Below are 113,699 nucleotides of genomic sequence, written 5' to 3'. Positions count from 1 at the left end.
GCGTTTTCACACATTTCCGTTGCAGTTGTTCTCTTTTCATGCCAGACGTGCGTGGTGCGTGTTCCGAGACTGTGACTAAAGTTTCGAGTCATAAGAAGTAGGGACGCTCAGCGACTACGAGTGTACACATTCTCTGCATAAGGAGTATGATTGGAGACAGAAAGCAGGTGTTGTTTTTCCATGTCGGTTACAGCCTGAAATGTATTTTGTAGCACATTTTGCGCTGTTATATTCTTAAAAAATGCTATCTTTGTAACAGAAACAGGCGGCAATCAAGCAATCGGACGAGAACTTTTGTAGCTGCCTGTCTCGTAATTTTCATGATCATTCATACATTGACTAATGACACAACAAGACCAAAACCTATGGCAAGTGGTGAAAGGATATTTCAATGCCCTGCCCGACAAAGAAAATGAAGAGGAGACCATCAGCCAGATCAGCAGCGGAGTCGTGTTTCACGGTTCCAATCTGTGGATTCTCATCTTCGCCATATTCATAGCCTCGCTCGGTTTGAATGTCAATTCCACGGCTGTGATTATCGGTGCCATGCTCATCTCGCCGCTCATGGGCCCCATTATCGGCATGGGCCTTGCTGTTGGTATCAGTGATTTGCGCTTGCTCAAGCGATCTATCAAAAACTATCTGGTGGCTACAGTCATCAGCGTGCTCACCGCCACCGTCTATTTCACCATCACACCGCTCACTGAGGCACAGTCCGAACTTTTGGCGCGCACATCGCCCACGCTTTACGATGTGTTGATAGCGCTTTGTGGTGGTGCTGCCGGCATTCTAGCCCTTTCCACAAAGGGGAAGGGCAATGTGATTCCCGGTGTGGCCATTGCGACGGCTCTCATGCCACCGCTCTGCACGGCAGGTTATGGGTTGGCCGTGGGCAATTTTTCCTATTTCTTCGGTGCTTTCTACCTGTTTTTCATCAACACCGTATTCATAGCTCTGGCCACGTTCGCAGGTGTGCGCATGTTGCGTTTTCATCGCAAAACGTTTGTTGATGCCACGCGCCTGACAACGGTAAATCGCTACATCGTGGGTATCGTGGTGGTGACGATGCTGCCTGCCACCTACATGACAGTGCAAATCATCAGGCAGAGTGTGCTTGACAACAATGTGCGCAGGTTTGTCAAAAACGAGTTGGCCTTCAAGGGTACTCAAATCATTTCGCAAAGCTGTGATGCCGCCAACAAAACGCTCAATGTGGTGGCCGTGGGCAAGACTATAGGTCGGGCCGATGTGACCCGTGCCCGAAAACTTTTGGAAGAATACAAACTTGGCGATTACAAACTTAATGTGATACAAGGTTCACATTCTGACAGCGTGTTGCTGCTCAACCGCGAACTCAGCAGTGCCACGCTGTCGAGTGAGGCCAAAACCCAAAAACTCATAGAACAGTCAGAACAGCTTAACCAACTTGCAGACCATTTGGCGCAATACACCCATTATGAGACGCTTGGTAAGGAGATAGGTCCGGAGGTGAAGGCCGTGTTTCCTTCGGTGACGGCGGTGAGCCTTTCCAACGCTACCGAGGTTCGTACTGACACGGCTATGTCGCGCCGTTATATCATTGCACTGGTAAACAGCCGCTCGCGATTGGTGCCGGCAGAACGCATACGGCTGCATCGATGGCTCAAGGCCCGCACCAAAGCCGATAGCCTGCGACTTGTTACTGCCATGTAGACAGCCTGTGGCGAGTGTCGCGTTTTTTCGTTGTCGATTTGCATTTTTACTTTTTGGGTAGTATCTTTGCATAAGCAAAGGGAGCGCGGTGGCGTTCCCTTTTTTAGTTTCCACCCCTCTTGAAGGGGACTTTCCTTCTTATTGTGGGGGCAAATAGGCCCGAATGGTTTTGCGAAAGGGGCTCTTCGAGCTTCTCTGTTGGGCCGGATGAGCTTTCAAGTGTGGCTCTTTTGCAATATCGTTTGGACTTAGTGAGGAAATTGATGGGACAGATGGGGCGAATGAGGTAGATGGGATGGGCTGGATCGAAGGGCGTGGAAAACTCCTGTGTAATTCTTTTTCTCAATCTTGGTAAGTTTCGCTATATATGGGATTGTTCCTTTGTTCAGCCTCTCTACTTAGCTACCTTTGTCTCGCGAGACACTTTCCTCTTAAGGAGAGGCTTGGGGAGGTTTTTCAAACAACAACACCGACATACCACCTCGTCATGAGGCGGTATGCCGGTGTTGCTGTCTTGTATGTGTGTAAGGGAAAAATGCCGCTTAGAAAGGCAGGTCGTCGGCACTGTCGCCATCTCCGGCTGCGGGAGCGGGTGGGAACGGAGCCTGTGCGCCTTCGGCAGGGGCACCGAACGGAGCACCACCGGCCATGGGCTGAGGCCCTGTGGCACCGGCTTGGGCAGCTGCCGGATCGATGTGCTGTACATTCCATGCACGAATGTTGTTGAACCAGCGGCCATTATACTCATGGGCGTCAATGTCAAACGACACCGTGATTTCCTCGCCACTTTTGATATTGAACTGAGCCAGACGGTCGGCGCCGAATACATCGAACACCATCTTGCGCGGATACTGCTCGTGGGTCTCAATGACAAACGACTGCGACTTCCACTCGCCACGCGCTGATGTGCCGCTGCGCTCGGGCAATACTGCGATAACTTTTCCTTGTAATTCCATATTATTCGTTTCCGTATTATAAATATTTCTTTCAATTTGCGAAATTACTAAAATACTTCTAAAAAGAAAAACTTTCCCGCACTTTTTTTTGTATTCCGAGACTATTTTCGTATTTTTGTAGCCTATATTTCCTATGGGGAAAGAACGATTGGAAAAGTAAAGAAACAAAACATTTAAAATAAATACTAATGAGATTTACATTATCAAGCACAGCTCTGAGCAGCCGTCTTAACACGCTTGCTCGTGTCATCAACAGCAAAAATGCGCTGCCCATTTTGGACTGCTTCCTGTTTCAGGTGGAGAACAACCGCCTCCTCATCACAGCCGGTGACGGTGAAAACGTGATGCAGAGCGCACTGGAACTTGACAGCTGCGAGGGTGAGGGCGAATTTGCCGTGCCCAACCGCACTATTCTCGATGCCGTGAAGGAACTGCCGGAGCAGCCCCTCAATTTCGACATCGACACGCAGAGCTTTGCTATCAAAATAGTTTATCAGAACGGTCTCTACAACTTCACGGCCCAGAATGCCGAGGAGTATCCCCGTATGCAACCGGTGGAAGACGGAGCCACGACTATGACAATGGACGCTGCTGTGCTGGTGGACAATATCTCGCGTTCGCTTTTTGCCACGGCGCAGGATGAGTTGCGCCCTGTGATGAACGGCATTTATTTCGATCTTACACCCGATGCTCTGGCCATTGTGGCCAGCGACGGGCATAAGCTCGTGCGCAACAAGAATTTCAATATCAAGAGTGAAACTCCCGCTGCGTTCATTCTTCCCAAGAAGCCGGCATCGCTGTTGAAGAACGTGCTGAGCAAGGACGGTGGGGAGGTAATCGTCAAGTTCAATGACCGTAGTGCGGAGATGCGTTTCTCCGACGGTGTTCTCTACTGTCGGTTGATAGAAGGACGCTATCCCAACTACAACTCTGTGATTCCGCAAGACAATCCCAATCGTGTGACCATTGACCGTCGTGCCCTGTTGGGAGCTCTGCGCCGTGTGTTGCCATTTGCCAGCGAGAGCAGTCAGTTGGTGCGCTTCCATGTGGAAAGTGGACGGATGGAACTCTCCGGAGAGGATATCGACTTCGCTACATCGGCCAAGGAGCAGGTGACCTGCGAGTACAGTGGGCAGCCGATGAGTATTGGTTTTAAGGGAGGCTCCATGCAAGAGATACTGAGCAGTCTTGAGAGCGACGAGGTGGTGATAGAGTTGGCTGATCCCAGTCGGGCCGGCACCGTGATGCCCTCGCAGCAACCCGAAAACGAGGATGTGCTCATGCTGCTCATGCCTATGCTCTTGAATGACTAAACAAGAAAAACGATTGTCTCTCCTTCTCTGTCCGGATCGGAGGGGTGGGAGAGACAATCGCGTAATGACTAAAACGAAAGAATGAAACTTAATCTCACCAAACCCCTTGTCGTGTTTGACCTTGAGACTACCGGTCTTGATTTGGTCAACGACAGGGTCATACAGTTGTCGTATATTAAAGTGTGCCCTGACGGGACGGAATTGCGTGGCAACGAAATCATCAATCCCGGTAAACCCATCGCGCCGGAGATAACGGCTCTCACGGGAATTTCCGATGATGACGTGAAAGACCGTCCTGCTTTCAAAGAACTGGCTCCGCGGTTGGCTGAGGAGTTCAAGGGCTGCGATTTTGCCGGCTTCAACTCCAACCACTTCGATATTCCTATGTTGGCTGAGGAGTTTTTGCGGGCAGGCATCGATTTCGATTTCGGTAAGTGTCGACTCATTGACGCACAGGCCATTTTTCACAAGATGGAACGCCGCAACCTGGCTGCTGCCTACAAGTTTTACACGGGGCGCAAGATGGAGGAAGACTTTGAGGCCCATCGGGCCGATCAGGACACCGAGGCCACCTATCGTGTACTCATGGGCGAATTGGACAAATATGCACCCGGTGTGCAGGAAGAACCCGACCGTGTGCTCCATAACGATATGGACGAGTTGGCCGAGTTTTCCAAAAACAATGACAATGTAGATTTCGCGGGTCGTATCATCTGGAAAGACCTTACCGATGCGCAGGGAAACACGCTGACTGACAAGGACGGAAACCCGCGTCGGCATGAGGTGTTCAACTTCGGCAAATATAAGGGATGGGATGTGGCTGAAGTGCTGCGTCGTGACCCGGGATATTTCTCTTGGATGCTGAGTTCCGACTTCACGTTCAACACCAAGCAGGTGCTCACCCGTATCCGTTTGCGCGAATTCAATAACAAATAAATGCTTGAAGGAAAGAAAATTGTTCTCGGCATCACCGGTTCTATCGCTGCCTATAAAGCCTGTCTTCTCATTCGCAGCCTTATACGCCGGGGGGCGGAAGTGCAGGTGGTTATCACTCCTGCAGGCAAGGAGTTTGTTACCCCTATCACCCTCTCGGCCTTGACGCGTAAGCCGGTGATAAGCGAGTTTTTTTCGCAGCGCGACGGCACATGGCACTCTCATGTGGAACTCGGGTTGTGGGCCGATGCCATGATCATCGCACCCTGTACGGCTGCAACACTTGGAAAGATGGCCGGCGGGGTGGCCGACAATATGCTTGTCACCACCTATCTCTCTATGAAGGCTCCTGTGTTCATCGCTCCGGCTATGGATCTCGACATGTATCGCCACCCTTCTACACAAGCCAATATTGCCAGACTACGGTCGTTTGGAAACCATTTTATAGAACCTTCCGAGGGCTTTTTGGCCAGCGGGCTCGAAGGCAAAGGCCGCATGGAAGAGCCAGAACGCATCGTGGAAGTGCTTGACGGCTTTTTCGAGAGTGGCGACCGTGATGGTGGCGGTGGAATGGAGATCGTAAGTCCTGCTGTCACGGAGAATGAGACAGAGGGCTGTGAGCTCAGCCTTAAAGGCCGCCGTGTACTCATCACGGCCGGACCTACTTACGAGAAGATCGATCCTGTGCGCTTCATCGGCAACTATTCGTCGGGGAAAATGGGCTTTGCCTTGGCCGAAGAGTGCTTGCGGCGTGGTGCAAGGGTGACACTCATAGCCGGCCCGGTGGCTCTCACATGTAGCGAAGGCATCCGGCGTATCGACGTGGAGAGTTGCGAAGAGATGTATGGCGCGGCTGTCAAGGTTTTTCCCGAGGCCGATGCAGCCATACTTTGTGCTGCTGTGGCCGACTTCAGACCGACAGCCGTGGCTATGCATAAGATAAAGCGTGGCGGGGAAGACATGATGCTTCGGTTGGTGCCCACCCATGACATTGCGGCTGCTTTGGGGCGCATGAAGACCCCCGCACAGCGTCTCGTGGCTTTTGCGCTTGAAACGAATGACGAAGAAGCTAATGCCCGACGGAAACTGAAAAGCAAAAATGCCGATTTCGTCGTACTCAACTCAACGCGCAATGCGGGTACGACTTTTCGTACCGATGACAACCGAATCACGATCGTTTCGGCCGGGGGGCAGAAGGAATACGACAAGAAACCGAAACGAGAGGTGGCCCGTGACATTGTAGATGAGTTGGCTGCTATCTTCTGAACCAGGGTGCAAAAGTCGGATATGCTTGTTTGTAGGATAAAGAATAGGGTATGAATAAACTGAAATCTTGCATCGTTTTGCTATGGATAGCTATGAGTTTTGTGGCTCCTGCAACGGCTGATGCCCAAGAGTTGCAGGCTAAAATCACAGTCAACCATGCCCAGATAGAGGGTACGGACGCCTCGGTGTTCGACAATCTGCAACATACACTTGAGCAGTTTGTTAACGAACGGCAGTGGACTCACTTGCAATTCAGGAAGAATGAGCGCATCGTGTGTAACTTCAACATCACGGTGACCAAATATGACAAGAGCTCCAATAAATTTTCCTGCAAGGCACTCGTCCAAGCCAACCGTCCGGTCTACAACTCTGCCTACACTTCCACCTTATATAATAATACGGATGACAATTTCGACTTCGCCTTTACACAGTTCGACCAGCTCAATTTCAATGAGGAGGTGATCGACAACCAACTTACGGCACTTTTCGCTTACTACGCTTATCTCATCATTGGTCTTGACCTTGATTCATTTGCTCCACGGGGCGGTGAAGATGTGCTCCGGCGTTGCCTTAACCTTACTAACAATGCCCAAGACTTGGGCTATCCGGGGTGGAAGGCTTTTGAAAATGATCGCAATCGCTATGCCATTATCAGTGATTACCTTGATGGGGCGATGGCCCCTTTCCGCCAACTGCAATATGACTATTATCGGAAGGGGCTTGACGAGATGGCTAACAATGCCGAGCGGGGACGCACGGAAATTACCACGGCCATAGAGAGCCATCTCAAGAAATCACATGAGGACAAGCCGCTGAGTCTGTTGCCACAGATATGGACAGACTATAAAAAAGACGAATTGGCCAATATCTATCAAGGTAAGGGCACGCAAAAGGAGAAGGAGAATGTCTATGAGATTCTTTTTTCCATCAATGCAAGCCAAAACGCAGCTTGGGATAAAATCAAACAATAGAAGATGCTGAAACAACTATACATCAAAAATTTTACGCTCATTGACGAAGAACGCATCGATTTCGGGCCGGGCTTTTCGGTTATCACGGGCGAGACGGGGGCGGGAAAGAGCATTATCCTTGGAGCCATCGGTTTGTTGCTGGGCAATAGGGCCGGCTCTAAGGCTGTGAGGGCAGGGGCCGACCGTTGTGTCATTGAGGCTCACTTTGACCTTACCAACTATGCCATGGGGGATTTTTTCTCCTGTAATGACATTGATGAGGACTTAGCCGATACCATCATCCGACGCGAACTGTCTGCCGCCGGTAGGAGTCGTGCGTTCATCAACGACACGCCGGTGTCACTTTCCCTTATGCGCGAACTGGGCGAACAGCTTGTAGATATACACTCACAGCACCAGAATCTGCTCTTGCAAAAAGAAGATTTCCAACTCAATGTGGTCGACATCATTGCTGCCGACGGCAAGGCGTTGGATGATTACCATACGGCCTATGCTCGCTATCGCAAGACTGAAACGGAGCTGGATGCTCTCAAACGGCAGATAGAAGAGGCACGAACCAACGAGGAATTCCTCCGTTTCCAATACAATGAGTTGGCCAAGGCCGCTCTTGAAGAAGGGGAGCAGGAAGAGCTCGAACAGGAGGGAGAGACATTGGCCCATGCCGAGGAGATCAAGACTGCATTGTTTGAGGCTGACAGTCGCCTCAATGGTGATGATGGTAGTGTCGTGGGTAGCATCAAGCAGGCAGTCAGAAGTTTGCACGACATAGAGGAAGTGTACCCTAAAGTGCGTGAGTTGGCCGAGAGACTCGACTCGTCTCTCATCGAACTGAAAGATATTTCTGCGGAGGTAAGCAGTGCTACAGAGGCTGTTGATTTCGACCCGACCCGTCTTGATGCCATCAACTCGCGTCTCGATGCTATCTATTCGCTTCAGCAGAAATTCCATGTGAGCACTGTAGCAGAATTGCTCGCAATGCAGGGAGAATTGAAAAACGAACTTGATAATGTAGAATTGGGCAGTGAGCGTATCGACGAACTTGAGGCACGTTTGGCGACTGACAGAGGAGTTTGTGAGGAGCGTGCTGCCCGACTCACGGCTTTGCGTACCACGGCAGCTCGCAAGGTGGAGGCTGAGATGCTGCGTCGGTTGGTGCCGTTAGGCATCCCTAATGTGCGTTTTGAGGTGCAGATAGAAAGGCGGGAGCTCTCCCCGACGGGGGGCGATAAGGTGGCTTTTCTTTTCAGTGCCAACAAGAGTACGGCATTACAGCCGGTGCAACAGGTGGCTTCGGGAGGTGAGATTGCCCGTGTAATGCTTTCATTGAAAGCCATGGTCAGTGGGACGGTGAAACTCCCGACCATCATATTCGATGAAATAGACACTGGGGTGAGTGGACGTGTGGCCGAAAAGATGGCGCAAATCATGCAGGAGATGGGGGATAGTCATCGTCAGGTGCTTTCCATCACCCACTTGCCGCAAATTGCCGCTCTTGGTTCTACCCACTACAAGGTATCGAAAGAAGAAACAGCGCAAGGCACCTTGAGCCACATGTGTATGCTTACTACGGAAGAGCGCGTCACGGAGATAGCTCAGATGTTGAGCGGTTCTGATGTGACGGTGGCTGCTATGGAAAATGCCCGGCAGTTGCTCAAACTTGATAAGTAGAATGATTTTGATATGGCACTTGTGCTGTGGATTTAAATAAGAAATATGATTTTATGTAAGACGAACAGATGAAAACTTTCAAACAGATTTTCCATACACCCTTTTTGATAATGTTGTGGTTGTTTTGCTTGGCACTGTTACCGGGCATGGTTAAAGCCCAACCGGCAGCCGTGCAGAAGGCTTCCAAAGCTGTATTTACACTCACCACTTTCAAGGCCGATGGATCTCTGCTGTCTTCCACCCACGGTGTGTTTATCGCCACCGATGGTACGGCTGTAAGTACTTTCGCTCCTTTCGTGGGAGCGGCTAAGGCTACGGTGATAGATGCTGCGGGCAAGAGCTATGATGTGGACTGTCTTCTTGGAGGCAACGAACTCTATGATGTGGCTAAATTTCGCGTGACGGGTACTACACCGGCTGCCCCAATAGCCCGCACCACTGTGATGCAGGGGGCTCAGGTGTGGTTGGTGAATTATGCCAAAGGCAAAACCGATGCCCAATCGATCAAAGTGGCTAAGGTGGAGAAATTTATAGACAAGTATGCCTATTATGTGTTCAATTACAATGCTCCTGACAATGCTATCGGTTGCCCTTTTGTCAATGCCAAAGGTGAGGTAATGGGGTTGCTGCGCCATTTGGCGGCTAACAGCGATGTATCGGCTGCCGATATTCTCTTTATCAACGACTTGAAAGTGAATGGAATGTCAAATCTCGACCCGGCCCTGAAACAGACGGCCATTCGCACGGCTTTGCCTTCCAAAGAAGAAGATGCCCGCATGACATTGGTGTTGGCTAAGAGCAAGTTTGGGGATGATGTGATCCGTAAATACGCTGATGAATTTATGGTCAAGTTTCCTGCGGCTGCTGATGGTTACAAAGAACGTGCTGACATTGCTTTCCGCGCAGGTGACTTTGCCGAAGCAGCCCACTATATGGAACTCGGTATCGCCAAAGCGGCTCTCAAAGATGAAGCCCACTACAACTATGCTGACCTCATCTATCGCTATTTGGCTTACAGTCAGAGCGGAAAGACCTTTGAAGCGTGGACTCTGGATAAGGCTATGGCTGAGGCTCAAGCTGCCTATGCTGCCAATCCACTGCCCATCTATCGGCATCTTCAGGCCCAAATCACTTTCATGAAAGGCGACTATCAATCAGCTTACGACCAGTTTATGGCACTCGCCAAGTCGGGTCTTCGCAATGGTGAAGTCTTTTTCGAGGCTGCGCAAGCCAAGGCCAATTTGAAAGCCGGCACGTCAGAAATCATTGCCCTGCTCGACAGTGCTGTCAATGTAAGTGGAAAGACACAGATGGGAGCACCCTATATTCTCGCCCGCGGCAAAGCTCTCGATGCCGATGGTAAATACCGTGATGCTATGCGCGACTACAATCTCTACGATACGATTATGACCGTGTTCTACGGTACAGCGCCTGCTGAATTTTACTATACCCGCTATCAGTGTGAGAGCAAGATACGTATGTACCAGCAAGCTCTCAACGATATTGCCCACGCTTGTGTTCTTGCCCCCAAGGAACCTACTTATTGGGTGGAATTGGCCTCGATGAATCTGCGCGTGAATAAACTTGATGAAGCTGTATTCGCTGCCACCCGTTGCGTCGAACTGGCACCACAATATCCCGATGGATACATCTTCCTCGGGCTGGCACAGATACAGAAGAAACTCAAAGCTGAAGGGTTGGCAAACCTCGAAAAAGCCAAATCGCTTGGTGACAGCCGAGCACAAGGGCTGATAGATAAATACAAGTAAGTTTTCCCTTGCTTTTTTCCTTGTTTTGGTTTATTATCTCTCAGACTCTTTAGTTGCATTCTCTTCACCCTGCCTTTCCATAAATAATTGTGGAAATGTTTGGTTAAACGGCAAAAAAGCAGTACTTTTGCATTCGCTTATATTAATTTGGCAATATTGGTTCCGTAGCTCAGCTGGATAGAGCAACAGCCTTCTAAGCTGTGGGTCTTGGGTTCGAATCCCAACGGAATCACGGGAAGGGACACCGAAAAAGGTGTCCTTTTTTTGATTTGAAATTCGACTGAGCCGCAATATTATTGAGTTATTAAACACACAACAATATCATTTGAGCCATTAAAGGATACTCAAAAGTAACGCGTTTTGCGTCAAATTTGAGAAAATAATCTCTTTTTTTTAACTGATATATTTGCTTGCTTGAGGTGTTAAACCGCTGTATCTATGATATTTACGCTATTTATCACCAAGTGATCCGCATGGGGCTCGAACCCATGACCCCAACATTAAAAGTGTTGTGCTCTACCAACTGAGCTAGCGGATCTATTATCTAATCTTTACCAATGAGGCAAAGGTTTCGGCTTTGTGCATCTGTAAAAGCGAGTGCAAAGGTACGATGTTTTTTTGAATTGAACAAATTATTCTGCCTTTTTTGTTAAATACGAATTCATTTTTGAGGTTTTTGAGGTTCTGAATGTATTTGGAAGTCTGGAGAATCGGAATCGCTTGCGGAATGCTCATTGGAGATACTGGATCTCTTTGGAGCATGTTCTTTGGTCACATAGCGTTGCCAATAGGCTATGATGAGTGTGGTGAGAGGCAGGGCTATGATGAGTCCGATAAAGCCGAGGAGAGTTCCCCACACCGAAAGACTGAGCAGGAGAATGGCCGGATTGAGCCCCATAGCCTTACCCATAATCTTGGGTGTTGTGATGAAGTCGGTGATAATCTGAACCACAATGAATACAATGACTGCAAGTCCGAATACCCACCAAAAGTTTTGTCCTGTATCGGCAGCTTTGAGCATGGCCAAAAAGGCTGTGGGAATCAGTGCAAAGGTGTGAAGGTAGGGTACCAAGTCAAGGATGCCAATGAGGATACCCAGGCCGATGGCCATCGGGAAGCCGATGATGGTGAAACCGATACAGAACATGATGCCCATGCAGAGGGCTACCAATCCTTGTCCGCGAATGTAGTTGTTGAGTTCGCGTTCTACATCCTGCATCAGTTCGTGCCAAAATGGACGATTCTTTTGTGGGAATATTCTTATCCAGTTTTGCGTGAGGTGTTCGTAGTCGAGAAGGATAAAGAACATATATAATAAGGTGATCATGGAGGCGATGATGCTCATGACCACGCTGGCCGTTTGTCCCACAAACGAAAAGAGCCGTGGCATGGCTGTCTTGATGGCATCACTGAAATCGCGGCTTTTAAAAAACTTTTCTATTTCCGATTGGTTAGCCTGCAACCATTCTTGTATGTAGGTGGTGAGGTTGTTGGTGTGTGTGGTTGTATGAAGCCATTTGGTGGTCACTTCGCCGAGTTTCTCAAACTGTTCTATCATAGGGGGAATGATGAGATAGATTACTCCGGCGATAACTGATATGACGAGTATCATGGTGACGATGATGGCCAATGCACGCACTTTGACATGCAACCGGTATTGGATAAATTTCACGATGGGATAGAGCAGATAAGCAAAAAGCCAAGCGATGAAGAAAGGCAACAGTGCACCGCTCAAATAGTTTACAAGATAGAGAACGGCAAGGATGAGTGCTCCGATCCCCACCCATCTCACAAGTTTGTCAAACGTAATCTTTTGTTCGTTCATGTTCTTTTTCCTCCTTCAATACCTTTTGGTAACAATCCCTGCAAAGCGGTTCATACTCCATTTTCTCACCGAGCAGCACCCGGCGGTCGTTATGCACCAAACGGTGGCTGACATAGGCCAGTGCTCCGCATTTCACACAGATGGCATGCACTTTGGTCACGTCATCGGCAATGGCGCAAAGTGCGGGAATTGGGCCAAACGGTAATCCCTGGAAGTCCATGTCGAGACCTGCTATGATGACGCGCACACCCCGATTGGCGAGCTGGTTGCACACACTTACCAAACCGTCGTCAAAGAATTGAGCCTCGTCAATGCCCACCACATCGATATCCGACGCTAACAGCAACAGCGAACCGGAAGAGTCGATGGGGGTGGAACGGATAGAGGTGCGGTCGTGGCTGACGATATCTTCGTCCGAATATCTTGTATCGATAGACGGCTTGAAAATCTCGACCTTTTGCCTGGCAAACTTGGCCCGTTTCATCCTCCTGATAAGTTCTTCGGTCTTGCCGGAGAACATGGAGCCGCACACCACTTCTATTCTTCCCGGGCGGTGAGCTTCTCCCGTTAAGTTTTCCATCATAATGCCTGCAAAATTACAAAGACGTTTTAAAAAATGCAAAGAATTAAGTCCCTTTTTTGTATTCATGGATTATTTAGCTACATTTGTAACATCTATGGGTACATTGTATATAGTGCCTACTCCTGTAGGAAACATGGAAGACATGACGCTTCGGGCTATCCGGATACTGAAGGAGGCCGATCTCGTGTTGGCAGAGGATACTCGTACATCGGGTATTCTGTTGAAACACTTTGATATCCAAAACCACTTGATGTCACACCATAAATTCAACGAGCATGGCACAGCCTCAGGCATTGTAGAGCGTCTCAAAGCGGGGCAGACAGTGGCCCTTATTAGCGATGCGGGCACTCCGGGCATCAGTGACCCCGGCTTTTTCCTTGCCCGTGAGGCTGCCCGCGCAGGCATCACTGTGCAAACCCTTCCCGGGGCTACGGCGTGCATACCTGCCATTGTTTCGTCGGGACTGCCTTGCGACCGCTTTTGCTTTGAAGGTTTTCTGCCGCAGAAGAAGGGACGGCAGACCCATTTACAGTCGCTTGTAGATGAAACGCGTACGATGATTTTCTATGAATCGCCTTATCGCTTGCTCAAGACGTTGGGGCAATTTGCCGAAATCTTTGGGCAAGACCGCCAGGTGAGTGTGGCCCGTGAAATCTCGAAATTGCATGAAGAGAGCGTGCGCGGCTCTTTGACAGAGGTCATTACCCATTTTCAGGAGACCGAACCTCGGGGAGAAATTGTCATTGTACTTGCAGGAAAGAATACCAAAAAGAAAATAACTTAAACGAAAGATTATGATGAAAAAGTTGTTGTTCATTGCTTGCATGGGCGCATTAGTCATGGCAAGCTGCACCGAAAACAAGAATGCCAACCAGTTGGCCGGTATGACACAGAACGACTCGTTGAATAAGATCATTGAGCAAAAAGACAATGAAATCAACGATATGATGGGCACGCTGAATGAGATTCAGGAGGGTTTCAGACAGATCAGTGAGGCTGAAAACCGTGTCAGTCTGATGAAAGATGGTGAAGGGGCCAACCGCGCCCAACAGTTGCGTGAGAACATCAAGTTCATTTCCGGGCGTATGAAGGAGAACCGCGAACTTATCGAAAAGCTCCGTCAGCAGATGCGGGAAAGTTCGATGAAGGGCGAACAGTTCAAGAAGACCATCGAAAGCCTGATGAAGCAGCTTAGCGAAAAGGATCGCCAGCTACAGCAGTTGCGTGTGGAGCTCGACTCTAAAGACATTCACATCTCCGAACTCGATGAGACCATCAACAACCTGAACACCGATGTGAACAATCTGAATGCCGAGAGCACAAAGAAATCTGAAGTCATCAACGAGCAGGACAAGCAGCTCAATACGGCATGGTTTGTCTTCGGCACGAAGAAGGAGTTGAAGAACCAGCGTATCATCGAAGACGGAAAGGTGCTTCGCTCTAATTTCAACAAGAACTATTTCACCAAGATTGACATCCGTGTGGACAAAGAGATCAAGCTCTACTCCAAGTCGGCCAAGCTTCTTACGGCTCATCCGGCAACCAGCTACACGCTGCAGCGCGATGCCAACAACCAGTATGTGCTGCGCATCACCAATCCGCAGATTTTCTGGTCAACAAGCAAATACCTCGTGGTGCTTGTGAAGTAGCAGCCGGTAGTTTTTGTAAAACGATTTGCAGTTTTTCGGCTTCTGTATGTGCGATATTCTCGCCGAGAGACCGGCTGGACGAAAATATGCGAATTCTGGAGACGCTTCTTGCCTGTTGATAATCAGCAAGTTGAATTTTATCAACATATTTTTGAGTCTGAAAACAGGTCTGAAAGAGGCCGAATGAACCTGCAAAAGGGCCACAGTTGCGACGCAACTGTGGCCCTTTCGGTTCCCAACTGTGGCTCTTTTGCAAACTCGAAGGGCCCGAACCTGAAAAACGGTGGGGTTTTTAGGTGGTTTAAAGTCGGTTTTCCTCTCTGGTTGGAGAATTTTCGCAACTCTGTTTTTGTAAAGCTTGTTCTTACCCGTGTCGATAGCCACTTATCATGATTGGCCAACATTCTCTCTGTCGTCACCCATGGGTTGGATTATTCCCAGGCCTATCCGATAATGATTATAAGTGCTTTCGCTCTGACGGGCCCGATCTTTTGAGGGCGAAAGTGTTATCGTTTGTCTCTGAAAAACTTTTGCATCAGTTCCCGGCATTCATCCTCAAGAATGCCTCCCACAATATCTGCTCTCGGGTGCATGGCGTGAGGGGCGTAGTGCCGGTAGCCACGCTTCTCGTCAGGGGCGCCATAGACGATGCGGGGCACTTGTGCCCAACCGATGGCTCCGGCACACATCGTGCAGGGCTCTACCGTGACATAGAGGGTGCAGTCGGTCAGGTATTTCCCTCCGAGCAGATCGGCTGCCGCTGTGATGGCCTGCATCTCGGCATGGGCTGTCACGTCGTGCAGTGTCTCTGTCAGATTGTGTGCCCGCGATATGATGCGCCCTTTGCACACCACTACCGCCCCAATGGGGATTTCACCTTTTTGGCAGGCTGCTTCGGCTTCTTGTAAGGCCTTTCGCATGTATTGTTCGTCGATTTCGAGTTGTTCCATTTGTTTTGCGCTGTTCCTTTAATATTTGTTTCTTCCGAGATTCCTTCCAGCGTGATGTTGAGCAACGTTCCGGAAGACGGGATGGCCGTTATACTCTTGAATGTCTGGTGGTCAAGGCTGAGATCTCCGGTTCCATTCACTGTTACATGCTCCACACTCGATTTCCCCGTGGTGGAAAGTGTGGACGAAGTGTATTGTTCTTCCTCTGTATATACTTCGAACGTCAAGTCGCCGATGCGCGTGTTATCCAGTGTCAGGCAGCGCTCCATAACCGCGATATGGGCCTTCCGGATGTTGCAGTTGACCAAAGACAAAGACAGACTGTCTGCAAAATTGAAGTTTTCGCTATTCAGATTCTCTATGGTCAATGTATATGCTGTGTGAAGCCTGAGCCTTTTGCCTTTCGGAGAGTCGTTGTCGCTGAGTAGCGTCATGAGCTTCTCCGTCGGCATCACGATTGTGACGGGAATGTCACTGATGGTGTATGCGTTCAACATCTCGTCTTTTTCCTGAAACCCTCCATATTTTTTGTTTTGGGAGATGATTTGTCTGCCCCCCTCTGTCACAAAGTCCTTGAACTTTCGGGCGAATCGCAAGGAGATGTCACTTCTGTTTCTCTTTCCTGTGACTCCCTCTGTTTGGGCGGTGATAAGGTCTTTAGGATATGTGATGCGGACCCCTTTGGCATGATCGTCCACCCGAATCGTAATGTCAAAAGTGTAGTCGCCGAAGAGTCCTTCTTCCTCGTAGTCATCCTCGGCTCCCGGTTTCATGAGAAAGGTCAGACTTGTCAAGTCCTTCAAATTGATGGTTTCCGTGTCGTCTATGCTCAAGGTCTTGGTCTTCACGGAAGAAAGCAGACCGGGCAGGGTGCTCCAAAAAACGAAACCGAAGACTATCGCGGATATAGTGATGATGGTTGTCCTTTTCATGCTTTTTCCTCCTCTTGTTTAGTGATGGTCGATGATTTCCATTTCCTTATATCGCTGATAAGACAGCCACCAGTTCAACAGTCCGTGCAGGATGAGCCACAGATTGGCGATGGTTTTCAGAAGGGCCGATTGCCTGTCGGATAGATTGATGAACGGATCCATCACTCCCAATAATACGAAAAAGAAAAGCATGCCGATAATAAATATACAGATACTTGTGGCCAACAACGGTCGTTTGGGGAAAAAGAAACTGCCCAGCACGAACCATGAGGTGAAGAAGAAATAGAAGAACCACATGGTAGGATAGGTCTCCCGGTCGGAAATACTTTTCGGGATGATGCTGACAAAGGAGACCGAGACCTTCGGCAACAGCGGTGCAAAAATGGCCACGCGCACCAAGTCGGCCAGATAGAAACAGGCGAAGAATACGACGATATAGCCCACCACGTAAAGGAGCCATCGCGCCAGCCAACTCTCAAATGGGCTGACGGGCGTTGTGAGCACGTGGATGCGCCCGGCTTTCCGCTGCCCGTCGGTGAACAATCGGGAGGAGGAGATGCAGCCGCCAACAAGGAATATCAGAGCACCGGTGAAGAAAAGCGTCTCTCGTGCCGGGTCATAGTTCGATTCAGGATTTTCCAGAGAAAAGTAATAGGAGTAGGAGGATAAAGCCGTCCATATCTCTGCGACAAGCATGATGCCCAAAAGAATGGCCGTTGCCACGCAGATGGTGCGCCAATGCTCGGTCAGCAGCTTGCGAAAATAAGCCCGAAACCGCCGGGGTGTGAAAAAATCGTTAGTCATTGTGTACCTCCTTTCCTGCCATTGCCTTCTCAAAATAAGTCTCAAGATCTATCTCTCCATTCGTTATCGTGCCGTCGGCAGTCTGCTCTTCGACTATTTCCTCCGCTTTCACATTGCGGATAATTTCGCTACGGTCGATGAGAAGTATTTGGTCGAGTATGCTCTCAACGTCTTTCACCTGATGGGTGGACACCACAAACAGACGGTCGGGAGTAAGTCCCTGCGTGATGAATTCGCGGAACTGGCGCTTACCGGGGATGTCGAGCCCGTTGGTGGGTTCGTCCATCAGCAGCACACGAGTGTGGGTCGCCATGGCAAAACTCATGAATATCTTCTTGCGCTGTCCGAGCGAGAGGTCGCCGAGATGCGCATCTGCCGTCATGCCGAAAGTCTTCAGGTAGCACTCCATGTCGTCCATCGAAAACCGGGGATAGAAACAACTGTTGGTGGAAATGTATTTCCGGAGGGTCACAGCCGGCAGTTCAAACTCGTCGGGCACGAGGAATATCTCGCTTGTGGTCGTCGGGCGACGCTTCCGTACATCATTCCCGTTCAGTCGCACACCGCCGACCGTGGGAGTGAGCAGTCCGGACATTAAATATAATAAGGTGGACTTGCCGGCGCCGTTAGGGCCGAGAAGTCCGTAGATATGCCCCGGATTCAGTGTCAGACTGAATTTGTCGAACACCGGTCTTTTGCGTCGGGGATAGTAGAATGTCAGATTCTGTATTTCCATAAGAGTGCATGTTGTTGATCCACCTTATTTAGGGCGGCTCATTCTCTGTAAACAACTGTTTGGCGGGTACAAAAATACGAAAAATAGTTTGACCATGTTAGATAAAATTGCTATTTTTGCATGATTAACTGTTTAAAAACATGGCCGAACATAACGAATTGGGAAAATGGGGCGAAGAGCTGGCCGCCAAATATCTTGAGCAGAAAGGATATGTGATTCGCGACCGCGACTGGCGGCAGGGAAAGCTCGATCTCGATATTGTGGCCGTGGCTGATGATGGAGAGACGGTGGTGTTCGTGGAGGTGAAAGCGCGGAAGACCAATGCTTTCGGACAGCCGGAGCAGGCTGTGGATGCCAAGAAAATCAAACGGCTAGCCCGTGCAGCCGATTCTTATGTGAAGTCGCTGGGCGTGTCGGCTCCGTTGCGTTTCGACATTGTGTCCATCATCGGCGACCAAAAGGAGGCACAGACGATAGAACACATCGTGGATGCTTTCAATCCTATGGTCATTGTGTGATAAAAAGAAAATACGGATGAAGACAAACATCATCAGACTGCAAACCGTTGACTCTACCAATCGCTATCTGCACGATTGTCCACCGGTCGGTGAGGAGGAAATGACCGTGGCCGTAGCCGACTATCAGACAGCCGGGCGGGGGCAGGGCACTAACACGTGGGAGAGCGAAGCCGGGGCCAATCTGCTCTTTTCGCTCATGGTGCATCCTTGTTGGATGCCTGTGGGCCGTCAGTTTCTGCTTTCCATGGCCGGGGCCTTGGCTCTGAAAGAGACGCTCGATACCTACAACGACTTCGTTACGCTGAAGTGGCCCAACGATGTGTATTGGCGTGACAGCAAACTTAGCGGCACGCTCATAGAGACCACCGTGAACAGCCGGGGCATCGGCCGTTGCATCTTCGGCATCGGACTGAATGTGAATCAGCGCGAGTTCCGCAGTGACGCCCCCAATCCCGTTTCTCTCTATCAGCTTTTAGGCCGCGAAATAGATCGCGAACACCTGCTCCATGAAATTCTCCATGCCTTCGAGCACTACTACGAATTGCTGCGGCAAGGGCGTTACGGCGAGGTGTCGCAACGTTATCATGAAGCTCTCTACCGCCGTTCGGGCTTCTATCGCTATCGCGACAAAGACGGTGAGTTTGAGGGGGCGATTGTCGAAGTGGAAGACGACGGACACCTCATCCTTCGCGACCGCGAGGGGAGCATACGCAGCTATGCTTTCAAGGAAGTGGAATTTGTGAGGAGTTAAGAGTGGGAGCTGAAAGTTAGAAATTCACATTATAAAATAGATAATTATGGCAAGATTTAAACGCATTCTGCTCAAATTGAGTGGAGAGAGCCTGATGGGCAAGCAGAACTACGGCATCGACGCAGAGCGTCTGGACGATTATGCCCGGCAGATTAAGGAAGTGCACGAGATGGGGGTGCAAATAGGCATTGTGATTGGCGGGGGCAACATCTTCCGCGGGTTGAGCGGCAGTCAGAAAGGTTTCGACCGTGTGAAAGGCGACCAGATGGGTATGTGTGCCACGGTAATCAATTCGCTAGCCTTGAGTTCCGCTCTCGGTGCGATAGGTGTCAAAACGAAAGTTCTCACAGCCATCCGCATGGAGCCTATAGGCGAATTTTACAGCAAGTGGAAAGCCATCGAGGCTATGGAGGCAGGTTATGTGTGCATCTTCTCGGCCGGCACGGGCAGCCCTTATTTCACCACCGATACGGGCAGTTCGCTTCGCGGCATCGAGATTGAGGCCGATGTGATGCTTAAAGGCACGCGCGTGGACGGCATCTATACGGCCGACCCAGAGAAGGACCCCACTGCCACGAAGTTTAAGGACATCACTTTCGATGAAATCTATAATCGCAATCTTCGGGTGATGGACCTCACGGCCACCACCATGTGTAAGGAGAATCGTCTGCCCATCTATGTGTTCAACATGGATATCGTGGGCAATCTCAAAAAGGTGATGGATGGCGAGGAGATAGGCACCCTCGTGCATGAATAGAATCATGTCTCCGTCGGCGAATGTATAATGGGTTACGGCGAATGATGCGGATTATGCGAATGTAGGCGTGAGATAAATTCGCCTCATTCGCTTTTTTCGCTGACGAATGTATGGTTAACGGCGAATTATCCGAATGACGCGAATGCCGGTGTGAGATAAATTCGTTTAATTCGCTTCATTCGCCGACAAAGAAGTGGTTGACGGCGAATTGTGCAAATTATACGAATGCTGCGTGAATAAATTCGCTTCATTTGCCGACGGAGATGTTGGTAACGACGAATAAAATAAGATACACCGGAAAAGGCGGGAATGCAAATGAGGGCGGATAATTCTTGACCGTTATTCTTCCTTGAAGTCTACATATTCCCCCTCGTTTTCAGGAATAATCTTCTTGTTGGTCTCTTCGGGAGTGCGCCGGTCGATGATGACATTGTCGCCCACTTTGGCCTCGCGTTGTTGGGGCCGTTCGCGGAAGCGGTGGGTGGCATCGTGCAGTTGCCGGTAGATGCGGTAGAGTGCCAAGCCGACAAAGACGGTGATGGCAACGAAGATGAACAGTAAAAATTGGAATATGGCTGTCATAATGACGCGTCTTGACGTGGTTGGGAAGTAGAGTCAGGATTGCTGCCTGAGAGATACAAAGCCAACGAGGCAAGGAAATAGAGTGAAATGACCATCCAGAAGCCGTTGAGCAAGCCAAACACAATCAGCACGAGAGCGGAGAGGGCGGCAAATACGTATTTCACTTCGTTGCCTTTCCATCCCCAGTGTTTGAATTTCAAGGCAAACATGGGCAGTTCGCAAACGAGTAGCCAACTACTGAGACACACCATGAGGAGCACTACCAACAATGACCAACCATGCTGCATCCATCCGGGATTGGCCGTGATGAGCGAGCCCCAGAATAGAGCATTGGCAGGAGTCGGTAAGCCGATAAAAGAGGTTGTCTGCCGCTCATCAAGATTGAATTTGGCCAGTCGGAGAGCTGAGAAAGCCGCCATGACGAAAGCAAAGTAGGGGAGAAATTCGCGATAAGGCTCCAGAAAGGCAGGATATTCCATCACCCAGAGTTGGGAGAAGATGATGGTGGACGGCGCCACACCGAAAGTGATGTCGTCGGCCAGCGAGTCCAACTCCTTGCCGATGGGCGAGGAAACACCCAGCAAGCGTGCGCTCATGCCATCGAAAAAGTCGAACACGGCACCGATGATGATCCATGTGAGTGCCCAGCGGGGAGAGCCGCCGAAGGCGCAGGCGGTGGCTATGCAGCCCGAAACGAGGTTGCTGCAGGTGAGGGTGTTGGGAATGTGTTTCGTGATTGAGTTTGCCATCCTTGATAAAATATAAAAACGCCCAAGCTCTCTGCCAAGTAGGCCGTAGGCTTGGGCGAACGGTTGTTCTGTTATTTCAGTTTTGCTATAATGGTTTGGTCGCCCGTGGTGGGTTGTCCCATCTTCACGCAGACCTCCGTGCCCAGCGGCAGGAACACATCGACACGTGACCCCAGTTTGATGAATCCCAAATGCTCGTCGATGTAGCATTCCTCACCTTCCTTGGCGTAGGTGACGATGCGGCGCGCCATGGCGCCGGCTATCTGACGGCAAAGGATGTCCACCCCATCGGGCGTGGTGATCATCACGTCGGCATGTTCGTTTTCCTCACTGGCTTTGGGCAGCCATGCCTTGTGGTAGTTGCCGTCTTCGTGCTTCACGAATTTCACCTTTCCGTCAACGGGAAACCAGTTGGCATGTACATTGAAAAGACTCATGAAAATGGAAATCATCAGTCGCTTGTCGTGGAAATATTCCGTCTCTTCCACCTCCTCGATGACCACCACCTTGCCGTCGGCCGGGGCCACGACTATCTTGTCGGTATCTTCCAGATTGATGAAACGTTTGGGACACCGGTAGAAGTTGAGCACAACGCCGTAGATGATGGCAAACACGGCCACGAAGCCCCAGAAAGGAACTTTTGTGGGCACGGCATACCACAGCAGCAGCGCAATGGCCACAATGGCCACGGCACTGAAGACGAGCGTGTCCGTCCCTTCGCGATGTATTCTGATTTTCTTGAGTTTCTTTATTCTTTTTCCCATTGAAGGTTCAGGTTTTCAATTTGTTTGCAAAGATAGTTTTTTTTTATGACTGCCGCAAATTTTTCAACTCATTCTTTTGGCTGTGTCAGGTTTTAGCCGTAACTTTACACTCCGATTTTAAAACAATATTGACAGCCGATGGAAGATTTTGTACACTTACACGTACACACCTATTATTCTATCCTCGACGGCCAGTCGAAGATAGCCAATCTTGTGAAAAAGGCCGTGGACGACGGTATGCGCGGCATGGCACTTACCGACCACGGCGTGATGTTCGGCATCAAGGAGTTTGCCGACATCTGTGCCGGACTGAACAAAGAGCGCAAGAAAGAGGGGAAGGAGCCTTTCAAGCCCATCTTCGGCTGCGAGATGTATGTGGCCCGCCACCGTAAGGAAGACAAGGTGAAGGAGCACGGCGACAACTCGGGCTACCACCTCATCGTGTTGGCCAAAAACTACAACGGGTACAAGAATCTCATCAAGCTCGTCTCGCGTTCGTGGGTGGACGGTTACTACTATCGGCCGCGTACCGACCGCGAAGATCTGGAGAAATATCATGAAGACCTGATCGTCTGCTCGGCCTGTATAGCCGGCGAAGTGCCCGCCAAAATACTGAAAGGCGACATCGCCGGTGCGCGCGAAGCCTGCGAGTGGTATCATCGGGTGTTCGGCGACGACTACTATCTCGAGCTGCAGCGCCACGAAGTGACTGACCCCACGGTTCTCGCCAATCGCGAAACCTATCCCTTGCAGCAGCGGGCCAACAAGGTGCTGATAGAGTTTGCCAAAGAATACGGTATCAAACTCATCTGCACCAACGACTGCCATTTTGAGGACAAAGAGACAGCCGAGGCCCATGACCACCTGCTTTGTCTTTCCACTCAGGCCGACCTCAACGACCCCAACCGCATGAGATATTCTAAGCAGGAGTGGTTTAAGAGCAAGCAGGAGATGAACGACATCTTCTCCGATATCCCCGATGCGCTCACCAACACGCTTGAGATTTTGGACAAGGTGGAGTTTTACAGTATCGAACATGGGCCCATCATGCCGTTTTTCCCCATTCCGGAAGACTTCGGAACGGAGGAGCAGTGGCGGCAGAAATTCTCGAAAGAGGAGCTGTATAAGGAATTTACGTGCGACGAGAAAGGCGAAAATCAGCTCTCGCCAGAAGACGGACAGGCCGTCATCGACCGTCTGGGGGGCTATGACAAGATTTATCGTATCAAGTTTGAAGCCGACTATTTGGGCAAGCTTGCTTACGACGGGGCTAAAAAACTTTACGGAGACCCGCTCTCCGAAGAGGTGAAAGAACATATTGACTTCGAGCTCCATGTGATGAAGACAATGGGCTTTCCGGGCTACTTTCTCATCGTGCAAGACTTCATCAATGCGGCCCGAGAGAAATTGGGCGTGATGGTGGGCCCGGGGCGTGGCTCGGCTGCCGGATCAGTGGTGGCCTACTGTCTGGGCATCACGAAGATAGACCCGCTGAAATATGATTTGCTGTTTGAGCGTTTCCTGAACCCCGACCGTGTGAATCTCCCCGATATTGATACCGACTTCGATGATGACGGGCGTGGGCGGGTGCTGCAATGGGTGATGGACAAGTACGGACACGAAAACTGTGCGCACATCATCACATACGCCAGCATGGCCACCAAAAACTCCATCAAAGATGTGGCGCGTGTGGAGAAACTGCCGCTCGAACGTTCCAATGCCCTCTGCAAGGCTATCCCCGACCGTCTGCCCGATGGGGCCAAGATGAATCTGACCAACGCCATCAAGTATACGCCCGAATTGCAGGAGGCCGCCGTGTCGATAGACGAGCGCGAGCGGAACACCATCAAATATGCCAAGATGCTTGAAGGGACGGTGCGCGGAACGGGCATTCACGCCTGTGGCTTCATCATCTGCCGCAATCCCATCAGTGACTGGGTGCCCATCTCCACGGCCGATGACCCTGATTTCCCTGACAAAAAGACGGCAGTGACCCAGTATGACGGCCATGTCATCGAGTCCACCGGACTCATCAAGATGGACTTCTTGGGGCTCAAGACCCTCTCAGAGTTGAAGGAGGCCTGCAAGGTGGTGAAACAGACGACCGGCGACGTGGTAGACTTGGACAACATTCCCATTGACGACGAACTCACTTATAAGCTCTATCAGGAGGGCCGCACCATCGGCACATTCCAGTTTGAGTCGGCAGGTATGCAGAAGTATCTGCGCGAACTGCACCCCACGGTGTTTGAAGACCTCATCGCCATGAATGCTCTTTACAGGCCGGGGCCCATGGACTACATTCCCGATTTCATCAAACGAAAGAACGATCCTTCGCTCGTGAAATATGACATTCCCTGCATGGAGAAATATCTGAAAGACACCTACGGCATCACGGTGTATCAGGAGCAGGTAATGTTGCTTTCGCGACAGTTGGCCAACTTCACCCGAGGCGAGAGCGACGCGCTGCGAAAGGCCATGGGAAAGAAGAAAAAGGCCATCGTAGATGCGATGAAGCCGAAATTTATCAAGCAGGGACAGGAGAACGGCCACGATCCGCAAGTGCTCGAGAAAATATGGAGCGACTGGGAGAAGTTTGCCTCGTATGCTTTCAACAAGTCGCATGCCACGTGCTATTCGTGGGTGGCCTATCAGACGGCCTACCTTAAGGCTCACTATCCGGCCGAGTTTATGGCCGCACTGATGACCCGCCGATTCAGTCAGATTACGGAAATCACTAAGCTCATGGAGGAGTGCAAGTCGATGAATATCTCCACGCTGGGGCCCGATGTGAACGAGAGTTACAGCGGCTTCGGTGTAAACAGAAAAGGAGAAATCCGTTTCGGACTCTCTGCTATCAAGGGCATGGGCACTGCGGCTGCGGAGGCCATTGTCAGTGAGCGCGAGAAAAACGGGCCCTACAAAGACATTTTCGACTTCGCCCAACGGGTGGACTACAGCTGCGTGAATCGCAAGGCTTTCGAGAGCCTGGCACTCAGTGGCGGGTTCGACGGTTTCGGACTGCAACGCGAACAGTATATGGGTGTCAATTCGAAGGGAGAAGTCTTCCTCGACTCGTTGGTGCGCTACGGGCAGCGTTATCAGCTCGACCAGCAGCAGGCAACAAACAGCCTGTTTGGGGGTATGGACATGGTGGAGATAGCTACACCTCCGGTGCCGAAGGGGGAGGTGTGGAGCACGATAGAGAAACTTAACAAAGAGCGCGACCTCGTGGGCATCTATCTCTCGGCTCATCCGCTTGACGAATATACGGTGATACTGAAAAGTATATGCAACACCAAATGTATGGAGGTGGGACGTGACAGTGACAAAAAGGCACTGGCAGAGCGTGAAGAACTGACATTCGGTGGCATTGTGACCAATGTGAGCGAGCGTTTTTCCGCCAAAACCAACAAGCCGTTTGGTTTTGTCACCATAGAAGATTTCGATGTACCGGGCGAATTGGCACTCTTCGGCGATGATTGGAGCAACTGGAAGGGACGGCTCACGGTGGGTTGCACCGTCTTTGTCACGGCTAAGTGCGTGCAGCGTTTCTCCTACAATCCCGATCTGCTGGAGTTGAAGGTGCAGAACGTGCAGTTTCTCAACGATGTGAAGAACACACGTATAGAACGCTTGACTATCTCGATGGACAGCGATGCGGTGGACGAGACGCTGGTCAACGACCTCTCGACTATCATCAGCGACAACCCGGGCCCCACTCAGGTGTTTTTCCAAATACGTGACTTGGAGACTAACAGCTTTGTGTCGCTGCGTTCGAAAGACAAGACCGTGGATGTGAGCAAGGCACTGGTTAACTACATTGAGTCGCATCCCCAGATGCAATTTCACATCAACTGACGGTTGGCATGGTGTTTGCAGAACACATGGAGAGCGCTGCTCACTCGATTGAATAAATTAAACAACAGTTAATAAAAAGGAATAAAGAAATGGAAGTAAAGATCACAACCGAGAATTTCGAGACTTATAAGAATGGCGAACTGCCATTGGTGGTTGACTTGTGGGCAACGTGGTGCGGCCCCTGCCGGATGGTGGGTCCCGTCATCTCCGAACTGGCCAATGACTACGACGGTAAGATTGTTGTAGGCAAGTGTGATGTGGAGGAGAACGATGATGTAGCCATGCAGTTTGGTGTGCGCAACATCCCTACGATTCTCTTTTTTAAGGGAGGGCAGTTGGTAGACAAGTATGTCGGTGCCGCCAATAAAGAGACACTTGACGAGAAGTTCAAACAGCTTCTGTAAGTAGAAAACAGCGAGGGCAAATGAATAAAATTGATTTGCCGTTACAATAAGAAATCCCGCAAGGACACATCGCCTTGCGGGATTTTTGTTGGTTGGTATAGCGCGTGTCAGCCGTGTCGGGAGGGCTGCCTCAGACTGTCTCCACAGTTCTTGTTCCGTCTTCCTCCTCACGAATAGTCACTCGCACGGCATCCCCGGGCAGGAGGTTTTCTATCAACTCGGGCCATTCAAGGAAGCACAGGTTGTTGCTGTAGAAATAATCTTCATAGCCCATGTCGTAGACTTCCTCTATTTTTTTGATTCGATAGAAGTCGAAATGATAGATGGGGGTTCCCGAAGCGGCCGTGTATTCGTTGACGATGGCGAACGTGGGGGAGGTGATGACATCGTCCACTCCAAACACTTCGCAAATGGCTTTGATAAATGTTGTTTTGCCGGCCCCCATCTTTCCGTAGAAAGCGAACACCTTGCTGGTGCCCATGTTGTCGACAAACTGCTTGGCGGCAGCATGGATGTTGTCTAATGAATCGATCTTGATTTTCATATTCTTATCTTTTTCTTGGATTCAGTGTGATGAGCGGAACGAGCATTTCTTCCATGGAAATGCCTCCGTGCTGGAACGTATCTTTGTAGTAGGACACGTAGTAATTGTAGTTGTTGGGATAGGCAAAGAAGTCGTCGCCCGTGGCAAACACATAGGAGGTGCTCAGATTTGGGGCCGGCAGATGTGCCTGCGAGGGATTCTTGATGGCAAACACCTCTTTTGGATTGTAGGCCAAATTTTTGCCCAATTTGTAGCGCAAATTGGTGTTGGTGTTCCTGTCACCGATGATTTTAACAGGGGTGGAAGCACGGATGCTGCCGTGGTCGGTGGTGACGATGACTTTGAAATGTTCTTGAGATAACCTTTTAAACACCTCTGACATGACGGAATGGCGTAGCCAGCTGAGTGTGATGCTACGATAGGCCGACTCGTTGTTAGCCAACTCGCGCACCATCTTGGATTCGGTGCGGGCGTGGGAAAGCATGTCAATGAAGTTGATGACAAGCACGTTGAGATCGTTGTTCTTGAGTTCGTTAAACTTTTCCAGAAACCGGTCGGCACCACCGGAATCGTTCACTTTGTGATAACTAAACGTGTTGTGACGCCGATAACGGTCGAGCTGTGTCCGGATGAGTGGACCCTCATTGAGGTTTTTGCCTTCCTCTTCATCCTCGTCCACCCACAAGTCGGGAAACATTTGGGCTATCTTGTTGGGCATCAGTCCGCTGAATATCGCATTGCGGGCATATTGGGTGGCTGTGGGGAGGATGCTCATATACATGTCTTCCTCGATGTCGAACATGTCTCCCAAGTCTGTCTGAAGCATTTTCCATTGGTCGAAACGGAAATTGTCTATTACGATGAAGAACACCTTTTCTCCTTGATCCAGCAGTGGGAAAACTTTTGTTTTGAACACATCCGGACTCAACACGGGTCTTTCTGCGACAGAAGATCCTTGGAAGGCGGAGCTGCTACGCTTATCTGCCGTTGTGGTCAGGTTGAAAGGGTTCATCCAGTCCAGATAGTTTTTGGCGACATATTTGGCAAAGCCGTTGTTGGCCTCTTCTTTTTGCATCTGCAACATCTCGGTCATGGCACTTTCCGTGCTGCTCAGCTCCAATTCCCAATGCACCAAACGTTTGTAGACATTCATCCAGTCGGTGTGGCTGCGGCAGTCGGCTATCTGCATGGCAATCTCTTGGTAGCTTTGCTGGTAGCCGCTCTGCGTCACCTCGGTGACGATCTCTTTCCGGTGGATATTCTTTTTTAGTGTGAGCAATATTTGGCTGGGATTGACGGGCTTGATGAGGTAATCGGCTATTTTCGAACCGATGGCTTGTTCCATGATGTTCTCTTCCTCGCTCTTGGTACACATCACGACCGGTGTGGAAGGCTGAATCTCTTTCAGTCTGTGGAGTGTTTCGAGTCCGCTGAGTCCCGGCATCATTTCATCGAGTAGGATGAGGTCGAATGTTTGCTGGCGACATAGGTCAATGGCATCTGAGCCATTGTTGACTGTCGTTACTTCATATTCTTTCTTTTCAAGAAAGATGATGTGGGCCTTGAGGAGTTCTATCTCGTCATCAATCCAAAGTAATAATCCGTTGCTCATATCTTAAAATCCGTCTAATTCGTAATATTCATCCTCGAGATCGAAAGTCTGCTTCTTCTTTTCCGGTTTGTTTCGGTCATTCTTACCGGATTTGCCGGTGTTTTTACCACCGGTGAATGTGCCGCCAAACCCGTCATCAAAATAGACTCCTGTATCCTCTTTCTTGGGTTGGGGCTTCGGAGACTGCTTGGGCGTGGAAGCCGGTTTAGGGACCACCGGTGTCTTGCCGGTAGCGTTCGGTTTACCGATCGGGGTGGTCTGTTTGCTGCCCGTACCCGTCGGTTTGGCGGGGAGAGTGGCTGGCTTGACCGGTGTAGCCGGTTGGCTTGGCTTGGCAAGCGGGGCTTCGGGAATAATGATAGTGCCTTTGTCCACCGGCGTTGGTGTCTTTTCCTCGGGGATGATTAGTGTCCCCGTATGCGTAGGGGGCACATTGTTCTGTTCGGGGAGTATGTCAAGGCCGTTATCGATGAATCCGTCTTCATCCAATGTGCGGTCTATCTCTTCGGGAGTAGGCTCCGTTTCAGATTCTTTCTTTGTCGCAATCTCGGCTGGTTCGGTGAGCAGACGGAAAGTGGAAACCTTCAGAGGTGTAAAATGTTTGGAATAGAACTTGGCATAGTCGTCGTAAGAGAAACGCGTCCCGAGTAAGTCTATGTTGGGCCGGCTGATGATGATGGAGCGACTGTTGCCCAATAGTTTGGCAATGCCGGATTGTTGATAGAGCTGATGAGCGTATTGCAAGGCCTCGTCATAGTTGCGGAAGCCGCTGACCGCCATGCGATGGAGACCGTCGACATCTTCGATATCAATATCGAAATTGCGCACCAGATAAGTTGTGAAGTTGAATTTAGCCAATTCAAAGAGCAGCCGGTTTTCGTTGAGGGAGTCGGGGGTGTAAACCACCATAAAAACGAAGTCGGCATTCCGGTCGGTCGAAAAAAACTGTTTGGCAATGGAGTCGCTGTCGTTGAGCACAATGCTTCTTCTGTTCCACACGTCACCCAAATCAAATTTTCCCCCACGCAAATGGCGTCCGGCATTCACTCCATTAACGATCATGCCGGCCATCTCGCTGATGCGGCTATTAGGATACGATTCAACCACCCGTTTCATATTATCCACGCAGCCCGTAGCATCTCCATTATTGAGCTTGCTTAGACCGCCGATGAACAGGAATTTGTCCCTGTTGGCACCCATGGGAAAGCGTTCTTCGGAGAGGCGCATGTTGCTTTTCACCTCATGGTATCTATCGGCCTTGAATGCCGCGTAGGTGGCTGCATAGAGCGAGTCTTCTATATGAACGCCGAATCGGGCATTCTCTTTAAAGTAGGGGTCGGTAAGCAAGGCTGTCCATCGGCTCTTGGGATAACCTCTTTTCAGTTTGTTGATATAGCTTTCAGCCACTGTAGGCATGCCCATGCGTGAATAGAGCAGGAAGAGATGATAATAAGCATCGTCTAAATGCTCAAAGTCGGGATAGTTGTCTACCAACCGGCGCAGTGCTTTCTCGCTCAACCGGAGCTTGTCGAGCTGGTCTTTGAATATGACGCCTGAATTGTAGAGCCCGTCTTCGAGAATCTTATTGCTGGCTTCCATCTGTTCGGGAGTGAACGGAATCTGCGCCAGATAATACTCCCGGCGATGAGGATCATTGTGGGCACTGTCGGCTATCTGCGCTAGAGAATCTTTCATCTCTGCCGCCCGAACAAGCGAATCGCGCATGGCATCAGTCATATTTTCAGCTCCGCCGACATCCATCACAACCGTCCGGTTGCTTCTTTGCCAGTTGTCTACATTTTCTCGCTTGCCCCATTGGCGTTGGAACACAGACTTTCCTTGGCTCACTGCCGTGGGATTATAGAAATACCATGTAGTGCTTGTAGTTGCATTGGGAGATGTCACGTTGGGCAGATTCGGCCTCATTGCGCCACTGTTCTGTTGTTGAGTCCGATTGCTTTCTGCTTCGGCTTGGGCCGCACGCTCTTCTTTCTCCTTTTTCTTCAAAGCGGCGATGACCCGGTCGATGGCAGCATTGCGGTCTTTCTCATTCATCTTAACCAAGGCTTGGAGCGAATCTTGCAGTTCGACGGCCTCGGTGTGTGGTACCAATTCGTCGAGTACTTTGGAGCGTTGGGAAAGCACTGCATAGTCTTTGCGATCTTTGTCAAGCAGTCCGATGGCTTCACCATAGCAACGCCGGGCATCGCTGAATTTCTCCCGATTCCAGTAGAGGTCGCCCAAGTGGAGCAACAACACACCTTTCTCCACCCCGTTGCGCGTAGCTTTTCTGCTGCCCTGTTCGTAGGCTCCGATGGCGTTGGCGGTATCTTTTTGTGCCAAGTAGATGTTGCCGATGGCGTAGTACACCTGATCAAGATACTCTTTGTTGTTGTCATTGGCTGCCATTCGCTTCAACTTGGCAATCATTTTCTTCGACTGGCTTCCTGCCATAACCTCAGACATGGCTATGCGGGCATTGAAATCCAACTCGTAAGGCGGACTTAGCCGCACCACCCGGCGAAAGGATTTGTAGGCTTCCTGCCTATTTCCGATAGCGGCATACAGCTGCCCCATGAGATACCATTCACGGGCACGCTGCTTGCGCCGCATCTCGTGGCGGATGACTTTTCTCAAGTAGGGTATGGCTTTTCTAAAGTCGCCGGAGTGTATGTAGTAGTCGACGTATGTATAGTCCCATTCTTTTTGGGCTGCCCAATGGATGGAGTCACGCTGCATGTTGCGAATGACATCCTCCGCATCATACATCCATCCTTGTTCTATGTAGCATTTGGCAAGCCATGCGCGGGCACGGCCGTAGATGGCCGGTTGGGTTGCGTAGAGTCTACTCATGTAGGCGAAAGTGGAAGCCGCCTCGTCAAAGGCTCCGCTGTGGAACTGTGCACGCCCCATCAGCAGCCACGCTTTCCAGAGAAAAGGATTGTACTCGCGCCGGTTGAGCCACTCTATGTCCTTGGCGGTTTTGCGCCGGCTCTTGGTCCATTCAGGCCTGCGTTTGATGCTGTGTTGGTGGATGGCCTTTTCGCTTTTTTCTATGGCGCGTTGAAAGTTTGACAGCCCCAGTTCCCTACTGCCTTTGTTGCCCACGGTGTAGAGCGGAATCAGTTCTGTAAAGTTGTCTTTGTTGCCCTGCTCTTTCTCCAACGAACCATCGATATAGGCCATCGAACCATTATAGTAGGTGTTGTAGAGAGTCGTGAAGGATTGCCACCAACGACTCTGCGCGGTGTTCTTCTGTGTGCCGCATCCTGCAATGGTCAGTGCAGTCACAACGGTCAACAAGACGGCGATATGTCTATAGTCGGTTAGTCTCACGTTTATAGAACTTCAAACAAAGGGTTTTTATTGTCTTGGCAATAGCGTAGACAATGACACCGACAAAAATGATGGAGGCTCCCGAAGGCACGTTGAGCTGATAGCTGATTGCCAGCCCTATCAGACAGTCGGCCCAGCCGATGGCGATGCTAAGGAATATCATGCGCCGGAAACTGAACGTGAAAAGGTTGGCCGTCATTTGCGGGATGGTGAGCAGACTGATGGCTAGTACGATGCCCACCATGCGGAGCGTGGAGACGATGGTCATGGCGATGAGTGCCATCATGAAATACTCTATCAGGGTGACGGGCAGATGTTGTGAACGGACGAAGATGCTGTCGAAGGCCACGCTCACTATCTGGCGGCAAAAAAAACTAAAGGTGGCGACCACAATGGCAGTAAGAATTCCCAGCAACCATAGATCGGCTGTCCCGATAGTCAAAATGCTTCCGAAAAGGAAAGAGGGCAGGTCGGGCATAAAACCGGGTGTGAGGAAACAACAGATGATGCCCACGCTCATGCCAAGCGTCCAGAAGACGGCTATGGCCGAGTCTTCGCGCACATCGCTGCGCTTTGACAGCCACTCCACTCCGCAGGCGCTTAATACGGCAAACACCATGGCCGACAGAATGGGGTTGATGCCGCTGAACACCCCGATGCCGATGCCGCCGAACGACGCATGGGTGATACCGCCGCTGATGAAGACCAAGCGACGTGTCACAATGTAGGTGCCAATAATGCCGCAGAGAATACTGGCAAGCAGCGAACCCAGCAGGGCATTTTGAAAAAAAGCGTATTCGATGATGTTCATAAGAATGCGAAAACTTCGTCCTTGAGTTGGTTGGGGATATTAATGCCGCGCAGGGTCAGGCTGCGCGTCCATCCTTTCACCTCCTCAGGCTTCATCGTGTAGAGCACTTCCGAAAACTGTTCCACTTCCCTCTCGCTGTAGGCATCGGCCGGGCGTCCGGCGAAAGCGTCGAGTTCTTCGTCGTTGTAGTATTCTATGTCCTTGACAGAGGCTTCCAACATACATTCCTGCTCACACTTGCTGTTCTCTCCGTTACATGTGGTACAGTCACCTTTCTTGACGACGATACATTCTTCATCGCCTTGGCTGTTGCGGTTACCGATCCAAGTGAAAAATCCGACAAGCAGACCGCCTGCAACGAGAGCCAATAACAGATAAATCATACTTCCTCAATGTTGAATCCCGCTTTGCGCAAATCGTCCCAATAGTGGGGATAGGATTTGCTCACCACGCCCGGATTGTTGATTCTCAACCCGGGAAACCGACAGGCAGCCGGGGCAAAAGCCAATGCCATGCGATGGTCTTCGTAGGTGTCGATAGGTTGCAGAGAGGGCGTGCAGCGCTCTCCTTCCCAGCGCAGGGTGTTGTTGTTCTCGTCTTTGATGAGATAGCCCAATTTTTTCATTTCGGCTTTCAAAGCCTCTATGCGGTCGGTCTCCTTGATTTTCAGACTGGCCAAACCAGTAAACGTGAAGGGAATGTCCAGCAACGCACATGTCACGACAAAAGTCTGTGCCAAATCGGGCGAGCCCGTGAAGTCATAGTCAAGGCGGGGCAGCAGGCAGCGATGGCGGGTGAGGGTTACAGTTGTGGGCTGCCCCTCTTCCTTGTTGTCGAATGTCGTCTTCACACCCAACAAACTGAAAAGGTATTTGACTACCGAGTCGCCTTGCTTGGAGCCGTCTGTGAGTCCCTTTAGTTTGATTGACGAACCGGAGGCTCCCTGCAAGGCAAGCATTTCATACCAATAGCTCGACGCGCTCCAGTCGTTCTCGATGAGATAGGGATGAGACTTGTAGACTTGTGGCCTGACAGTGATGATGTCCATATCCGTCCATTCCGCTTCGGCACCAAATTCTTGCATCGTCCAAAGCGTGAGGTCTATGTATGGACGGGAGATGATCTCTCCCATGAGGTGCAGTTCAAGTCCTTCTTTCAGTGCCGGCCCGATCATCAACAATGCGGAAATATATTGCGAACTGATGTTTCCCGGCACCTCCAAGCGTCCGCCTTCAAGCGTTTTGCCATTTATGATGAGAGGTGGAAATCCCGTCTCTCCGGCATATCGGATGTCGGCTCCCAGATAGTGCAGGGCATTGACGAGCGGTGCTATAGGCCGCCGTTTCATGCGGTCGGTTCCCGTAAGCAGGTGTTTGCCCTCCGTCACAGAAAGATACGCCGTCATAAACCTCATGGCCGTACCCGCGGCTTTGATGTCGATTTCGTAAGGCATTGCGGCGAGGGCACGTATGATGACTTCCGTGTCGTCACAGTCGCTGAGATTGTCCGGTAGAGTGTCTCCGCCCGCAAGTGCATGTATCATCAGCACTCTGTTGCTGATGCTTTTTGATGCCGGAAGATTGATGGTTGCCTGAATACGTTCCGGGGCGGTGATTTTATATTGCATGTATTAAGAAGATTTTCTTTTTCATTTAACGATGGTGATTGGCAGGTCGTAGGGCTTGCCGTTGTCGGCTGATGCGCGTGTTGCCGGAGGCACACCGTTGGCACCGTTTTTCTTGGGACCGGGTATCAGCGGACTGTAGTAGAGCACGTTTCTCACCCTTTTCTTTTGGTCGGGCGTAAATCTGAAGCTGTAACTGATAGCATAGTCCATATAGTTCTCCGAGAGGAAACTCTCGTTGCTGCAGTTGATGCGCTTGGCCACATCCTTCATCTGCACCTGCTCATGATTCTGCTTTTTTTGTTTGATATATTGCGTCAGCATTTTGTTATATTCCAAGATGTTATAGCTGGGAGTGTCTTCACAATAGTCAGTGTCCTGGCAGTCGTCGATGCTTGTATATCCCTTGTCGTTCTTTTCTTCGGCAAACACATGGTGCAGGCCGAGATAGTGCCCCAGTTCGTGTGCCAAGGTCACGTTGACATCGGCCGATGAATATTCATAGCCTTTTTTCCCCTTGTCGGCCAAAGTATAGCGTGTAGACTGAGTGTTAATGATCGATTTCCCGTTGTGCAGACTGCTGTTGATCGACGTGCAAGGGGCGTAAGACAATCGGTTTTTGGGAATTTTGCGATATTCCGTCGTTTCCAGTCCGGCCAGCGCCGAGTCGCTTTTGATGGTCAGTGGCATGTGTGAGATGCCCAGCAGAAGCCCACTCTTTTCTTCTTCCTTGAAATTGTACACCATTACATTGATATACTCATTAGGATCCCAAATATATTTAAGGTTGCTTTTCTGCTTCATGAAGTCATAGGCATCTATAGGGTAAGTGCCTTCATATTTGATATATTCCACTCCCGGAATGGGCATTGTCTTTCCCGCCTCGTCTTGTTTGGCCAACACAAAGTGTACCCCCATGTTCTCGCTTTCGCCGTATATGTTGCCCTTCCAAAGGTCGTTCACGTTCTGCAAAATCTCTTTCAGTCTGTTCGCATCCACGTATTGCGACTTGTCGGAAGCATCTTGATAAAGCACATGAAACACCACCGGCAACTGATAGACATACGACTCGTCAAGTTTAGCCGTCGTGTTGTCTTCGTCTTGGTCAATGCCCGCCGTCTCGAGTGGCAGGTCGTCTTCACTTTTGCACGAGACCAAAAGGAGTCCCACAACCATTAGAAAAAGGAGGAGAGGATGCTTCATATCTTGGATTTTATATGGTGCAAATTTACGATAAATCACTTAAAAGGCAAAATAAAGTGCTATAAAATTTGCAAATGTCAGAATAAGTGCGTACCTTTGCGCTCGCAAATCGGGATTTAGCGCAGTTGGTAGCGCACGCGTCTGGGGGGCGTGAGGTCGCTGGTTCGAGTCCAGTAATCCCGACTTTGATGAGAAAGGGTAGGAAACCGCGAGGTTTCCTACCCTTTTCTTTTTTGTTCCTAAGTTGATAGAAAAAATATCGGCTGACCCCGTTTTCCTATTTGTTTCGGTAAGGTAACAAAATAGTCAGAGAGTAAGAGTTGGAAAGTAAAGAGAAAGGCGAGAACAAATCTCACCTTAATGGTATTTTTTTACCCAAATTATTTTTTACTTTTAGCAGAATCCTTACCAGCTTCCACAAAGGTTGTTATTACAGCTAAGATTGCAGTCCCTCCAAAGATTCCTGCAAACCACGGCTTATTCAAGTATAGGGCAAAAGCAGCAACCCCCATGAATAAAATAAGAGATAGAAAAGCAAAAAACATCCCCCACCAATTCATACGAGTGTTCTTTCGTTCTGAATTTTTCAGAAGCTTCATTTTTTCATCATCCATACGATGGCGGTGGGCTTGTTCCTTGACAGAAGTTTCTATCAAAAACCTGACAATATCGGGGTCTATTTGTTGATATTGAGCCAACTCTTGGGGAGAGGGCAGAGAATTGTCATCAACGGAAACTGTCTGTTCGAGCTGCTTTCCTGTTGAATCTCCCATAGAGACCTGCGTCTCTTTTCTGCTAATAGATTGCTTACCCATTGATCAGAATAAGGTTATTAAAGCTCTTGCGAATATCAGCTTCGACTTTCTTTTTGTCTTGCAAAAGACTTTCGATGTCATCACGGCGGTCGGACGTTCTTTCCATCATCTCCTTTTTAATGGCTTTGACGGCTTCAGACTCCGAATGAAACTGTCCTTTGGAAGCCTTTCCGAACACACGTATGCCATTGGCAGCAAATTCTTGCATCTTTTCCAATATACACATATTCATGCCTCCTTTATATAAAAATGATTACTACGCCACAAAGATAATCCTTTTTTCCCATAGCACCAAGTTTCTAACGAGTTTTAACTTCGAAATGGTGAGCAGAATTGATTTTTTCTCTTTCTTTTTTTAAAAAGAAATGTAAGTATACTCATACCTTATCAAATACTATCTCTTTTTATTTTTATTTAGATAGTCCTCTATCTCTTTTTGAAGAGTGGAAAGCTCATTTTTAGAGAAGATAGGTGCTATGTATCTTTCATCTATCGTTTTCCATTCAGATTCACATTCCATTTGATCCGATAGACATTTAAATGCTGTAATTTCGTGTCTTGCCTTTTCCCCATTATTATTGTTTACATGAATGAATTCTAATTTAGAGCAATCTAATGGGGAACGAAATTTTACGATGACATAACCTTCCCATGTATTATCAGCAATCTCTAAACAAGCATACGACTTACAATCATTTTTATTTATAAAAAACTGTTTCATGTGTGAGCGTTTTGCCAACTGTCTCCCAGAAGTAAGCGGTTAATATAAATAGTAAAAGCGTGGGAACTATTGAATGTTGTCTTATCTGAGGTTCTGCAATACCCACTACCAAACAACAAACAATAGCCCACACCGTGAGGGATATTATGCCCTTGGTAAGGGTACAATAATCCCAAGCGTGAGCGTACTGCCTATTGTCTTTGGTAGTTGAAATTTTGCAGATTTCAGATAAAAGACAATATTTCAAACGCTCTTTTCAAAGTCGAACTCTTTATAACGCACACCTACACATAGCGTACTTGATATTCGAGTGCAAAGATATATAAAAATATTTATGGAACATTTAATTTTGATGAAAATTAAGGCATAAAGCGATTTTTTCTATCTTCAAGTCTCTTTTCGCTTCTATTCTAAGTGGTATTGTACCTATTATGACATATAAAAAAGTATGACAAAAAGTAAAAAGGCAGGACTTTTTGTTTTGCTCAAATAGGTGATAGCGGGGTGGGAAAAACGCTCTTGGAAGGGCGAAAGGGCCGGCTGTTTTTCCCATTTGGGCCGACCGGCAGTGCGAAAGGGGCCGTTTGGGCGTGTTGGATGGCTGTAGTGAGGAGACAAAACGGGCTCTTTCAAGTGCTCATTGAGGCTCTTTTGCAACCTTTGAGAGATCGTTTGGGATGTCAAAATAAATCAAGTGGGTGATTGATAGGGATTTATAAACTGTCCTGAAAATCGAGTATTTCGGGCCGGAAGAAATCACTTCGTGGAAACGGGCAGGATGAAACGGGGTGGGAGGTCAATAATGTTGACACACCGCTATGTTGTACCCTGTCATTTGCCAGCGCTTTGTGTCGGTATTCGGCTGTAATAGCTATAATGGACGATTAGTCCCCTTTTTTTCTCATTTTATCCCCACTGCCTGACGATTCTTTTTATTATCTTTGCTTTCGAAAGCCCAATGACTGAAAGCCGAGACCGCAAAGAGAAGAAACTTCCGGTTTGCGCAAGGGCCGTTTTGCCGTTTCCCGTGCAGATGAAAGAATGCAGGAGGATGGCGAAAGGATATATAATAAGGTGGAATGAAAAAACTTTTGTTAGATAGATGATGAAAAGACATTTATTATCACTGTTCGCGGTGTTGATGGTATGCCCCGTAGTTGGCTTTGCGGGCGAGGGGGAAAAGAACAAACTGCAGGCGGGGGCTCCCCATACAGGACGGCTGGTGTCGGTGGGGAAGGGCTACAGCCGCACATCGGTCAACACGGCTGTGTTTCGTAACAACTCTCTGGTGACCCACGGCGGCGAACAATACATCAGCTACTACGATGGCGACGGCTATCTCACACTGGGCAAGCGAAAACTGAACGAGGAAGCCTGGCAGCTGCATCGCACGCAATATCGCGGTAACGTGAAGGACGGGCACAACGTCATCAGCATGATGCTCGACGGCGACGGCTACCTGCACGTGGCCTTCGACCACCACGGCCACCGCCTGAACTATTGCCGCAGTGTGGCTCCGGGCTCACTGGAGTTGGGGGAGAAGCTGCCCATGACGGGCATAGATGAAGACAATGTGACCTATCCCGAGTTCTACACCCTCAAGGGCGGCGACCTGCTGTTTGTCTATCGCTCGGGTCGCTCGGGCCGCGGCAATCTGGTGATGAACCGCTACTCCGTGGCCACACGCAAATGGGAGCGCGTGCAGGATGTGCTCATCGATGGTGAAAACGCCCGCAACGCCTATTGGCAACTCTATGTGGACGAGCGGGGCACGATTCATCTCTCGTGGGTGTGGCGCGAATCGTGGCTGGTGGAGACCAATCATGACCTGTGCTATGCCCGCTCCGTGGACAACGGCAAGACGTGGCAGAAGTCTACGGGTGAGCCTTACAGCCTTCCCATCCGTCTCGGTAATGCGGAGTATGCCTGCCGCATACCGCAAAACTCGGAACTCATCAACCAGACGAGCATGAGTGCCGACAGCCACGGCCATCCCTACATTGCCACCTATTGGCGCGACAGCGATTCCGGTGTACCACAATACCGGCTGGTGTGGAACGATGGTCGGCAGTGGCACTGCGAAACGGTCTCCTCACGCCACACGCCGTTTACGCTCAAGGGTGGGGGCACGAAGATGATACCCATTGCCCGGCCCCGCATCGTGGTCGACGGTCGCAGGGTGTATTATCTCTTCCGGGATGTGGAGCGCGGCAGCTGTGTCTCGATGTTCTACACCCGGAATGTGAAACGCCACGAATGGCAGACGGCAGACCTGACTGATTTCCCCGTCAATGCTTGGGAGCCGACCCACGACACCGAACTTTGGAAGAGCCGGAAACGACTCCACCTCTTCGTGCAGGACACGAGGCAAGGTGATGGCGAACGAACCGTCAGCGTGGAGCCGCAACCGGTGTATGTGTTGGAGGTGGAGCGGTGACAGCCTTCCGGCTTGTTTTCAATGCGTCAGGAGCATTTTGCGAAGCAGGTAGGTGGCATTTTGGTTGCGGGCGACACCGGGCGTTATCTTGTAAGTGTAGGTGATGTCGGTCGACAGCTGTATTTCGAAACAATGGTTGTGGAAACGGTCGGGCATGGCATCGGCCATTTTAGACAGTTCCAAGTCGTGGGTGGCGATGATGCCCGTCACGGGGAGGGTGGCAATCTCTTGCAGGAAAAGGCGCGAACCGTTCAGTTTGTCGAGCGAGTTGGTGCCTTTCAGTATTTCATCAAGGATAATCAGTGTGCGGGACGACCGCCGGCAGCTCTCCATGAGTTGTTTCAGGCGCAGCAGTTCTGCGTTGAAATAGGAGATGCCGTGGTTGAGGTCATCGGTGGTGCGCATGCCGGTGAACAGCGAGAACACCGAAAGAGTGAGCCGATCGGCAAATACGGGCAGCCCGTTGACAGCCAGAAGATAGTTTACGCCGATGGTGCGCAGGAAGGTACTCTTGCCGGCCATGTTGGCTCCGGTGATGATGTAGTAGTGCCGGTCGTCGATGCAGAAATTGTTGCTCACGGCTTTTTCGCCCAAAAACGGGTGGTAGATGCCTTCTGCCCGATAGACTACCTGCTCCTCGTCCACAATCTCGGCATCGACGGCCTGCGGTTCGTTGTAGCGGTAGGTGGCGAGGGACACCAGTGCGTCGAAACGGCTCACGGCCGCTATCCAGTCTTCGATGCAAGGCATGTAGCGGACTTGCCATTTCAGGAACCTCCGCACAAGAAAATAGTCGCCGGCAAAGAGTGAGTTGAAGAGGATGAGACCCATGATGTTGCCCCGTTGGTCGAGTCCGTCGAGCAGCCTTGACAGTTGCTCGAACGAAGCGATGGCATCGGTTTCCTTTCCTGCTATGGCAGTAATGATTTCGCGGTTTTCGGCCGCTTTCAGGTCGGAAGCGGCAATCAGTCTGATGAGGCTGATGTATGCCCGCAGGTGGGTGTGCATCTTTCCCACCACCTTGTTGATTTTTCCCAGCGACCGGGCGCAGGCCGTCTGCACGGCAAAGAGCTGTATCACAGCCCATGCCACCGGAATGACAGGAGACAGGTTGCCGGTCGCGGCCAGCACGGTTGTGACGGCCAGTAGACCGATGCCCAAGCCGGCCATGCCCAAGGAAAGCCGCGAGAGGGCGAATTTTGAAATGCGGATGTCCTTGATGGTGTTCAGCGCGGAGAGTATTTCGGCTGTGTTGATGATATGTTTCTGTCCGTGGGCACAAAACGCCGCGCGCAGCGGTTCGCATTCGGCGAGTTCGCGGATGGCCTCCCGCCGTTTCTCAATTTCCCCAACGGGGCGCATGCGTACATCGGCAAGATAGCCCGCAAGCGTGTCGCTGCCTCCCGTGGTGATGGTTCTGTTCATCCGCTGAAAGAGAGAACCGCTGCCGAAAATGTCCAAATCGTAAGTGAACGCATGTTGTGGGTCGATGTATTGTTCGCCGGAGCCGAACCTTGAGAAGTGGTTTTGTTGATAGGCCTCTTCCTTTTCGTAGACGCTGAGCAGGTTTTCGGCATGTTCTATCTGTTTGCCGTTTTTGTTGTCCAGATAGCGTATGGCGAGATAGAGTAGGAATGCCAGTAGGCCCGCCATCAGCCACAGCTGTCCCTTGTCGGCTGAGGCATAGAACCCGATGCAGGCGGGGATGAGCATGAAAGAGAGGAAGGAGGAGAGCATGAACAGCTTGTTGCGCTTCCTCAATCTTTCGGCCATTGCTGCGTAGTGGGCAACCCGGCGGTGGTAAAACGACAGGAGGTCTTTGTTCATGTTGTGTGGCAGTTGGTTTGTTGTGAATTTTTTTTAGAGTCGGCATCTTTCTTGTCCCGGAAATGGTCGGTTTCAGGGCTTATTGTAAGGCCCTTCGAAAGGTGGAAACGGGCAGGGACGTGTCTTCAGCTTTTCTTTTTGATAGCTATGCGCGGTTGAAGTCTACCGGTTCTTGCCCATGCCGTTGGTAAGGGAGAACGAAAAAGGGAGGGAGTCTGATGGCTCCCTCCCTTTTCATTATGTCATATCCGCTTATCCGAGTATCCAGTCTCTTAGCACGACAGCGTGGTTATGCACCTCGTCTTTCGCTCCATAGAGCAACGTGACATCGGTGTCTTGCAACAGCCGTTTGCATTTGGCCACAAATTGTGGCGCATCGGGATTGGCATTCAGTTCGGCGATATACTGTTCTTTAAACGGTGCGAAGTTCTCCGGCTTGTGGCCGAACCACTGCCGGAGACTTGCTGTCGGTGCAATCTGCTTGGCCCAATCGTCAATGGCAGCCTTGTCTTTGGCGATGCCTCTCGGCCACAGGCGGTCGGTGAGAATCCGATAACCGTCGGTGGGGTCTGCTTCCGAATAGACGCGTTTGATACGAAGCTGATGCATCCGTCTGAGTGATTGTTACTTCAACTTGGTGTAACCATACCGGGCAGAGCAGCACAGTTCTTCCTCGATGCGGATGAGCTGGTTGTACTTGGCCATGCGGTCGGTGCGTGACAGCGAACCGGTCTTGATCTGTCCGGAGTTGGTAGCCACGGCGATGTCGGCGATGGTGGTGTCTTCCGTCTCACCCGAACGGTGACTGGTCACAGTGGTGTAGCCGTGACGGTGGGCCATTTCGATGGCTTCGAGGGTCTCGGTGAGCGAACCGATCTGGTTCACCTTGATGAGGATAGAGTTGGCTGCGCCCATCTTGATACCCTTTTCGAGGAACTTCACGTTGGTCACGAACAAGTCGTCACCCACCAACTGGCAACGGTCGCCGATCTTGGCTGTGAGCTTCACCCAGTTTTCCCAGTCGTTCTCGTCGAGACCATCCTCAATAGAATCGATGGGATATTTGGTAATCAGTTCGTCGAGGTAAGCGATCTGCTCGTCGGCAGTGAGCTTCTTGCCGTTGGGATCCTTCTTCTTGCCGTCTTTCAGCTGGCGATAGTCATAGAACCACTGACCATTTTCCTGTACGGCAAATTCGCTGGCTGCACAGTCCATGGCAATCTTCACATCCTTGCCCGGTTCGTAACCGGCGTCGCGGATGGCCTGGCAGATGCTCTCCAAAGCGTCTTCGATGCCATCAAGGGCAGGAGCGAAACCACCTTCGTCACCAACAGCTGTGCTCAGACCGCGCTTCTTCAGCAGTTTGGCCAAAGCGTGGAACACCTCGGCACCCATGCGGATAGCTTCTTTCTCACTGGGAGCTCCTACCGGACGAATCATGAATTCCTGGAAAGCGATGGGCGCATCGGAGTGGGCACCACCGTTGATGATATTCATCATGGGCACGGGCAGCACGTAAGTGTTGGCACCGCCGATGTAGCGATAGAGCGGAATGTTGAGGGCCTTGGCAGCCGTATGGGCCACGGCGAGACTCACACCGAGGATGGCATTTGCACCGAGTTTGCTCTTGGTGGGAGTGCCGTCGAGTGCCAACATCTTGTAGTCGATCTTGCGCTGTTCGAGTACGCTGAATCCTTTCAGGGCGGGAGCAATCACGTTGTTCACGTTGTCAACGGCCTTTAGGACACCCTTTCCGCCATAGCGGGCCTTGTCGCCGTCGCGCAGCTCGAGAGCCTCGTTCTCGCCGGTTGAGGCGCCCGACGGTACGCTGGCACGTCCCATAACGCCATTTTCCAATGTCACTTCCACTTCAACAGTAGGATTACCTCTTGAGTCGAGGATTTCTCTTGCATGAACTTTTTCAATTACCATAATCTTATAATTATTAAAAAACAATAGTATCTGTGTGCAAAGATAGCTAATCTATTTGTCTTTCGCAATACCTCAAAGTAAGTGTTATGCTTTTTTAAGGCAGAAAAGACGGTCGCACTGGGGTTTTCTGAGACTGCCATGCATGATAGATGCTATCCGATGTCAGCCCAGCACCACATCCATGACCATCATTATCACGAAACCGATGGCAAAGCCTATGGTAGACAGGTTGCTGTGCTCGCCCTCGGAGGCCTCCGGAATGAGTTCCTCGATGACGACATAGAACATGGCACCGGCAGCAAAACCGAGCAGGTAGGGGATGATGGGTGTGGTTATCGAGGCCAGCAGAATGACTACCAAACCACCGATAGGTTCCACCGCTCCGCTCAAAGTTCCCATGATAAACGATTTCATCCGGCTGCCGCCCGCCGCCCTCATGGGCATAGAGATGATAGCTCCTTCGGGAATGTTCTGTATGGCGATGCCCAGCGACATGGCCATGGCTGCCGTCGGCGAAATCCAGTCTCCGCCCTGCAAGGCACCGGCTATGACAACACCCACGGCCATACCTTCGGGGATGTTGTGGATGGTGACCGCGAGCGCGAGCATCGCTGTGCGCGAGAGGTGGGCATGGGGGCCTTCGGGGAGGGCATTGCCGATGTGCAGGTGGGGGGTGATGGTGTCGAGCAGCAGGAGAAATGCCATGCCGGCCAGGAGTCCCACAGCTGCCGGGACAACGGCAGCCTTGCCCATGCCGGAGCACATTTCCATGCTCGGTATGAGCAGCGACCAGATGGAGGCTGCCACCATCACACCGGAAGCAAAGCCCAAGAGGGTCTTTTGCAACTTTGCCGGCATCTCTTCTTTCATGAAGAATACGAAGCCGGAACCGAGAGTGGTGCCGATGAATGGAATCATCAGCGCAAGTACTAATCCGTCCATAACCAACTGCAAAGGTACACTTTTTATTTTAGAACGCTATATTGTGGGGAAGAAAACTTGCATACGCCGTTCGGCACATCGGTTTAAATGACGGACCGGTAAATGAAATAATTGTTCTGTCGCCGGCTTCTCCATATCCCTAGAAATAGATGTTGTAGAAAAAATCCGATGAATATCATCAAGATGTAGCGTCTGTTAAGCGGATATTTCGTATCTTTGTGCCCTGTTTAGAATAGGAAAGTATGCATTATACAGAAATCATCTTTTTCGGCTGTTTCATAGTGTTCATCGTGGGCATTCTGATGCTCGACATGCTGGTGATAGACAAGGAGGCTCACGAAGTGTCGATGAAGGAGGCGGGCGCATGGACGGCCGTGTGGATCACCTTGGCCCTGCTTTTTTCCGTTTTCCTATGGTTTCACGGTGATTTGGTACATGGTATCAACAATTTCTCCGACTTGCAGGAAGTTGCCCGGCGCTATGCTTCCCATCTCAAACTCGACCCTAATGACTTTGAGGGGGGATTGGAACAATACCGCCATCACATGACTATCTCCTACATCACCGGTTACCTCATCGAGAAGACACTTTCGGTGGACAATCTTTTTGTGATGATGATGATTTTTACATCGTTTGGTGTGAGCAAGATGGAGTATCAGCGGGTGCTCAACTGGGGCATTCTCGGAGCCATCGTCTTGCGGTTCATCTTTATTTTTCTCGGTGCCACGGTCATTGCCAAGTTCGACTGGATATTGCTTGTCTTCGGAGTTTTCCTCGTCTATAGTGGCATCAAGATGTTTTTCGAGCGCGACAAGGAAGAGCAGATGGATGTCACCGCCCATCCTGTGGTGAAGTTTCTCTCCGGTCATTTTCGTGTCTTCCCCCGTTTCCACGGCGATGCTTTCTTTGTGAGGGCCAAGAAGGAGGGGCAGGACTATGAAGTTGTGGGGAAGCACCGTGGCGGTCATCTCTACATGACCCCACTTCTCGTTACAGTCATTTTCATTGAATTTAGCGACCTCATCTTCGCTTTCGACAGCATTCCGGCCGTTTTCTCCGTGTCACTCGATCCCTATGTGGTGTTCTTTTCCAACATCTTTGCTATCCTTGGTCTGCGCGCCATGTTCTTTCTGTTGGCTGGTGTGGCCGCCCGTTTCCGCTACCTCAAGCCCGCCGTCTGCCTGCTGTTGCTGTTTATCGGTGTCAAGCTGCTGATTCATGAGTATGTAGAGATCGATGCTGTTTGGTCGCTCATCTTCATCCTTGCCGTACTGTCCGTAGGTATAGGGGCCTCATTACTCATTCCCGAGAAGAAAAAATAAAGTCGGATAAGAGTTTTCGGTCAATTTGATGATGGTATGTCAGAGTAGTCGACTTATTTCATGTCGCTTTACGTCCTGTCCATTTATTTTGTAATTTTTTGTTAGCAAGGGGAGTGCATGTGTGCTTCCCTTTTTTCATGGCCTAATTGTGTAGGTCCCTTTGTTATGGCTTGTAGAATCTGCAAGATGGTTTGTTTATCTTGCAAAAGGTTCTCTTGGAATCTTTTGCTGTGTCTTTTTTAGGGGACAAAGACTTGTTTGAGAAGAGATTTTTCATTTTTCTTTTCATTTAAGATGAGTATGTTTGATCACGTTTTATCCCATCGCGTATTTTATATAAGTTTTTGATTCTTATAGAATTTCCATACAAGACCCAAATTCTCTTTTATATTTGTTATATACTTTGTATCCTTCTTAAAAATTATTTGCTTTAATATTTGATGATAACTGTCTCATGTTTCAATTTGAGATGACGAAATATTATGTTTTAAGGTAATAATCTTCATTCATAAAATAGCAGTTGTTTTTACCTTTCAAAAAGAAGGCAGATGCAACAACATTTCCATCTTTCAATATCACGTAGGCGTTGTTTTTACCTTTCAAAAAGAAGGCAGATGCAACATTGGGCCATGGGATGCAGGAAGTTGACGGTTGTTTTTACCTTTCAAAAAGAAGGCAGATGCAACCAGGGTTGAATGGATTTAGCGATGTGACAAGTTGTTTTTACCTTTCAAAAAGAAGGCAGATGCAACAAACCAAAGATGAAGTCCTTGATAGACTTTGTTGTTTTTACCTTTCAAAAAGAAGGCAGATGCAACGCAGTGATGATTCAGACGATATAGACTACGGTTGTTTTTACCTTTCAAAAAGAAGGCAGATGCAACTTCTACAATATGGACTTCAACGACGGATTCGTTGTTTTTACCTTTCAAAAAGAAGGCAGATGCAACGTCAGAGAGACATTGAGGAAGTTTCACGAGTTGTTTTTACCTTTCAAAAAGAAGGCAGATGCAACTAAAATCTCAAACCGCGACAAATCGGTATAGTTGTTTTTACCTTTCAAAAAGAAGGCAGATGCAACTCAATGCCGAATTTATGGACACGCCCGATTGTTGTTTTTACCTTTCAAAAAGAAGGCAGATGCAACTACATGTAACTGTAATTATTTCCACTAATCGTTGTTTTTACCTTTCAAAAAGAAGGCAGATGCAACCTGTTTTGTGTTCGTTGTTCCCCTCTTCGGGTTGTTTTTACCTTTCAAAAAGAAGGCAGATGCAACTAGTGAAATATTGAACCTATGAGTCAGCTTGTTGTTTTTACCTTTCAAAAAGAAGGCAGATGCAACAATTTATCCTCACGGTGTCGTCGGTGGCAAGTTGTTTTTACCTTTCAAAAAGAAGGCAGATGCAACCTATCCAGCCAGATATATGTGGTGCCTTTAGTTGTTTTTACCTTTCAAAAAGAAGGCAGATGCAACCGCATTGGGTGTCACCTGCATCCCCTTCAGTTGTTTTTACCTTTCAAAAAGAAGGCAGATGCAACCGGATGCGGTTCATTCCGTCTTGTCTGCCCGTTGTTTTTACCTTTCAAAAAGAAGGCAGATGCAACAGATATTTAGTAAACGACTCATTTCCAATCTATTTTCTTTATTTTTAGGTTATACTTCCTCACTTTTTATTTATTAAAATCTTAAATCTCGTTTTTTCAGATTGATTGCTTGTCTGATTTCTATCGAGAGGTTTTGGTGAATCTTTTTCATTCGTTCTACAGACTCTCTATTAGTTATTCTTATTGTTTCTTGGGGATTGTTTTGGGCGGAAAGCATGAAACCATAAACAATATTTCTATATTCGGAAATTAGTGACAGAGCCTCTTTTGACATAAAAATACCACATCCTTCGTTATATATTTCTTTGGAAAGCTCTTTTATAAATTTGCGTATGTTTTCTTTTCTAAAATAATAGGTTGCTTCTTGCTTACCATCTTTTGTTTTTTCCCAAATCAATATGCTGTCTTCATTTTCAGTATTTGTAGTAAATCTGAGTAGTTTATACAGGCTTTTATGTGCTTGTAACACAGCTTGGTATTTGGCATATTCAATATTCTCAACACTTTTTTGGTGTAGTTGCTTGATAGCATAGTAATAGGCCACGTATGCTGCTATGAAGGTACATATTATAGAGAATGCCTCTTTCGCTAATTCCATATAATCCATAATTTAGTTTTTATTTTCTGATTTTTCAATTTCTTTTATGGCTTTTCCTACTATTTCCAGTAACTGTGGCGCTATATTTAGCTCAATCTTTTTTGTATCGACAGAAGGGAAAAGAGTAAATTTTTTAACTTCAGCAAAGAGTGTGGCATCATACATGGGATACTGGTTGTGGGAAAAAGCATTTCTCACTGCAATCAAACTATTAACGTAATTCTTTAATTCCGGTCTATTAGCTTTGCACTGCAACCACCTTTCAAGCATATTTCTGAAGCTATCTGTAGGTAGTGTGGAATATTTGTCTATGAGTTTCTTTTCCAGTCCTAATGTCATCTCAAAGATACTAATCCTTGTAGTCTGATATTTTATAAGCTCAAGGTCTACACTCAATTTGCTGATAGGATGTTCCTCTAAGTTCAAGTCTGTAGTTTCTGCAAATGAGAATAGCCCATTGAGTCTTCGGTCTTTTACCAATGCTTTGAAATTGCCCTGTTTCAGGACTTTGGTTTCCGTTTCTTCGATATAAAAGGTTGCTAAAGGTCTTTCCTTTAATATATTTCCTTTATTGTCTGTTTCGTATGTTTTAACAGGCAACTTCATGGGCATGATTCTATTTAGAATATTGTTGCTTTCCTCATTTGCCGTGTTTGTATCGATGTCCCTCAGATGTATTTCTCCAATCTTCAATCCTTCCACAGTAGCCATATTGAATAGTTCTTTGAACATCAACCATGTGACGATATCCTGATTCTTGATAAGTCGCAGTTCGCGTTCGAACTTTTTCCATGATAAAAAATCAAGATAAGCTAAGTCTGTCTTTTTCTTTTCAGACGGATAATTTTTGAATAGCTCTTTATTCTTTTGCCACAATTCGACACGCTCTTTTTTATCTAAGAATTGCCTTTTTTTTGGTTTAAGTCTGTTGCCGATATTGAACGGATAATCGTAGAAAGGCTGTACATTGTCTTTATATTCTTCTGCAAAGTATAAGGGAATAGCTTTTGCAACAAACCCTACTCGGTCAAAAGATAGTATTTGGTCGTATATTCTTTTTGAATTATTATGTTTCTCAAACCATTCCCTTATTGGTTGGGTAAATATTCCACGGGGGAGATTGAAACTGTTTTTCCATCCTGTAACTAATGTGTTGCGGTTGGTCTTCTGTACTTTAAGTATGAGAAAATGCTGATATTGTTTCCAGTTTTGTGGTTTTAAGCCCTTAAGATACTTTTTCCTCGCTTCCAAATAGTTTCGGTAGAAAGACAGAATGTTAGTTTGATGTTCCCATTGTGTTTCTGCAAGGAAAGGATGCGGATTGTCATTCCCCACAAGATTCATTTGATTAAAATATGCCTTAAGGCGGAAGTTCTCACTGCCGAAAAGGGCAAGCGCACGCTGAAGCATTCGATATTCGGTGCTGTTAGCCTTGCTATTGTTTATTGGAATGTTATTTTGGTCTTTTTGAACAGGTTGGAAGCGCATCATGTCATTTACCAACCAATCTGCAATTTTTCCCGATTTTAGCAGACCGGCATTCCTTTTGCCAATCCTTATCTTCTGATTTGTCTGCTTGCAGAGCAAGTCAAGTCTTCTTTGGGTGTCGTCTATCATTTCCCCAATTTTGCGCTCAGCCTCTTTTCCCATATCTTTTTGTCTGCCTTTCAATATGGAAATCATTTGTTTTGGCAAATGGCCTTGTAGTATATTTGTATTTTGAAGCCGACGGGTTAAGTCTGCAATGCTATTTATCTCATTATTGGCAAAAGCATCGTAGATAGCGTATATGTTGCTTATTTCTTTTCTTATAATTCCCTCTACTTTGTCTGCGCTTTCTTTTCTGGAGTAATCCTTGGTCAATAACAGATAATAAAACATCATCGGCAACAATTCGTGGACACTTAAAAATGCTTCTGCTGTAAATTGTGTTCCGAGATTAAATTTACTTCTTCCATTGCATGTTTTGTCGGTCTGAAGAGATGGAAAGAGGTTGTTGTGGGCACTGCAAAACTTAATGCCTATCTTTTCATTCTCTAAATGGTAATGTGGAGCAGTCTTAGATATGTAAGGCTCTTGCGATGTCTCAAAATGATCTAAGTCTTTCACTAATTTTCTCCATTCTTCTGGTTGGTTTTGTGGTGCAAAGTCCTGAATGCGCGCAAAGCCATATAGATGATGTGTGAGATGGCGAACTTCATCTTCGTCACCGATACGTTTGTTATAGATAGAGAAATGATAGGTACCTAAATCTATTTGGAAGCGGAGTTGTTCGAATATCTCATTTAAATCGAAATATCTCAAGACAAAATATGGAAAGCGGTCTTGATGCCTTACAAGCGTGTTCTTAAATGGTTCTTCTTCAGCATTATAGTCGTCAGAGAAAATATCGAAAGGTACTTTAAAACTTTCCCTATCTTTTTCTCGTAACCGTTCATACAGCGATTTGGGACAGCGAACCAATTCGTTAAGCATATCAAGTTGCATCCAGTCTTTTGTCTGTACATTCTCTAATTTTAGCTTAGGCAAAGATATACGGCTTCTGCAAAATACTTCGTTTGTCATTTGCTCACGCAAGTTTCTGCCATCTTTAAATCCCTTTAGCTTTTTCTGCATCCAAATAGCGTCTTTTTTATCAAGAAATAAAGAGACGAAGAACAGTAAGCCTGCTATGGTCATATTGCCTTCTTTATCTGCAAAATGGTAATGAAAGTTAGGACTGTCTATGATGTTTTTTGTTCGTCCCACTTGTTTTTTCCTGTTGAGATGTGTAAAATCTCTTTGCATGTCTATATTCTCATGATGCATATAGTCTCTCTTTACTAACCGCACATTGGCATCGAAAACCTTATACATGTTTTTCAAAAGGCTTGTTTCAAATATCGGTTTTGGGGATTCTTCAGAATACTTGTAATGGGAGTAGTAGTTCCTGAGAACCTGAAGTTTTTCCAAGAAAATGAATAGAACATTCTTCAAGTTGTTAAGTGATAGGGCTTCGGATTGTTCCTTTTCCCGTTGCTCCTTATTGTTGGGACTTTTAGAGTTTGTCATTTCATAAGCTGCAGCTTCCAGAAAAGGAAAGTGTTTCATGATCAAGTCTCTCAGCCGAACTTTTTTGTCGAGTTTTTTCGCTTGCTCGTTCCAGCTGCCTTTAATGCCCATCATATATCCATCGTCTTTTAGCTCTGCTATTTCCAAACGTCTGTTGATGTGATTAATGGTGGTATAGACATTGTGGCGCGCCAAGTTAAGAAAGGCAGCCCAGAAATGCTTATCTGTCAATTCATAATAAATTGGTTCAGGTTTCTCTTTGTTTTCCATTATTGTTATATATTTAGGAAAGGCAAATATAGCATTTTTCTTTCTATCTACAAATAATTTATCTTGTTTTTGCAAGAATCATTCTTGCACTAATTGCTGTTTATCTGTTTCCAACTCCATATACAGAATGTCTTCTGCAGTTTATCCGATTATGTAGAAGTGTTTTGATGATTATATCGGTTAATCCCATTGATATTCCTTCATTAGAGATGTTATCGTCTGAAAAGCGGATTGTATGGAAGACGGGTAGAATTTTACCGATAGCTTCTTTAATTTCAAATAAAGTGCTTATCTTTGCAGCCCCCAAAATGATGCTAATGGCCGAAGGTGGGGATTGTAAGTGTGGGGAGAAGCAACTTGAAAGAAGGTTGAGGCCCTTTGCGGAGTGGGTGGCAGTTCTCTTTCCCGCTTGGGGGAAGCCATTGGATTTTATGATATTTACGAGAAAATAATTAGTGAGAATGATAAAGCAAGTTAAGAGGACATATCAGAAGTTCTCGATTTTTGTATGCGGGTTGCGCTTCGGTAGCGTCGCCTTGACTTTGTGTGTGGGCATCGGCCTGTTCTTGTTCCCCTTGTTGTCGCTCCGCGCGGAGCAGGTGACACCCCGGCAGGCGTTACGCATTGCCCGGGAATATGTCACTTTGCCCAAAAACATTTCCACCCGGGCCACGAAGGGAAAGGGGGGCAAGGATGCGGTTACACCTTATTATATATTCAATGATGTGCAAGGAAAGGGATTTGTCATTGTCTCCGGTGACGGCGACATGGGCGAAGTGCTTGCCTATAGTCGCGAGGGCAAACTCGACACTTTGCATGCCAACCCCGGCGTGAAGTTGTTGTTGGCCGGCTACACGCGTAGTTTCAGACAGTTGCAACGGCTTCAGCATGTGTCGGGCGAGCGTGCTAAAACTCCGCGATACAGCAAGACGGTGGCCCCGCTGCTGGCAAGCCGATGGAGCCAGGCAGAACCCTATAACGGCATGACGGGCTATCCCTACACCGGCTGTGTGGCCACGGCGGTGGCACAGGTGATGTACTATCACCGTTGGCCGGAAACGGGGAAAGGTAAGGTGGAATACACCGTGACTTATGACCGGCGGAAGAAGTCGGCCGATTTCAGCCGTTCACACTATGCTTGGGCCGACATGTTGCCCGCCTATGCCTCTTTTGGGGGAGCCACGCAGGTGCAGAAAGATGCCGTTGCTAAACTCATGAGCGATGTGGGTATCGCTGTGAGGATGCAATACACGCCTCGGGCGAGCGGTACGCAGAGTCGGTTGGCCTATCAGGCCCTGAAAGACAACTTCGACTATTCGGTGGCGTTCATCAGCAAACTCAATGAAGGGGCTGCCAATTTTACTGCCATTCTGCGAAGCGAATTGCTCAACGGCTATCCTGTCTATTTGTCCGGTTCGGGCAAAGGCGGTGGCTCCGGCCATGCGTGGGTAGCCGACGGATTTGACGAAAACGGACTCTTCCACATGAATTTCGGTTGGGGAGGACAGAGTGACGGCTACTATTCGCTCACGGCTCTCAACGTGAGCCAGAGCGGCAGCGAGTTTGGAGGTCGGCCGTTGGCTTTCAGCTATGGTGTCGAGGCCATTGTCGCGCACCCCAACAAACCGGGCAGTATGCCCGTGGATAAGGCGCTTTTGGAAGACAGTCCGCAACTCTCGTTCAACGGTGAAGGCTATCTCGTCTTGCCGTCGTCCGAAGAGAAGATGCTTCCACGCACCCGGACGATGGCTGTCGCTATGAGCCATTTCGTGAATAAAGGGAAAAACTTCAAGGGCGACATCGGTATCGGAATTTATGATTCGGTAGGGGAGCGTGTCGCGATCTGTCCCTCCGACGATTATGCTTCTGGCGGCTTCACCAACCGGCATTTTGCCCAATACGAGGACAAATCACTTATCAGCGACGGACTCATCAATACGCCGCAGACGATAAACGTGCCTTTGAAGGAACTGGCAAACGGTTACTACCGGCTTGTGCCGATGTGTGTGGCTTTGCTGCCGGACGGCAAGTGGGACGAGTGGGTGAAGATGAAGAATGCGCCCACGATGGAAATAGAGTTGACGAACGCCAACATACGCATTGCTGAACTGAACAAACAGGAAGCCGGTTTCCAGCTGATGGGCGAACCGGTGGTGGACGGACTGCTTGTGCCGGGTGGCAAGACGACGGTCGTTTTGCCCCTCAAAAATTTGAGTGGAGTGCCTCGTGACGGCTATGTGAAGATGCTGTTGCTCGGCAAGGATGGCAAGGTGGCCTGTGTGGGGAGAACACAGAAGGCTGTTGAGTTTGACGGTTTTTCTGCCAACGATGTTTCCGTGCCCCTGACCTTAGGCGAAGACATTGCTCCCGGGCACTATGAGGTGCGTCTTGAAGTGATCGGAGACGACGGACAGGGAGGTCTTGAAGACGGGCAGGCCGTGCGCTACCGGGTGGGCAAACTCCATGACAAGGAAAGTGCTTTTGTGGAGATTCGGCCTTTGTCGGCAGGCAGTTGGTTGAAAAATCAGGAAATTGTGTTCTATGACGATGGGAGGGATGCAATCTCACGCGAGGAAATCGACCTTGGGCGGTACAGCCTGTTGGGCGTCATGGCCAGACTCAAGACCACCTTGGGGAAGACTTATCAAGGCACTGTCAGCATTTTCTTGCAAGACATGACAACCCGTCAGATGTTGAAGCTCACTAAATCTCCTAAGCAGGTGACAGTGGTGCCGGGAGCCGTAGTTGAAGTGAATAGCGGTTGGCTGAAGAATACCGACTTGCCGGTTGTCAACGGACGACGCTATCGGATGGTGCTCTATGGCAACAGCGATGGCAAGGATTTTGAAATCTCAAACTCCGGAATCCCCGTCTATTATGTTACCTTTAAAGGCAGCAAGCATGTTCCGGACAATGGCGGGGCCACAGGTATAGAAAGTGCAGACGGTGGCGGTGAAGAACTGGCCGTGACTCATGGCAATAAAGTCATTGAGGTGCGTGGCGGCAGTCTGCTCGCGTTGAGGCTGTTTGATGTCAACGGTCGGCTGGTGCGGCAAGTCTCTGTGGCAGGCAGAAGCGAAGCTGCAATCTCCTTGCAAGGCTTGTCCGGTGGCGTGTATATTTTGCGCATTGAGGCCCGGGGCCGGCATACGGCCCACCGCTTTGTGTATGGCGGATAGTGGCATTGTGATATTTTAAGAACACAGAAGACCGGCTTTCTCAACTGCGAGAGAGCCGGTCTTCTGTGTTTTCCGTCCGGATAGGAGAGCGGGCGGCAACGTTACAGCCGCTTGTCAAAGCCCCGGCTCTATTTCTTTCCCTGCACCTCTTTCACCCATGCCATGCGTTCCAGATACACGGGGCGCCATTTGTCTATGAGGGCCTGGAGTGTCTTGCTGCGTTCCGTGAGCCGGGCGTATTCCTCGGTGTCTGTCTTCTTTTTCTTTTTCAAGGCCAGTAGCCGGCCGAGCGTGAGCCGCTGTTCGTCGCCGGCCGCCTTTAGCTGTAGGCCGAGCTGTTCGAGTTGGTTCATGAAGTGGATGACCTTCTCAGTGTTGTCGTTGCTTTCCGTTGCCATTGCTTGTTTTTTGCAAAGGTAAGGAAAAATGTCAATAAAGTAAAAAATAAAGGCAAAAGAATAAACTTTTCCTGCCAGCCGGTGCTTCTCGAGTGACAGATGTCATAACGGGGGGTGGGATGCCTGATGGACATTTCTTGTTATCAGAAAGCAGTTGGGAGGGTGCACAGATGTGGAAAAGTGTGCATCCTTGCCGTGCTTTTTGTCTTGTGAGAACAAAAAATGCACATGACGGGATACAACATTGAAAACTTTTTCCTATATTTGTCCCCAAACGTGATGATATGAAAACGCCAAGACAGTTTTTGCTGGCCTTCTTGCTGGCCTATGTGGGTATGTGCTTTGCCGCCTGCTCTGAGGATGCCGATTTGCCCATGATCAAGGAGAACATCCAAGGCACGTGGTATATGGTCAACGAGGTTTCGTTTGATGCCGAAACCACGGAGACCGAACGGGAAACGTTTAAGCGTGAGGGTGAATTGGCCATGCGTTTCACTTTGCGCAGCAATGGGTCGTGTATGACTGAAGAATTCTACGACGGACAGTGGAATCCCACGGCAGGCACTTATCAGATGACGGGCAACCAACTGGTTGTGACCTACAGCAAGGGGAGCGACAACTCTGTGATAGAGACGCTGACCGACCGACGGCTTGTGGTGCTCACGCGTGAGAAAGACGGCAGTTGGTCACGTCGGTTTTACACGAGGTGAGGTGTTGGCGGAGTTTTCCGCGCGAGTCGGGCGGTTTCGTGTGCCCAAGGCATGTGTGGTCACACTTTCTGTGTGAGGTATGACGCTACGCGCTGAGTGTCCTGTTTTTTCTTTCTTGATTTGCATTTTTCTCATTTATATCGTATCTTTGCCGTAGGAAAGGGAGCGCATACGCGTTCCCTTTTTTAGTCCCCAAAGCTCCCGACAAGCTCCCCAACTCCCTAAAGGGGCTTTTTCCATCCTGATGTGGGAGACAATCCGGCCCGATCGGCTTTGTAAGAGGGCCTCTTCGAGGTTGTCGTTCGGCCCGGATGAGCTTCCAAGTGTGGCTCTTTTGCAAAGCCGTTTGGGCCGGATGGGGTGAATGAAACGGATGGGAGGGGGCGGAAAGATGGGCGTGGAAAAATGACGTGTAAGGCTTTTTCGAAAGATTTAATAGTTCGCTATATGTCAAGTGGAATGGAGTCGAGGTTGGCATGTCTCCGTCCTGTAGGGTGCAAGGCTGTCTTCTACGGTTAAATATTGCTAAAGGACGACTGATTGTCGGGAGAATGTCGTAACTTTACCATGTAACATGAACTTTGGCTATGAAGAAGTTGTTTTTGTTGATGATAGCTGTTGCCGGACTGGCTGCTTGCACCGTGTCGCGGCAAACAGCAGAAGGGCGGGCCGCGAAGGCGGCCCATGTTGCCCAAAGAGTGGGGGAGAAGCTCGACAGCATGCGCTTTCGGGTGGATGTGAACTACATCTACCTGCGGCGGGGAGCTGCCCGCGCAGTGGATTTCGGCTATGGCATCCGGCTGTCGGGCGACACGCTCTATTCCCGGCTGCCTTATTTCGGGCGGGCCTACCACGTGCCTTATGGTGGCGGGAAGGCACTCGATTTCACCGCGCCGGTGGGCGACCGACAGGTGAGGCGGCTCAAGAATGGGCTCACACGTGTGGAGTTGCGGGTGACCAATGACGAAGATCGCTATCTCTACGTGATAGATGTGTTTGACAATGGGCGCGTGATGCTCGACGTGACGGCTCAAGAGAGAGAACAGGTGCAGTTTGCGGGTGAAATGGTGTTGGACGAATGATGGCGATGATGAAACGACTGATGATACTCATCCTGCTGGTGCCGGTTTTGGGAGTGCGGGCGTTGACCCTGCGGGAGGGGCGGCATTATAGCGTGAGCTATGAGAAACAACATTTGCTTTACAACCGTGGGGGCGACGTAAGTGTGATCGATGTCGAATTGGAAATACCCGAAGTGCTGGACGGTGTGCCCATCGGTCCGTTGCAGCAATATATCTCCAAAGAACTGTTCGGCCGGCCGGCTGATGACGTGCATGCCGCCTACGAGGGGTGGCTGGACTCTTTCGGCAGTCCTGTGACGGCCCGCTTTGAGGAAATTCCCGACGACGAAAGGTTTTGCTATGCTGATGTCCTGTTGCAGTTGCTTTACTATGAGCCGAGGTGTTATGTCTCGTTTCGCATGTCTCTGCGTGTGACACCGGCGAAGAAGTCGTCCCGGCAGGCTCGCTCGCTCAGCCGGCTGTTCACCTACGATATGACCACCGGTAAGGTGTTAACGGAGAAAGAATTGCTCAAACACAGTTTGTTTTCTGGAGAATCGGATGGCACAAACCGTTTTTCCACCTATCTGTTGAACCATTCCACGACCGATTTTTCTATAACGGGCCTGCCCGGCATGGTGAGTTTTCTCGGGGCGTTGGCCGGTCGGTCGATGCACTTCGACACCACTTGGTATTATGCCACCGATCCCGTGACATCGGTTTCCGACAAGGTGGATGTGCCTCTCGGAGAGTTGGACCATCTGCTTTCATCAACCACCCGCAAGTTGCTTAAAGCCCGTCCCGTGGAGAGCGGGGCGGTGGAGTCTGTGCGCGCTTTCTATGCGGGAGGCGATTCGGTCTATGTGGTGGTCGACACCATGCCCCGTCCGGCAGTGGACAGTATTCCTATGACGGTGGCTTTCTCGCGCAGTGTGCGGGTTCTGCCCGATGAGGTCAGGAAAGATCCGCGTGGAAGTCTTGTCTGCCGGTTTGTGGTGGAGTCCGACGGCAGTGTCAGCAACATTCGAGTGGTCAGACCCTCATCGCCCTATTTCGACCGGCTGGTGGCCAACTTTGTGCGCCTCATGCCCCGCATGAGGCCCGGCATGTTGAATGGCCGGCCTGTGCGCACGCTGTTTACTTTCCCGCTCTCTGTCAGGTGGCAGTGACAGGGCGGCGTGTGGATTAAGGAACAGGCGGTGTATCACAACGGGCAGAAAAGTCGTACTTTTCTGTCCGTTGTGTCATGTTATACCCTTGCCAGACTTTCCTGTTGGTAACGTTGCAACCGCTTCTACGTTCATTTTGATATGTTTGATATTATCATTACAAAGCTGATTGATAACGATGTGCGTGTGTCCGGTGACGGAGAGTGTCCGTTTGATGGTGTTTGGTGACGTTTTGTAATGCGTCGTGCTTGTGTATGGTCTGTATTGGATTTTGTGTTTTACAAAGTGTAAGTTTTGAGTGGATAATTTGGCAACTTTCAAATTGAAACCTTGTGTTTGAATAACGGCTTTTTTGGAGGTGAAAAATATATATAAAATAGTGTTAATTTTGTGCGCTGTCTCATATTTATATGTTATATTTGCAATGTAAGACAGAGATAATTATCTGTTGGATGACTGACCAAAGAACAATAAACAAAAATAAAAACCTAAACAATAAAAATTATGAGACGTGTATTTTTGATTTCCGTTTTTGCTTTGATGACAGTAGCAAGTTTTGGTCGCAAGCACATTGAAAATGCCACTGTGGTTGCCGATACAATCTACTACGCCGACAATATGCTCAATGTGACCAGTGCCGAACAGGCCGGTTACTATCGTCTGCTCATGACCCAAGGCGTGGGTTCTGCCAAGAAGGATGTCTTTCAAGACTTCTATATGAATGGCAATCTCAAGGCTGAGGGAGAATACAGCTTCATCGATTTGGGTAATGACCGGAACACGGTCTTCAATGGTGAAGTGACAACCTATTACGTAAATGGCAAGGAGAAGTGGCATGGCAAATACCGCAACGGTAAGCGTGAAGGCTATTTCACACTCCAAATGCGCGAGGGCGGTGTTGCTGTGGTGCAGTTTGCCAACGGCAAGTCGGTGCATTCCTACTACACCGTGACCTACCAAGACGGCACAATGGAGAAGCGCCCTGTTAGCGAACTCAAGTCGCTTCTGTAATGGCAGCTGAAAGATTGGAAAATTAAAATCTCTCTTATAAAATAAATATAGAAGTGTTCAAATAGGAAAAGGACTCCTCGTGAGAGGGGTCCTTTTTGATATTTATGGAGTAGGGAAGTGTTTTGCCTGTGCCCGAAACGGGAGTGCGGCCGGTCATTTCAAGTCCAGTTCCACAGGGCAGTGATCGCTTCCGTACACTTCAGTGTGTATTTTGGCATCGACGAGGCGGTCTCTCAGACGGTTGGAAATAAGGAAGTAGTCGATGCGCCAGCCTGCATTCTTCTCGCGGGCATGGAATCTGTACGACCACCATGAGTAGGTCACTTGCTCGGGATATTTGTATCTGAAGCTGTCGGTAAAACCGCTATTCAGTGTAATGGTCATCTTTTCCCGCTCCTCGTCGGTGAATCCCGCATTGCGACGGTTGGTCTTCGGGTTCTTGAGGTCTATCTCCTCATGGGCCACATTGAGGTCACCGCACACGATGACGGGCTTCTTCGCGTCAAGTCCCTGTATGTATTTGAGGAAGTCGTCTTCCCAAGTCATGCGGTAGTTGAGCCGTCGCAGTTCGTCCTGCGAGTTGGGCGTGTAGACGGTGATGAGGTAGAAATCCTCCATTTCGAGAGTGATGACACGTCCCTCGTGGTCGTGTTCTTCTATCCCGAGCCCGTAGGTCACGTTCAGTGGCTTATGTTTGGTGTAGATGGCTGTGCCCGAATAGCCTTTTTTCTCGGCATAGTTCCAGTAGGAGTCGTAGCCTTCAAATTGCAGGTTGAGCTGCCCTTCCTGCATTTTGGTCTCTTGCAGGCAGAAGAAGTCGGCATCAAGAGCCTTGAAAGATTCCTCAAAACCTTTGCTCACACAGGCACGAAGGCCGTTCACGTTCCATGAAATGAATCTCATAAGTCAGTTTTGGTTCTTTTGTTTGGAGATGAAAATATACCTTATTGCGTTCCATGCGTTGGTGTCATAATTGTCCGCATGGAATGATGAGGGAGTGAGCATGAAGCTCATTTGTCGCTCGCCCGGATGCTGAAATTCTCATTTCTGCCCGGTAGGCTGGTTAGATTCTCTTTGACTCCCCGCGCAGCAGACTCATGAATTCCTGCCGTGTGGTGAGCGAATTGAACACGCCGCTGAAATCGCTTGTGGTGGTGATGGAGTTCTGTTTCTCCACTCCGCGCATCTGCATACACATGTGCTTGGCCTCGATGACCACCATCACGCCTTGCGGTTTGAGCGTCTCCTGAATGCAGTCTTTGATTTGTTGGGTGAGGCGTTCCTGCACTTGCAGCCGATGGCTGTATATGTCGACCACACGGGCTATTTTGCTCAGCCCTGTGATATAGCCGTTGGGGATGTAGGCCACGTGTGCCTTACCGTAGAAAGGGAGTATATGGTGCTCGCACATGGAGAAGAAGTCGATGTCTTTGACAATGACCATTTGGTTGTATTTTTCTTCAAAGAGCGCATCGGTGAGCACCTTGTGAGGGTCTTGCGTGTATCCCCTCGTGAGCACCTGCATGGCTTTGGCCACACGCATGGGGGTCTTTTGGAGCCCATCGCGGTCGGGATCTTCTCCCAAAAGTGTCAATACCTCTTTGTAATGTGCTGCGAGCTGGTCGAGTCCCTCGCGATATTCTGTTTCCGGATTCATGTGTTCTGTTCTTTCTGTATGGTGTGTGTCTTCACTCGGTGTTCTCGCCCGAGAGTCCGACAATTCTTTATTCTCTAGCTTTGTGTAGCGGTGAATCGTTCTGCAACATTCTGTCTAAGTTGCATGGACGGTCACCGGATTTAATTCTGAACGGTGATTTTACCTTTTACCACGATGGCCGATTTGTAGCCCATAGCTCTGACTTGTTCCAGCATACGGGCCGCCTCTTCATAACTTCTGAAGTTGCCCACGCGGCAAATCCAGCGTGGCGAGTAGAAGTGTACGTATACCGGCTGTGTCGGGTATTTCATTTTGATGGCGTTGCCTATCTGTTCTGCCTTCTGTCGATCGTTTCTTGAATTGCCTCCGGCGTATGCCTGTACACGGTAGCCTGTCACTTTGTAGCTTCCGCGCATCACCTTTTTGCGCATGTCCACGGCCGGTGCTTCAGCCTCTTCCTCGCTGTTCTCCGGTGCGTGAGCGGCTTCCCGGTGAGCCGTCTCTTTCTTCTCCTCGGCATGTGTGTTGCCGTTTGCTTCGTGACCGGCCCCCTCTTTGCCATTGGTGGAGGCTACCTTGTCATGCGTTGCGGCGTTTTTCTGTTCGTTGTTATCCTTTCCATTGCCGGCAGGAAGCGGTGTTACGTTATTTCCTTCCTGCCGCACAGTCCTCTTACCATTGACTAATTCGTCGATTTCCTTGCTCTGGCTGACGGTCACAGTGCCTTGCCCCACCTGCTTCTTGCGCAGCTGGTCGAGAAAGTTTTGGGCACCGGCCGGCAGTGCGGCGCATAGGGCGATGATGATGATACAGACGAATTGTTTCATACCTAAAGCGTTTTAGTCAAATAGGGAATCAGGGACACTAATCCCTGATTCCCCATATAATAAGTTGTTTACTTCTTCCAAGCGTCGATGATGCCCTTGAAGTCGGCTGTCTTCAGAGAAGCACCGCCAATCAGTCCACCGTCGATGTCGGGTTTGGAGAAAAGCTCGGGAGCATTGCTTGCTTTGCAGCTGCCGCCATAAAGGATAGTTGTATCCTCGGCAACTACGGCACCATACTTCTCGGCCACGGTAGAACGGATGTAGGCCAGCATCTCTTCGGCCTGCTCGGCTGTAGCGGTCTTGCCGGTGCCGATAGCCCAAATCGGTTCGTAGGCGAGGATGATGTTTTTCCATTCCTCGGCGTTCAGGTTGTAGACAGAACCTTCGAGTTCGGCTTTTACCACCTCGTTCTGCTTGTTGGCTTCGCGCTCTTCGAGAGTTTCACCGATGCAGAAGATAACCTTCAGACCGTTGGCCAGAGCCAGCTGCACCTTCTCTTTCAGAATCTCAGCAGTCTCACCGTAGTACTGGCGACGCTCGGAGTGGCCCAGAATCACATACTGTGCTCCTGTGCTCTTCACCATCTCGGCAGACACTTCGCCCGTGTAGGCACCCTTCTCCTTGTCGGCGCAGTTCTCGGCACCGAGTCCGACGACCTTCGAATCAAGCACCTGAGCCACGCTTGCCAAATGGATGAACGGTGTGCAAATCACCACATCGCAGTTGGGTTTGTCGGCAATAAGAGCCTCATTGATTTCCTTTGCCAATGCCACACCGTCTTGCAGGTTCATGTTCATTTTCCAGTTGCCTGCTACAATTTTCTTTCTCATTTTCCTTTTCTTTTTTAAGAGTTGATATATTCTGTTAGATTCTTGCTTTCGTTTCAGCCATCTGCTCCATGCCCACAGTCGGTCGGCCAAGGTGAGCACAAACAGTGGAAGTACGAACCAGAGTACAATTTTGAGTATTTTGCCCGGTATCGTGTCGTCGGGCAGTTGTCCCAACTCCGATTTTTCGAGCGGTTGCACCAGTTCGTCTGTCTTGGGCAGTCTGTTGTGGCTCCATTTACGGATCACCACTCCGTGCTTGATGAGCATCAGTCCCGGGTTGCTGCGGATGATGGTCTTGAGCGTTGTCTCGTCGGTAGCATAGAAGTTGTATTCCGCCCCGGTGATGTCCTGCCAGTGCCTAATGGCTTTCGGCGTGCTTGCCGTGAGGCAGTAGAAGCCGTAGCCATGCTCCTGCGCATACTCGTATAGTTGGTCTATATCGCCAAAATTGGTGTCATCGGCTGTTTCCAGATGCGGGGAAATGAGCAGAAAGCTGTATCCCTTGTTGTCGAGAATGCTGTCGGTGACCGACTCTCCGGCCGGTTGCCCGTCCGAACCTATCGGCGTGATGTCGAAATCGTGTATGGGTGGCTCATAGCCGGCCTTGGTTTGAACAGTCTTGCTGTCCACAAACTCCCATGTGCTGTCGGGATAATTGTTGAGCGTGAACTCTTTCTGCACACCGTTTTTCCGCAAAATGAAAGTGGTTTCAAACTCCGGTTGCTCTGCTCCCGGGGGCATCTGCATACCTTTTTTGAGGTCGGCTCCGATGTGATAGGGACGGAAGTCGAACATCGGTAGTGTCCACAAGCTCCACGCACTCGAGACGATGATGAAGAAAATCGTGTAATTGATGACAATCCACTGGTTGGATTCCGACACGAATCTCATCATCTTGAGTGGTCTCCATGCCGTCACGACGGCCATCGTCAGCAAGGCGATGTTCTTCCACAGCGTCTGCGTGTTGGTCAGTTTGACGGCATCCCCGAAGCATCCGCAGTCGCTGATGGGGTTGGCTATGGCCAGCCACAGCGTCACCGCCGTCATCACCGAGAGTAGGCCCACGGTGGCCCACGAGGTCTGTCGGCGCCTGATGGCGAACAGCAGGAATATGCCCAGACAGAACTCCACAGCTGCCAACCCTATTGAGAAAGTTAACAGCACCCAATCGGGCAGGGCACCCTCGAGGCCCACGGCCTTCATGTAGTCGCCCAACTTGTAGAGTGTGCCCAGCGGGTCTATGGCTTTCACATAGCCCGAAAAAATGAACACGAGTGCCAGCAGCAGCCGGCAGATGTTGACCGCCAGTCTACTCATTGCGCTTCGCCTTCCTTCATGCGGATGGCTCCGAACACGGCATAGTTGATGATGTCCATGTAGTTGGCGTCAATGCCTTCGCTCACGAACGCCTCGCCATGCAGGTCTTCCAACTCTTTTATGCGCTGGATTTTAGTCAGAATGAAGTCCGTATAACTGCTCACGCGCATCGAGCGCCACGCCTCGTCATAGTCGTGGTTTTTCTTGAGCATGAGTTCCAGTGCCTCGCGGGCGTATCTGTCGTAGAGTGCCAAGGCCTCCTCGGGCCTCATGTCCACTTCGTCGACAAATCCTTTGGCCAGTTGCACCAGTCCCACAATGCCGTAATTGATCAGGGCAATGAACTCCGGCCGTATGCCGTCGCCCACGCGCGACTCCTTCTTGATTTCAAGCGAGCGTATGCGCTTGGCTTTGATGAAAAGCTGGTCGGTGAGGGCGGAAGGACGCAGGATGCGCCATGAGGCACCATAGTCGTGGAGTTTTTTCTCAAATAGCGTGCGGCACTCTGTCAGCACGCTTTTGAACTGCTCTTCTGTTTGGTTTGTGTCTGTCATCAGAACTTCTAAATTTGCTGCAAATTTAAGCATTTCGAATGAAACTGCCAAATAAAATCCCTTTCTATTAATAATGTATATAAAAAACTTTTCGTACCTTTGCATTCGCAAAAATCAAAACGAATGAGGTATCTTACTGACGCCGATTTGGCGCAATTACTCGATAAAGACATCTTCCATCAAATATCCCGTGCAGCCGATTCGCTACATGCGGAGTGCTATGTGGTGGGCGGCTACGTGCGCGATTTGTTCCTCGAACGCCCGTCAGGCGACATCGACGTGGTGGTGGTGGGCAGCGGCATACAGGTGGCCGATGCCTTGAAGAAGCAGTTGGGGCGCAAGGCCCACATTTCGGTGTTCCGCAATTTCGGGACGGCGCAGGTGAAATATAAAGGGCTGGAAGTGGAATTTGTGGGAGCCCGCAAGGAAAGTTACAGCCACGACTCGCGCAAGCCGGTGGTCGAAAACGGTACGCTCGAAGATGACCAAAACCGGCGCGACTTTACCATCAATGCCCTTGCCGTGTGTCTCAACGGCGACCGCTTCGGCCAACTCGTTGATCCCTTCGACGGTATCCGCGACTTGGAGGAGGGCATCATTGCCACGCCGCTCGATCCCGACATCACTTTCTCTGACGACCCTCTGCGCATGATGCGCTGCGTGCGCTTTGCCACACAGCTCAATTTCGACATCGAGCCCGCGACCTACGATGCTCTTTCGCGCAATGCCCGGCGACTGAAGATTGTCAGCGGTGAGCGCATAGCCGACGAGATGAATAAAATAATGCTCGCCCCCCATCCCAGCAAAGGTTTCTACTACCTCCATGAAACAGGACTTTTATACCTCATCCTGCCCGAACTCTGCCAGCTCGACATTGTGGAGACACGCAACGGACGTGCTCACAAGAACAATTATTACCACACGCTTGAAGTGCTCGAAAACGTGTGCCGGGCTGCATCGGCTCCCGATTGCCCTTCGCCCGAGACCCATCTTTGGATTCGTTGGGCCGCTCTGTTCCACGACATCGGTAAACCGCGTAGCAAGCGTTGGGACAACGTGCAGGGATGGACATTCCACAACCACAACAACATCGGTGCGCGTATGGTGGCCGACATCTTCCGTCGCATGAAACTGCCCATGGATGCCAAGATGAAATATGTGCAGAAACTTGTGGAGCTGCACATGCGTCCCATTGCCATTGCCGACGAGGAGGTGACCGACAGTGCCGTGCGCCGACTGGTGAATGACGCCGGTGACGACATAGACGATCTCATGTTGCTCTGCGAAGCCGACATCACAAGCAAGAATCAAGTGCGAAAGGCTCGTTTCCTTGAAAACTTCCGCATCGTTCGCGAAAAGATTGCCGACCTTCGGGAGCGTGACTACAAGCGTTTGCTGCAACCCGTCATCGATGGCAATGAAATCATGGAAATGTTCCATTTGCCCCCTTGTAGAGAGGTGGGCACACTCAAGCAGGTGCTCAAAAATGCGGTGCTTGACAATGAAGTGCCCAACGAGCGCGAACCACTTATGGCGTTGCTCATGCAAAAAGCCGCCCGGATGGGGCTGAGCGTGGAGACCGGCGGCTGATTTTTCCGAATGTCCGATAGCAGCTGAAAGGGAACTAAAATTCAGAAATTGGAAGATTTAAAGATGCAAACACCCTGGCGGGCATGTAGGGGCAGCGCTTTATGCCTGCCCGCACGATTTGAAAAATCGTATGTTCCCACAAATGTTTCCGACATCCCTCGCGATGATACGGTCCTATCGGCCCGTGTGGGCAGGCATAAAGCGCTGCCCCTACATGCCCGTCAGGGTGTTTGCATCTTTAGCTCCTTGATTTTTTGAATCTTCCCCTTGCATGTATAGCGAAAAGTATTAAACATTTTGAAAAAGCCTTACATGAAACACACGAACACCGCTCTTAAATCCTTGAAAAGTCATTCTGAATTATCCATAAAAGCAAAGTCTTGTTCTCGTTCGGCCCGAATGACAATGCGAAAGGGCCACACTTGGCAGCTCGTTTGGGCCGAATGACATTCCAAGTGTGGCCCTTTTGCAAAGCCATCCGGGCCCTAAAAGCCCCTTTTTGGGGTTTGGGGGGCTGTTGGAAGGTTGGAGCACTAAAAAAGGGAAACGCATACGCGCTCCCCCTTGCTATTGCAAAGATACATCAGAAATGACGTTTTTGCAAACCAACAATGAATATTCTTGACTTATTTTCACGCTGTATCTATGTTCCAAAGCATTCATTTTCCACTTTCTGTCCCTTTTTGAGTGGATAGGATACAAGCGACATCTCGCACACATTAGGCTTTTGTTTGTCATTCCCTTTTTCTTTTCTCATGTTCATTGAAGATGACGTTCTGTTTTGGAAACAGGTTCGAGCAAATCTGTCGATACTTTTATTACGTGATTTCTGCATATCATTCATTCCGTAAACTATGTTAAAAAACATGGCCTATGAGAATACTTTTGTTGGAATTGTAGTAATTTTGCATCGTTAAAAAACTAAACCCAGCGTTTCGGTTTCCTTAAAGAGGGAGAGGAAATATAGGCAGATACGATAGTTCGGGCATGTGTTGACATGCGTGTTTTCTTCACAAGCCGGGCCTCCGGTGTTCTTTCGAAACGGTTCAGGCGTATAGGTAGAAGTTATAAAAGATAAAAATCAATCACTAATATATAATAGGTATGAATATGAAGAGCAATTTACTTATTGCAGCAGTTGCCCTCTTGTTGGCTTCTTGTGGAAACAAAGGAAACATGAAGATGGGTGATAATGAGTATCCCGTGGTGACGATAGGCTCGCAAAATGCCGAGTTGCAGACCACTTATCCGGCTACCATCAAGGGCGTGCAGGATGTGCAAATCCGTCCGAAGGTGTCGGGATTCATCACGAAAGTGTGTGTGCAGGAGGGGCAGGCCGTGAAAGCCGGCCAGCTGTTGTTCGTGATCGACAACACCACCTATCAGGCTGCCGTGCGCCAAGCACAAGCCTCAGTGAACTCGGCCAAGTCGCAGCTCAACACCGCCAAGCTCACCTATGAAAACAGCCAGAAACTCTTCAAGAGCAACGTGATAGGTTCCTACGAGTTACAATCGTCTCAAAACTCCTACGAGACGGCCATGGCAGCCGTGGCACAGGCTAAAGCCGCTTTGGCCTCCGCACAGGAGACGCTCGGCTTCTGCTATGTGAAGAGTCCTGCCAACGGTGTGGTGGGCAGCCTGCCCTACAAGGTGGGAGCACTCGTGAGCGCAGGTAGTGTCGATGCACTGACCACCGTTTCGGATGTGGCCACGGTGGAAGTGTATTTCTCCGTAACCGAGAAAGACATACTCGACCTCACCAAGACGGCCGGCAGCACCCATGCAGCCATCAGTGCCTATCCTCCGGTGAAGCTGTTGCTCTCCGATGGCACCACCTATAAGCATCCCGGCAAAGTGACCAAGGTGAGCGGTGTGATCGACGCCGCCACCGGTTCGGTGTCTATGATAGCCCGCTTTCCCAACCCAGAACGGTTGCTGAAGAGCGGCGGCTCGGGTACCATCGTCGTGCCGCGCGACAACAGCAATGCTATTGTTATTCCGCAGACTGTGACCACCGAGGTGCAGAACAAGATATTCGTCTATACCGTGGGCAAGGGCAATAAGGTGAAATATACCGAAATCACCGTCGATCCGCAGAACGATGGCAACCACTATGTGGTGACCGGCGGCTTGCATGTGGGCGACCGCATCGTGACCAAGGGGATCACTTCGCTCACCGACGGTATGGAAATCAAGCCCATCACCGAAGCTCAATACGAAAAGAAGATTGCCGATGCCGTGAAGATGAGTGCTTCGCAGGGCAGCGCCAAGGGCTTCATCGATGCCATGAGCAAGTAAGGATAACACTGAAGTTTGTTTTAAAGACAACAGGAATATGACATTTACAAGATTTATAGAGCGCCCGGTGCTTTCGACGGTGATTTCCGTCTTCCTTGTGCTGCTGGGTTTGATCGGCTTGGTTTCGCTGCCGATCGAGCAATATCCCGATATTGCGCCGCCAACCATTTCCGTGTCGACCATCTACCAGGGTGCCGACGCTCAGACCGTGCTCAACTCCGTGATCACCCCACTTGAGGAAAGTATTAACGGCGTGGAGAACATGACCTACATGACCTCGCAGGCCACCAACGACGGCATGGCCATGATTACTATCTACTTTAAGCAGGGCACCAATGCCGACATGGCCGCCGTGAACGTGCAAAACCGCGTGTCGCAGGCCCAGGCTCTGCTGCCGGCCGAGGTGACGCAGGTGGGTGTGACCACCTCCAAGCGACAGACGAGTAATGTGATCATGTACTCGCTCACGACCGAAGACGGCCGCTACGATGCCGAGTTCGTGACCAACTACAACGACATCAACATCGTGCCGGCCTTGAAGCGCGTGACGGGTGTGGGCAACGTGCAGGACTTCAGTACCAAGACCTACTCCATGCGCATCTGGTTGCAGCCCGACAAGATGAAGCAATACGGGCTCATCCCGAGCGACATCACGGCGGCACTGGCCGAACAGAACATTGAGGCCGCGCCGGGTAAGTTTGGCGAGCAGAGCAATGTGAGCTTCGAATATGTGATGCGCTACAAGGGCCGCCTGAAGACCCCAACCGAGTATGGCAACATTATCATTAGCACCAATAACAATGGACAGACGCTCCATCTGCGTGATGTGGCCAAGATAGAGTTGGGCGGACTTTCCTATTCCGTAGGGCAAAAGAACAACAACCAGCCTTCAGCGATGGGTATGGTGCAGCAGATAGCCGGCTCCAACGCCAACGACATTGCCAAAGGGGTGAAAGCCGAGCTCGAGAAGCAGGCTAAGAATTTCCCTCCGGGGCTGGAATACAAGATCAACTACGATGTGACAGAGTTCCTTTACGCCTCTATCGAAGAAGTGGTGATGACTCTCGTGATCACTTTCATTCTCGTGTTCTTCGTGGTGTACATCTTCTTGCAGGACTTCCGTTCCACACTCATCCCGCTCATTGCCGTGCCGGTGTCGCTGATAGGTACGTTCCTCTTCCTTTGGATATTCGGTTTCTCCATCAACCTGCTCACGCTCTCGGCTTTGCTGTTGGCCATCGCCATCGTGGTGGATGATGCCATCGTGGTGGTCGAGGCCGTACATGCCAAGTTGGATTTGGGCTATAAGAGTTCGAAGACGGCTGCCATCGATGCCATGAACGAGATTTCGGGAGCCATCATCTCCATCACGTTGGTGATGGCCGCCGTGTTCGTGCCGGTGTCTTTCATCAGCGGAACGAGCGGTACGTTCTATCGTGAGTTTGGCGTGACTATGGCCGTGGCTATCGTTATCTCCGCCATCAACGCCCTCACGCTTTCGCCGGCCCTGTGTGCCATCTTCCTCAAGCCGCACGACGAGAACGGCCACGAGAAGAAGATGAGTATGGTGGATCGTTTCCACGCTTCGTTCAACACGGCTTTCGACAAGGTGGTGGGTAAATATAAGAAAGGTGTGGAAAATCTCATAGGCCACCGCATCATCACTGCCGTGAGCGTGGTGGTGGGTATCGCTGTGCTGGTGTTCACCATGGCTACCACGAAGACCGGTCTGGTGCCCGATGAGGACACGGGTGTCGTGTTTGTGACGATTTCACTGCCGCCTGCCACAAGTCAGGCCGAGACGCAGAAGGTGACCGACCAGGTGGATGCCATGTTGGCCAACAATCCGGCTGTGCAGAGTCGTCAGCAGATTGTGGGTTACAACTTTATTGCCGGTCAGGGATCCGACCAAGCCACCTTTATTGTCAAGCTGAAACCCTTCGACGAGCGCCCCAGCGGCTTCTTCCACAAGTTGGCCGGCCTTTGGGAGGGTGACGGCATCATGCGCTTCTTCGTGGACCCGATGGCCAATACCTCGGTGCTCGGTATGATCTACAAGCAGATTTCCAATATCAAAGGTGCGCAGATTCTGGCTTTCGGTCCGCCGATGATCTCCGGTTTCGGTGCCACCAACGGTCTGACATTCTCTATGCAGGACAAGACCGGCGGCAGCCTTGACAAGTTCTTCAAAGTGACCAAGGACTATCTGAAGGCCCTCAATGAGCGGCCCGAGATAAAGACAGCCATGACTTCTTACAACCCGAGCTATCCGCAGTATATGGTGGATGTGGACGTGGCCAAGTGCAAGCAGAGCGGCATCAGTCCCCGAGTGGTGCTCAGCACACTGCAAGGATACTACGGTGGTCTCTACGCTTCCAACTTCAACAGCTACGGTAAGCTCTACCGCGTGATGGTGCAGGGCGATGCCGCCAGCCGCATGAGGCCGGGCGACCTCACCAACATCTATGTGCGCACACCTTCGGGCATGGTGCCTGTGGGCGAATATTGTTCGCTTACCCGCGTCTACGGGCCGTCCAACGTGAACCGTTTCAACCTCTTCACCAGCATCAACATCAATGCCACACCCGCCGACGGATACTCTTCGGGTGAGGCTATCAAGGCTGTGGAGGAAGTGGCTGCCCAGACGCTGCCTGCAGGCTACGGTTACGACTTCTCGGGACTGACCCGTTCGGAGCAGGAATCGAGCAACACCACGGCCATCATCTTCGTACTCTGTATCGTGTTTGTCTATCTGATTCTCTCCGCACAGTATGAGAGTTATCTGCTCCCGCTGTCGGTGATCCTCTCGTTGCCGTTTGGTTTGGGAGGTGCGTTCATCTTCACGCAACTCTTCGGCCATCAAAACGACATCTACATGCAGATTGCCCTGATCATGCTCATCGGTCTGTTGGCCAAGAATGCCATCCTCATCGTGGAGTTCGCTTTGGAGCGCCGGCGCACGGGTATGGCCATCAAGTATAGCGCCATTCTCGGTGCAGCATCCCGTCTGCGCCCGATTCTGATGACGGGTATGGCCATGGTCATCGGTCTGTTGCCGATGATGTTTGCCAGCGGTGTGGGCAAGAACGGTAACCAGACACTCGGTGCGGCAGCCGTGGGCGGTATGCTCATCGGTATGATGATTCAGATATTCGTCGTGCCGGCCCTGTTTGTGATATTCGAATATTTGCAGGAGAAGTTCAAGCCGATAGAGTTCGGCGACGAGGAAAACAAGGAAGTGGCTTCCGAGTTGCAGCCCTACACCCGTCGGCCTATCGAATATAAAGTGGAGGAATAACAATATGAAGATTAGATATATAATGACTTTGGGTCTTGCAGCACTGGTTCTCACCGGCTGCAAGAGCCTTTATGGCAAGTATGAGCGCCCCACGGTGAACACCGCCGGACTGGTGAGGGATGTCATTTCACCGACCGACACACTCGCTGTGACCGACACGGCCACTTTTGGCAATCTGCCTTGGCGCAGCGTATTCACCGATCCCCGGTTGCAGACGCTCATTGAGAAGGCTCTTGCCAACAATACCGATCTGCTCAATGCCGCCCTCAATGTGAATATGGCCGAGTCCCAGCTCAAAGCTGCCAAACTGGCTTTTGTGCCCTCGTTCACCTTTTCGCCCCAGGGAACTATCGCTTCGTGGGACGGCAACAAGCCCACCAAGACCTATTCGCTGCCCATCTCGGCCAGTTGGAGTATAGACCTCTTCGGCAATCTGCTCTCGCAGAAGCGCAGTTCGCAGATGGCACTGATAGCTACGAAAGACTATCAGTTGGTGGTGAAGACAAAGATTGTCACCGGTGTTGCCAACATGTATTACACGCTTCTGATGCTCGACAAACAGCTGGAAATCGTGACCGACATGGAAGAGTTGACCAAGAACACGTGGGACTTGATGAAGATTCAGAAAGAGCTTGGTCGTGTGCGCTCCACCGGTGTGCAGAGTGCCGAGGCCAACTACTATTCCGTGCAGGCGCAGAAGGTCGACCTGCAGCGGCAGATACGTGAAACGGAAAACTCGCTCTCGTTGCTTTTGGCCCAACCGGCACAGGCTGTCGGGCGTGGCAAACTCGAAGAACAGAGTCTGCCTTCCAATCTGGCTGCGGGCGTAGGCATACACATGCTCAACAACCGTCCGGATGTTCACTATGCCGAGATGAGCCTTGCCCAGTGCTTCTACAATGTGGAGACGGCCCGGAGCAGGTTCTATCCCAGTCTCACCATCAGTCCTACGGGAACATTTACCAACAGCAGTGGGATGGGCGTGGTGAATCCCGGAAAGTGGCTCTTGAGCGCAGTGGGGAGCTTGGTGCAGCCTATCTTCCAGCACGGGCAGATTGTTGCCGGACTGAAAGTGGCCAAAGCTAAGTATGAACAGGCTTACAACACCTGGCAGCAGAGCATTCTCAGTGCAGGCAGCGAGGTGAGCAACGCCCTCGTGCTCTACAATTCTTCCAACGAAAAGAGTCAGATAGAAGCTAAACAGGTGGCCACGTTGAAGCAAAACGTGGAGGACACGAAGCGCTTGATGGCCGAGTCTAACAGCACCTATTTGGAGGTGATCACCGCCCAGCAGAGTCTGCTCAACGCAGAACTCTCCAAGGTGCGCGACGACTTCGCCAAGATGCAGGCTGTCGTAAATCTTTATTATGCGCTTGGGGGCGGTGTCAAGTAAAAAACTCTAAACTTTAAAACGTAAGATTATGGCAAGTGAAATAAGCCCCAGGGCAGAGGTTTCGCCAAAGGCAAAGATAGGTGACAACTGCAAGATATTCCCGTTTGTGTATATCGAAGATGATGTGGAGATCGGCGACAACTGCACGATATTCCCCTTCGTGAGCATCCTCAACGGCACCCGCATGGGTTCACATAACAAGGTGCACCAGTGCTCGGTGCTGGGCGCATTGCCCCAAGATTTCGACTTTGTGGGCGAGAAATCGGAGCTGGTCATCGGCGACAACAACATCATCCGCGAGAATGTGGTTGTCAACCGGGCCACCCACACAGGCGGACAGACGGTCATCGGCAATGACAACTTCCTCATGGAAGGTGCTCATATCTCTCACGATACCAAGGTGGGCAACGCCTGCGTGTTCGGTTATGGCACCAAGATAGCCGGCGATTGCGAGATTGGCAACGGTGTCATCTACTCGAGCAGTGTGATTGAGAAGGCCAACACCCGTGTGGGAGAAGGCGCAACGATTCAGGCCGGAACCACCTTCTCGAAGGATATTCCGCCTTATATCATTGCCGGCGGCACTCCCGTGGGTTATGGGGGCATCAATAGTGTGATGATGACGGCATACGGTATCGATGAGAAAATACAAAAGCACATCGCCAATGCCTATCGTCTGGTGTTTCATGGGCAAACAAGCGTGTTCGACGCTGTGCTGCAAATAAAAAGTCAGGTGCCCGACAGCACTGAGATTCGCAACATTGTGAACTTCATCAATGCCACGAAAATCGGCATCATCAGCAAGATGTAACAAAGCATTCATACCTATATGAATATTACTCTGTATGTAGAGCGGGTGTGCCGTGAGGCAGGCCCGCTTTTCTGTTTTTGTCGGGAGGGTGTGGCAGCCGGCTGACCTGCCTTTCCCGAAAAGATGTAGGGGCATCCGTTATTTGATGCAAAAAACGAATATAGGTATCGCACACACCGACAAAAACCGGTGAAAGCTCTCTTCGCAAGATGCCGGATGATGGTGAATAATATCAACAAAAGTGCATCCGCCAAAATTCTTCAACCAGAATGGGAAACCGGCCTCAGAACATCAAAAAAGCCCGCCGATTTTCTCATTCGGGCTCTTCGGGTTTGCGAAAGAGCCACACTTGAGAGCCGAAAGGGCCACAGTTGCAACGTAACTGTGGCCTTTTTGCAAGCCCCGTTGGACCTTTTTAGGCCCATTTTCGGCTCTCAATGTGTGTCAGTAAAATTCAAACGACTGATTATTAGTGTTTTGGAAATGTCGCCAAAATCGTTTATTTGCGTCCAAGTGGGTTGTCCGTTGCGAATATCGCAAGCAGAGAGGCCGAAAACGGATAAATAGTTTGACAATCCATCCTGCTTGTCAGCCTCTCCGCTAAACATCCAAGCATCCGACTGCGTCCCATAAATTCTTTCTGAAAGAAAACGTAGCCCGATGGAGTAAAAGGCTAATAAGAGGCAGTGCAGGGGATGCCTGCAGCCCGCACACGGTCGCGGATGGCATCTAACTCCTGCGGGGAGGCTTTGTGCAGGGCATGGTCGGGCGTTTCGCGGTCGATGGTGTAGATCATCACTTCCATCGGACCTATCTCTCTTACGGCCTCCAACCACGGGGCCACGTATGCATCTCCGGTGTTGTCCACGTCAAAGACCGTGCCGCCGGGTAGTGTCGTCGACCCTTTCATAAACATGGTCTGGATAATCAACCGGCCATTGAATTTCTTTAAATCAACAATCAGCCGCTTTACGTCAAACGACGGCTGGGTGGGCCGATCCACCTTATTTATATAGCCGGCATCCACTGTGTCGAGTTTCAAGATGTTGTTGTCCACTCGCATCAGGGCCTCACGCACACTTTCGTGATGCACGAAAGTGCTGTTGCTCAACACGCTCACCTTGGCACGAGGGCAATAGCAGTCGCGCAGCCGGATGGTGTCGTCGATGATTTCCGGGAAGTGCGGATGCGTTGTCGGCTCCCCGTTGCCGGCAAAAGTGAGCACATCGGGGACAGTCCCTTCCTCACGCATCGCTTTGAGTTTGGCCTCAAGAGCGATGGCCACCGCCTTCCGTGTGGGACGCCGGAGGTGGGCAATGTGGTCGCGGTTGAACCCGCATTCGCAGTAGATGCAGTCGAACGTACAGATTTTGCCGTCTTCGGGCATCAGGTTGATGCCCAGCGAGATGCCCAACCGGCGACTGTGTACGGGCCCGAAGATGGGCGACGGATAGATGATGGTGCTCATTGTAAGTTTCTTGTACGCTTGCTTTGTAATGACGCAAAGGTATAAAGAAAACGCGGATAAGCACCTGTCTTTCAGCTTTTTGTTGTTAATACACGTTAAACGGTCGTTTAGTCGGTGTTTTTTTTCTAAATTTGCAGCAATTTTGGTGTATTATATCCTTTAGGGAATGGGAAAGAAACGCAAAAAGGCCGGCGGTCGTACAGGATTGCAGGTCGTTACGCTATGTATCAGCACTGCTATGGTGCTTGTATTGTTGGGATTGGTGGTGATGTCCGTTTTCACGGCCCGCAACCTTTCGTCTGTGGTGAAAGAGAACCTTGTTGTGACGATGGTGTTGGAGCAGGACATGACCAATCCGGAAGCACAGCAGATATGCCGTAAACTGAACGCACGCCCTTATATCAATCATTTGGAATATATCAGCAAGGAACGGGCACTCAAGGAGGGGACGAAAGACCTCGGAGTTGATCCGTTGGAGTTTGCAGGCGTGAATCCGTTCCTTTCTTCCATCGATGTGACCTTGAAGGCCGATTATGCCAACACCGACTCTTTGCGCTGGATCACCAAAGAGTTGGAGGCCTATCCGAAGGTGAGCGAGGTGAACTACCAGCACGATTTGATAGAGCAGGTGAACCGCAATATCGCCAAAATAGGCATTGTATTGCTGGCATTGGCAGTGCTGTTGACTTTCATTTCGTTCTCCCTGATCAGCAATACCGTCCGTTTGGGTATCTATGCCCGTCGGTTCTCCATCCACACCATGAAACTGGTGGGAGCGTCTTGGGGCTTCATCCGCGGGCCGTTTGTGCGTCGGGCCGTCGTCGTCGGGCTGGTAGCCGCTCTGTTGGCCTGTATTGTTTTGGGCGGCACTGTCTACGGACTCTATCACTATGAACCCGAAATTCTGTCCGTGCTCACGTGGGAAGTCATGCTCATCACGGGCGTTTCGGTGTTCCTCTTTGGCATCATCATTACCGCTTTGTGTGCCAACATCTCTGTCAACAAGTTCTTGAAGATGAAGGCCGGCGAACTGTATAAGATTTAATAATGGATAAGAAAAATTTAGCTTTCGGCAAGACCAACTTCATCCTGTTGGCTGTCGGCATGTTGGTTATCATCATCGGTTTTGTGCTGATGGGCGGGCCCGGTTCCACCGAGACCACTTTCAATCCCGATATTTTCAGCACCATGCGCGTCAAGGTGGCTCCGGTGGTGACATTGTTGGGCTTTGTCTCCATCATCTATGCCATTGTTCATAAACCTAAAGACGACGAAGGTAGCAAATGAGCATTCTTGAAACCCTTATCATTGCTATCGTGGAAGGACTCACAGAGTTTCTCCCCGTCTCCTCTACCGGGCACATGATTATAGCCCAAGGGTTGCTCGGCGTGGAGAGCACCCCGTTTGTCAAGGCTTTCACCATCATCATTCAGTTCGGCGCCATCTTGTCGGTGGTGTGCCTGTATTGGAATCGCTTTTTCCGTTTAGACCATTCGCCGGCTCCTCAAGGCAGTTCGGCTTGGGCTCGGCTCATCCATAAGTGGGATTTCTACTGGAAGCTTTTGGTGGCTTTCATGCCCGCTGTTGTCATAGGTCTTATTGGCAAGAAGACCGGTCTGATAGACCGTTTTCTCGAGTCGGTAGGGGTCGTAGCTATCATGCTTGTAGTTGGTGGCGTGTTCATGCTCTTTTGCGACAGCATCTTCAATAAAGGTAGTGAGGATACAAAAATCACCGAAAAGCGTGCTTTCCGCATCGGTCTGTTCCAGTGTATAGCCATGATTCCGGGTGTTTCCCGGTCAATGGCGACGATTGTAGGGGGCATGGCGCAGAAACTGACCCGCCGCCGTGCAGCCGAGTTTTCGTTCTTTTTGGCTGTTCCTACAATGGCAGCGGCCACGGTGCTGGATGTGTGGGAGGTGTTTTTTAGCGACAGTGCCGACACCAACTGGGCCACGGCCGACAATCTGGCCATGCTCGCCCTGGGCAGTGTGGTGGCTTTTGTCGTGGCTTTGTTGGCCATGAAGTGGTTTGTGGATTTTCTGGCCAAATACGGTTTTAAGGCATTCGGCATCTACCGCATCATCGTTGGCGGTTTCATTCTGATATGGCTCATGACCGGTCACACCCTGTCAATGGTAGGCTGATGAATATCAACAAAGGCGAGATTATCTGCATAGACAAGCCCTATCGCATGTCGAGCTTCGGGGCACTGGCCCATGTCCGTTATCTCATTTCTCAAAAGATGGGAGTCAAGCGTGTGAAGGTGGGACATGCCGGTACGCTCGATCCGCTGGCCACCGGGGTGCTGGTGCTCTGTACGGGCAAGATGACCAAGAACATCGAGCAGCTGCAATATCACACTAAAGAATACACGGCCACCCTGCAACTCGGTGCCACCACGGCTAGCTACGACCGCGAACACACGGTGAATGCCACCTATCCCACGGGCCATATCACTCGCGAACTCATATTGGAGACGCTGCCGCAGTTTGTCGGGGAGATACAGCAAGTGCCACCGTCATACAGTGCCTGTAAGGTGAACGGCGACCGGGCGTATAAGTTGCGGCGCAATGGCAAGGACGTGGAATTGCAACCCAAGACCTTGCAGATAGACGAGATAGAGCTTACCGGCTTCGATGCAGGCACCATGCAGATGAGTATTCGTGTGGTGTGTGGCAAAGGAACTTACATTCGGGCCTTGGCTCGGGACATCGGGCGGGCACTCGGGAGCGGAGCGTTCCTCACCGCCTTGCGCCGCACAAGGGTAGGGGAAGTCCGGGTGGAAAACTGTATTGAGTTTGACCGTTTCCGGGAATGGCTGGACGGTCAGACCTTCGAGAACGATATTTAATAGCGTTAGAATCAACATAAACATAATGAAGCTTTCACAATTCAAGTTCAAACTGTCAGAAGAACAAATAGCTCTCTATCCTCATACGGCCGAGCATGTCATCACCCGGAAGGACGGCACGCAGTCCACTTTCCATGTTACCCGTCGTGAAGAGAGTCGTCTCATGGTTCTCCACAAGAAGTCGGAGAGGATAGATATGTACAAGACCGACGAGACGGGAGAGCCTCTGAAAGATGCTGAAGGGAGACCGCAATATATTCAGTTTCGTGACATCGTAGACTATTTCGGCGATGGTGACACTTTCATTTTCAACGACACGAAAGTGTTCCCCGCCCGTCTGTATGGCACGAAAGAGAAAACCGACGCCAAGATCGAGGTGTTCCTGTTGCGCGAACTGAATGAAGAAATGCGCCTATGGGACGTGCTCGTGGAGCCGGCCCGGAAGATTCGTATCGGCAACAAACTCTTTTTCGACGACACCAGCACCATGGTGGCCGAGGTCATCGACAATACCACGAGCCGCGGACGCACACTCCGCTTCCTCTATGACAGTCCGCACGATGAGTTCAAGCAGAATCTCTATGCCCTCGGTGAGTCGCCGTTGCCCCGTTATATTATCGACAGACGCGAGAGCCACCATGCCACTCCGGAGGATATGGACGACTTCCAGACTGTTTTTGCCAAGAACGAAGGGGCTGTCACGGCTCCGGCCACAGGACTGCATTTCAGCCGCGAACTGTTGAAACGCATGGAAATCTACGGCATCAACTTTGCCTATATCACTCTTCATTGCGGCTTGGGCAATTTCCACGACATCGAGGTGGAAGACCTCACCAAGCACAAGATGGATTCCGAACAGATGAAGATTTCTGCCGAAGCCTGCAAGGTGGTCAACGAAGCCAAGCGGGCCGGAAATCATATTTGTGCCGTGGGCACGAGTGTTGTCAAAGCCACAGAGACGGCTGTAGGCACCGATGGCATGCTCAAAGAGTTCGACGGGTGGACCAACAAGTTCATTTTCCCGCCCTACGACTTTGGATTGGCCGACTGCATGGTAGCCAATTTCTACCATCCTCTGTCCACGCTGCTCATGTCCACAGCGGCTTTTGGTGGCTACGACATGGTGATGGAATGCTACAACAGGGCTGCTGCCGACGGTTATAAGTTCGGTTGTTTCGGAGACTCCTTGCTTATTCTTGACGATTGATGCACACGGTCTATCTGTCTCTCGGTTCTAATATCGGTAACCGCAAGCGTGCCATGCGCGAAGCCATCGAAAAGATAGGGAAGGAGATAGGCCCTGTCATTCGCCAATCCTCCCTCCTCGAAACCGCTCCTTGGGGCTTTGAGTCACCCAATATGTTTCTCAACGCCTGCGTATGTGTGGAGACGGATCTCCCCCCCCGTCGGCTTCTCGATGCCACCCAGCGCATAGAGCGCGACATGGGACGGTTGTCGAAATCCACCGATGGCCAATACCACGACCGCATTATCGACATCGACATCCTGCTCTATGATGCCGTGAAGGTAAACGAGCCCGACTTGCAGATTCCCCATCCGCTCATGTATGAACGCGATTTCGTGATGACTCCTTTACAGGAGGTGCTGGTGGAGAAATAAAACCGGAACATGCATCGGCCGTAAAGAAGTTCAGACTTCTTTACGGCCGATGCATGTTTAAAGGGGCAAGTGCCATAGTCCGCGATGTCGTCGGCCTCCATGCCAATTCCTCTGCCGGGACTCCGGCTCCTATGACGTATATAAAACAAACAGGCCTGCAAATCCAATGCGGATTTGCAGGCCTGTTGTTTTCTTTGCCTTTTCGAGGGCTCGTATTATCTACGGAGACCAAGAGCCTTGATGATGGCACGATAGCGCTCTACGTCGCGGTCGTAGAGATAGTCGAGCAGGCGACGGCGCTTACCTACCAAACGGGTCAGAGAGCGAGTGGTGGCGAAGTCCTTGTGGTTCTTCTTCACGTGCTCAGTGAGGTGGGCGATACGGTAGGTGAACAGTGCAATCTGGCTTTCGGCAGAGCCGGTGTCAGTTGCAGTCTTGCCATACTGGCCGAAGATCTCTTCCTTTTTTGCTTTGTCTAAATACATTGCTTGAAAAATGATTAATGTGTTGTCGCATTATACATCCTTTGTGCGCTAACTGCCTTAATCACAACAGCTACGCAACCGAATGCATCGGAGTTTCCGAAAATGCGGTGCAAAGGTAGTCATTTTTCTTCAAAGAGGCGAGTGGCGGGCCTATAAAACTTCATGGGTTTACATAAATTAACCTTACGCCGCAGTCTATTATTCTTTCCCCACCGTCTGCTTATCATTATTTTTTTGTAATTTTGCACCCGAAATTAAAAGCTTTTAAGGTAAATTCAGATGCAAGACATTAGAAACATTGCAGTTATTGCACACGTTGACCACGGAAAGACCACATTGGTTGACAAGATGATGCTCGCCGGAAAACTGTTCCGCGACGGCCAGGATAACAGTGGCGAAGTGCTCGACGCCAACGACTTGGAGCGCGAGCGAGGGATAACGATTCTTTCAAAAAACGTTTCTATCAACTGGAAAGGTACTAAGATAAATATTCTCGACACCCCGGGCCACTCCGACTTCGGCGGTGAGGTGGAGCGTGTGCTCAACATGGCCGACGGCTGCCTGTTGCTCGTCGACGCCTTTGAGGGCCCCATGCCCCAAACCCGCTTCGTGCTTCAGAAGGCATTGCAGCTGGGGTTGAAACCCATTGTGGTGGTGAACAAGGTGGACAAACCCAACTGTCGTCCGGAGGAAGTCTACGAGATGGTGTTCGATTTGATGTTCTCCCTCAATGCCACCGAAGACCAGCTCGACTTCCCTGTGGTGTACGGTTCGGCCAAAAACGGCTGGATGGCAGAAGACTGGAAGACGCCTACCGACAACATTGAGTATCTGCTCGACAAGATAGTCGAGGTGATTCCCGCCCCCAAGCAGCTTGAGGGCACGCCCCAGATGCTCATCACGTCGCTCGACTACAGCAACTACACGGGGCGCATCGCCGTGGGCCGCGTGCATCGCGGAACACTGAAAGACGGCATGAATATCACCATCTGCCACCGCGACGGAAGTCAGGAAAAGACCAAGATTAAAGAACTTCACACTTTTGAAGGCATGGGACATGCTAAGACTGCGCAAGTGGAGTCGGGCGACATCTGTGCCGTCATCGGCTTGGAGAAGTTTGAAATCGGCGACACCATTGCCGACTTTGAGAATCCCGAGCCTCTGCCCCCGATAGCCATCGACGAGCCCACGATGAGTATGCTCTTCACCATCAACGACAGTCCGTTCTTCGGCAAGGAAGGCAAGTATTGCACCTCCCGCCACATACAGGAACGCTTGGACAAGGAGTTGGAGAAAAATCTCGCCCTGCGCGTGCGTCCTTTTGAGGACTTCACCGACAAGTGGATTGTCAGCGGGCGCGGTGTGCTCCACCTTTCCGTGCTCATCGAGACCATGCGCCGCGAAGGCTACGAGCTGCAAGTGGGTCAGCCGCAGGTGATTTATAAGACCATTGATGGGAAGAAATGCGAACCGATAGAGGAGCTCACGATCAATGTACCCGAAGAGTTCTCCAGCAAAATGATTGATATGGTGACCCGCCGCAAGGGCGAAATGACCTCTATGGAGAGTCAGGCCGACCGTGTGAACATTGAGTTCGACATCCCCTCCCGCGGTATCATCGGCCTGCGCACCAACGTGCTTACGGCTTCTCAGGGCGAAGCCATCATGGCCCATCGATTCAAAGAGTATCAGCCGTTCAAGGGCGAAATCTCCCGTCGCAGCAACGGTTCGATGATCGCTTTGGAGACCGGTACGGCATACGCTTATTCCATTGACAAGCTGCAAGACCGTGGCAAGTTCTTCATCGATCCGGGTGAGGAAGTCTACGGCGGTCAGGTGGTGGGCGAGCATGTCCACGACAACGACCTCGTGATCAATGTCACCAAGGCCAAGCAGCTCACCAACGTGCGCGCGTCGGGTTCCGATGAGAAGGCCCGTGTGATTCCCAAGACGGTGATGAGCCTTGAGGAGTGCCTCGAGTATATCCGCGAAGACGAACTTGTGGAGGTGACTCCGAAGAGTATGCGTATGCGCAAGATTCTCCTCGACCACTTGGAGCGGAAGCGGGCTGGGAAGGAGTAAAAAAGCCTCACCCCTGCCCCTCTCCGAGGGGAGAGGGGAGTGAAATGTCCGGAGGATAAATGTCCGGATGCTATTTTGCCGGATGAGTGCAGAAGAGAATGGATAAGAGTGTCCATCTCCTTTTTGTCACAGACGGAACAATATTTAAAAGAATAGGGCGTTTCATAAATAAAACCAATAGGGAATTTATTTATGAAACGTCTTTTTTTATGTCTTGCGGTCGCAACAGTGGCTCTTGTGGGGCAGGCACAGTCCCGGAGCGGCACATTCTCGCTCATTCCCCGGGTGGGTGTCAGCCTGTCCAAACTCAATTCCAGTGAAATTTTGCGTAACATTGATGGCGGTGGCGGCGAAGTGTTGAAATCGAGATACAAGCCCGGTTTCGTGGTCGGGGCCGATGCACAATATCAGATAGGCGACCGGGGAGCAGTCTCGCTTGGTGTGTTTTACACCCGGCAGGGCGAGCGTTTTGACGACATGGCCGATAAGACGGTGAAGGAAGACCGCTCGGTGATATTCTCCGGTGCGCACAACATTCATCTCAATCTCGACTACATCAACGTGCCTCTCATGGCCCATCTCTATCTTGCCGATGGGTTGTCGTTCAATTCCGGCGTGCAAGTCGGTTTCCTCGTTGGGGCCAAGTCCTATCAAGAACTCACCGGCTACACCGAGACCCCCAATGTGCAGACGGGCGAAGTGACCCGCGTCTATGACAAGCTGCCCAATGGAACCGAACTCAATGGCTACGAGCAGAAAGACAATGTGAAGTCTGCCTACAAGAAAGTGGCACTCTCCATTCCCATCGGTATATCCTACGAATACATGAATGTGGTGCTCGATGCCCGCTACAATGTCGGGCTCACCAAAGCCAACGAGTTCGGCAGTAAAGACCGCACATTCCTTTTCACTGTGGGTTATAAGTTCGACCTTTAACCTGCCCGTGGGTCCGCCATGCCGTCCTCTCCCTGCCGAAGTTGGATTTCGGTGAGGAGAGGGCGTTTTGTTTTTATATAGCGGGAAACTTATTCAAAACATGAAAATACACGACATGACATTTGGAAACTCTTAAACGGATATGTGCAAAAAATGTTTCGGGAAAACCGGAAAATCGGCATTCTGTTCTCATCAGGCCCAAACGAACTTGCAAAAGAGCCACACTTGGCATCTCATTCGGCCCGAGTGAGAAGGCGAAAAAGGCCCTTTTGCAAGGCCCTTTGGGCCGAATTGTCTTTCCATGGCAAGGGGGCTGAAAAAAGGGAAACGCTTGCGCGCTCCCCTTGCCAATGCAAAGATAGTGAATTTTCGGCCCCGATGCAAATGTGTAGTGAAAAGACAGGACAAAGTGCAAGGTCATGCAGACTTGTGTGGGAGACCCACTTGGTGTTCTATCCTGCCCGTCTTGATGACACGACAATCCCCTGACGCCTGCCGGAAGACAAGGTGTCAGGGGATTGTCGGTGCTATTCGGGGTAGTGGAGGTTCTCTTCCTTGATGTTGTCGAGCACCTCTTCCAGAAACTTCTTCGACTCGTAGCGTGCCATGGGCAGGTCGTGCAGCAAGTAATTGCCGCAGTCTCGGGGAGCCGCTCCGGGTATTTCACCCTCATATTCAGCCACAAACCGGAACGTACGCCGCATCAGTTCCACGATGTCTTTCGACTCCAAGTCACCGCGCATGAGCAGGTAGTTGCCCGTGAGGCAGCCCATCGGACCCCAATAGATGATGCGGTCTTTCCACTCCGCGTCGTTGCGCAGATAGGTTGCAGCAAGATGTTCCATGGTGTGGATAGCCCCATTGTGGAGGATTGGTTCGCGGTTGGGTTCTTTCATGCGGATGTCGAAAGTGGTCACGGTTTCGCCGCCCACCCGGTCTTTACGGCTCACGTAGATGCCGCGCAGCAGCCGCTCGTGGTCAATGGTGAATGAGGGTATTTTGTCCATATTGTCAAATGGTCTATAGTGTGTTGATGAAATGTCTCGTCACGTTGAAACTCCCCTCGGCCATGCGGTTCCAGAAATCGAAATACATTTGCGCCTTATGGTCTTTCAGGGGTACGTCGCTGATGATGCGAAAACTCACAAAAGGGGTCTTATAGAGGTGGCACGTCTGCGCAATGCTGCAACTCTCCATGTCCACTGCCGTCGCCTTGGGGAAGTGGGCGAGAATGTCCTGCATCTTCTCCCGGCTGTCCACAAACCATTCGCCGCTCACGATTTGTCCCGCCACGATGCGTTTCCCGGTCGTCGTTCCACCGGCGTTGAGGGCGAGAGCCTTATCGATAAGGTCGGCCGGTGACTTAAACCGTGCCGGCATCCCCATGATTTGTCCGTATTCACACTCCGCGCCGCAATAGGCATCGTGGTAGACACACTCTCTCGACACCACCACATCCATCACCTCCAGTGACACGTCGGCTCCGCCGGCACAACCCGTGGAGATGATGAGGTCGGGATGATAGCAGTTAATCATCTCCACGGCCCCGATGGCAGAGTTCACCTTTCCTATGCCGCATTGCTGGAGCACGATCTCCTTTCCTTCGATGGTGCCGACGACAAAGTCCCGGTGGTTGTGCCGCTCGGCGACCGCATCTTCGAGAATGGTCTTCAGTTGTGCAAGCTCCTTGTCCATTGCAACGATAACGCCTATTTTCATTTCCGTATGCTTCTTTTGCCTGCAAAAGTACGAAAAAGATGAGAGACAAAGGCGCGAAGATAAAAGATTTTTCGTAAATTTGTGCCAAAATTCAAACATGACAAGATGAATGCACTGAAGAAATATCTGCCGGATATTCTGGCTGTCGTTGTTTTTGCCGTTATCTCCTTTGTTTATTTTATGCCCGCCGACATAGACGGGCGCATACTCTATCGCCACGATTCGTCGGCCGGAGTGGGATTGGGACAGGAGGTTTCACACTTCAAGGAAGCCACAGGCGAGGTGTCCCGCTGGACCAATTCGGCGTTCAGTGGTATGCCCACCTACCAGATGGCACCTTCCTACAAGAGCACGGGCGCACTGGATGCGGTGATGAAGGCCTACCACCTCTGGTTGCCTGAAAACGTGTGGTATGTTTTTGCCTACCTTCTGGGCTTTTATATTCTATTGAGGGCGTTCGATTTTCGTCGCGAATTGGCCGTGCTCGGATCTGTCATCTGGGCTTTTTCGAGCTATTTCTTCATCATCATCGCCGCCGGACACATCTGGAAAGTCATGGCCTTGGCCTATCTTCCACCCATGATAGCCGGCATCGTGTCGGCCTATCGGGGCAAGTTCTTGTGGGGACTTATCCTGACTGCCGTCTTCTCGGCCTTCGAGGTGAATGCCAACCACGTGCAGATGACCTATTACTATCTGTTTATCATCTTCCTGATGGTCATCGCCTTTCTGGCAGAAGCCATCAAGGAGCGGCAGATGTCCCGTTTCCTCAAGGCCACGGGCGTTTGCGTGGCAGGTGCGGCCATCGGCATCAGTCTCAATATTTCCAACCTCTACCACACGTGGCAGTATGGGCAGGAGAGTATGCGCGGGAAGAGCGAACTCGTGAAAAAGAACTCGGCCAACCAGACCAACAGCGGACTGGACCGCGACTATATCACCCAGTGGAGCTATGGCATTGATGAGACATGGACACTCCTTGTGCCCAACGCCAAGGGTGGGGCATCCGTGCCGATGAGCCAGAATGCTTCGGCTATGGAGAAGGCCGATCCGCAGTTCATGCAGATCTACCAGCAACTGGGCCAGTATTGGGGTGACCAGCCTATGACCTCCGGCCCCGTCTATGTGGGGGCTTTCGTACTGATGCTTTTCGTGTTGGGCCTGTTCATTGTCAAGGGACCCATGAAGTGGGCATTGTTGGCAGCCACGGTGCTTTCGGTGCTGCTCTCGTGGGGGCGCAACTTCATGCCCTTCACCGACTTCTTCCTCGACTATGTGCCCATGTACGCCAAGTTCCGTACGGTGGCTTCCATCCTGGTCATAGCCGAGTTTACGATACCGTTGTTGGCCATGTTGGCCTTGAAGCGGGTGGTGGATGAGCCAGAGTTGCTCACCCGTAAGATCAAGTACGTTTACATCAGCTTCGGTCTTACAGCCGGCTTCTGCCTGCTTTTCGCCCTGATGCCCGGCGTGTTCTTCTCCGACTTCGTTTCCGGACAGGAAATGAAGGCCCTGCAACAGATTCCACAGGAATATCTTGGACCGCTGCTCAGCAATCTGCAAGAAGTGCGCAAGGGTATTTTCACAGCCGATTGTTGGCGCTCGTTTTGGATCATTGTCATCGGCACATTCTTCCTGCTGCTCTATAAAGCCGGCAAACTCAAGGCTGCATACATGGTCGGGGCCGTCACCGTGCTTTGTCTCATCGACCTGTGGCAGGTGGACAAGCGCTATCTCTACGATGACATGTTTGTGGAAAAGAGCGTCCGCGAGACTCCGCAGGCACTCACCGATGCCGACCGGCAGATATTGCGCGACAAGGATTTGGACTATCGCGTGCTCAATTTTGCCACGAGCACCTTCAACGAGAATGAGACCTCTTACTATCATAAGAGCATCGGCGGCTATCATCCGGCCAAGTTGCGCCGCTATCAGGAACTCATTGATGCCTACATAGCTCCCGAGATGCAGAAGACCATGGGGGCCGTGGCCGCAGCCGGAGGAGACATGACCAAGGTGGCCGGCGACAGCATTTTCCCCGTGCTCAACATGCTCAATGCCAAGTATTTCATCTTGCCTTTGCAGGGTGGGCACACTGTTCCCGTGCAGAATACCTATGCATACGGCAATGCGTGGTTTGTGGACAAGGTGACCTATGTGGGCAATGCCAACCAAGAGCTTGACGCACTGAAACGGCTCAATCTGCGCCGGCAGGCCGTAGCCGATGAGAAGTTCCGGGAGGTGCTGGGTGAGAGTGTGCCACAAGGGGAGGCTGTGGCACGGCTCACTGTCTACAAGCCCAACAACCTCACCTATGAAGTGAAAAGTGACAAGGGCGGGGTGCTTGTGTTCTCGGAAATCTACTATCCCGGTTGGACGGTCACCATCGACGGACAGCCGGCCGAACTGGGGCGTGTGAACTATGTGTTGCGTGCCTTGCAGGTGACGCCCGGCAGTCATAAGATCGTGCTCGACTTCCATCCCACGTCTGTCCGGAAAACCGAGACCGTGGCCTATGTGGGTTATGCCGTGTTGCTGCTCCTGGTATTTTTTGCCGTGTTCATGGAGTGGAGGAAGCGCAAGGAAGACGCAACCGTTGAATAAAAAGAGCGGAGGGAGAAATGGAAGGTAACTATTGCTATCAATATCCGCATCCGGCCATCACGGCCGACTGTCTTGTCTTTGCCTGTGATGGAGCCGTCACAAAGTTGCTCCTCATCGAACGCAGGCATGAGCCTTGCAAGGGGCGGTGGGCTTTCCCCGGCGGTTTTATGAACATCAACGAGACGGCTGATGCCGCTGCCCGGCGAGAACTGCAAGAGGAAACGGGACTGACGGTGGGTGAGTTACACCAAGTGGGGGCATATACGGCCGTAGAGCGCGATCCCCGTGAGCGTGTTGTCACCATTGCCTATTACGCCGAACTCGACAGTGTAGCTGCCGTTGAGGCTGCCGATGATGCCTGCCGGGCCTGTTGGTGGAGTCTCGACGATTTGCCGGAACTGGCTTTCGATCATGCCGAAATCTTGCGCGACGCTCTGGAAAAGCGTAAATACAAATCCCAAGGCAAACGGTAAATGGAACTGCAAACGAAGGTAAACATCCCCGTGTCGGACTGGAAGATAGCCCCCTGTGAACAGATGCTGTTCGTGGGGAGTTGCTTTGCCGATAATCTCGGTCGCCGTTTTCAGACCGAGAAGTTTCGGGCCACGGTCAATCCCCGAGGCGTGATGTATAACCCGGCCAGCATTCTCCACACCGTGGAGCTGTGCAGGGATGAGGTTCCCCATGTGGCCGTGTTCACACTTGGCACCAATCATGTTTACCGACTGCGGGAGACGGGCGAGATTGTGGATAACTGCCAGAAGCGTCCACAGACCCTTTTCAAGGAAGAAGAGCTCTCCGTAGGCGAGTGTGCGTCTCTCCTTGTTCAGGCTGTGGAGGAGTTGCAACGCCGCTATCCCGCGCTGAAGGTGGTGGTGACAGTGAGTCCCATCCGCTATGCCAAGTACGGTTTTCATGGCAGTGCGCTTTCTAAAGCCACGTTGCTGCTGGCTGCCGACAAGCTTGTGAAGCAGATTCCCGACACCGTCACTTATTTTCCTGCCTACGAACTCCTCAACGACGAACTGCGTGACTATCGTTTCTATCGTGAGGATATGCTTCATCCGTCTGATCAAGCGGTGGAGTATATCTACCGCCGTTTTGCCGAAACGTTCTTTTCTCCCGTCACATTTGAGTTCTTGGACGAGTGGAAACCCATTCGCGAAGCATTGGCACATAAGCCTTTTCATCCGGAATCATCCGAATATCAGGTATTTTTGGGCAAGACGCAGGAAAGGCTCGCAGCCCTTCGCAGAAAATATCCGATGATGGGAGAATGATTCCTCAAACCCATAAAAAGAAAGGGAATTATTTTGTGATATTGTGAATTTGCAGTAACTTTGCTGCAAATACATGTAATCGAATCACAATGACGTATACTATTGAAAAGGTAACCACACTGATAGGTGCGCGTCGCTATGGTGACAAAGAGACCAACATCGGATTCCTTCTGACCGATAGCCGTTCTCTATGCTTTCCCGAAGAAACACTTTTTTTCGCCCTCAAATCCGAACGCAATGACGGACACAACTACATTCCGGAACTTTATCGGCGGGGCGTGAAGAACTTTGTGGTGACGGAAGTGCCTGCAAACTGTGCTTCTGATTATCCGGATGCCAACTTTCTGAGGGTGGTGAACACGCTTGAAGCGTTGCAACGCTTGGCTGAACGTCATCGTGATGAGTTTAACATTCCCGTTGTAGGCATCACCGGATCCAATGGCAAGACGATGGTGAAAGAGTGGCTCTATCAGCTCCTTTCGCCGCAGATGTGTGTCACCCGTTCGCCCCGGAGCTACAATTCGCAGATAGGTGTGCCCCTTTCCGTGTGGCTCATGAACGAGCAGACGGAAGTAGGCGTGTTCGAGGCCGGCATCAGTCAGCCGGGTGAGATGCTTGCTTTGCGCGACATTATCCAGCCCACGATAGCCGTACTCACCAACATCGGTGAAGCCCATCAGCGCAATTTCGAGTCGAAAGGTGACAAATGCAAGGAGAAGCTCGTGCTCTTCCATGATGCACGTACCGTCGTCTATAATGCCGATGACGAACTGGTGGAACGTGTGCTTGCCCAGATGGAGAGCACATTACCCGGTGGTGAACCGCAAGAGCGGCTCGGTTGGTCAGTCAGAGACAGACATGCACCCATGTTTGTCAAGTCGATAGAGAAGAAAGAGAGTGCTACCACTGTCACCTATATATATAAAGGTGGCGAGGAAAATTGGTATTCCATCCCTTTCATTGATGACGCTTCCATTTGTAATTCCATCATTTGCGCCATCGTGGCGTTGCGCATTGGTATCGCGCCTGACGAACTCGACCGGCGCATGCAGGGCATAGAGCAAGTGGCCATGCGCCTGGAGGTGAAAGAGGGGCAACATGGTTGCACGCTTATCAACGACTCCTACAACTCCGACATCAACTCTCTCGACATCGCACTCGACTTCATGAACCGTCGCCCCGACCACAAGGGACGCCGACACACACTTATCTTGAGCGACATTTTCCAAAGCGGCGAGGAGCCCACTGCCCTTTATCAGGAGGTGAGCGACTTGGCACGAGAGCGCGGTGTGGTGAAGTTTATTGGTATAGGCCCGGAAATCTGCGCCCAAAGCGAGCGTATACAGATTGCCGAAAAAGATTTCTTCGGGAGCGTGGAGGAATTTATCGTGAGCGATGTGTTCCGTTCCTTGCGCGACGAGGTGATTCTGCTGAAAGGGGCCCGGCGTTTCGGTTTCGACCGGCTCACGGAATTGTTGGTGAAAAAAGTGCATGAAACCACGCTGGAAGTGAATCTCAGTGCAGTGGTGAAAAACTTGAATCACTATCGGTCGTTCATGAAAGCCGAGACCAAACTGGTGTGCATGATCAAGGCCGACGGCTATGGAGCCGGAGCCGTGGAGATAGCCAAAACACTGCAAGATCACCGGGTAGACTATCTTGCCGTGGCAGTGGCTGATGAAGGGGTGACGCTGAGAAGAAACGGTATTACCTCCAACATCATGATCATGAATCCCGAAATGACGGCTTTCAAGACCATGTTCGACTACGATCTAGAGCCCGAGGTCTATTCTTTCCGCCTGCTTGAAGCACTTATCAAAGCTGCCGAGAAAGAGGGCATCACGGGATATCCTGTGCATATCAAGCTCGACACGGGTATGCATCGCTTGGGTTTCGACCCACGGCAGGACATGGAGCAGCTTATCGACCGGCTCCGCCACCAAAATGCCATCATCCCCCGCTCGGTGTTCAGCCATTTTGTCGGCTCCGACAATGATGGTTTCGATGAGTTCTCCGCCCGTCAGTTTGCACTTTTTGATGAGGGAAGCAAGCAGTTGCAGGCAGCTTTCGAGCATAAAATACTGCGCCATATCGACAACTCGGCCGGTATCGAACATTTCCCTGAACGCCAGTTGGACATGTGTCGGTTGGGCCTCGGACTGTATGGCATCAATCCCCGCAACAACGAGATTATCCACAATGTGTCTACGCTCAAGACCACCATCCTGCAAATGCGCCGTGTCCCGGCAGGCGACACGGTGGGTTACAGTCGTAAGACAGTGCTGGAGCATGACAGTGTGGTGGCTGCCATCCCCATCGGATATGCCGACGGACTGGACCGCCATTTGAGCAACCGCCACGGCTATTGTTTGGTGAACGGGCAGAAAGCTGAGTATGTGGGCAATATCTGTATGGATGTCGCGATGATTGATGTCACGGGCATTGATTGCAAAGAGGGCGACAGTGTGGAGATTTTTGGCGACCATCTGCCCGTCACGGTGCTCAGCGACATTGTTGATACCATTCCCTACGAAGTGCTCACGGGCATCAGCAATCGTGTGAAGCGGGTCTATTTCCAAGATTAATTTTCGATAAAATGTGTCTGTAAAGAGACAAGTAAGAAGCGGTTCGGAATCACAATGTGGGTTTCGGGTCGCTTTTTGCTTTGTGATGAGGACAGACACAATGCCTGCGACACGCCAGATTGGGCGCGCACACAGCCGTGGAGGCGTTTAAGTATTTCTTAACATATTTTCGTATAATCATATAGAAAGTTTTTGTTATCTTTGCATTCGTGCGGTGGAATCTACCTGCGAGTGCCGCCAAAGCGACTGAAAACTACGATTAAAGCAATCGACAACAAACAAGCAAACAATCGAAAAATAAGTATATGGAACAAGTCTTCAGCTATATCATCAGCTTCGGAGCCAGCGTGATGATGCCCATTCTGTTCACAATCATCGGATTGTGCATCGGCATGAATTTTGGAAAGGCTCTTAAGTCAGGACTTTTCGTCGGTGTCGGTTTTGTGGGCCTTGGTGTAGTTACCGCCCTGCTCACCACCAATTTCAATGGGCCGTTGAGCTCCATCTCCGACTTCTACCATCTTCAACTCAACGTTTTTGACATGGGGTGGCCGGCTGCTGCAGCCGTAGCCTACAACACGGCGATAGGCGCACTCATCATTCCGGTCTGCCTGGGCATCAACTTCTTGATGCTCATCACCAAGACCACCCGCACTGTCAACATCGATTTGTGGAACTATTGGCATTTTGCTTTCATCGGTGCTGTAGCCTATTTTGTGATGGGCGAGAGCCTTGCGTGGGGCTATTTTGCCGCCATTGTGTGTTATATCATTACGCTTGTCTGTGCCGATCTCACTGCCGAAAAGTTTCAGAAATACTACGACCTTGAAGGTATTTCCATTCCCCAACCTTTCTGTCAGAGTTTTATGCCTTTTGCCATTGTCCTCAACAAGGCTTTGGACAAGATCCCCGGCTTCAGACATCTCGATGTTGATGCAGAGGGACTGAAGAAGAAATTCGGTGAGCTCGGCGATCCGTTGGTGCTCGGTGTCATTGTAGGCGCGCTGATAGCCCTTTTCGGTGAAGCCGGCCACATTACCGGTTTCGACGCCTACGTGAAGGAAATGCAGGCCGCCGACGCCTCTGCCACTGCCACGGATGCCACGATGGCCATTGTGAAGAGCGTGCTCTCGTTGGGCGTCATCATGGGGGCAGTGATGGAACTCATTCCCCGAATCACCCGGTTGTTTATCGATGGGCTGATGCCTATATCCGAAAAGACAAAGGAACTGGTCAATAAGAAGTTTAACGGAAAGAAAGTGTATATCGGCATGAGTCCCGCGCTTGTTATCGGTCATCCCACCACGCTCGTGGTGTCTCTATTCCTCATCCCCACCATTTTGGCTTTGGCAGTGTTCCTTCCCGGCAATCAGTTTCTGCCTTTGGCATCGTTGGCCGGCATGTTCTACCTATTCCCAATCGTGCTGCCCTACACTAAGGGCAATGTGGTGAAGACCTTCGTGATAGGTTTGGTGGCTCTCGTGCTCGGTCTCTACTTTGTGACCGACATGGCTCCCGACTTCACCAAGGCTGCAGCCTCTGTCTATGCCGCCACGGGCGACAAGTCGGCCCACATCCCCGACGGCTTCTCGGGTGGTGCGCTCGACTTTGCCTCAAGTCTTTTCGGTTGGGTGATTTACAAGCTCACCTGCTATGTGGAATACGTCGGTCCGGCCATTCTTGTGGTGGTTACAGTAGCCCTGATGCTGTTCAACCGCCGTCGTATTGTCAGAGACATCAAGAAAGCAAATAACTAAAACAGACTATAAAAAATGAAGAAATCAATGTTGTCTTTGGTCTTCTGCCTGATGGCAGGTCTCGGTCATGCCCAGTGCAGCGAGGCGACCTATGAGGTGAAGGCCGAGAATGCCTACACCCACTACAATGTGCGCTATGCAAGCAATCCCGCGGATGCCAAGCACTACACGACCGCCCGCTTGCGCAAGGAGTTTGCCATCGAGAAAGTTTTCGCCCCGGGCGAAGTGAACTGGACTTACACGATGTACGACCGCTTTCTCATAGGCGGTGCCGAACCGACTACGGCTCCTCTGAAACTCACCTCCATAGCACCGCTCTACACCGACAAACCCAATGACCGGAAGCAGCTGCTCGATAATCGCGAGTTGGGCATTATCAATATCGGTGGTGAGGGGATGGTCACAGTCGATGGAAAGGTTTATACTCTTGGTTTTCAGGAGGCCCTCTATGTGGGGCGTGGGGCCAAAGACATCACCGTGGCCAGTAAGGATGCCGCACATCCGGCTAAGTTCTATATGAACAGTGCTTGCGCCCACCAGACCTATCCCACCAAGAAGGTGACGCTGAAAGACGCCAATAACATCAAGGCTGGAAGCATGAAAGAGAGCAACGACCGGGTGATACATCAGATGATTATTGACGGTGTGGCCGGCGTGCATACCTGCCAGTTGCAGATGGGTATCACCGAACTGAAGGAGGGAAGTGTGTGGAACACCATGCCCGCTCACACCCATCTGCGTCGCATGGAGACCTATATGTATTATAATGTGCCGCAGGGACAGAAAATTCTCCATGTCATGGGCGAGCCCCAAGAGACTCGTCCTGTGTGGCTTGACAACGAGCAGGCCGTGATAGCTCCTGAGTGGAGTGTCCATTGCGCCGCAGGCACCAGCAACTATACCTTCATTTGGGGCATGGCCGGAGAGAATCTCGTCTATACCGATATGCAGGTGATTAAGATTCCTGAACTGAAATAAACTGAAACAAATGAGCAATATACAAACTACGAAGATGTCCAACTTCCGTTGGGTCATTTGTGCGTTGCTGTTTTTGGCAACCACTGTCAACTACATGGATCGGCAGGTGCTTTCTCTCACATGGAAAGATTTCATCTCTCCCGAGTTTCATTGGAACGATAACGATTATGGTACGATCACCGGCTTGTTTTCCATTTTCTATGCCGTGGCCAATCTCTTTGCCGGTAAGTTTGTCGACTGGATGGGCACCAAGAAGGGCTATCTCATCGCCATATTTGTATGGTCTACGGGTGCCGTTCTCCATGCCGGTTGCGGTTGGGTGGCCATGCAGATAGAGGGGTATGACAGTATCGAGGCCCTGCGCATGGTGCAAGCCGGCAGTGATGCCGCCGTAGCCATCGCCACGATCAGCGTGTGGCTGTTCCTCTCCTGTCGTTTCATTTTGGCTGTAGGTGAAGCCGGCAACTTCCCAGCAGCCATCAAGGTGACGGCCGAGTTCTTCCCCAAGAAAGACCGGGCTTTCTCCACATCCATCTTCAATAGCGGAGCCTCTGTGGGAGCCCTTGCTGCACCGGCCACCATCCCCCTGCTGGCCCGCGCTTGGGGCTGGGAGATGGCTTTCATCATTATCGGTGCTTTAGGCTATGTGTGGATGGCCTTGTGGATTTGGCTCTACGACAAGCCACATGCCAGCAAGCATGTCAACCGGGCAGAACTTAACTACATAGAGCAGGACAATGACCTCAATGAGGTGCAAGAAGAGCAGGTGGAAGCAAAGGAGGAGAAAACCATCAACTTCTTCAAGTGTTTCTGCTATCGTCAGACTTGGTCGTTTATCGTAGGCAAGTTCATGACCGACGGCGTGTGGTGGTTCTTCCTTTTCTGGGCACCGGCCTATTTCTCCGACCAGTATGGTTACACCTCCGATTCAGCGATGGGCATTGTCCTCATCTTCACGCTCTATGCCATCTGCACCATTCTCAGCATTGGCGGTGGCTATCTGCCCACCTATTTTGTCGACAAGAAAGGCATGAATCCCTATATTGGTCGTATGCGGGCCATGTTGATATTCGCCTGCTTCCCCGTGTTGGGCCTCTTTGCCCAGCCGATGGGTGCATTCAGTCCGTGGTGGCCTGCCATCATTATCGGTCTGCTCGGTGCCGGCCATCAGGCTTGGTCGGCCAATCTCTATTCCACCATCGGCGACATGTTCCCCAAGTCCACCATTGCCACCATCACAGGCATTGGCGCCATGGCCGGCGGTATCGGTTCGTTCCTCATCAACAAGGGGTCGGGCATGTTGTTTACATACGCCGAGGAGCAGGGAACTGCGTTCCGTTTCATGGGTTTTGAAGGCAAACCGGCCGGCTATATGATCATCTTCTGCATCTGTGCCGTGGCCTATCTTGTGGGATGGATCATCATGAAGACGCTCGTTCCGAAATATAAGCCCATCGTTGTGGAATGATTTGGAGCAGATAATCTTGAAAAATCGTTTATACTCCTACGCCCATAGCCGGACTGAAAGGGGCATGCCGAGTAAGTGCTCCATGTAGATTGACAAATCAATCGGGTAATAATAAAAAGGTGAAAGAAACTGTAACTGTAGGTTCTTTCACCTTTTTATTGTTTGATATTTTCTCAATCGATTTGCAAATCCGTCATTCATGTCGTATCTTTGCATAAGCAAGGGAAGTGTGGGAGCATTTCCCTTTTTTTGATTTCAATCCATCAACAGCCCTCCCGACCCCTTGAAAGTGACTTTCCCACTCCGAATGGCTTTACAAAAGGGCCTCTTTGAGCCTCTCGGTTGGGCCGAATGAGCCTCTGACTGTGGCCGTTTTGCAACATCGTTTGAGCTTAACGGGAACAGTGCTTCGCTTTTATTGACGGTTTAGAATAGTTCTTTTGGCATTTAAGAGCAAAGTCCATATTTTCTATGTAAGACTTTTTCTAAATCTTTAATACTTCTCGCTATACATGCAAGGGAAGGATTCAAAGATTTAGAAATTCAAAGATTCAAAAATGCAAAAGGCTTGTCGGGCGTGTAGGGGCGGTGCTTTATGCCTGCCCGCACGGGCCGATAGGACCGTATCGTCGGTAAGGGATGCCGGAAACATTTGTGGGAATATACGATTTCCCAAATCGTGTGGGCAGGCATAAAGCGCTGCCTCTACACGTTCTTTAAATCCTTGAATTGCTAAATTTTTATTTTTTTGAATCTTACGCATCCTTTCTCATTCCAAGAATCCTTGCGCTTTTAGCGCATCAAGCATACCCCGGCTCATGGCTTCGTTGTCTTTTTTGGTGTAGCGGAGGTCTGTAAACACCTGCGCGAGTGTTTCCTTTTGGTTGATTTCAATGAAATGGCAGTTTTCTTCCAAAGCCTCTTTGTCGGCATAGAAGTCATTGATTTTTTCCGGCGTGTAGTCTTCAAAATGCTCGTGGTGGATGATGGCACGCAATGGCAGACGGTCTGAGAGGGCCGGCGACTCGTCAGGCCAACCCAATGTGATGGTAGCCACGGGGAACACAAGGCGGGGCAAGTGCAGCGTGTCAATGATGAGCTGTGGCATATACACCGTGGTGCCGAGAAAGCAAGTGCCTAAGCCTTCGGCTTCAGCCAGATTGCAGAACGTCTGCGTGTAGAGCAGGGCATCGGTGGCAGCATTGATGAACGAAAGGAAGTTGTCGTAGCCCGGTGTCGCCTTGCGGTTGTCAGCCCAGACGGTGGTACGTCGAAAGTCGGCGCAGATAGTGAGCACCACGGGTGCTTCCTCTACCATAGGTTGGTTGAAATGGGCCGGAGCCAGTGCCTTTTTCCCTTCCTTGCTCCGCGTCACCACGACGCTGTACAGTTGCAGATTGCCCATTGTGGGCGTGCGCTCAGCTTCCTCAAGCAAGCGTTCGAGTAGTTGGTCGCTCACTTCGCGTTGGCTGTATTTGCGTATGGTCTTTCTTGTCTTGATGGTTTCCATTGTTGTGCTGTTTTATTACAAATAGATGTTGTCTTGTGCAAAGTTACTCCTTTATGCCGGATTGGCAAAATCTTTCTTCTTTTTCCTTTTCCGTACTCTGGCTTCCCTGTTGGCTTTAAAGCTGGTGGGCGAAAGGGGGAAAAGCGATGAGGTGGTATAAAACGGAAAACTTTTTGATAATAATGGCATAAAAAGTTGTCTGTTTTGGAAATTTTAACGGATAAGATTTTTCGGTTAATATATCCGAAAAGGTTTCTTTATCTCAAAACTAATTTGTAGTTTTGCACATGTAATCTAAGCGATACAAAATGGATAATTTAAAGACGTATTCTTATGAGGAGGCCTTTGCCGCCTCTCTTAAATATTTTGGTGGCGACGAGTTGGCCGCCCGTGTGTGGGTCAACAAGTATGCGATGAAGGACAGCTTCGGCAATATCTTCGAGAAATCGCCCGAAGACATGCACCGGCGCATTGCCGGCGAGATAGCACGCATTGAGCGCAAGTATGCCAATCCGCTGTCTGAAGAAGAGATTTTCGGTTTGCTCGACCATTTTCGTTACATCGTTCCTGCCGGCAGTCCAATGACCGGCATCGGCAACAGCCATCAGGTGGCATCGCTGAGCAACTGTTTCGTGATAGGGCTCGATGGCGATGCCGACTCCTATGGTGCCATCATGCGCATTGACGAAGAGCAGGTGCAACTGATGAAGCGTCGCGGTGGAGTGGGGCACGATTTGAGCCACATCCGGCCGAAAGGAAGTCCGGTGAACAATTCGGCACTTACTTCCACCGGTCTTGTGCCCTTTATGGAGCGTTACAGCAATTCCACCCGGGAGGTGGCGCAAGATGGCAGGCGTGGTGCGCTGATGCTCTCCGTGAGCATCAAGCATCCCGACAGTGAGGCCTTTATCGACGCCAAGATGACCGAAGGTAAGGTGACGGGGGCCAATGTGAGTGTGAAGCTCGACGATGAGTTCATGCAGGCAGCCATCGACAATAGGCCCTACGTGCAGCAGTTTCCCGTCACAGGCGATGCACCTAAAGTGAAAAAAGAGATTTCGGCCAAGGCTCTTTGGGAGAAAATTGTCCACAATGCTTGGAAGAGTGCCGAGCCCGGTGTGCTCTTTTGGGACACCATTCTGCGCGAGAGCATCCCCGACTGCTATGCCGACCTTGGTTTCCGCACCGTGAGTACCAATCCCTGCGGGGAAATTCCGCTCTGCCCCTACGACAGCTGTCGCCTGATCAGCATCAACCTTTATAGTTATGTGGAGCATCCCTTTACCCCCGATGCCCACTTCAACATGGACAAGTTCAAGCAGCATGCGCAGTTGGCACAGCGGCTCATGGACGACATCGTGGATCTCGAAATGGAGAAGATAGAGCTCATCATGGAGAAAATCAAGGCCGATCCGCAGAGCGAGGAGGTGAAAGGTGCCGAATATCATCTTTGGGAGAAGATCAAGCACAAGAGCAGCCTGGGCCGTCGCACGGGCGTGGGTATCACCGCCGAGGGCGACATGCTCGCAGCTATGGGCTTGCGCTATGGCACGCAGGAGGCTACCGACTTCAGTGTGGAGGTACACAAGGCACTCGCGCTCAACGCTTACGCCTCAAGTGTGCAAATGGCCAAGGAGCGTGGGGCCTTCGAAATCTTCGATGCCAAGCGGGAGGAGCACAATCCCTTCATCCTGCGGCTCAAGGATGCCGATCCGCAACTCTATGACGACATGGTGAAGTATGGCCGTCGCAACATCGCCTGCCTCACCATTGCCCCCACGGGCACCACGTCGCTCATGACCCAAACCACAAGCGGCATCGAACCCGTGTTCATGCCCGTGTATAAGCGTCGTCGCAAGGTGAATCCCAACGATACCGACGTGCATGTGGACTTTGTCGACGAGGTGGGTGACTCGTTTGAAGAGTATATTGTTTACCACCGGAAGTTCCTCACGTGGATGCAGGCCAACGGACTTGACACCGAGAAGCGGTACACACAGGAGGAGATTGATGCGCTGGTGAGTCGGTCGCCTTACTATAAAGCTACGGCCAACGATGTGGACTGGCTGATGAAAGTGAAGATGCAGGGCGCCATACAGAAGTGGGTGGACCACTCCATCTCCGTGACGGTGAACCTGCCCAACGATGTGGATGAGGCGCTCGTCAACCGGCTTTACGTAGAAGCGTGGAAGAGCGGATGCAAAGGATGCACCATCTACCGTGACGGAAGCCGTTCGGGCGTGATGATTTCCGTCTCGAAGAAAGACAAGAAGAAGGAGACTTCGGTTGCTCCTGTTGCCGAGGCCGTACCCTGCAAGCATCCGCAAGTGACGGAAGTGCGTCCCCAGACTTTGGAGTGCGATGTGGTGCGCTTCCAAAACAATAAGGAGAAATGGGTGGCTTTTGTAGGTCTGCTCGACGGTTATCCCTACGAGATATTTACCGGTCTGCAAGATGACGAGGAGGGCATTGTGCTGCCTAAGACCGTCACCAAGGGTAAGATTGTGAAGCAGTCCAATCCTGACGGCACCAAACGCTACGACTTCCAGTTTGAGAACAAGCGCGGCTATAAGACCACCGTGGAGGGCCTGAGTGAGAAGTTCAACCCCGAGTATTGGAACTATGCCAAACTCATCTCGGGCGTGTTGCGCTACCGTATGCCCATCGACCACGTGATGAAACTTGTGGGTTCGCTCCAACTCAAGGACGAGAGCATCAACACTTGGAAGAACGGAGTGGAGCGCGCACTCAAGAAATACATTGTGGACGGGACAAAGGCAAATGGGCAGAAGTGTCCCAACTGCGGTCAGGAGACTCTGGTCTATCAGGAGGGATGCCTGATATGCACCAACTGCGGTGCTTCCCGTTGCGGATAAGCCGTTTGCTCCCCCACATTGCCATGCCGGCATGAGGTCACCGGCCGTATGGCTGCAGCCGTGTGGAGAGAGCGTGTGACAACTTGATGATACCGAGATATGGAACTGAAAGAAAGTTTTATAACATTGAGCAACCTGCGGTTTCACGCTTTCCATGGCGTGTTGCCGCAGGAGCGCGTTACGGGCAACGACTATGTGGTGAGCCTCAAGATGGGGTATGACTTCTCTAAAGCGATGGACTCCGACCGGGTGGAAGATACGCTCAACTACGCTTCTGTCTTTGAGGTGGTGAGACGGGAGATGGCTGTGCCCTGCAACTTGCTCGAACGGGTGGCCGGTCGCATTGGCTGTCAGCTGTTCCGGAGCTTTCCCGCCATCGTCTCTTTGCACCTCTCCATCACCAAGGTGAATCCTCCTATGGGCAGCGATTCCGACGGTGCAGGCGTAGAAGTTCACTTAATAAATGATAAAACTTAACCCCGATAGCAGGTTTTCCGGCAAATAATGACTACTTTTGTCCAATATTAAAACGATATGTATAGACGTCTATTCTTTGCATTGACCGCCTTTTTTCTGTTGGCCGCCACACCGTTGGGGGCCGCACGTCGTTTCACACTTGTCATCGACCCCGGTCACGGAGGGCACGATGCCGGTGCAATGGGGGCCATTTCAAAGGAGAAAGATATCAATCTGAATGTCGCTTTGGCTTTCGGGCGGTATGTGGAACGCAACTGTCCCGATGTCAGAGTTATTTATACGCGCAAGACTGATGTGTTTGTGCCGCTCAACGAGCGGGCGCAAATAGCCAATAGGGCCAACGCCGATCTCTTCGTCTCGGTGCATACCAATGCGTTGCCCGGGGGGAAGATAGCCCGCGGTTTCGAGACTTATACGCTGGGTATGCACCGCGCCAAGGACAATCTTGATGTGGCTATGCGTGAAAACTCGGTCATATCCATGGAGAAAGGTTATCGCCAGACCTATCAGGGGTTCAACCCCAAATCGTCGGAAAGCTACATCATGTTTGAGTTCATTCAGGGTAAGAACATGGAGCGTAGTATTGATTTGGCCCGCTACATCCAGCGTAATGTATGCGCAGGAGGAGCCCGTCCCGACAAGGGGGTGCATCAGGCAGGCTTCCTCGTGCTCCGCGAGACATCAATGCCCGGTTGCCTGATAGAGCTTGGCTTCATCACCACCCCCGATGAGGAGCGGTTTCTCAATTCCTCCGAAGGCATCAGCAGCGTGGCGGAAGCTATCTATCGGGGCTTCTTACAATATAAGAACAGGTATGATGATCGTATCACTGTGCCTTACAAGGCTGACAAACAGACCGATGTCGATGTGCCTACGGTGGTACCGCAGCAGCCGGAACCTATGCCTGCTGCCGTTCGTACAGATGTCGGAAATCCCGATCCTCGAAAGGAGATGCCGGTAGTAAAGGCTGCGGTGGATAACGTGCCTGTATTCAAAGTCCAGATTTTAGCCAGCAGTCGTGAACTGCGACCGGACGATGCGCACTTCAAGGGTGAGACGGAAGTGGGCTCCTATAAAGAAGGAGACCTTGTGAAATATACCCTCGGAGCCTCCACCAACTACAATGAGATAGCCGGTTTGCGCAAGTCGGTGCTTGAGAAGTTTCCTGAAGCCTTCATTATCGCTTTCAAGGACGGGCGCAGAATGGATGTCAATGAGGCCATCCGGGAATTTAAGAACAACCGGGGCAAATAATCTATCAACTATAATTAAAGCAGATAAAGATTCAACAGCTTATGAAGTTTTTTACAAAAGAGGTTAAGATTGCACTCGTAGCCATCGTGGGAGTGGTTGTCTTTTTCTATGGGGTAAATTTCCTCAAGGGACTGACCATATTTTCCACCGCCACCACTTATTATATGACATTCGACAACTTGGAAGGCCTGGGGGCATCTACTCCGGTCTATGCCGACGGTTATAAGGTGGGCGTGGTGAAAAGCATTGAGTATGACTACTCGCGCAAGAACTCCACGCGGGTGGCTGTGGGCATCAATCAAGACATGCGCATCCCCAAAGGTTCTACGGCAGAGATTGTGAAAGACCTGATGGGAAATATCCAAGTGAACATCCTGTTGGCCAATAATCCGCGTGAACGGGTGGAGCCGGGTGGCGTGATTCCCGGCGGTGTGAATCCCGGTGCGCTGGGTGCGGTGAAAGGGATGGTTCCCGAGATAGAGAAGATGTTGCCTAAACTCGACTCCATCCTTGCCAGTCTCAACACATTGTTGGCTAATCCTGCCATCGCACAGAGTTTGGGCAACATTCAGACCACGACGGCAAATCTTGCAGTTTCTACCCAACAGCTCAACCAACTTATGGGGGGCTTGAACCGGGAGGTGCCCGGTATGTTGAGGAAGGCCAACGGGGTGTTGGACAATACCAACCGGTTGACAAACAATCTGGCAGCTGTTGACGTGCAGGAAACGATGTCGCAAGTGAATCGGACATTGGCCAACATGGAGGCCTTCACGGACAAGCTCAATTCCAATAAAGGCACTTTGGGACTCTTGATGAACGATCCCGAGCTTTACGACAATCTCAATGCCACTATGCGCAACGCCGATTCACTCATGATCAACTTCAAGGCACACCCCAAACGTTATGTCCATTTCTCGCTCTTTGGAAGAAAAGACAAGTAAACGGTTGCGTGAACGGGCGACACCGTGGCTTCAATGGATTGCAAGGACTGGGATAATAAAAGCTAAATTAAATTTAGTCTAAATAACGAATCGGGATGTTTCACGCATCCCGATTTCTTTTTAAGGCTTTCAATCAGAGCATTTTCGCCTTTGTCTTTCATTGTTTCACTACCGTGTGCGCGAACAAGTATTGGCGGGCCTATCTTGTTTATATTCAATAGCTTATGACTCGGTTTTGTAATCTGCTCATGTCCGTTCGGATGAGTAAGCTCTAAAGTGCCTATATATAGCGACTTAGCGATATTCACTTAAAATAAATTAAAACTTTAAATTTGCTGGTTTGGGATTTCTTTTATAAATTTGCACTTGCAAACAGAAACCGGAATAGCGCCTGAACATTGAAAGCAGACCTTTTGGTGATACCCCCTCTGCTACCGTCGGGAAGCGATTTTTCCATCATGTAGAATATTGGTCGAAAGACATATTTTATAAACGATTTATAGATGAAAGTAAGTCCTAATGCTCTTTGGGACAAGAGTCTTGCGCTTATAGGCGAGAATGTCACCAAGCAGCAGTTCGTTACGTGGTTCAAGCCCATTGTCTTTGAGTCTTTTAACGAAGAGTCAAAGACTTTGCTGGTGCAGGTGCCAAGTCCGTTCGTTTACGAATACTTGGAGGAGAACTATGTGGATTTGCTCTCACGAGTGTTGAGGCGCACCTATGGCACGGGTGTCCGCTTGTCTTATCGGGTAGTGACCGACAAGGAGCATAATCTCTCGCAAGACATTGAGGCAGAACCTACCGATTTGGCTCTTAGGCCGCAGGCCAAGACGCAGGCCAACAAGTCGCCTACGGCACTTGATGCGGCTCAGCCCCAGGCACTCGACCCACAGCTCAATCCGCATCTTACTTTCAACAATTACATTGAGGGCGACAGCAACAAACTGCCGCGTTCTATAGGTCTTTCCATCGCCGAACATCCCAACACCACCCAGTTCAACCCTATGTTTATCTACGGTCCTTCCGGCTGTGGAAAAACTCACCTTGTCAATGCTATCGGGCTCCATGCCAAGCAGCTTTACCCCCAGAAGAGGGTGCTCTACGTGAGTGCGCGCCTTTTTCAGGTGCAGTACACGAGTGCCGTCTTGCAGAACACGCTGAACGACTTCATTAAGTTCTATCAGACGATAGATCTTCTTATTGTGGATGACATACAGGAGTGGATGACGGCCACCAAAACGCAGGAGACTTTTTTCCACATCTTCAACCATCTTTTCAAAAACGGCAAGCGTATCATCTTAGCCAGCGATAGGCCACCGGTAGACTTGAAAGGGATGCCTGACCGCTTGCTGACCCGCTTCTCGTGTGGGTTGATAGCCGAGTTGGAGAAGCCTAATGTACAGTTGTGCATAGATATCTTACAGAGCAAAATACGCCGTGACGGATTGAAGATACCCGACAATGTGGTGCAGTATATTGCCGAAAATGCCAGTGGAAGTGTCCGTGGATTGGAAGGAGTCATCAACGGCTTGTTAGCTTATAGCATCACTTATAATTGTGATATCAATCTTAAGTTGGCCGAGCGCTGCATCAAGCGTGCTGTCAACATTGAAGACAAGCCTATCACGGTGGACGATATCATAGAGAAAGTGTGTAACCATTTCAATGTGACTGCTACGGCTGTAAACAGCAAGTGCCGCAAGCGCGACCTTGTGGTGGCCCGACAGGTGTCAATGTATCTGGCTCAAAAGTACACCAAGATGCCGGCATCAAGAATCGGAAAGCTGGTAGGAAACCGTGACCATTCAACGGTTATCCACAGTTGCACGCAGGTGGAGCGGAGGTTGAAAGCCGATCATGCGTTTTATGATGAAGTGACAAGTATTGAGACTTCATTCAAGCTGAAAAAATAAGGTGTATTGTATACTCTTGGGAATTCTAAGGGTGTTTTTATTTAAAAGACTGTATGGCAAACGCTGATACTGGAAGGGGAGTTCCAGCTATCGGCGTTTACCAGTTGCGGAATATCATGTAAAGTCCGTTGGCATGGATGGTGACTTGGTCACCGAGTGCCTCATTGAGGGTGCCTTGCCAATATTCTTGGAAAGGATAGGGAGGCCAGCGCAATCCCTCACCGCTGAGTGAAGAACACGAAAGGTTGAAAATGCTTATCTGTTGCCGTGGATGGGTCTCGAAAAGGGAAGTGTCTTGCGCAATCGTGAAATTCCCATAATCGGTGATGAGAGTGGGGATGATGTGGTATTGGCGGTAATAGCGCACCATGAGTGCGATGTTGCCCAGTGTGTGGTCTTCCCGCTTGCCGGTCGTGGCAAGGTAGGCTATCTTCGCTTTGTGTGCTGTGGAGAGTAGCCTCTCCAAGGTGTAGCGTGTCGCTTTTGTCAAGTCGTTGTCGTCTTGTTCTTCTACCTGATGGAACAGGTGAGCGTATGCACTTTTCACATCATTGGGACATGAGTCTCCATCGCCGATGATGGCTGTAGGCATCAGTCCGCGGCTGATGGCCTCGCTTCCGGCACCGTCGCAGCATACAAGAGGGTGCGTGCGGTGGAGAATGGTTTGGGGAATGGCGTGGGTGGGATAATCGCCATTAGCAAGAATGGCGGCATCAAACAGTGAGTGCTCGCTGATGAGTGGGAAATAATTACTGTTGTCGGGCATGGGCGTGTGTATGAAGATTTATCTATGGTCGAGTTGGCTTTTGCGGTTGGTGCATCATTTTTCTCCATTTGAAGAAGCCCGCAATGGCTATAAACACATAAAGGGCATAGAGACCGGCCGTGAACGGGATGCCTTTGTAAACGTAGAGGGCACTCAACTCCACATCGACCACTACCCATATCCACCATTGTTCGAGATATTTGCGGGCAAGCCACCACAGTCCGATGAAACTCAGGGCATTGCCAAAGCTGTCGAGTACGGGCACGGTGGAATTGGTCAGGTTGGACAGGATAAGATAGAGCACTCCCCATGCGATCAAAAAGAGAAAGAGAGAGGGGAGGAGCAGAGACCTTTTAACATGAGTGATGGGCATTTCCTGCGTGGTTTGGTTGTGTTTTTTGCCCCACTTCCACACGGCCAATCCGTAGATGCCTGCCAATGCATAGTACACCTGCATACCGAAATCGGCATAGAGACCTGCATCCCAGTAAACAAACATATAGACCACGGGCATGATGATGCCCGTGATCCATAACCACACGTTTGCTTTATACTCTTGGTAGACATACACGAGGCCTATCAAGGTGCCGAGCAGGTCGAGCCAATGAGCGGACAGAAATACGTTCATGCGTGTCAGAATCTCAATGTGACGTGGCCCATGACAGTGAAACCTGCCTGTGGCACGAAACCTATCTGATAGTAGCGGTTGTCGGCAGGGTGCCCGCTGCTTTCGCTGATGGCAGAATAAACCCAGCCATTGGAGGCATAGTGACGGTCGAAGATATTATAAAGGTTGGCTCCGAGCACCACTTCTTTGAGCCCTATAAACTTCTTGGCCACGTTGAGGGTGTAGCTGAAGTTGACATTGGTCTGGGAGTAGCCGGGCAGTGAACGGTCTCTGCAAGCAGTGTTGTCAAGATACTGCCGGCTCACATAGTTTGTGTGCCAGACGGCTTGCAGCCCCCGATAGTGCAGGTTGAGGAAACCATTGAGAATGGCCGAAGGCGAGAAAGCGAGTGTTGAATTGTCGTAATGGATGTTGCGGACATGGTTTGTGGCATCCCAGTCTTCTGCCACTTCGTCAAAGTCTTTGATTTTGTTTCTGCTCAAGGCCGCATTGCCTTCAAGGGCAAGCCATGAGAGCGGGCTCCATCCGGCTGTAAGTTCAGCCCCCATGCGATAGGAATTCTTGATGTTGGTTGTCAGATATTCACCGATATCGCTTTTTGCCCCAGTCTGCACGAACTGGTTGGTATAATTCATGTAATAGAGGTTTACGCCTGTATGCCAGTTGTTCCCTTCATACTGATAGCCCAATTCAATGTCCATCATTCTTTCCGGCGTGGGGGCTGGGTAATTGCCATTGTTGGTGAAATTGTTGCGTTCCGGTTCGCGGTTGCTGTAAGCAATGGAAGCGTATGCCTTATGCCCATTGTCAGTGAAGCTGATACCGGCTTTCGGGTTCACGAAGTTGTAACGTTCGCTGATGTTGAGTTGCTGGTTGCGGTAGGTGCCGTCGGCATTGTGGAGGAATTTGTCGTTGAGGCCATTGGTCTTGTAGTGTACATAGCGGTATTGCAGGTCGGCAAAGACATCCCATGCACCGGCAAAGTGATAGTCGGCTTTCAGGAATCCGCTGTAATCGAATTTGGTGGCATCGGAATCGTAGTATTTGTAGTCGTTGCCGCCCTTACGATAGAAGTTGTCCATCTCCTCATTGGCGATATAAGTGAGATAACCGAAATGCCCGCCGCGGAACTGCTGACAGTTGACGCCACCGATGACATCCCAAGCCTCGTCCTTATAGTTGAGGTTGTAGATGATGCCGTATGTGTGCTGAGTCAATCCTTTCTTGCGCACGAAATCGGTCTTTTGGATCGTTTTTCCATCGGAAGTTGTGAAATTGGAAAGGCCGAACTTCTTTAGTTTATTGTTCTTCCTGAATTCCGAGTAATATCCGAAACCATAGGTATAGTGCAGTGCAAGGTTGTGGCTCCAGTGGGCGGCCGGCTGCCATACGGCCGAGAGGATATTGTGGTTTTGATAGAAGTTGTCGGTGGTCTTGTTCCAATAGCTGCCATCGCGCATCTTATAGCGCTCGGTGATATAATGGCCATTGTCATCTTTGGCAAACGCTTTGCCATCGGCGGTGTAGACCAGCGTCTCATAGAGGGTGTTGTATCTGCCCAAACCATGTTCGTACATGTCTTTGTAGGTTTTGATGCCGCTTTTTGTTCCGTATGTTCCGTCCATGAGCGAAAGATTGTCGTCACCGGCGGTCACACCGTTCCACGCCTGTCCAGTCTTCTCGAAATTGCCGATATTCTTGTAGCGTATCTGGAAGTTGCTGCCCAACCAAGTCAATCCCCCATAATAAGAGCCTGAACGGCCGGCGGTGCCGTGCAGATAGCCATTGGTGGCAGTCTCATGATAGGCTCCGTCAAAGATGAGGTGGTTCCATAGGAGGCCGGTGGAGAAAGAAGCTCCCGTATGATAGGTGTCGTATGAACCGTATGAACCGGTGAGTTCCAGACTCGGGGTGTGCGAAGAAGTGGCGGAGACCAGTGACACGGTTCCACCGAAAGCCCCGTCGCCATTGGTGGAAGTGCCGATGCCACGCTGTATCTGTGCACTGCGCAAAAGGGAAGCGTAGGAGTTCATGTTGGCCCAGAATACCGTCTGGTCTTCCGGAGAGTTGAGGGGCACTCCATCAAACGTTACATTGATACGTGATCCTGCAGCCCCACGAATGCGCAGGTGGGCCGTACCGGTGCCGAGTCCATTCTCTCCCCAAGCCAATACTCCCGGTGTCTGCGAGAAAAGAAATGGGAGTTCCTGTCCGGTTTTAGAGAAGTTTTGTAGTTCTTGTTGTTTGATATTCGCTACGGCATAGGGTGCCTTTTTCTGTGCTTGTATGCCTTTTACCACAACATCCTGAAGTTCAACCAGCTTGAGTGTGTCTGCCGGATGTTGGGCGAGAATTGGAGTTACTGTGATAGCCAATCCTATCAAGCAATTCAATTTTTTCATTGAAATACTTTAATTTTAATAGTACCATTAAAAAAGGGATTACCTTAGTCCTTGCGCCGGCATTATCCGTATCAAGTTCAATGGGTATGATCTCAGCCTCGCCACATGACGAAGCACCCCCTTAGCTTCCATTTTGAAAGCCGATGCAAAGTTAAGGATAATCAGTGGATTGTGCAAATAATAGATTGACAATATATGTTTGCTGTGGATAGATATCTTGCCGGTAAGATTAGCTCTTTTTGTTGTTCTTCCTAAACCGATAAAAGAAAATGAAATAAAAAACAATCATACAAACACGCCTGTTGTGCTTGTATGATTGTGAACTTGAATTGATTCTTGATTGTTAACCTGTGGAAAGCGGAACTTTCCTTTTGGGAGAAGTGGTTAATAGGCAAACAAAGGATAATCCTTCATTGTGTCGTTGACTTTCTCACGTACACGGGTTATGACTTGTTCGTTCTCCGGGGCATTGAGCACTTCTTCGATGAGTTCTGCAATGAGACACATCATGTCTTCTTTTGCGCCACGGGTAGTCATGGCTGCCGATCCCAAACGTATGCCGGAGGTGAGAAATGCCGATCGGGTGTCAAATGGTACCATGTTTTTGTTTGCCGTGATGTCGGCGGCAACAAGTGCATTCTCGGCTACTTTACCGGTCAAGTCGGGATATTTGGAACGCAGGTCTACGAGCATGGAGTGGTTGTCCGTACCACCACTCACGATGCCGAACCCGCGCTTCACCAGTTCGTCGGCCAGCACAGCGGCATTTTTCTTCACTTGTAGAGCGTAGTCTTTCCATGAAGGCAGGAGATTCTCTCTGAAGCCTACGGCCTTGGCTGCGATGACATGCTCGAGCGGACCGCCTTGCGTACCGGGGAAGACGGCTGAGTTGAGCAACTGGCTCATCATCTTCACTTCACCTTTTTTGGTAGTTTCTCCCCACGGATTGGGGAAGTCTTTTCCCATGAGAATAATGCCGCCGCGTGGGCCACGGAGGGTCTTGTGGGTGGTGGAGGTGACGATGTGGGCATATTTCACGGGATTTTCGAGAAGTCCGGCGGCGATAAGTCCGGCAGGATGAGCCATGTCAATCATCAGCAAGGCTCCTACAGCATCGGCTATCTTACGCATACGGGCATAGTCCCATTCACGGCTATAGGCAGAACCGCCGCCGATGATGAGCTTTGGTTTGTATTCGAGAGCCAAGCGCTCCATCTCATCGTAGTCCACGCGACCGGTCTCTTTGTTGAGATTATAGCCTACGGGCTTGTAGAGTATGCCGGAAGTGTTGACACGACTCCCATGTGAGAGGTGTCCGCCGTGGTCAAGATTGAGCCCCATGAATGTGTCTCCGGGTTTGAGCACGGCCAACAACACAGCCGCATTGGCCTGTGCGCCGGAGTGGGGCTGTACATTGGCAAACTCTGCACCGAAAAGCTGTTTCACACGTTGGCGGGCCAGGTCTTCCACTTGGTCTACCACACCGCAACCACCGTAATAGCGTTTGCCGGGCAGTCCTTCGGCATACTTGTTTGTCAGGTAGGAACCCATGGCTTGCATGACCTCTTCGCTGACAAAATTCTCGGAGGCTATCAGTTCCATACCTTTCAGCTGGCGCTGATGTTCTTTCTCGATAAGGTCGAAAATCTCTTGATCTCTGTCCATTTTGCTGTTATTTTTTGAAATGATTATTTTGTTTCAGATGGAATGCCATGCGAGGTTCGCATTTATGCTTTTACACGTATGAGGGCTGGGGGGAGCCTCGCACATCCTTTAGCAGAGTGCTACTTTGTTGATGTCTTGCTCCTTGTCGCAGTAACGGCATTTGAGAATGCCATGAACTTTATCCACTACATTGAAAACAGTCTTCATGGGTTCGTTGTTGGTAATGCATTTGGGATTGTTGCATTTAACAATGCCGCACAGTTCGTCAGGAGTTTCCACCGTCTTCTTCTCCACTACCTCAAAATCACGTATCACACTCAGTACGATTTTTGGGGCCACCACCGACAGACGGTTGATTTCTTCGTCAGTGAACAGCTTGTCAGAGACTTTGATGATACCTTTGCGCCCGAGTTTCTTCGATGGATAGTTGTAGCCGATGGTGACAGGAGTGGTCAGGTGCTGCAAACCGAGCAGATTGGCCACTTCATAGCATTTCTCTGCGGGAATATGATCGATTACGGTGCCGTTCTCAATGGCGGCCACTAACATTTCTTTCTTGGTCATGGCTGTATGCACTATTTGATAATTGTTTGATCCTTTCTTACATCATCAAGTGTGATGCCCAGGCAATAGGAGAAGATGGCCTCGCGGGCGTAAAGTCCATTTTGTGCTTGTTGTATGTAGTAAGCATGGGGATTGTCATCCACATCGTAGGCAATTTCGTTTACCCGCGGTAGGGGATGGAGAATACGCAGATTCTCTTTTGCGCCGGCCAGCATGTCATTCTTGAGTATATACACGTTTTTCACACGCTCATATTCCATAAGGTCGCTGAAACGTTCTTTCTGTACACGCGTCATATAGAGGATGTCGGCATCGGCGATCACCTTGTCATTGAATGCGGTATATTCTTGAAACTTGATGTTGTGATCCTTGCAGTAGAGTTTATACTCTTGAGGCATGGCAAGTTCTTGAGGGGCAACAAAATGGAATGTAGGATTAAAGTGGCGCATGGCCGTGATGAGCGAGTGAACAGTTCGTCCGTATTTCAAGTCGCCCACAAGATAGATGTTGAGGTTGTCAAGCGTTCCTTGGGTCTTGTAGATGGAGTAGAGGTCGAGCAGGCATTGCGAAGGGTGCATGTGAGCACCGTCGCCGGCATTGATGATGGGTACGGGAGCGATTTCACATGCATATTGGGCAGCTCCTTCGATGTGGTGGCGCATGACAATCGTATCAGCATAGTTGCTCACCATAAGAATGGTGTCTTTGAGTGTCTCGCCTTTAGTCGTGCTGGAGGTTTTGGCATCGGAAAAACCTATGACGCGGGCTCCAAGGCGGTTGGCTGCCGTTTGAAAACTAAGTTGGGTGCGGGTGGAAGGCTCAAAGAAGAGGGTTGCGACAACCTTTCCTTTCAGCAATTCCCGGTTGGGATGCTTCTCGAACTCTTGCGCCATTTCGATGAGATACATGATCTGTTCTTTCGAAAGGTCGGCAATCGTCACAAAATCATGTTTTTCCATTTATATTTTGATTGATTGTTTCGAATTCGCCTCCAAAGTTACGCATTATTTTCGGTTTAGCGTTGATAAATGGGGAAAAGTTTGTATTTTTGCATTCTAATAAAGCGGGCATCGTAAAATCCTCTTTGTTGTATTTGGCTTATACATGGTTTCTGCTTGGGCTGGATTGTGGATGGGCGTGTGCGGCAAACAAAGTGAGTGAGGCTGCATAAAGGCAAAAGGCGACAAATGGGATTTCCGCATGGTAGATAATAATAAAGGTGTGCTATTCCTTTGAGAACACGCCTAATTAAGAATATAATGAGAAAAGCTTTTATACATTTTCTGTGGGCCGTTTTTGCGGTTGTCGTTGGAGCTGCCTCTCTGGCTTTTGTTGCCATTTGGTTTGGTTGGATAGGATATATGCCCGACATAGAAGACTTGCAGAATCCCATCAACCGGTATGCCACGCAAGTCTATTCGGCTGACGGGAAAGTGATGGGCACTTGGAATCTGAACAAAGAAAACCGTATCGTGGTCTCCTATTCCAAAATTTCGCCTGATCTTGTGCATGCGCTTGTGGCAACAGAGGACGAACGCTTCTACGAGCATTCGGGCATTGATTTCTGGGCACTCGGGCGTGCTATCATCAAGCGTGGTTTGTTGGGACAGGAAAATGCCGGTGGCGGATCTACCATCACCCAGCAGTTGGCTAAGCAGCTTTATTCAAAAACGGCTCGGTCTACGGTCGAACGATTATTCCAAAAACCGATAGAGTGGGTCATTGCCATCAAACTTGAGCGCAATTACACGAAGGAGGAGATCATTGCGCTCTATCTCAACTATTTTGATTTTCTTCACAATGCCGTAGGCATCAAGACTGCGGCTAACACCTATTTTAATAAGGAACCCAAAGACCTCTCGCTAAACGAGTCGGCCACGCTTGTCGGGTTGTGCAAGAATCCTTCGCTCTTTAATCCGGTGCGTTATTCCGACCGGTGTAAGGAGCGTCGCAATGTGGTGCTTGGGCAGATGATGAAAGCGGGTTATCTTTCAAAAGCGGAGTATAACAAATTTAAAGATGAGCCGTTGGTGCTCAATTTCCATCGTACTGACCATAAGGATGGTATGGCTGTCTATTTTCGTGAGTATCTGCGTCAATACATGATGGCCAAAAAGCCGGAAAGGGGAGATTATCCTTCGTGGAATCAAAATCAGTTTGTCTTCGACTCCATTGCTTGGGTATCTGATCCGCTCTATGGGTGGTGCAACAAGAACTTTAAAAAGGATGGTACGCCTTACAATGTCTACACCGATGGCTTGAAAGTCTATACGACAATCAACTCGCGTATGCAGCAATATGCCGAGGAGGCTGTCTATCAGCATGTGGCCAAGTATTTGCAGCCGGCTTTCAATAAAGAGAACAGTCGCAAACCTAATGCGCCTTACACAACAGCACTTACGCAAGCACAGATTAGGCAGATTCTCAATCGGGCGATGCTTCAGAGTGAGCGCTATCGTAACATGAAGGCTGCCGGAGCCTCCGATGAGGAGATACGCCGTGCTTTCCATACACCTACCGAAATGACTGTGTTCACCTATCATGGTGATATGGACACTACCATGTCGCCCATGGACAGCATACGATATATTAAGTCGTTTCTTAGAGCCGGATTTATGAGTATGGACCCTAAGACAGGAGCTGTCAAAGCTTATGTGGGCGGACTCGACTACAATCATTTCATGTATGATATGGTCATGCTTGGGCGTCGTCAGGTGGGATCCACCATAAAACCTTTCCTCTACTCGCTGGCTATGGAAAATGGATTCACTCCCTGTGACGTGGCCCCCAATGTGCAGCGTTCCTATCGGGTGGCAGGCAAATGGTGGATACCGCGCAATGCCAGCCGGTCGCACTATGGGGCTATGGTTACGCTCAAGTGGGGATTGGCCCAGTCTAACAACTGGATTTCGGCTTATCTGATGAGCAAACTCAACCCGCGCCAGTTTGTGTCCATGCTTCATGACTATGGCATTAACAACCCCGACATTTATCCTTCCATGGCACTTTGCTTGGGTCCTTGTGAGGTGTCGGTCGGTGAGATGGTGAGTGCCTATACGGCATTTGCGAATCATGGCATTCGGTGTGGCGCCATGTTTGTTACGCGCATCGAAGACAATGAGGGCAATGTCGTGGCCAATTTCCAACCGCGTATGAGTGAGGTGATAAGTGCAGAGAGTGCCAACCGTATGATTGTCCTCTTGCGTGGGGTGGTGGAGAGTGGCACGGCCGGTCGCCTGCGCTATCGTTATAATCTTACCGGGGATATTGGAGCAAAGACGGGTACCACCAACCGCAATTCCGATGCTTGGTTTATGGGCTTTACCCCTCAGTTGGTTTCAGGCTGCTGGGTGGGTGGCGAAGATCGGGACATCCACTTTGATTCTATGACTTGGGGGCAAGGTGCTACAATGGCTCTTCCCATCTGGGCTATATATATGAAAAAGGTATATGCCGATCCAACATTGGGGTATGACCCCGACGCGAAATTCGACCTGCCGGAAGATTATAATCCTTGTCATAAGGATGATGCCGATGTAGATGAATTCGGTATTGATGAGGTCTATGAATGATTCGTATATAAAAAATCCCTTTTCTCTTCCCTGCCTGCCACGTGTCCTTTCGGAATATTTGGCAGGCTTTTCCTTTTCCGTCTCCCTGAGCCTTTTGTCCGTG

The 113,699-nt window shown here is 50.3% G+C and carries 92 protein-coding genes, 3 tRNA genes, 1 CRISPR repeat array and 1 riboswitch; of the genes, 50 read left to right on the top strand and 45 right to left on the bottom strand.

Annotation, left to right across the window (positions count from 1 at the left end; genetic code table 11):
• The first annotated feature begins 342 nt into the window (after nt 1–342).
• Nucleotides 343–1,692 (top strand): TIGR00341 family protein, encoded by a 1,350-nt coding sequence (locus tag HMPREF6485_RS00560; RefSeq protein ID WP_004344016.1) that lies wholly within the window; start codon nt 343–345, stop codon nt 1,690–1,692.
• A gap of 542 nt (nt 1,693–2,234) precedes the next feature.
• Here the strand turns inward: HMPREF6485_RS00560 and HMPREF6485_RS00555 are convergent.
• The gene (locus HMPREF6485_RS00555) at nt 2,235–2,648 is read right to left on the bottom strand and encodes a DUF3127 domain-containing protein (protein WP_044125671.1); all 414 of its coding nucleotides are present in this window, start codon (nt 2,646–2,648) and stop codon (nt 2,235–2,237) included.
• A gap of 188 nt (nt 2,649–2,836) precedes the next feature.
• Between HMPREF6485_RS00555 and dnaN the strand changes: the two genes are divergently transcribed.
• From dnaN to HMPREF6485_RS00520, 7 genes are all read left to right on the top strand, one after another.
• Nucleotides 2,837–3,961 (top strand): DNA polymerase III subunit beta, encoded by a 1,125-nt coding sequence (gene dnaN, locus HMPREF6485_RS00550; protein ID WP_004342423.1) that lies wholly within the window; start codon nt 2,837–2,839, stop codon nt 3,959–3,961.
• A gap of 81 nt (nt 3,962–4,042) precedes the next feature.
• Entirely contained in the window at nt 4,043–4,897 is an 855-nt protein-coding gene (locus tag HMPREF6485_RS00545) for a 3'-5' exonuclease (protein ID WP_004342426.1), read from the top strand.
• Complete coding sequence (locus tag HMPREF6485_RS00540; protein ID WP_004344014.1) at nt 4,898–6,160, top strand: bifunctional phosphopantothenoylcysteine decarboxylase/phosphopantothenate synthase; 1,263 nt, start codon at nt 4,898–4,900, stop codon at nt 6,158–6,160.
• Between the two features lie 50 nt (nt 6,161–6,210).
• On the top strand, nt 6,211–7,131 hold the full coding sequence (gene porD / locus HMPREF6485_RS00535; protein ID WP_004344013.1) for a type IX secretion system protein PorD: 921 nt from the start codon (nt 6,211–6,213) through the stop codon (nt 7,129–7,131).
• Between the two features lie 3 nt (nt 7,132–7,134).
• Nucleotides 7,135–8,799, top strand: coding sequence for a DNA repair protein RecN (recN, locus tag HMPREF6485_RS00530; protein ID WP_004344012.1), 1,665 nt, complete (start codon nt 7,135–7,137; stop codon nt 8,797–8,799).
• A 68-nt stretch (nt 8,800–8,867) separates the two neighbouring features.
• Nucleotides 8,868–10,568 (top strand): tetratricopeptide repeat protein, encoded by a 1,701-nt coding sequence (locus HMPREF6485_RS00525; protein ID WP_004344011.1) that lies wholly within the window; start codon nt 8,868–8,870, stop codon nt 10,566–10,568.
• Between the two features lie 158 nt (nt 10,569–10,726).
• Nucleotides 10,727–10,800: transfer RNA gene (locus HMPREF6485_RS00520), tRNA-Arg, on the top strand.
• A gap of 233 nt (nt 10,801–11,033) precedes the next feature.
• On the opposite strand, the gene HMPREF6485_RS00515 is transcribed toward HMPREF6485_RS00520, so the two are convergent.
• The 3 genes from HMPREF6485_RS00515 to HMPREF6485_RS00505 form a co-directional block, all read right to left on the bottom strand.
• Nucleotides 11,034–11,106: transfer RNA gene (locus HMPREF6485_RS00515), tRNA-Lys, on the bottom strand.
• A gap of 123 nt (nt 11,107–11,229) precedes the next feature.
• Complete coding sequence (locus HMPREF6485_RS00510) at nt 11,230–12,393, bottom strand: AI-2E family transporter (RefSeq protein ID WP_004344010.1); 1,164 nt, start codon at nt 12,391–12,393, stop codon at nt 11,230–11,232.
• Entirely contained in the window at nt 12,368–12,976 is a 609-nt protein-coding gene (locus HMPREF6485_RS00505) for a thymidine kinase (protein ID WP_004342160.1), read from the bottom strand. The genes HMPREF6485_RS00510 and HMPREF6485_RS00505 overlap by 26 nt, the downstream gene beginning before the upstream one ends.
• Nucleotides 12,977–13,070: 94 nt before the next feature.
• Here HMPREF6485_RS00505 and rsmI point away from each other — a divergent pair, with 94 nt between their 5' ends.
• Nucleotides 13,071–13,760 (top strand): 16S rRNA (cytidine(1402)-2'-O)-methyltransferase, encoded by a 690-nt coding sequence (gene rsmI / locus HMPREF6485_RS00500; RefSeq protein ID WP_044125667.1) that lies wholly within the window; start codon nt 13,071–13,073, stop codon nt 13,758–13,760.
• A gap of 13 nt (nt 13,761–13,773) precedes the next feature.
• Nucleotides 13,774–14,625 carry a Cbp1 family collagen-binding glycoprotein adhesin gene (locus HMPREF6485_RS00495; RefSeq protein WP_036927898.1) on the top strand — a complete coding sequence of 284 codons (852 nt, stop codon included), beginning with the start codon at nt 13,774–13,776 and terminating at the stop codon, nt 14,623–14,625.
• Nucleotides 14,626–15,131: 506 nt separating this feature from the next.
• On the opposite strand, the gene HMPREF6485_RS00485 is transcribed toward HMPREF6485_RS00495, so the two are convergent.
• The 4 genes from HMPREF6485_RS00485 to HMPREF6485_RS00470 are packed head-to-tail and all read right to left on the bottom strand — an operon-like array spanning nt 15,132 to nt 18,047.
• Nucleotides 15,132–15,575 carry a nucleoside deaminase gene (locus HMPREF6485_RS00485; protein ID WP_004344005.1) on the bottom strand — a complete coding sequence of 148 codons (444 nt, stop codon included), beginning with the start codon at nt 15,573–15,575 and terminating at the stop codon, nt 15,132–15,134.
• Entirely contained in the window at nt 15,479–16,507 is a 1,029-nt protein-coding gene (locus HMPREF6485_RS00480) for a hypothetical protein (RefSeq protein WP_004344004.1), read from the bottom strand. Before HMPREF6485_RS00480 ends, HMPREF6485_RS00485 begins: the two co-directional genes overlap by 97 nt.
• Nucleotides 16,508–16,525: 18 nt before the next feature.
• Nucleotides 16,526–17,311 carry a hypothetical protein gene (locus HMPREF6485_RS00475; RefSeq protein WP_004344003.1) on the bottom strand — a complete coding sequence of 262 codons (786 nt, stop codon included), beginning with the start codon at nt 17,309–17,311 and terminating at the stop codon, nt 16,526–16,528.
• The gene (locus HMPREF6485_RS00470; protein WP_004344002.1) at nt 17,304–18,047 is read right to left on the bottom strand and encodes an ABC transporter ATP-binding protein; all 744 of its coding nucleotides are present in this window, start codon (nt 18,045–18,047) and stop codon (nt 17,304–17,306) included. The genes HMPREF6485_RS00475 and HMPREF6485_RS00470 overlap by 8 nt, the downstream gene beginning before the upstream one ends.
• A gap of 140 nt (nt 18,048–18,187) precedes the next feature.
• On the opposite strand from HMPREF6485_RS00470, the gene HMPREF6485_RS00465 reads away from it, so the two are divergent.
• The 3 genes from HMPREF6485_RS00465 to pyrH are packed head-to-tail and all read left to right on the top strand — an operon-like array spanning nt 18,188 to nt 20,073.
• Nucleotides 18,188–18,565 carry a YraN family protein gene (locus HMPREF6485_RS00465; protein ID WP_004344001.1) on the top strand — a complete coding sequence of 126 codons (378 nt, stop codon included), beginning with the start codon at nt 18,188–18,190 and terminating at the stop codon, nt 18,563–18,565.
• A 16-nt stretch (nt 18,566–18,581) separates the two neighbouring features.
• The gene (locus tag HMPREF6485_RS00460; RefSeq protein WP_004344000.1) at nt 18,582–19,316 is read left to right on the top strand and encodes a biotin--[acetyl-CoA-carboxylase] ligase; all 735 of its coding nucleotides are present in this window, start codon (nt 18,582–18,584) and stop codon (nt 19,314–19,316) included.
• 46 nt (nt 19,317–19,362) lie between these two features.
• On the top strand, nt 19,363–20,073 hold the full coding sequence (gene pyrH / locus HMPREF6485_RS00455; RefSeq protein WP_004343999.1) for a UMP kinase: 711 nt from the start codon (nt 19,363–19,365) through the stop codon (nt 20,071–20,073).
• A gap of 339 nt (nt 20,074–20,412) precedes the next feature.
• Here the strand turns inward: pyrH and HMPREF6485_RS00450 are convergent, their stop codons facing one another.
• The 3 genes from HMPREF6485_RS00450 to HMPREF6485_RS00440 form a co-directional block, all read right to left on the bottom strand.
• Entirely contained in the window at nt 20,413–20,655 is a 243-nt protein-coding gene (locus HMPREF6485_RS00450; protein WP_004343998.1) for a DUF4834 family protein, read from the bottom strand.
• Entirely contained in the window at nt 20,652–21,404 is a 753-nt protein-coding gene (locus HMPREF6485_RS00445; RefSeq protein ID WP_004343997.1) for a CDP-alcohol phosphatidyltransferase family protein, read from the bottom strand. The genes HMPREF6485_RS00450 and HMPREF6485_RS00445 overlap by 4 nt, the downstream gene beginning before the upstream one ends.
• Nucleotides 21,405–21,475: 71 nt before the next feature.
• Nucleotides 21,476–22,168, bottom strand: coding sequence for a phosphatidylserine decarboxylase family protein (locus HMPREF6485_RS00440; protein ID WP_004343996.1), 693 nt, complete (start codon nt 22,166–22,168; stop codon nt 21,476–21,478).
• A 138-nt stretch (nt 22,169–22,306) separates the two neighbouring features.
• On the opposite strand from HMPREF6485_RS00440, the gene dnaE reads away from it, so the two are divergent.
• Entirely contained in the window at nt 22,307–26,029 is a 3,723-nt protein-coding gene (gene dnaE / locus HMPREF6485_RS00435; protein ID WP_004343995.1) for a DNA polymerase III subunit alpha, read from the top strand.
• 89 nt (nt 26,030–26,118) lie between these two features.
• A complete protein-coding gene (gene trxA, locus HMPREF6485_RS00430; protein ID WP_004342193.1) occupies nt 26,119–26,433 on the top strand; it encodes a thioredoxin in 315 nt (104 codons plus the stop codon).
• A 130-nt stretch (nt 26,434–26,563) separates the two neighbouring features.
• On the opposite strand, the gene tsaE is transcribed toward trxA, so the two are convergent.
• From tsaE to HMPREF6485_RS00395, 7 genes are read right to left on the bottom strand one after another with little or no spacing between them, the layout of a single operon-like run.
• Complete coding sequence (tsaE, locus tag HMPREF6485_RS00425) at nt 26,564–26,977, bottom strand: tRNA (adenosine(37)-N6)-threonylcarbamoyltransferase complex ATPase subunit type 1 TsaE (protein WP_004342195.1); 414 nt, start codon at nt 26,975–26,977, stop codon at nt 26,564–26,566.
• A 4-nt stretch (nt 26,978–26,981) separates the two neighbouring features.
• Complete coding sequence (gene porX, locus HMPREF6485_RS00420; RefSeq protein ID WP_004343994.1) at nt 26,982–28,589, bottom strand: T9SS response regulator signal transducer PorX; 1,608 nt, start codon at nt 28,587–28,589, stop codon at nt 26,982–26,984.
• Between the two features lie 3 nt (nt 28,590–28,592).
• Nucleotides 28,593–31,925, bottom strand: a complete 3,333-nt coding sequence (gene porW / locus HMPREF6485_RS00415; RefSeq protein WP_004343993.1) for a type IX secretion system periplasmic lipoprotein PorW/SprE — start codon at nt 31,923–31,925, stop codon at nt 28,593–28,595.
• A complete protein-coding gene (locus HMPREF6485_RS00410) occupies nt 31,906–32,736 on the bottom strand; it encodes a metal ABC transporter permease (protein ID WP_004343992.1) in 831 nt (276 codons plus the stop codon). Before HMPREF6485_RS00410 ends, porW begins: the two co-directional genes overlap by 20 nt.
• Nucleotides 32,733–33,119: a hypothetical protein gene (locus HMPREF6485_RS00405; protein ID WP_004343991.1), complete on the bottom strand. Its 387-nt coding sequence runs from the start codon at nt 33,117–33,119 to the stop codon at nt 32,733–32,735. Before HMPREF6485_RS00405 ends, HMPREF6485_RS00410 begins: the two co-directional genes overlap by 4 nt.
• Nucleotides 33,116–34,363 carry a 3-phosphoshikimate 1-carboxyvinyltransferase gene (locus tag HMPREF6485_RS00400; protein ID WP_004343990.1) on the bottom strand — a complete coding sequence of 416 codons (1,248 nt, stop codon included), beginning with the start codon at nt 34,361–34,363 and terminating at the stop codon, nt 33,116–33,118. Before HMPREF6485_RS00400 ends, HMPREF6485_RS00405 begins: the two co-directional genes overlap by 4 nt.
• A 21-nt stretch (nt 34,364–34,384) precedes the next feature.
• Nucleotides 34,385–35,563 carry a zinc-dependent metalloproteinase lipoprotein gene (locus HMPREF6485_RS00395; protein ID WP_004343989.1) on the bottom strand — a complete coding sequence of 393 codons (1,179 nt, stop codon included), beginning with the start codon at nt 35,561–35,563 and terminating at the stop codon, nt 34,385–34,387.
• 110 nt (nt 35,564–35,673) lie between these two features.
• On the opposite strand from HMPREF6485_RS00395, the gene HMPREF6485_RS00390 reads away from it, so the two are divergent.
• Nucleotides 35,674–35,746, top strand: a tRNA-Pro gene (locus tag HMPREF6485_RS00390).
• A 197-nt stretch (nt 35,747–35,943) separates the two neighbouring features.
• Here the strand turns inward: HMPREF6485_RS00390 and HMPREF6485_RS00385 are convergent.
• From HMPREF6485_RS00385 to HMPREF6485_RS00375, 3 genes are all read right to left on the bottom strand, one after another.
• Nucleotides 35,944–36,336 (bottom strand): DUF2335 domain-containing protein, encoded by a 393-nt coding sequence (locus HMPREF6485_RS00385; RefSeq protein ID WP_239664127.1) that lies wholly within the window; start codon nt 36,334–36,336, stop codon nt 35,944–35,946.
• A 34-nt stretch (nt 36,337–36,370) separates the two neighbouring features.
• The gene (locus HMPREF6485_RS00380; RefSeq protein ID WP_239664128.1) at nt 36,371–36,586 is read right to left on the bottom strand and encodes a hypothetical protein; all 216 of its coding nucleotides are present in this window, start codon (nt 36,584–36,586) and stop codon (nt 36,371–36,373) included.
• A 186-nt stretch (nt 36,587–36,772) separates the two neighbouring features.
• Nucleotides 36,773–37,099: a hypothetical protein gene (locus tag HMPREF6485_RS00375; RefSeq protein WP_004343985.1), complete on the bottom strand. Its 327-nt coding sequence runs from the start codon at nt 37,097–37,099 to the stop codon at nt 36,773–36,775.
• Nucleotides 37,100–38,204: 1,105 nt separating this feature from the next.
• Here HMPREF6485_RS00375 and HMPREF6485_RS00370 point away from each other — a divergent pair.
• Complete coding sequence (locus HMPREF6485_RS00370; protein ID WP_407636078.1) at nt 38,205–39,536, top strand: alpha-l-rhamnosidase; 1,332 nt, start codon at nt 38,205–38,207, stop codon at nt 39,534–39,536.
• An 18-nt stretch (nt 39,537–39,554) separates the two neighbouring features.
• Here the strand turns inward: HMPREF6485_RS00370 and HMPREF6485_RS00365 are convergent, their stop codons facing one another.
• The 4 genes from HMPREF6485_RS00365 to HMPREF6485_RS00350 form a co-directional block, all read right to left on the bottom strand.
• Nucleotides 39,555–41,363, bottom strand: a complete 1,809-nt coding sequence (locus HMPREF6485_RS00365; RefSeq protein ID WP_004343981.1) for a MutS-related protein — start codon at nt 41,361–41,363, stop codon at nt 39,555–39,557.
• Nucleotides 41,364–41,615: 252 nt separating this feature from the next.
• Entirely contained in the window at nt 41,616–41,972 is a 357-nt protein-coding gene (locus HMPREF6485_RS00360) for a DUF488 domain-containing protein (RefSeq protein WP_004343980.1), read from the bottom strand.
• 15 nt (nt 41,973–41,987) lie between these two features.
• Nucleotides 41,988–43,295, bottom strand: a complete 1,308-nt coding sequence (eno, locus tag HMPREF6485_RS00355; RefSeq protein ID WP_004343585.1) for a phosphopyruvate hydratase — start codon at nt 43,293–43,295, stop codon at nt 41,988–41,990.
• Between the two features lie 162 nt (nt 43,296–43,457).
• A complete protein-coding gene (locus tag HMPREF6485_RS00350) occupies nt 43,458–44,237 on the bottom strand; it encodes a ZIP family metal transporter (protein WP_004343584.1) in 780 nt (259 codons plus the stop codon).
• Between the two features lie 242 nt (nt 44,238–44,479).
• On the opposite strand from HMPREF6485_RS00350, the gene HMPREF6485_RS00345 reads away from it, so the two are divergent.
• Entirely contained in the window at nt 44,480–45,559 is a 1,080-nt protein-coding gene (locus HMPREF6485_RS00345) for a TerC/Alx family metal homeostasis membrane protein (protein WP_004343583.1), read from the top strand.
• Nucleotides 45,560–46,078: 519 nt separating this feature from the next.
• A CRISPR array of direct repeats spans nt 46,079–47,167; the repeat unit is 36 nt; unit sequence GTTGTTTTTACCTTTCAAAAAGAAGGCAGATGCAAC.
• Between the two features lie 73 nt (nt 47,168–47,240).
• On the opposite strand, the gene csx28 is transcribed toward HMPREF6485_RS00345, so the two are convergent.
• Nucleotides 47,241–47,774, bottom strand: a complete 534-nt coding sequence (gene csx28 / locus HMPREF6485_RS00340) for a type VI-B CRISPR accessory protein Csx28 (protein WP_004343974.1) — start codon at nt 47,772–47,774, stop codon at nt 47,241–47,243.
• 3 nt (nt 47,775–47,777) lie between these two features.
• Nucleotides 47,778–51,161 carry a type VI-B CRISPR-associated RNA-guided ribonuclease Cas13b gene (gene cas13b / locus HMPREF6485_RS00335; protein WP_004343973.1) on the bottom strand — a complete coding sequence of 1,128 codons (3,384 nt, stop codon included), beginning with the start codon at nt 51,159–51,161 and terminating at the stop codon, nt 47,778–47,780.
• A gap of 92 nt (nt 51,162–51,253) precedes the next feature.
• On the opposite strand from cas13b, the gene HMPREF6485_RS14210 reads away from it, so the two are divergent.
• On the top strand, nt 51,254–51,538 hold the full coding sequence (locus tag HMPREF6485_RS14210) for a hypothetical protein (RefSeq protein WP_004343972.1): 285 nt from the start codon (nt 51,254–51,256) through the stop codon (nt 51,536–51,538).
• Nucleotides 51,539–51,547: 9 nt separating this feature from the next.
• The gene (locus HMPREF6485_RS00325) at nt 51,548–54,265 is read left to right on the top strand and encodes a thiol protease/hemagglutinin PrtT (RefSeq protein ID WP_004343971.1); all 2,718 of its coding nucleotides are present in this window, start codon (nt 51,548–51,550) and stop codon (nt 54,263–54,265) included.
• A 128-nt stretch (nt 54,266–54,393) separates the two neighbouring features.
• Here the strand turns inward: HMPREF6485_RS00325 and HMPREF6485_RS00320 are convergent, their stop codons facing one another.
• On the bottom strand, nt 54,394–54,663 hold the full coding sequence (locus HMPREF6485_RS00320) for a hypothetical protein (RefSeq protein ID WP_004343970.1): 270 nt from the start codon (nt 54,661–54,663) through the stop codon (nt 54,394–54,396).
• 284 nt (nt 54,664–54,947) lie between these two features.
• On the opposite strand from HMPREF6485_RS00320, the gene HMPREF6485_RS00315 reads away from it, so the two are divergent.
• The 4 genes from HMPREF6485_RS00315 (at nt 54,948) to HMPREF6485_RS00300 (ending at nt 58,614) form a co-directional block, all read left to right on the top strand.
• Nucleotides 54,948–55,373 carry a lipocalin-like domain-containing protein gene (locus tag HMPREF6485_RS00315; RefSeq protein ID WP_004343578.1) on the top strand — a complete coding sequence of 142 codons (426 nt, stop codon included), beginning with the start codon at nt 54,948–54,950 and terminating at the stop codon, nt 55,371–55,373.
• 587 nt (nt 55,374–55,960) lie between these two features.
• Nucleotides 55,961–56,455: a DUF4251 domain-containing protein gene (locus tag HMPREF6485_RS00310; protein ID WP_004343968.1), complete on the top strand. Its 495-nt coding sequence runs from the start codon at nt 55,961–55,963 to the stop codon at nt 56,453–56,455.
• A 5-nt stretch (nt 56,456–56,460) separates the two neighbouring features.
• Nucleotides 56,461–57,603 (top strand): energy transducer TonB, encoded by a 1,143-nt coding sequence (locus tag HMPREF6485_RS00305; protein WP_248622172.1) that lies wholly within the window; start codon nt 56,461–56,463, stop codon nt 57,601–57,603.
• A 504-nt stretch (nt 57,604–58,107) separates the two neighbouring features.
• The gene (locus HMPREF6485_RS00300) at nt 58,108–58,614 is read left to right on the top strand and encodes a toxin-antitoxin system YwqK family antitoxin (RefSeq protein ID WP_004343530.1); all 507 of its coding nucleotides are present in this window, start codon (nt 58,108–58,110) and stop codon (nt 58,612–58,614) included.
• 153 nt (nt 58,615–58,767) lie between these two features.
• On the opposite strand, the gene HMPREF6485_RS00295 is transcribed toward HMPREF6485_RS00300, so the two are convergent.
• The 5 genes from HMPREF6485_RS00295 to HMPREF6485_RS00275 form a co-directional block, all read right to left on the bottom strand.
• Nucleotides 58,768–59,517: an exodeoxyribonuclease III gene (locus HMPREF6485_RS00295; protein ID WP_004343966.1), complete on the bottom strand. Its 750-nt coding sequence runs from the start codon at nt 59,515–59,517 to the stop codon at nt 58,768–58,770.
• A 160-nt stretch (nt 59,518–59,677) separates the two neighbouring features.
• Nucleotides 59,678–60,271 (bottom strand): GTP cyclohydrolase I FolE, encoded by a 594-nt coding sequence (gene folE, locus HMPREF6485_RS00290; RefSeq protein WP_004343533.1) that lies wholly within the window; start codon nt 60,269–60,271, stop codon nt 59,678–59,680.
• Between the two features lie 140 nt (nt 60,272–60,411).
• On the bottom strand, nt 60,412–61,098 hold the full coding sequence (locus HMPREF6485_RS00285) for an SPOR domain-containing protein (protein ID WP_004343965.1): 687 nt from the start codon (nt 61,096–61,098) through the stop codon (nt 60,412–60,414).
• Nucleotides 61,099–61,166: 68 nt separating this feature from the next.
• Nucleotides 61,167–63,245: a BT_3928 family protein gene (locus HMPREF6485_RS00280; protein ID WP_004343964.1), complete on the bottom strand. Its 2,079-nt coding sequence runs from the start codon at nt 63,243–63,245 to the stop codon at nt 61,167–61,169.
• Entirely contained in the window at nt 63,242–63,799 is a 558-nt protein-coding gene (locus tag HMPREF6485_RS00275) for a DUF1599 domain-containing protein (protein WP_155814369.1), read from the bottom strand. Before HMPREF6485_RS00275 ends, HMPREF6485_RS00280 begins: the two co-directional genes overlap by 4 nt.
• A 123-nt stretch (nt 63,800–63,922) precedes the next feature.
• Here HMPREF6485_RS00275 and HMPREF6485_RS00270 point away from each other — a divergent pair, with 123 nt between their 5' ends.
• The 5 genes from HMPREF6485_RS00270 to lpxA all read left to right on the top strand — a co-directional run bounded on the left by HMPREF6485_RS00270 (nt 63,923) and on the right by lpxA (nt 73,189).
• The gene (locus HMPREF6485_RS00270; protein WP_004343962.1) at nt 63,923–65,389 is read left to right on the top strand and encodes a CCA tRNA nucleotidyltransferase; all 1,467 of its coding nucleotides are present in this window, start codon (nt 63,923–63,925) and stop codon (nt 65,387–65,389) included.
• Nucleotides 65,390–66,493: 1,104 nt separating this feature from the next.
• Complete coding sequence (locus tag HMPREF6485_RS00265) at nt 66,494–67,687, top strand: efflux RND transporter periplasmic adaptor subunit (protein ID WP_004343959.1); 1,194 nt, start codon at nt 66,494–66,496, stop codon at nt 67,685–67,687.
• 37 nt (nt 67,688–67,724) lie between these two features.
• A complete protein-coding gene (locus HMPREF6485_RS00260; protein WP_004343958.1) occupies nt 67,725–70,985 on the top strand; it encodes an efflux RND transporter permease subunit in 3,261 nt (1,086 codons plus the stop codon).
• A 4-nt stretch (nt 70,986–70,989) separates the two neighbouring features.
• Complete coding sequence (locus HMPREF6485_RS00255; RefSeq protein ID WP_004343957.1) at nt 70,990–72,378, top strand: TolC family protein; 1,389 nt, start codon at nt 70,990–70,992, stop codon at nt 72,376–72,378.
• A 28-nt stretch (nt 72,379–72,406) separates the two neighbouring features.
• On the top strand, nt 72,407–73,189 hold the full coding sequence (gene lpxA, locus HMPREF6485_RS00250; protein ID WP_004343544.1) for an acyl-ACP--UDP-N-acetylglucosamine O-acyltransferase: 783 nt from the start codon (nt 72,407–72,409) through the stop codon (nt 73,187–73,189).
• 673 nt (nt 73,190–73,862) lie between these two features.
• Here lpxA and HMPREF6485_RS00245 read toward each other — a convergent pair.
• Nucleotides 73,863–74,657, bottom strand: a complete 795-nt coding sequence (locus tag HMPREF6485_RS00245) for a radical SAM protein (protein WP_004343954.1) — start codon at nt 74,655–74,657, stop codon at nt 73,863–73,865.
• 166 nt (nt 74,658–74,823) lie between these two features.
• Here HMPREF6485_RS00245 and HMPREF6485_RS00240 point away from each other — a divergent pair, with 166 nt between their 5' ends.
• The 6 genes from HMPREF6485_RS00240 to folK are packed head-to-tail and all read left to right on the top strand — an operon-like array spanning nt 74,824 to nt 79,131.
• Nucleotides 74,824–75,702 carry a cell division protein FtsX gene (locus tag HMPREF6485_RS00240; protein WP_004342910.1) on the top strand — a complete coding sequence of 293 codons (879 nt, stop codon included), beginning with the start codon at nt 74,824–74,826 and terminating at the stop codon, nt 75,700–75,702.
• A gap of 2 nt (nt 75,703–75,704) precedes the next feature.
• Entirely contained in the window at nt 75,705–75,944 is a 240-nt protein-coding gene (locus tag HMPREF6485_RS00235) for a DUF3098 domain-containing protein (protein WP_004343953.1), read from the top strand.
• Nucleotides 75,941–76,804 carry an undecaprenyl-diphosphate phosphatase gene (locus HMPREF6485_RS00230; protein ID WP_004343952.1) on the top strand — a complete coding sequence of 288 codons (864 nt, stop codon included), beginning with the start codon at nt 75,941–75,943 and terminating at the stop codon, nt 76,802–76,804. Before HMPREF6485_RS00235 ends, HMPREF6485_RS00230 begins: the two co-directional genes overlap by 4 nt.
• Nucleotides 76,804–77,511, top strand: a complete 708-nt coding sequence (gene truB, locus HMPREF6485_RS00225) for a tRNA pseudouridine(55) synthase TruB (protein ID WP_004343951.1) — start codon at nt 76,804–76,806, stop codon at nt 77,509–77,511. The genes HMPREF6485_RS00230 and truB overlap by 1 nt, the downstream gene beginning before the upstream one ends.
• Nucleotides 77,512–77,536: 25 nt before the next feature.
• On the top strand, nt 77,537–78,718 hold the full coding sequence (queA, locus tag HMPREF6485_RS00220) for a tRNA preQ1(34) S-adenosylmethionine ribosyltransferase-isomerase QueA (RefSeq protein WP_004343950.1): 1,182 nt from the start codon (nt 77,537–77,539) through the stop codon (nt 78,716–78,718).
• Nucleotides 78,718–79,131, top strand: coding sequence for a 2-amino-4-hydroxy-6-hydroxymethyldihydropteridine diphosphokinase (gene folK / locus HMPREF6485_RS00215; RefSeq protein WP_004342900.1), 414 nt, complete (start codon nt 78,718–78,720; stop codon nt 79,129–79,131). Before queA ends, folK begins: the two co-directional genes overlap by 1 nt.
• Nucleotides 79,132–79,346: 215 nt before the next feature.
• On the opposite strand, the gene rpsO is transcribed toward folK, so the two are convergent.
• Nucleotides 79,347–79,616 carry a 30S ribosomal protein S15 gene (gene rpsO, locus HMPREF6485_RS00210; RefSeq protein WP_004342899.1) on the bottom strand — a complete coding sequence of 90 codons (270 nt, stop codon included), beginning with the start codon at nt 79,614–79,616 and terminating at the stop codon, nt 79,347–79,349.
• A gap of 279 nt (nt 79,617–79,895) precedes the next feature.
• Between rpsO and typA the strand changes: the two genes are divergently transcribed.
• The gene (gene typA / locus HMPREF6485_RS00205; protein ID WP_004342897.1) at nt 79,896–81,698 is read left to right on the top strand and encodes a translational GTPase TypA; all 1,803 of its coding nucleotides are present in this window, start codon (nt 79,896–79,898) and stop codon (nt 81,696–81,698) included.
• Nucleotides 81,699–81,890: 192 nt separating this feature from the next.
• Nucleotides 81,891–82,634: a porin family protein gene (locus HMPREF6485_RS00200; RefSeq protein WP_004343949.1), complete on the top strand. Its 744-nt coding sequence runs from the start codon at nt 81,891–81,893 to the stop codon at nt 82,632–82,634.
• A 527-nt stretch (nt 82,635–83,161) separates the two neighbouring features.
• Here the strand turns inward: HMPREF6485_RS00200 and HMPREF6485_RS00195 are convergent.
• Nucleotides 83,162–83,641, bottom strand: a complete 480-nt coding sequence (locus tag HMPREF6485_RS00195; RefSeq protein WP_004343947.1) for an S-ribosylhomocysteine lyase — start codon at nt 83,639–83,641, stop codon at nt 83,162–83,164.
• Nucleotides 83,642–83,654: 13 nt separating this feature from the next.
• Complete coding sequence (locus HMPREF6485_RS00190) at nt 83,655–84,353, bottom strand: 5'-methylthioadenosine/adenosylhomocysteine nucleosidase (protein ID WP_004342892.1); 699 nt, start codon at nt 84,351–84,353, stop codon at nt 83,655–83,657.
• Between the two features lie 105 nt (nt 84,354–84,458).
• Between HMPREF6485_RS00190 and HMPREF6485_RS00185 the strand changes: the two genes are divergently transcribed.
• From HMPREF6485_RS00185 to HMPREF6485_RS00155, 7 genes are all read left to right on the top strand, one after another.
• The gene (locus tag HMPREF6485_RS00185; protein ID WP_044125656.1) at nt 84,459–86,957 is read left to right on the top strand and encodes a YfhO family protein; all 2,499 of its coding nucleotides are present in this window, start codon (nt 84,459–84,461) and stop codon (nt 86,955–86,957) included.
• Nucleotides 86,958–86,974: 17 nt separating this feature from the next.
• Nucleotides 86,975–87,430, top strand: coding sequence for an NUDIX domain-containing protein (locus tag HMPREF6485_RS00180; RefSeq protein WP_004343945.1), 456 nt, complete (start codon nt 86,975–86,977; stop codon nt 87,428–87,430).
• Entirely contained in the window at nt 87,431–88,237 is an 807-nt protein-coding gene (locus HMPREF6485_RS00175) for a GSCFA domain-containing protein (RefSeq protein ID WP_004342888.1), read from the top strand.
• An 89-nt stretch (nt 88,238–88,326) separates the two neighbouring features.
• Nucleotides 88,327–90,822, top strand: coding sequence for a bifunctional UDP-N-acetylmuramoyl-tripeptide:D-alanyl-D-alanine ligase/alanine racemase (locus tag HMPREF6485_RS00170; RefSeq protein WP_004343944.1), 2,496 nt, complete (start codon nt 88,327–88,329; stop codon nt 90,820–90,822).
• A gap of 305 nt (nt 90,823–91,127) precedes the next feature.
• Nucleotides 91,128–92,579 (top strand): PTS galactitol transporter subunit IIC, encoded by a 1,452-nt coding sequence (locus HMPREF6485_RS00165; protein WP_004343943.1) that lies wholly within the window; start codon nt 91,128–91,130, stop codon nt 92,577–92,579.
• Between the two features lie 15 nt (nt 92,580–92,594).
• The gene (gene kduI / locus HMPREF6485_RS00160; RefSeq protein WP_004343942.1) at nt 92,595–93,557 is read left to right on the top strand and encodes a 5-dehydro-4-deoxy-D-glucuronate isomerase; all 963 of its coding nucleotides are present in this window, start codon (nt 92,595–92,597) and stop codon (nt 93,555–93,557) included.
• Nucleotides 93,558–93,567: 10 nt separating this feature from the next.
• Entirely contained in the window at nt 93,568–95,025 is a 1,458-nt protein-coding gene (locus HMPREF6485_RS00155; protein WP_004343941.1) for an MFS transporter, read from the top strand.
• A 535-nt stretch (nt 95,026–95,560) separates the two neighbouring features.
• Here HMPREF6485_RS00155 and HMPREF6485_RS14070 read toward each other — a convergent pair.
• Nucleotides 95,561–95,788, bottom strand: a complete 228-nt coding sequence (locus HMPREF6485_RS14070; RefSeq protein WP_169310376.1) for a hypothetical protein — start codon at nt 95,786–95,788, stop codon at nt 95,561–95,563.
• 6 nt (nt 95,789–95,794) lie between these two features.
• Nucleotides 95,795–96,535 carry a nitroreductase family protein gene (locus tag HMPREF6485_RS00150; protein ID WP_004343938.1) on the bottom strand — a complete coding sequence of 247 codons (741 nt, stop codon included), beginning with the start codon at nt 96,533–96,535 and terminating at the stop codon, nt 95,795–95,797.
• A gap of 308 nt (nt 96,536–96,843) precedes the next feature.
• On the opposite strand from HMPREF6485_RS00150, the gene HMPREF6485_RS00145 reads away from it, so the two are divergent.
• The 5 genes from HMPREF6485_RS00145 to dnaA all read left to right on the top strand — a co-directional run bounded on the left by HMPREF6485_RS00145 (nt 96,844) and on the right by dnaA (nt 103,999).
• Entirely contained in the window at nt 96,844–99,411 is a 2,568-nt protein-coding gene (locus tag HMPREF6485_RS00145) for an adenosylcobalamin-dependent ribonucleoside-diphosphate reductase (protein WP_004343936.1), read from the top strand.
• 99 nt (nt 99,412–99,510) lie between these two features.
• Entirely contained in the window at nt 99,511–99,888 is a 378-nt protein-coding gene (folB, locus tag HMPREF6485_RS00140) for a dihydroneopterin aldolase (protein WP_004343935.1), read from the top strand.
• A gap of 57 nt (nt 99,889–99,945) precedes the next feature.
• The gene (locus HMPREF6485_RS00135) at nt 99,946–101,142 is read left to right on the top strand and encodes an N-acetylmuramoyl-L-alanine amidase family protein (RefSeq protein ID WP_004343934.1); all 1,197 of its coding nucleotides are present in this window, start codon (nt 99,946–99,948) and stop codon (nt 101,140–101,142) included.
• A 41-nt stretch (nt 101,143–101,183) separates the two neighbouring features.
• The gene (locus HMPREF6485_RS00130; protein ID WP_004343933.1) at nt 101,184–102,086 is read left to right on the top strand and encodes an MlaD family protein; all 903 of its coding nucleotides are present in this window, start codon (nt 101,184–101,186) and stop codon (nt 102,084–102,086) included.
• A 503-nt stretch (nt 102,087–102,589) separates the two neighbouring features.
• The gene (gene dnaA, locus HMPREF6485_RS00125; RefSeq protein WP_004343932.1) at nt 102,590–103,999 is read left to right on the top strand and encodes a chromosomal replication initiator protein DnaA; all 1,410 of its coding nucleotides are present in this window, start codon (nt 102,590–102,592) and stop codon (nt 103,997–103,999) included.
• Between the two features lie 97 nt (nt 104,000–104,096).
• Here the strand turns inward: dnaA and HMPREF6485_RS00120 are convergent, their stop codons facing one another.
• The 6 genes from HMPREF6485_RS00120 to pyrB form a co-directional block, all read right to left on the bottom strand.
• Entirely contained in the window at nt 104,097–104,765 is a 669-nt protein-coding gene (locus tag HMPREF6485_RS00120) for a thiamine diphosphokinase (protein ID WP_004343931.1), read from the bottom strand.
• Nucleotides 104,766–104,787: 22 nt separating this feature from the next.
• Complete coding sequence (gene pnuC / locus HMPREF6485_RS00115) at nt 104,788–105,393, bottom strand: nicotinamide riboside transporter PnuC (RefSeq protein WP_004343930.1); 606 nt, start codon at nt 105,391–105,393, stop codon at nt 104,788–104,790.
• 5 nt (nt 105,394–105,398) lie between these two features.
• A complete protein-coding gene (locus tag HMPREF6485_RS00110; protein WP_004343929.1) occupies nt 105,399–107,795 on the bottom strand; it encodes a TonB-dependent receptor in 2,397 nt (798 codons plus the stop codon).
• Between the two features lie 30 nt (nt 107,796–107,825).
• Nucleotides 107,826–107,926: riboswitch (TPP riboswitch) on the bottom strand.
• 253 nt (nt 107,927–108,179) lie between these two features.
• On the bottom strand, nt 108,180–109,460 hold the full coding sequence (gene glyA / locus HMPREF6485_RS00105; RefSeq protein ID WP_004343928.1) for a serine hydroxymethyltransferase: 1,281 nt from the start codon (nt 109,458–109,460) through the stop codon (nt 108,180–108,182).
• Between the two features lie 108 nt (nt 109,461–109,568).
• Nucleotides 109,569–110,024: an aspartate carbamoyltransferase regulatory subunit gene (locus HMPREF6485_RS00100; RefSeq protein WP_004342864.1), complete on the bottom strand. Its 456-nt coding sequence runs from the start codon at nt 110,022–110,024 to the stop codon at nt 109,569–109,571.
• 11 nt (nt 110,025–110,035) lie between these two features.
• Complete coding sequence (gene pyrB / locus HMPREF6485_RS00095; RefSeq protein WP_004342863.1) at nt 110,036–110,983, bottom strand: aspartate carbamoyltransferase; 948 nt, start codon at nt 110,981–110,983, stop codon at nt 110,036–110,038.
• A 300-nt stretch (nt 110,984–111,283) separates the two neighbouring features.
• Between pyrB and HMPREF6485_RS00090 the strand changes: the two genes are divergently transcribed.
• Nucleotides 111,284–113,596 (top strand): transglycosylase domain-containing protein, encoded by a 2,313-nt coding sequence (locus HMPREF6485_RS00090; protein WP_004343924.1) that lies wholly within the window; start codon nt 111,284–111,286, stop codon nt 113,594–113,596.
• Nucleotides 113,597–113,699: the final 103 nt, after the last annotated feature.

It is taken from the genome of Segatella buccae ATCC 33574, from assembly GCF_000184945.1.
GTDB classification, from domain to species: Bacteria; Bacteroidota; Bacteroidia; order Bacteroidales; family Bacteroidaceae; genus Prevotella; species Prevotella buccae.
The sequence above is the reverse complement of the archived record's forward strand: the minus strand, read 5'-3'. Positions and strand labels throughout refer to the sequence as shown.

What these genes read in the sequence shown, in the direction of transcription:
- HMPREF6485_RS00350 (WP_004343584.1), bottom strand. Translation starts at nt 44,237, where the DNA reads ATGGACGGATTAGTACTTGCGCTGATGATTCCATTCATCGGCACCACT.
- pyrH (WP_004343999.1), top strand. Translation starts at nt 19,363, where the DNA reads ATGGCAAGATTTAAACGCATTCTGCTCAAATTGAGTGGAGAGAGCCTG.
- rpsO (WP_004342899.1), bottom strand. Translation starts at nt 79,616, where the DNA reads ATGTATTTAGACAAAGCAAAAAAGGAAGAGATCTTCGGCCAGTATGGC.
- HMPREF6485_RS14070 (WP_169310376.1), bottom strand. Translation starts at nt 95,788, where the DNA reads ATGCGTAAGATTCAAAAAAATAAAAATTTAGCAATTCAAGGATTTAAA.
- HMPREF6485_RS00090 (WP_004343924.1), top strand. Translation starts at nt 111,284, where the DNA reads ATGAGAAAAGCTTTTATACATTTTCTGTGGGCCGTTTTTGCGGTTGTC.
- kduI (WP_004343942.1), top strand. Translation starts at nt 92,595, where the DNA reads ATGAAGAAATCAATGTTGTCTTTGGTCTTCTGCCTGATGGCAGGTCTC.
- eno (WP_004343585.1), bottom strand. Translation starts at nt 43,295, where the DNA reads ATGGTAATTGAAAAAGTTCATGCAAGAGAAATCCTCGACTCAAGAGGT.
- lpxA (WP_004343544.1), top strand. Translation starts at nt 72,407, where the DNA reads ATGGCAAGTGAAATAAGCCCCAGGGCAGAGGTTTCGCCAAAGGCAAAG.
- HMPREF6485_RS00180 (WP_004343945.1), top strand. Translation starts at nt 86,975, where the DNA reads ATGGAAGGTAACTATTGCTATCAATATCCGCATCCGGCCATCACGGCC.
- trxA (WP_004342193.1), top strand. Translation starts at nt 26,119, where the DNA reads ATGGAAGTAAAGATCACAACCGAGAATTTCGAGACTTATAAGAATGGC.
- HMPREF6485_RS00165 (WP_004343943.1), top strand. Translation starts at nt 91,128, where the DNA reads ATGGAACAAGTCTTCAGCTATATCATCAGCTTCGGAGCCAGCGTGATG.
- HMPREF6485_RS00375 (WP_004343985.1), bottom strand. Translation starts at nt 37,099, where the DNA reads ATGAAACAGTTTTTTATAAATAAAAATGATTGTAAGTCGTATGCTTGT.
- HMPREF6485_RS00440 (WP_004343996.1), bottom strand. Translation starts at nt 22,168, where the DNA reads ATGGGAAAAAGAATAAAGAAACTCAAGAAAATCAGAATACATCGCGAA.
- HMPREF6485_RS00265 (WP_004343959.1), top strand. Translation starts at nt 66,494, where the DNA reads ATGAATATGAAGAGCAATTTACTTATTGCAGCAGTTGCCCTCTTGTTG.
- glyA (WP_004343928.1), bottom strand. Translation starts at nt 109,460, where the DNA reads ATGGACAGAGATCAAGAGATTTTCGACCTTATCGAGAAAGAACATCAG.
- HMPREF6485_RS00545 (WP_004342426.1), top strand. Translation starts at nt 4,043, where the DNA reads ATGAAACTTAATCTCACCAAACCCCTTGTCGTGTTTGACCTTGAGACT.
- HMPREF6485_RS00270 (WP_004343962.1), top strand. Translation starts at nt 63,923, where the DNA reads ATGAGGTATCTTACTGACGCCGATTTGGCGCAATTACTCGATAAAGAC.
- HMPREF6485_RS00195 (WP_004343947.1), bottom strand. Translation starts at nt 83,641, where the DNA reads ATGGACAAAATACCCTCATTCACCATTGACCACGAGCGGCTGCTGCGC.
- tsaE (WP_004342195.1), bottom strand. Translation starts at nt 26,977, where the DNA reads ATGAAAATCAAGATCGATTCATTAGACAACATCCATGCTGCCGCCAAG.
- HMPREF6485_RS00255 (WP_004343957.1), top strand. Translation starts at nt 70,990, where the DNA reads ATGAAGATTAGATATATAATGACTTTGGGTCTTGCAGCACTGGTTCTC.
- HMPREF6485_RS00360 (WP_004343980.1), bottom strand. Translation starts at nt 41,972, where the DNA reads ATGCATCAGCTTCGTATCAAACGCGTCTATTCGGAAGCAGACCCCACC.
- HMPREF6485_RS00145 (WP_004343936.1), top strand. Translation starts at nt 96,844, where the DNA reads ATGGATAATTTAAAGACGTATTCTTATGAGGAGGCCTTTGCCGCCTCT.
- HMPREF6485_RS00200 (WP_004343949.1), top strand. Translation starts at nt 81,891, where the DNA reads ATGAAACGTCTTTTTTTATGTCTTGCGGTCGCAACAGTGGCTCTTGTG.
- porD (WP_004344013.1), top strand. Translation starts at nt 6,211, where the DNA reads ATGAATAAACTGAAATCTTGCATCGTTTTGCTATGGATAGCTATGAGT.
- HMPREF6485_RS00445 (WP_004343997.1), bottom strand. Translation starts at nt 21,404, where the DNA reads ATGGCAAACTCAATCACGAAACACATTCCCAACACCCTCACCTGCAGC.
- porX (WP_004343994.1), bottom strand. Translation starts at nt 28,589, where the DNA reads ATGAGCAACGGATTATTACTTTGGATTGATGACGAGATAGAACTCCTC.
- HMPREF6485_RS00230 (WP_004343952.1), top strand. Translation starts at nt 75,941, where the DNA reads ATGAGCATTCTTGAAACCCTTATCATTGCTATCGTGGAAGGACTCACA.
- HMPREF6485_RS00320 (WP_004343970.1), bottom strand. Translation starts at nt 54,663, where the DNA reads ATGGCAACGGAAAGCAACGACAACACTGAGAAGGTCATCCACTTCATG.
- HMPREF6485_RS00310 (WP_004343968.1), top strand. Translation starts at nt 55,961, where the DNA reads ATGAAGAAGTTGTTTTTGTTGATGATAGCTGTTGCCGGACTGGCTGCT.
- HMPREF6485_RS00100 (WP_004342864.1), bottom strand. Translation starts at nt 110,024, where the DNA reads ATGACCAAGAAAGAAATGTTAGTGGCCGCCATTGAGAACGGCACCGTA.
- HMPREF6485_RS00245 (WP_004343954.1), bottom strand. Translation starts at nt 74,657, where the DNA reads ATGAGCACCATCATCTATCCGTCGCCCATCTTCGGGCCCGTACACAGT.
- HMPREF6485_RS00155 (WP_004343941.1), top strand. Translation starts at nt 93,568, where the DNA reads ATGAGCAATATACAAACTACGAAGATGTCCAACTTCCGTTGGGTCATT.
- HMPREF6485_RS00285 (WP_004343965.1), bottom strand. Translation starts at nt 61,098, where the DNA reads ATGAAACAATTCGTCTGTATCATCATCATCGCCCTATGCGCCGCACTG.
- HMPREF6485_RS00560 (WP_004344016.1), top strand. Translation starts at nt 343, where the DNA reads ATGACACAACAAGACCAAAACCTATGGCAAGTGGTGAAAGGATATTTC.
- HMPREF6485_RS00510 (WP_004344010.1), bottom strand. Translation starts at nt 12,393, where the DNA reads ATGAACGAACAAAAGATTACGTTTGACAAACTTGTGAGATGGGTGGGG.
- HMPREF6485_RS00540 (WP_004344014.1), top strand. Translation starts at nt 4,898, where the DNA reads ATGCTTGAAGGAAAGAAAATTGTTCTCGGCATCACCGGTTCTATCGCT.
- HMPREF6485_RS00480 (WP_004344004.1), bottom strand. Translation starts at nt 16,507, where the DNA reads ATGAAAAGGACAACCATCATCACTATATCCGCGATAGTCTTCGGTTTC.
- HMPREF6485_RS00185 (WP_044125656.1), top strand. Translation starts at nt 84,459, where the DNA reads ATGAATGCACTGAAGAAATATCTGCCGGATATTCTGGCTGTCGTTGTT.
- HMPREF6485_RS00380 (WP_239664128.1), bottom strand. Translation starts at nt 36,586, where the DNA reads ATGCAAGAATTTGCTGCCAATGGCATACGTGTGTTCGGAAAGGCTTCC.
- HMPREF6485_RS00170 (WP_004343944.1), top strand. Translation starts at nt 88,327, where the DNA reads ATGACGTATACTATTGAAAAGGTAACCACACTGATAGGTGCGCGTCGC.
- folB (WP_004343935.1), top strand. Translation starts at nt 99,511, where the DNA reads ATGGAACTGAAAGAAAGTTTTATAACATTGAGCAACCTGCGGTTTCAC.
- HMPREF6485_RS00240 (WP_004342910.1), top strand. Translation starts at nt 74,824, where the DNA reads ATGGGAAAGAAACGCAAAAAGGCCGGCGGTCGTACAGGATTGCAGGTC.
- pnuC (WP_004343930.1), bottom strand. Translation starts at nt 105,393, where the DNA reads ATGAACGTATTTCTGTCCGCTCATTGGCTCGACCTGCTCGGCACCTTG.
- HMPREF6485_RS00280 (WP_004343964.1), bottom strand. Translation starts at nt 63,245, where the DNA reads ATGAGTAGACTGGCGGTCAACATCTGCCGGCTGCTGCTGGCACTCGTG.
- csx28 (WP_004343974.1), bottom strand. Translation starts at nt 47,774, where the DNA reads ATGGATTATATGGAATTAGCGAAAGAGGCATTCTCTATAATATGTACC.
- HMPREF6485_RS00110 (WP_004343929.1), bottom strand. Translation starts at nt 107,795, where the DNA reads ATGAAAAAATTGAATTGCTTGATAGGATTGGCTATCACAGTAACTCCA.
- HMPREF6485_RS00485 (WP_004344005.1), bottom strand. Translation starts at nt 15,575, where the DNA reads ATGGAACAACTCGAAATCGACGAACAATACATGCGAAAGGCCTTACAA.
- HMPREF6485_RS00130 (WP_004343933.1), top strand. Translation starts at nt 101,184, where the DNA reads ATGAAGTTTTTTACAAAAGAGGTTAAGATTGCACTCGTAGCCATCGTG.
- folE (WP_004343533.1), bottom strand. Translation starts at nt 60,271, where the DNA reads ATGAATCCGGAAACAGAATATCGCGAGGGACTCGACCAGCTCGCAGCA.
- HMPREF6485_RS00555 (WP_044125671.1), bottom strand. Translation starts at nt 2,648, where the DNA reads ATGGAATTACAAGGAAAAGTTATCGCAGTATTGCCCGAGCGCAGCGGC.
- HMPREF6485_RS00395 (WP_004343989.1), bottom strand. Translation starts at nt 35,563, where the DNA reads ATGAAGCATCCTCTCCTCCTTTTTCTAATGGTTGTGGGACTCCTTTTG.
- HMPREF6485_RS00385 (WP_239664127.1), bottom strand. Translation starts at nt 36,336, where the DNA reads ATGGGAGATTCAACAGGAAAGCAGCTCGAACAGACAGTTTCCGTTGAT.
- truB (WP_004343951.1), top strand. Translation starts at nt 76,804, where the DNA reads ATGAATATCAACAAAGGCGAGATTATCTGCATAGACAAGCCCTATCGC.
- HMPREF6485_RS00470 (WP_004344002.1), bottom strand. Translation starts at nt 18,047, where the DNA reads ATGGAAATACAGAATCTGACATTCTACTATCCCCGACGCAAAAGACCG.
- HMPREF6485_RS00235 (WP_004343953.1), top strand. Translation starts at nt 75,705, where the DNA reads ATGGATAAGAAAAATTTAGCTTTCGGCAAGACCAACTTCATCCTGTTG.
- HMPREF6485_RS00465 (WP_004344001.1), top strand. Translation starts at nt 18,188, where the DNA reads ATGGCCGAACATAACGAATTGGGAAAATGGGGCGAAGAGCTGGCCGCC.
- queA (WP_004343950.1), top strand. Translation starts at nt 77,537, where the DNA reads ATGAAGCTTTCACAATTCAAGTTCAAACTGTCAGAAGAACAAATAGCT.
- HMPREF6485_RS00190 (WP_004342892.1), bottom strand. Translation starts at nt 84,353, where the DNA reads ATGAAAATAGGCGTTATCGTTGCAATGGACAAGGAGCTTGCACAACTG.
- HMPREF6485_RS00475 (WP_004344003.1), bottom strand. Translation starts at nt 17,311, where the DNA reads ATGACTAACGATTTTTTCACACCCCGGCGGTTTCGGGCTTATTTTCGC.
- HMPREF6485_RS00120 (WP_004343931.1), bottom strand. Translation starts at nt 104,765, where the DNA reads ATGCCCGACAACAGTAATTATTTCCCACTCATCAGCGAGCACTCACTG.
- dnaN (WP_004342423.1), top strand. Translation starts at nt 2,837, where the DNA reads ATGAGATTTACATTATCAAGCACAGCTCTGAGCAGCCGTCTTAACACG.
- HMPREF6485_RS00460 (WP_004344000.1), top strand. Translation starts at nt 18,582, where the DNA reads ATGAAGACAAACATCATCAGACTGCAAACCGTTGACTCTACCAATCGC.
- HMPREF6485_RS00295 (WP_004343966.1), bottom strand. Translation starts at nt 59,517, where the DNA reads ATGAGATTCATTTCATGGAACGTGAACGGCCTTCGTGCCTGTGTGAGC.
- HMPREF6485_RS00325 (WP_004343971.1), top strand. Translation starts at nt 51,548, where the DNA reads ATGATAAAGCAAGTTAAGAGGACATATCAGAAGTTCTCGATTTTTGTA.
- HMPREF6485_RS00450 (WP_004343998.1), bottom strand. Translation starts at nt 20,655, where the DNA reads ATGACAGCCATATTCCAATTTTTACTGTTCATCTTCGTTGCCATCACC.
- HMPREF6485_RS00275 (WP_155814369.1), bottom strand. Translation starts at nt 63,799, where the DNA reads ATGACAGACACAAACCAAACAGAAGAGCAGTTCAAAAGCGTGCTGACA.
- HMPREF6485_RS00300 (WP_004343530.1), top strand. Translation starts at nt 58,108, where the DNA reads ATGAGACGTGTATTTTTGATTTCCGTTTTTGCTTTGATGACAGTAGCA.
- HMPREF6485_RS00495 (WP_036927898.1), top strand. Translation starts at nt 13,774, where the DNA reads ATGAAAAAGTTGTTGTTCATTGCTTGCATGGGCGCATTAGTCATGGCA.
- HMPREF6485_RS00315 (WP_004343578.1), top strand. Translation starts at nt 54,948, where the DNA reads ATGAAAACGCCAAGACAGTTTTTGCTGGCCTTCTTGCTGGCCTATGTG.
- HMPREF6485_RS00405 (WP_004343991.1), bottom strand. Translation starts at nt 33,119, where the DNA reads ATGATTTATCTGTTATTGGCTCTCGTTGCAGGCGGTCTGCTTGTCGGA.
- HMPREF6485_RS14210 (WP_004343972.1), top strand. Translation starts at nt 51,254, where the DNA reads ATGATTATATCGGTTAATCCCATTGATATTCCTTCATTAGAGATGTTA.
- HMPREF6485_RS00135 (WP_004343934.1), top strand. Translation starts at nt 99,946, where the DNA reads ATGTATAGACGTCTATTCTTTGCATTGACCGCCTTTTTTCTGTTGGCC.
- HMPREF6485_RS00410 (WP_004343992.1), bottom strand. Translation starts at nt 32,736, where the DNA reads ATGAACATCATCGAATACGCTTTTTTTCAAAATGCCCTGCTGGGTTCG.
- HMPREF6485_RS00525 (WP_004344011.1), top strand. Translation starts at nt 8,868, where the DNA reads ATGAAAACTTTCAAACAGATTTTCCATACACCCTTTTTGATAATGTTG.
- HMPREF6485_RS00150 (WP_004343938.1), bottom strand. Translation starts at nt 96,535, where the DNA reads ATGGAAACCATCAAGACAAGAAAGACCATACGCAAATACAGCCAACGC.
- HMPREF6485_RS00345 (WP_004343583.1), top strand. Translation starts at nt 44,480, where the DNA reads ATGCATTATACAGAAATCATCTTTTTCGGCTGTTTCATAGTGTTCATC.
- recN (WP_004344012.1), top strand. Translation starts at nt 7,135, where the DNA reads ATGCTGAAACAACTATACATCAAAAATTTTACGCTCATTGACGAAGAA.
- HMPREF6485_RS00260 (WP_004343958.1), top strand. Translation starts at nt 67,725, where the DNA reads ATGACATTTACAAGATTTATAGAGCGCCCGGTGCTTTCGACGGTGATT.
- dnaE (WP_004343995.1), top strand. Translation starts at nt 22,307, where the DNA reads ATGGAAGATTTTGTACACTTACACGTACACACCTATTATTCTATCCTC.
- pyrB (WP_004342863.1), bottom strand. Translation starts at nt 110,983, where the DNA reads ATGGAAAAACATGATTTTGTGACGATTGCCGACCTTTCGAAAGAACAG.
- HMPREF6485_RS00365 (WP_004343981.1), bottom strand. Translation starts at nt 41,363, where the DNA reads ATGAACAAAGACCTCCTGTCGTTTTACCACCGCCGGGTTGCCCACTAC.
- HMPREF6485_RS00400 (WP_004343990.1), bottom strand. Translation starts at nt 34,363, where the DNA reads ATGCAATATAAAATCACCGCCCCGGAACGTATTCAGGCAACCATCAAT.
- dnaA (WP_004343932.1), top strand. Translation starts at nt 102,590, where the DNA reads ATGAAAGTAAGTCCTAATGCTCTTTGGGACAAGAGTCTTGCGCTTATA.
- HMPREF6485_RS00305 (WP_248622172.1), top strand. Translation starts at nt 56,461, where the DNA reads ATGATGAAACGACTGATGATACTCATCCTGCTGGTGCCGGTTTTGGGA.
- HMPREF6485_RS00175 (WP_004342888.1), top strand. Translation starts at nt 87,431, where the DNA reads ATGGAACTGCAAACGAAGGTAAACATCCCCGTGTCGGACTGGAAGATA.
- HMPREF6485_RS00370 (WP_407636078.1), top strand. Translation starts at nt 38,205, where the DNA reads ATGAAAAGACATTTATTATCACTGTTCGCGGTGTTGATGGTATGCCCC.
- folK (WP_004342900.1), top strand. Translation starts at nt 78,718, where the DNA reads ATGCACACGGTCTATCTGTCTCTCGGTTCTAATATCGGTAACCGCAAG.
- rsmI (WP_044125667.1), top strand. Translation starts at nt 13,071, where the DNA reads ATGGGTACATTGTATATAGTGCCTACTCCTGTAGGAAACATGGAAGAC.
- typA (WP_004342897.1), top strand. Translation starts at nt 79,896, where the DNA reads ATGCAAGACATTAGAAACATTGCAGTTATTGCACACGTTGACCACGGA.
- HMPREF6485_RS00505 (WP_004342160.1), bottom strand. Translation starts at nt 12,976, where the DNA reads ATGATGGAAAACTTAACGGGAGAAGCTCACCGCCCGGGAAGAATAGAA.